Origin of the sequence: Pseudoalteromonas sp. K222D (genome assembly GCF_017653575.1) — a bacterium.
GTDB classification, from domain to species: domain Bacteria; phylum Pseudomonadota; class Gammaproteobacteria; order Enterobacterales; family Alteromonadaceae; genus Pseudoalteromonas; species Pseudoalteromonas nigrifaciens.
This window is the reverse complement of record NZ_JAGGDL010000017.1, coordinates 1-82,818: the sequence shown is the minus strand read 5'-3', so window position 1 is coordinate 82,818 and position 82,818 is coordinate 1. Positions and strand designations below refer to the sequence as shown.

Here is an 82,818-nt window from a genome sequence, read left to right as displayed (position 1 = left end):
GTTACCAACAAGGCGTCATGAGCGCAGCTTTCCACGATGTGTGAAAAAGAAACCATCTAAATATCCCTATAAAAAAAAGCCAGTCAGTGTTAACTGACTGGCATTACTCATTTTAGAGCCGTTTTTTTAATAAATTAGAAGAATTAACAGTTAGTTTCTTCTGCATTTACACCTTCTTTTACTTCTTCACATGCATCTTCAACTTTGTTTTGCACGTCAGTTACTGCTTCGTCAATACGTTCACCAGCATCTTCTGCGTGGTTATCTTCACAGCCCATAATAAATAAACTTGCGAATAGGCCAATTAGTGCTGCTCTTAAAGTTGTCGAATTCATAATGTAATTCCTTGTAAATTTTGATTTAAATGATTTTTAATTAGTTTAAAACTTTAGTTTGTTACCTAGGGCTTTTTGCCACGTAGGGCACCCGATACTAAAGATATAACTAAAAGTATTAAAAATATAAAAAATATAATTTTTGCAATACCCGCTGCGGCGCCTGCTATACCACCAAAACCTAACACTGCAGCAATTAAAGCAATTACTAAAAAAGTGATTGTCCAGCGTAACATTGTATTCTCCTTGGTTTATCAAATTTGCTCAATGGATATGATGCGAGTTACGTGCCATTGTTTTTTTGCTTTTAAATCAATGGTTTGATTTTGTTTGTGTTATTTCAGCGTGCACTCAATGGTAAGTTTTACGCTTTGCTATGTAATTTATTCATACTGATACAAGTGATTATGGATGTTAGTTTTTTATAAGAGAAGTTAGCGCATATTGATTTTTAGAATTGAGTTTAAGAGCTATTAAATTGCAGTTCGAGACTTGCGAGCATAGCGGGCTTAATAACAGCGGCTATTTAAATGGTTGAATAATTAACAAATATATTTGGTAAGACCAATTGCCAGTGGTGAAATTACTTTATGCTAATAGAACTGTTAACGCTTTACTTTAAGTGCATTATTAACGGTTTTTAGGTCGCCTATATAACTTTTATTTATATTCACTATTTTTATTATCTATGTAATAGCGCGTATCTAGTCCTTTTTGTAGTGTTAAGTTAATTAATAGCATGTTAGTTTTGTTTAAATTGGTTTTACCAATTTACAGGCTATAGACAAAACACTGTTTTTTGTTATTATTCGGTGAATAATTATTTACGTAAAATGATTTTTTATTTTGATTTCGGTATAAGTTTTATAGGAGAGGAAAATGGATATCGCTGCTTTACTTACAACAGCAAGCAACTTAATGCTAACCGGTATGGTGGGGGTGTTTGTGTTTCTGTCATTATTAATTACCTGCGTTACGGTTATGTCTAAGCTGGTATCTCGCTTTGCAGAGCCTGAGCTTGCAATGCCTGCCAGAACACCGTCTTTTAAATCACAAGGTGTGCCTAATGAGCACATCGCCGCAATTAGTGCTGCCATTGCTCAGTACAAAACAAACAATAATTAAAGGAGCACTTAAATGGCTAAATTAAAATTAACAGAACTGGTACTACGTGATGCGCATCAATCATTGTTAGCAACTCGTATGCGCCTTGACGATATGCTACCGATTGCAAAAAAGCTTGATGATGCAGGTTATTGGTCTATTGAGTCGTGGGGTGGAGCTACGTTTGATTCGTGTATTCGTTATTTAGGTGAAGATCCTTGGGAGCGTATTCGCGCACTAAAAAAAGCGATGCCAAATACTAAACAGCAAATGCTATTACGCGGTCAAAATTTATTAGGTTACCGCCATTATGCTGACGATGTAGTAGAAAAATTTGTAGAGCGTGCCCATAAAAATGGCGTTGATGTATTTCGTATATTTGATGCAATGAACGATGTACGTAATCTTGAAACGGCAATTAAAGCGGCTATAAAAGTAGGCGCACATGCCCAAGGGACTATTTCTTATACAGTAAGCCCTGTTCATACGCTTGATATGTGGTTAACGCTAGCTAAGCAGTTGGAAGATTTAGGCTGTCATTCAATTTGTATTAAAGATATGGCGGGTTTATTAAAGCCGTACGATGCTGAAAAACTAATTAAAGCACTAAAAGAAACTGTATCTATTCCAATTGCAATGCAGTGCCACGCCACAACAGGTTTAAGTACTGCGACTTATCAAAAAGCGATTGATGCAGGCATTGATATGCTTGATACCGCAATTTCATCTATGAGTATGACTTACGGACACACCGCAACTGAAACTATTGTATCGATAGTTGAAGGGACTGAGCGTGATACTGAGCTTGATTTAAATCACCTAGAAGAAATTGCTGCTTACTTTAGAGATGTACGTAAAAAATACGCGGCATTTGAAGGTAGCTTAAAAGGGGTTGATGGCCGTATTTTACTCGCGCAAGTACCTGGTGGCATGTTAACTAACATGGAAAACCAGCTTAAAGAGCAAGGCGCAGCAGATAAGCTTAATGAAGTTTTACTTGAGATCCCACGTGTACGTGAAGATCTTGGCTTTTTACCGCTTGTTACACCAACGTCGCAAATTGTAGGCACTCAAGCGGTACTTAATGTACTAACGGGTGAGCGCTATAAAACAATTACTAAAGAAACAGCTGGCGTATTAAAAGGTGAATATGGCCTAACACCAGCACCTATGAATAAAGAGCTACAAGAGCGTGTGCTTGATGGAGCAGAGGTAATTACTTGTCGTCCTGCAGATAATATTGCACCTGAGCTTGCAACGCTTGAGGCTGAATTATTAAAAGAAGTACAAGAGCAAGGTTTAACTCTTGCTGATGAGCAAATTGATGACGTACTAACGTATGCATTATTCCCACAGGTTGGTTTGAAGTTTATTAAAAACCGTAACAACCCAGATGCATTTGAGCCAGTTCCTTGTGTTGAAGATAAAAGTAATAAAGCTCCCTCTAAATCAGCTTCAAATAACAACAGCGTTAAAGCTGAGCAATACAGCGTAAAAGTAGACGGTAAGGTTTACGACGTTGTTGTAGCTCAAGGCGGCGAGCTTAAAGAAGTTACATTAAAAGACTCAGAACATATTCCTCAGTCTGCTTCGGTTGCATCAGGCGAAACACTTAACGCCCCTTTAGCCGGTAATATTTTTAAGATAAAGGTAAAAGCAGGGCAAGTTGTGAATGAAGGTGATGTAGTGATTATTATGGAAGCCATGAAAATGGAAACTGAAATACGCGCTACGCACACCGGAACAATTGCTGAAGTGTTAGTTGGTGAAGGCGATGCTGTAACTACCGGCGACGCTATGATTGCATTAGCTTAGGAGTAAATAGAGGATGGATGGTATTTTAAACCTCTGGCATGCCACAGGCATTGCTAACTTTACATTTCCAGCGTTGATTATGATTGCGGTAGGCTGTTTATTATTGTTTTTGGCAATAGCCAAAAAATTTGAGCCCCTATTATTATTACCTATCGGCTTTGGTGCAATATTAACTAATATTCCGGTGGCTGGTTTATCCGACCCCGGCGGCTTACTGCATTATGTGTATTACGTAGGTATTGATACGGGGATTTTTCCACTATTAATATTTATGGGAGTAGGCGCGTTAACTGATTTTAGTGCGCTAATTGCTAACCCTCGTATGTTGCTATTAGGTGCGGCTGCACAGTTTGGTATTTTTGCGACTTTGTTTGGCGCTATTTTACTTAACTATGTACCTGGTTTTGAATTTAGCCTGCAAGATGCGTCGGCTATTGCGATAATTGGTGGAGCTGATGGCCCAACCGCTATATTTTTAGCCTCTAAACTGGCACCCGACTTGTTAGGTGCGATTGCGGTAGCTGCTTATTCGTATATGGCATTAGTGCCAATTATTCAGCCGCCAATTATGCGCGCATTAACCACGGTTGAAGAGCGCCAAATAAAAATGCCAGAGCTGCGTAAAGTATCTAAAAAAGAGAAAATTATTTTTCCATTAATGGTACTTAGCTTAACGGCTATGTTTTTACCGGCAGCTATACCGCTGGTAGGTATGTTTTGTTTAGGTAACTTAATGCGAGAGTCGGGTGTTGTTGATAGATTAAGTAACAGTGCTCAAAACGAAATCATCAATGTTACAACTATATTTTTAGGTTTAGCTGTAGGCTCAAAGCTTGCTGCAGATAAGTTTTTAACTGTTGAGACGATTGGTATTTTAGTGCTTGGCGCACTGGCTTTTGCAATTGGTACGGCATCTGGCGTATTTATGGCGAAAGGGTTAAATAAAATATCTAAAACGCCGATTAATCCATTAATAGGTGCTGCGGGAGTATCGGCTGTACCCATGGCGGCGCGCGTAGTAAATAAAGTAGGCCTTGAGAGCAATCCACATAACTTTTTACTTATGCATGCAATGGGGCCAAATGTTGCCGGAGTACTAGGCAGTGCAGTTGCAGCAGGTATTTTATTAGCACTTGTTGGCTAACATCAATTTTAAAATCCAACCGATTAGCGCAGTTTACTGCGCTTTTTTTATGCTTAATTTATAGGGATAGGTTTTTATCGACTGTTTTTGTTACAGTAAGCTACTTGTAATTAATTAAGGATAGCCGGCATGCATGACACTCCTTTGGCAAAATATTTACCTAATGTTAGCAAGCTCATATTTGGTTGTATGGGACTTGGGGGAGGCTGGAATAAAGACCCCTTAACTAATACTCATACCCAGCAGGCACATGTTTGTATAGATACAGCAATAGCCGGTGGCATTAATCTTTTTGATCACGCCGATATTTATACATTTGGCAAAGCTGAGCAGGTGTTTGGCCAAGTCCTTAAGCAGCGCCCAAAGCTGAGAGAGCAAATTTATATCCAGTCAAAGTGCGGAATTCGTTTTGCCGATGAGCAAGGGCCAAAGCGCTACGACTTATCAAAGCAATGGATTGAGCAATCAGTAGAGGGCTCTCTTAAGCGGTTAAATACTGATTATTTAGATGTACTTATGCTGCACAGACCCGACCCTTTGATACAAGTTGAAGAAGTAGCTCAGGTATTTAGTCGCTTAAAAGAAAGTGGCAAAGTACGTCATTTTGCGGTGTCTAATATGTCGCAGCAACAAATACAGTTTTTACAAACAGCCCTTGATATGCCCATAGTTGCCAACCAAATTGAAGCAAGCTTAAAGCAATCAGCCTGGGTTGATGAGGGGGTATATGTCGGTAACCGCGATGGCAAAGACATTAACTTTACTCCCGGCTTTATAGAATATTGCACCGAGCAGGAAATACAAATTCAAAGCTGGGGTAGCTTATGCCAAGGATTATATTCAGGAAAACAGCTGCAAAATGCATCACCAGCAGATATTAATACCGCTATATTAGTGGCTAAGTTAGCAGCACTTTATAGAACGTCTGCCGAGGCTATTGTATTGGCTTGGTTACTGCGCCATCCGGCATTAATTCAACCGGTAATAGGCACAACTAATGCTAAGCGACTGGCTGCATCGTGCAGCGCTGTAAATATAGAATTAACCCGAGAGCATTGGTATGCATTATATGTCAGCGCCAAAGGGCACGAGTTACCCTAATTTAGACCCCCACTTAAGGTATTACTATGAATATATACGTTATTTTAATTAGCTTGTTTGTCGCATTGTTAATATTAATTCCGTTATTAGAAAAGTATCAAAGTAAAATAGGCTTAGATGGCGCTAAAAAATACAGTAAGTATATATGGCCACTGGTAATGGTATCGTTAGTGGTACAGCTAATTTATGTATTAATGAATTAGTGTGTCAGTCTATTATTCATAGGCAAAAAAATTATAGGTACAAAAAAGCCTTTGCAAGTTACCTAGCAAAGGCTTTTTTAATAATGATTTAATATTACTTAAGTGCTAACTGTAGTTCGCGGTTGCGCTCTAACTGGGCAATAAAGTTATCAGCAATAGGCTTAAACTTGGCAAGCTCTGCACGTGGCAGCGGCTCTGACTTAGGCAATTTAACGGTTTTAGGATTACGATGAACACCATTAACTAAAAATTCATAGTGTAAGTGTGCACCGGTCACACGACCAGTAGAGCCAACAGTACCGAGTTGCTCACCTTGCTTAATTTTTTGCCCTGTTTTTACTAGGCGTTTATTAAGGTGCAAGTACTTAGTTACGTACTGTGTGCCATGGCTAATAAATACATAGTTACCATTATATTTACTGTAACCCGATTTAATAACTTTACCGTTACCTGAGGCAACTACCGGCGTGCCAGTGCGCGCCGCAAAGTCTATACCGCGATGCGCTCTAACTTGCCCCGTTACTGGGTGTAAACGTCGCGGGTTAAAGCTTGAGCTTATATATTTAAAACTAACTGGTGCACGTAAAAATGCTTTTTTCATGCTGCGCCCTTCAGGAGTATAAAAACTACCGTCAGTGTGGCGAATTGCAGCATAGCGCTGGCCTTGGTTAACAAATTCCGCAGCAATAATTTTACCAGTACCAATAAACTCACCATCTACATAGTGAGATTCATAAATTAAACCAAACCCATCGCCTTTGCGAATATCGTTAGCAAAATCTACATCCCAACCAAATATATCGGCAAAGTTCATTATTTGGCGCTCGCTTAAACCTGCAGCTATTGCTGAAGTCCAAAAGCTACTAGAAATTTCGCCGCCTACTGTTTTAGTTAGTGTTTCTATTTCTTTACTATCTATTGAAGTGTCGTATTGCCCTTCATCGTTTAAGGTAACAAATAAAGTGTCTGTTTTTGAAATAACGTAACGCAGCTGTGCTAAATCACCATCTTTTGCGGTGGCAAAACTTAGTGTTTCACCCGGGTGAATTTTAGTAAGTTTGCGAGTTTCTGCGTTAGTGTTAATTAATTTATGTAACGTTTGAGCTGAAAAGCCAGCACGTTTAAAAATAATAGCTAAGTTATCTCCATTTTTTACTTGGTGATCAACAAAGTCGTATTCTGGCAGCTTGTCTGCTGCTTGCTCTGAGTTTAACGCAGTTAATTTTTCGTTGTCATCAACTTTAACTTGTAACTCATAGCGCTTGCCAATTTCTAGAGTGTTTTCACTATTGTCTTTGGATGCAGTGGCTTTTTCAGAAGGGAGAAAAGCTAAGCCAGCAATAGCAGAAACTAAGCCTAAAATAAGCAATTTGTGTTTTTTGGGGAGCGCGTGAACCACGTGAACCATAACGTGCCTTTTTCTGCTGTCAAGAAAATTAATAGATTATCTTGCAGGATATAACGAATAATGTACGAATACTAGTATTTTGTAGATTTAAACTAATGCTAAATTAAGCTAAAATCACAGGGCTTATAGGCATCTTAGTATTAAAGTAGCTTATGATCTAGGTGTTTTATTAATCTAGAACTAGGGCTAAACCGCGGTATTTTTGAGCAAAATAATAAAACAATGATACTTCATCAAAGTTAGTAATTTAAAAACCAAAGCTGCAGCTGTTTGTGCTGTTTTTAAAGTGTTGCAAACAGTTATCTTTACTCGTTTATGCAACTTATGCCGCTTTGCCTTATTTAGTGACGCTATCGTTTAAAAAGTTGTTTTAATTAGGTAATAATTTGCTATCTTAGTTACATAGGTTTATTGACTCTAAAAGTGCTACTTATCTAGTAATAAGCCGCGAGCATATTAATAATTAACCCCTTCGTTAACAGAATTTTTTGGAGTAACACACAGTGGATTTACAAACCGCTCTTGCAGAGATAAAACGCGGTACAGAAGAGATATTAATTGAAGATGAGTTAGTTGAAAAATTAAAATCTGGAAAAAAACTAAAAATTAAAGCGGGCTTTGATCCAACCGCGCCTGATTTACACTTAGGTCACACGGTACTTATTAATAAAATGAAAACCTTTCAGGACTTAGGTCATGAGGTTGTATTTTTAATTGGTGACTTTACCGGTATGATTGGCGACCCAACAGGTAAAAACGTAACGCGTAAGCCGCTTACTCGCGAAGACGTGCTTGCTAATGCTGAGACTTATAAAGAGCAAGTATTTAAAATTCTTGATCCGGCAAAAACCACGGTCGCATTTAATTCTACCTGGATGGAAAATTTAGGCGCAGCTGGAATGATCAAACTTGCAGCACGCCAAACCGTTGCGCGTATGTTAGAGCGTGATGATTTTAAAAAGCGTTACGCTAGTGGCCAGTCTATTGCTATTCATGAGTTTTTATATCCGTTAGTACAAGGTTGGGATTCGGTTGCACTTGAGGCTGATGTAGAGCTCGGTGGTACTGATCAGCGCTTTAACCTGCTAATGGGTCGTGAGCTACAAAAAGACGAAGGCCAAAAACCACAAACAGTAATAATGACGCCGTTATTAGAGGGCACCGATGGGGTGCAAAAAATGTCTAAATCGTTGGGTAACTATATAGGTATTACCGATGCGCCTAACGATATGTTTGGTAAAATAATGTCGATTAGTGATGTGCTAATGTGGCGTTACTACGACTTATTAAGCGGGCTGTCGATTGCTGGTATTAACGCGCAAAAAGAGCGTGTAGAGCAAGGTACAAATCCTCGTGATATTAAAATTGAGTTAGCAAAAGAGCTTATTGCGCGCTTTCATAGTGAAGCCGATGCACAAGCAGCTCATGATGACTTTATTCAGCGCTTTCAGAAAAAAGCTCTGCCGGATGAAATACCTGAACTAACAGTAACCATTGAGCAAGACAGCATTTTAATTGCTAACTTGCTTAAAGAAGCTAACTTAGTTGCTAGTACATCAGAAGCAATGCGCATGATTAAGCAAGGTGCAGTTAAGCTCAACGGCGAAGATAAAATTACAGACACTAAACTTGAAATAGCAAAAGGCAGTACGGCTATTTACCAAGTAGGTAAGCGTAAGTTTGCAAATATTACTGTAGCGTAAAGCTAAACGGTAAAATGCTAAAAACCAGCCACGGCTGGTTTTTTTGTGCTTATATTTTTTGTATTTTTAATAATAGGTGTGTAACTCGCCCTTAGCTAAATGTTTTTAAGTATTTCTATGCAAACAACGACCAGTAACCAAAATACCCGCGCTTGATTTAGTCTATTAATAGTAATCGGCACGTCCTCAGCAATAGGGAGGCGTTCGGTACCAATACGCATTTTGTTAAAACGTTCGCCAAAATACACTGCAGGCCCGCCTAGTTGTACGCCTAATGATGCAGAGCAAGTGCTTAAAAGCCACCCAGTATTAGTTTGATAAAAGTGCCTGCCATAATGCTTTATATAATGCATGCTTAGCTTGCTCGCTTTACTGGCTGCAATAGTCAGTGCCAATAAGCGCATAGGAATAAATTCAATAATAAACAAGGTAATTTTAAGCGGCTTTAAAAAAGGGCTGTTGGGTTTAATGTTACTGCGCCATGCCTGCTCAATTAAAGTAAGTAATCGATAGGCAAGCGCTGCAATAGGCCCAAGTACTAAAAAAACAAATATCACCACAAAGTAATATCTTGCAGTACGTAATATTAGGCTCTCTATTAAGGCTTTAATTATGCCTGCACCAGAGAGTTTAGTAACATCTCGGGCTACTAATGGCTTTAATAGCTCACGGGCGGCAGATTTTTGGTTTTGTTTGGTAAGCTTAGCAATACGTAGTGCTTTTTTATCAATAGCTTTACTCTCAAGGCATAAATATAAAATAAGCCCGGCGAGTAATTCAGGGTAAAATGCAAATTCCAGTAGTAATACAATAATAATAAGTACCACACTTAAAATAAGTGTACTGGCAAGGGCTGCGGCTAAATATTGATAGCTATTGGGTTCTGCTGCTTTATAAATACGCTTACCAATAGCGCTAAAAATAGCCGTTAAAGCGGTGTTAGGATGATACCAACTAACAAGTGGTAAAAAGCGCTCAGCAAGGAGCGCCATTATAAATACAATAAAGTCCAAGTGATTTTGAACCATATTGCTGAGCATTTACAGTGAAACTGCCGTTAGCTTTTCAAGTAACGCCACTACCATTTTAGATGAATTGATTGATGCTGTTTCTAGGTATTCTTCAAACGACTGCGGCGACTCTTTGCCGGCAATATCTGACATCGAGCGAATAACCACAAACGGTGTATTAAGTGTATGACAGGTTTGCGCAATTGATGCCCCTTCCATTTCTACTGCAAGCATTGTAGGAAAGTCGCTACGGGCTTTTTCAATACGTATTGGGTCACACATAAATATGTCGCCGGTACAAATTAAACCAACTAAGGTTTTTACGTCACTAATTTGCGCAATAGTTTGCTCTGCGGCAGCCACTAATTTAGGGTGTGCTGCAAAACCTGCTGGCATTTGTGGTACTTGACCTATTTCGTAACCAAAGGCAGTTACATCAACATCATGATGACGAACTTCTGACGAAATAACTACATCGCCCACATTTAATGACGGATCAAAGCCGCCGGCAGAGCCGGTGTTAATTACGCAATCAGGGGCGAAGTTGTCAATAAGTAATGTAGTTGCAATAGTTGATGCTACTTTACCAATACCAGATTGAACCAATGTTACTGTGTTACCTGCTAATTCACCGGTATAAAAAGTAAAACCAGCTTTAGTTAAAGTTTGTGGATTTTGCATTGCTTCGCGCAAAATTTTAACTTCTGGCTCCATTGCGCCAATAATACCAACATTCATAGTGTTAAGTTCCTGAGTTTGAATGCGCTGATTATACGTGAAGTTAGCGCTAAAAAACAAAAAAGCGAGCAGTTTTACTTTGCTCGCTTTTTATTATGTTATTTACGTTAAATTTCGGCTAGTGCTGTAGAGTGCGCTTTAGCTTGAGAAGGTGATAGTACCGCTGGTTTTTGAACTCGGGTACGAATAGGGCGAGCTGTTTGCGTAGCCGCAGGTTTGCCGAGTTTAAACATAATAGCGTCGCGTACTTCACTTGGGCGATAGCCTGATTTTACTTTCATACGAATATGCGGGATGCCAGCGGCCTCTAATGCGCCATTAACAAACCAGTCGCGTTGTGCTTTATGGCCATCTTTATTGGCATTGTTTACTAAGTCTACGGCTGCCACTATGGTCATTTTTTCTTTATCGACTAGCACAAAATCAAGCTGTTTATTTTTAGCTTTAGCCATTGCGGCACGCTTAGACTTTGCCGATAAACCTTGTTTGCAATCAATCACGTCGATTAGTTTTACACGACTAACAATTTTATACTGATCGCCCACTGCGCGTTCTAATAAATTTAAAAAAGCACTTTCTACTTGAGTAAATACATTTTGCTTGCGGGTAAAAGGATAAGGGTTTCCGCCATCATCGTTAAACTTTGACGCAACAACAGAGGCCCCAACAACTAATACTAAAATTGATAATAAAGCGAATTCCATACGGTAACTCCATAACAACAAATTGACACTGCTTAAGTAAAGCAATTAACGTGCCTAAATTAGTTAGTTAAGTAGTATGTTTCCGTATGGATATTGAACACTGCAAAATAAGAACTTAAGCTCTATAACCGCCAGCAACGCCTTTAACTGCAATAGCGAGTGCGTCGTGCGCATGCAGCGATTCGTAATGATTTATTTGTAACCAGTAATCACTGTATTGCTGTGTTTCTAGTAGCGCTTTAATTTTACGAGCAGCATCTTCACAAAACATTAAATTTTGACCATTTAGGCGGGCAAACTCTTGTTCATCTTCACGTTTCACCGCCGCTTGTACTGGCGTTTTTAATTCATCTTCAATCGTGTTAATTAAATTAACTACGTCAAATTGAGTAATATTACTGTCGAGCTTTACTTTTACATTAGCAATTGAGCGCTGCGAGTGTGGGGTGGCTACAATACCTTGCGTAGTACCTAGCCATTCTAGTGCTTCTTTTTGACTGAGGGTTTCTTGATTGAATTTTTCGGCAAATGCATTTTGTATCAGCTGACGCGCAAGTGCCGCTGAACATGGGCAAGTTGATGAATAGGTTACATCAACACTTAGCTCGTAATTAATAACACCTTGTTCAATTGTGCTGGTTAATATAACAGGGTAGCTTTTCCAGCCAGCCTTGTCGCTTAATAACGATTTACGGCGCAGTGGTAATTCAAACTTAAATTCTATAAGTGCTTTATCACTTAAGCCTTCGTGGCTACTAATAAAAAAATCGAGCGCTTGAGCCAATGTTTGAGGATTAACTTGCTGCTCAGTAGAGAGCGTGTCGAGCGCTAAAAATAAGCGAGACATATGAATGCCTTTTGCATCTTCTTTGTGTAAGTTTACAAAAGCGCGGGCTTTAGCATTAACAGTAACTGGCGTTATGCCATGCGACTCAAAAATAAATGGCAGTTCAATTTCACCCATTCCCACCCAGTCTAATGTACCAGTTTGTAAGGCGGGAGCCGTGTTAGCTATATCGGGCATATTAGTTTGCATGGTGTGTTACTCGTTATTAGCAATAATAAAGCGCCGCATTTTACACTAAATAATTTATTGCTGGAATGATGAGTTGTAGCCAGCTAATGATTCAAACAATAAATATTAGAGTTTTTATCGCACAACATGAAAATAGCTGATAGAAAATGCTAAAATTAACCATAACATGCAATTTAAACCTTTTTGTAATTAGGGGCTGTTGATCTTTCAAGGTTGAATTTACAGCAGTCTGTTTGGTATTTAGGCAAGGCAGAGCCTGTGTTGTGTTTATTCCCCATAAATTGGCGATAACGCAGCATTAATGCCAAACAGGCGCTGCCCGAAGGGTTCTGCCTAGGGGGAATTAACTCTTTGTTGCTCGGTTTTTACTTAGCCCACTAGGTTATAAACCTCGCGCCGCGATTAAATTGCCTCTAGTTTGAATAAATACTAACCCGCAAAGGTCAACAGACCCTAAGCATTTAGCTAAGAGAAACACTGATATATGACCGATTCTTCTTTGAGCCCTTGGGCTCGAGTTCTTTCTAGTTTAATAACTCGGTTTGGTGAGTTTAAAACTGCAGCCATTTGCTATGCTTTGTTATTGGCAGTTTCGCTTGTTTTATCAAGTATGTTTTATTATGTTGCCGTTGGAGAAGTTAATCTTGTTGATATATTAGCTGTGGTATTTTTTACCTCTGTGGTATCGCCTCTGGTTATAAGCGTGCTAATAAATTCAATCAGGCAACTAGATGCCTCCTATGCATATTTAGACAGTGCGACAAAACAAGAAAAGCTACTCAATCAAACATTAAAAGATAATATAAATCGCTTAAATGTAGAAATTGATGAGCGTAAAATGGCGTTTCATGCCAAGCACCGGGCAATAGAAGAGCTAAGAAAAGAAATTGCTGAGCGTAAAAAAACACAACAAGAGCTTGCCCAGCAAAGTATGCTACAGCGCTCAATAGTAGACTCCTCCCCCGATTTATTTTATTACCGCGACGACAACGGTGTGTTTGCTGGCTGTAATAAAATGTTTGAAGAAGTAATGGGTAAAACCAGTGACGAATTAATCGGTAAGAGTGCTGAACAAATATTTCCTAATCAATTTTTATCTGAAGTTTTAAAAACCGATAAACAGGTAGAGCAAACTCATCAAGCATTAACTATAGATGTTCAATACGATGTGGGCGGCGAAACGCGTTGGTTTGAATTACGTAAATTGCCGTTTATTAATGATAAAGGTAAGTACATAGGTTTACTTGCATTTGGCCGTGATATTACGAGTCGTAAAGAGGCTGCAGAAGCACTTGAAACAGCCTACAAAGATAAAGGTAAATTTATTGCCACTTTGAGCCATGAGTTGCGTACACCACTTAATGGCATTGTTGGTTTAACACGTATGTTGCTTGATACAGAGCTTAATAAACAGCAGCGTAGTTGGTGTAATACGGTGTTTTCGAGTGCCGAAACACTAGGTAATATATTTAACGACATTATAGATTTAGACAAAATAGACAGAGAGCAGTTAGATATTGCAACTAATGCTATAAACGTATCAGACTTTATTAACGATGTGGTTAACTTTGCAGGCCTAATTGCTGAACAAAAAGATCTTTCTTTTGATATTAAACGCTTAGGCATGCTAGATATTTATGCGCAACTAGATCCAACCCGACTTCGCCAAGTTGTTTGGAACTTAATAAATAATGCGGTTAAATTTACTCATAAGGGCAGTGTAACCCTCACCTGTATTCGTGAAAATCGAGATGATGGCCCTTGGCTTACCATGAAAATATCAGACACCGGAGAAGGCATACCAGCCGAACAGCTCTCTCGTATTTTTGATATGTATTATAAAGCGCCAGATCTTAAAGGCACCAATGCTATTGGTTCTGGCATTGGCTTAGCAGTAACCAAAGCCTTAGTTGATGCAATGCAGGGGATTATTTCGGTTAATAGTACCGAAGGCGAGGGGAGCTGCTTTATAGTAGAAATACCGCTAATTTTATGTAGCGCACCCACTGAGAATAGTTATGTAGGACGCAGCTTAAATATACTGTTAGTAGAAGATGTGCCGTTAAATGCCGAAATTGCGACTAACTTACTTGAACAGCGTGGTCATGAAGTTATTTGGGCTGAGACCGGCGAAGATGCATTGTCTTTTGTAGAAACTGAAGACGATTTAGATTTGATCTTACTTGATATGCAGTTACCCGATATAAACGGTGATGAAGTAGCAAGGCAAATAAGAGCCGATAGCCATTTTGATAAATTACCTATTGTAGCGCTTACCGCAAATGTGCGCAGTGCAGAGCAAGAGCTAGAGGGGATTTCAATCCAAGGAGCGCTCGCTAAGCCTATCAATACGGTAAAACTAGATAAAATATTAGCTGATTTATTTGGTATAAAACAAACAAGAAGTAATGAGCCACAATTAAAAGTAAGTGCAGCAGCGCTTGCTGACATTAATGCACATTTACTTGATGTTGAAACTATAGAAGACTTTGTAAACTCAATGGGTTTGGTGGTGTTTAAACGCAGTAGTCAGTTATTTGAAAAACTCAATCCCCAGTATCAGCAAGAGTTACTTACCTCGTTAAACTCAGGCGACAGAGAAGAATATAAATCAGTTGCACATAAGCTTAAAGGTGCTGCGGGATCTGTAGGCTTAAATGATGTGCAATTACATGCAAAAGTAATGGAGTATGGTGCGCTGGATGAATCTGACGAGGTATTAAAGCAGTGGTTAGATGTTTTAGCAGACAAAATAAATGAAGGACAACATGCCCTTCATTTATTCTTACAGCAATTAGAGTAACTAATTAGCTGTCGATTTTACCAATGAAGCGATAACCTTCACCATGAATGGTGCTGATCAACTCAGTTGTTGAGTTGTCGCTTTCAAAGTGCTTACGAATACGACGAATTGTAACATCAACTGTTCTATCGTTTGCACGTAGCTCACGGCCAGTCATGTGTTTAATTAATTGCTCACGGCTAAAAATACGACCTGGAGAGTCAAGCATTAAACGCAGTGCTCTGTATTCGCCTTTAGGTAGACGTTTTGCGTCTCCACCTGGAGAAGTAAGACAGCGACTGTTTTCGTCAAGTTCCCAACCGTTAAACGTAATTACACCATTTGTTTCAAGTGCAGACTCTTCACCACCTAGGGCAGTACGAGTAATTAAATTACGCGCACGAATAGTTAATTCGCGAGGATTAAACGGTTTAGTAATATAGTCATCAGCACCAATTTCTAGGCCTAAAATACGATCTACATCATTGTCACGGCCTGTTAAGAAAATAAGACCGACTTTGCGTTTTTGGCGTAACTCACGTGCTAAAATTAGCCCGTTTTTACCCGGTAGATTGATATCCATAACTACAAGATTGACGTCGTCATTATTTGTAAGCTTATCATGCATGTCATCGCCATCAATGGCTTCAATAACTTTGTAACCTTCAGCTTCAAATAAACTAACGAGGTTTAGTCTAGTTACGTCTTCATCCTCTACTATCAGAATGACTGGCGTTTGCATTTTTAATTAACCTTTTGGTGTGTTTTATTTATAAAAAAAACCGGTATAGTTTTATAAACCGATTACTAAAAGAGTATAGGATTATATCTAATTGTTAACAAGTAAAAACAATTAGAGAAAAACAGCAGGATCCGCACAGCCTACTTAAAAGGTATAGAGTAAAGCTACTGTTTAATTGATCTTTAAAATTGGATGCATATTTTGAATTATTAAAGTCAAAGCCATTTCCCTTTAGTAATTGATACATCCATCAATCAGGTAAAGATACTTAAAATAATCAGACTAATTCAAAACGAAATTATATCACTTTCCAACCTTTCATCAATGTATGTGATATCTTAAAAGCATTAAAGTTCAGAAAATATTTAACTTTAAGCAGTTAATTCACTAAATAATATAGTTGAATAACGAATGCTCTATTAATGAGGTCATAAAGTTAAAATTCAAGAGCATGCTTATAATTAATCAGTACGTTATTTAAGCTGTGGTGTTGTTGGTGAGTGTCGTTTTTACTTTGACTATAAAAGCTGTTTTACGCTCAGAGTTTACTTGGATATTACTTAACAGGTTTGCCAGCAGATAGGCGGCTTGAAATAGTTCTCGTACCCTATCCTTATTTATTTGTTATAAAAAGGTCAAATACTTGATTTTACTATTCCCCTCAATATTTTGACTATTATTGCTAAGCGGTAAAAATTCAGGAGGGTAATTAATTTTATAAATAAGTTTGAGCACTTGAGGTGCTCAAACATGAGCATTATTAACTGCTGTAAACGGCAAACTTATTATTTTTAAACACGGTGTGATAGTTATCAAATTGCGCTTCTAAAATTGGCGGGTATTTTAAAAAGCTATTAGCAACAATATTCAACTTACCTGCTTTAGTTAGGTGCTGTTTAGCATTGGCTAAAAAGGTTTCAGCCACTGTGTAGTCGGTTGCAATACCGGTATGAAAAGGTGGGTTACTAATAATAAGATCGAACTTACCTGTAATGTTAGTAAGTCCATCACTTAAGAGGGCTTCGCCTTTAATGTTATTAAGCTTAAGGGTTTGCGTTGTTGCATAGATTGCCAAAGCGCTCACATCACTACAAACAAAGCTCAATGCCGGATTTTGCAGCCCTAAATAAGTTGCAATTAAGCCAGCGCCACAACCAAAATCGAGCACAGTACCTTGCTTAATAAACGGAGCGTTTTCAAGCAATATTTTAGTGCCAACATCTAAATTACCGTGATTAAATACCCCAGGAATACTGATAGCGGTAAATTCGCTATCGGCCACACTGACCGTAAATGGCTTATGATAATCGCTAATATTAAACTGACTAAGTTGTTTAAGCTCTGCAAATGAATATAAAACACAGTGCTTTGCTGAGTCTATTTTATTACTAAAATTAGCTTTATCAGTAAGCTGTTTTTCTATTGATTTAACACCACTCTTATTTTCGCCAACCACCAGTAACTCAGCATCTGCTGTAATTACTGCGCGTATATTATCAAGCGCCATAAGAACTTCAGGTTTTGATTTTGGATAGTAAAGAATCACTAAATCAAAGTCGTTACCGCTAATACAGTGGTTTACACATACATCAACGCCGGGTGTGTTTTTGGCAAATTCGCCATTAGCATGATTGTAGCTAAAGGCGGTTATTTTACTCTCAGGGTTACGCTTTTTAAGCTCGGCTAAAAAGCCATCTTGAACAAAGTTGACCACCAATATAGATTTCCCAACTAACTTTTCGCTATTGCGAAGTAACAGTAGGCTTGGATTGGTTAATACGCTCATAAATGGCTTTACCTTACAGATTATATAATTTACAGAGTTATGTACTTAACCTAAATGTTGGTTAAGGTATTTATTATCCGAAATACAGATTACTTAGTGCGTTCAAACATTAAGTCCCACACACCATGACCTAAACGATGGCCGCGTTGCTCAAACTTGGTTAACGGGCGTAAATCAGGGCGTGGTACGTAGTCGTTTGTTGCTGACTGGTTTTTAAAGCCAGGCGCAGCTTGCATTACTTCAAGCATATGCTCAGCATAATTTTCCCAGTCGGTAGCCATATGAAAAACACCGCCCATTTTTAACTGTGAACGTAATTTTTCAACAAACTCGCCTTGTACAATACGGCGTTTATGGTGACGCTTTTTATGCCAAGGATCAGGGAAAAACAATTGTAAGGTTGTTAAACTTTCATCTGCTATACAATCGGCTAAAACTTCAACCGCATCGTGTTCAAAAATACGCAGATTAGTAATACCCGCTTCATCAGCATCCATTAAACAAGCACCAACGCCTGGGCGGTGTACTTCTATGCCAATAAAGTTTAAATGCGGGGCATTTTTTGCCATTTCAACCAGTGATTTGCCCATACCAAAACCAATTTCTAGCACTACATCATTGTTATTGCCAAAAACTTCGCTTAAATCAAGCATGCCATTTTTATGCTCTAAGCCCATTATTGGCCAGCATTTTTCGATAGCGGCAGCTTGGCCTTTGGTTAAACGACCTTCGCGCTTTACAAAACTACGAATAGTGCGGATATACTTACCTTCTTGCTTTGCTTGCTCAAGATTAGTGTTACTTGATTCACTCATATTATTGGCCTGACAAAAATAACTGGTTTAAAAAATGGTTGCGTATTATCCCTGACCAAGCCATGGATAACAAGCTCTAGCTGATTTTACTAGGTGTATAGAGGCGCTATAGCTTGATCTTTTCACTAACTGCAATAAACTGAGCCGCCATTGAGCATACGTAAAAAGTAAACTATTTTGGATTTAAATAAACAGCAGTCTGATTGGTTTTCTAACCAAGTGGTTGATTGGTATCATCTTCATGGTAGAAAAACGCTGCCGTGGCAGTTAGCAAAAACACCCTATAAAGTATGGGTGTCTGAAGTGATGTTACAACAAACTCAAGTAGTGACCGTTATCCCTTATTTTGAAAGGTTTATGCAAAGCTTTCCCGATATTATTGCTTTAGCTAACGCCGATGAAGATCAGGTGCTGCATCACTGGACTGGTTTAGGGTATTACGCAAGGGCACGTAACTTACATAAAACAGCTAAAATAGTTCGTGACAAGTATCAGGGGCAGTTTCCTACAACGCTTGAAGAGGTTATTGATTTACCCGGAATAGGGCGCTCTACAGCCGGTGCAGTGTTATCACTTTCACTTGGGCAGCATCACCCCATACTCGATGGTAATGTTAAACGAGTATTAGCCCGTTTTTTTATGGTTGAAGGCTGGTATGGTGTTAAAAAAGTCGAAAGCCAACTTTGGCATTTGAGCGAGCAGCTAACGCCTAAAAATAACGTAACCGAGTTTAATCAAGCTATGATGGATTTAGGCTCGAGCTTATGTTCGCGTAGTCGTTTTGACTGCCCTGCATGTCCGTTAAGTAGCCGCTGTGGTGCATTTAAAACGCAGCAGGTAAAAACATTCCCACACTCAAAACCTAAAAAAGCAGTGCCGAAAAAAAGCTGCCATCAGTTAATTATTAAACATGATGATAAAGTGCTCATGGAAAAACGGCCTAACTCAGGAATATGGGGCGGGTTGTTTGGCTTTTTTGAGTTTAATGAATTGAGCGAACTAGAGGTGTTTATAGCGCAGCAAGGGCTAACAGCTGACTTAGTGGCGCTTGAACCCTTTACCCATATATTTTCGCACTTTGAACTTACTATTAATCCACATGTGCTAAATGTAGTACAAATTCCAGATGTAATTAACGACCGACAATTAGTTTGGTACCCACTAGATCAGTCAATTGAGGTGGGTTTAGCAGCACCAACTAAAAAGTTGGTTAAACAAATTGCACCAATAGGTTAGACTTGTTTATAACTATCGCTAAAGAGAATTAATTATGGCACGTACAGTATTTTGTCAAAAGTTACAAAAAGAAGCTGAAGGGCTTGGATTTCAATTATATCCTGGCGAAATAGGCGAAAAAATCTTTAACAATATCTCTAAAGAGGCTTGGGCGCAGTGGCAGCACAAGCAAACAATGCTGATTAACGAAAAGCATTTAAATATGATGGACCCAGAGCATCGTAGCTTTTTAGAACAGCAAATGGTTGGTTTTTTGTTTGAAAACAAAGAAGTAGAAATTGAAGGCTACAAACCACCAGAAAAGTAATTGTTATGTGGTATAAAAAAAGGGCTAAATAGCCCTTTTTTTATACCTAAATTAATTCGGTTGTTCTTGCTGCTCGGCATTTTTAATTTGCTCTTTTAAAAATTGAGCAGCTTTAGAATATTCAATTTCTAATTGATCTCTTAAATCAATTAACTTATCGCTGTTTAGTTCATCTGTTTTACATTGCTCTTCAAACACGACGGCCAGTTCAGCGACGCGATGCGCCCCAATGGTTTTAGATATAGACTTTAACTGATGACACCCCTCAAGAATGTCATTAACGTTGCTTTGCATAACACCAAAGTTAATCGACTTTATTAGCTCTTGGCTTTGCTCTAAATACATTTTAAAGAAACGTATTTTCTTCGCGTCATCGCCATTAATGTATTTAGCTACTGAATCCATATCTATTGGCATTGCTGGTTTTTGATGTGGTATGTCTATGCTCTTGTGATTATTTTTTTCATTCCAGCGTATTAGTGTACTTTCTAAAACGTTAAGCTCAACCGGCTTAGTAATAAAGTCGTTAATACCAACAGCTAAACAGCGTTCTTTTTCACCTTTTAAAGAGTTGGCTGTCACGGCAATTATGTAAGGTTGCGATACAATCGAACCTAGCATTTCGGCCTCATTGCGGATTTTTTCGACCATATCGTAGCCCGACATTATCGGCATATGTAAATCGGTTAAAATGAGCGAATAGTTACCTTTTCGCCACATATTAATCCCTTCCTCACCGTTATTAGCTACTTCAACACCGTAACCTAAGATGTGCAGTTGATCAGTTATAACTTGCTGATTCAAAAGGTTGTCTTCAACTAGTAAAATAAGCTTGTTAGCGGCTAAAGCTTGCTCTGTAGTTAAATGGTTATCGTATGCTATGGTTTTTTTAATGTGCTTAGGCTGATGTAAACCTGCAGCTACAAGTATTGATAGCATAAAGTTAGACTTACATAATGGCGTTGCGTTAATATAAAAAATATTTTTATGATTAATAGCTGCATCATCTAGCTTGCTTAAAACGACAACCTGCTGATTATTATCCTCTAAAGAGTAAAGTAAACGCCTTAAAAATGCATTTATGCTGTCCATATCATCAATGCCATCAACAACCCAAATGATATCTTTAGCGTCGTGCAGAGACTCAATTTCTTGCTCGTTGTGCACATAAGTTATTTTGGCGCCCATAAATGATAAATAACGATAGATTACTTTTTCACGGTCAACATTATTACTCACTACAACAATATGCCTGCCATCTAAACTATTTTTATGTGCGAACTTAATTTTACCCGAAGTACTAAATGGCAGCTCCACGATGAATTCACTGCCTATGCCAATATTACTATTAACCGATATAGTACCTAACATTAACTCGGTTAAACTTTTACAAATTGACAATCCAAGGCCGGTTCCACCGTATTCTCTGGTTATTGAGCTTTCCGCTTGAATAAACGGATTAAATATTTCTCTTAATTGCGCTTGGCTCATGCCTTTACCATTATCGGTTACACAAAAACGTAAAGTGAAGTGTTCTGCTGTGTTGTGAGCTACCTCTACAGAGATATTAACTTGCCCCTTATGCGATTCACTCGTGCTGGTAAACTTAATCGCATTGCTGCATAGGTTATATAGTATCTGGCGTACTCGAGTGTTATCACCAATAAGATTAATAGGGATATCAGGAGCAATTGATAAGTTTAAATCTAGATCGCGGTGTTTGGCTATAGAAGAAAGTACGCGCACCACTTCTTCAATCGTATCGGTTACAGAAAACGGGATCGGGTCAATATTTAGTTTGCCTGCTTCAATTTTAGAAAAATCTAAAATGTCGTCCAAAATACTCAGTAAAGAAAAAGCAGATTCACGAATAATGGTACTAAGACGATATTGTGAACCGTCTAAATTTGTTTGGCGCAGTAAATCTATAGTTCCTATAACGCCATTCATAGGGGTTCTAATTTCATGACTCATAGTTGCTAAAAAGGTCGTTTTAGTTTCACTTGCTTTTTGCGCATTTAAAGTTTCTTTTTCAAGTGCAAGAGTTCGAGTTTGCACTTCAATTTCAAGATTGTTTTGCAGTTTTTGTAATTCTTTTCGAGTTTTTTCATTCTCAGATAAAGCTGCTTGTACTTTTTTCAATAAAAAATTAATATTTAGTGCAATCACATTTAAGCCATTACCTAACTGCTCATTTACAGTGCTGTTAAAATTACTGCTATCAGTTACAGCCTGTAATTCTTCGCTAAGCAAGCCCGTACTCTTACGTAAACGGTTATTAATATATTGGTTTAATAGCAATGCTAATACAAATAATGTAATAACCGCTATACAAGCCATAAAATAGGCGCTCAATAATGACGTTTGTTTAGTTAAAGTGGGAGGGGATTTTTTTTGTTTTAAAATAAGCTCGCCAATAGGTTGATCGTTAAGCGTTAAAACTTTATGTAAAACACCTTGATCAACTAAATGCTCGTTAAGTTTAATAGCAGCAATTGCAGGTTTGTTAGTACTATATACCAGCTCCGTTTGTGATGTAGCGCTAAAGCGATATAGCGTGTATTCAAAGTTGTCACTAAATACAGAGGTAAGCTCAAGCAGCTCTTGTACTTTACCTTGTCCGTATATAGTTAAAGCGTCGATTAGAGGAGCTTCTAGCTTGTTAGCCAGTGAAGTGATGTCAATAAGCGGTGCGCTCTTTTTCGTATCCACTTCACTTTGAGAATAAAGTGAAAAGGCAATTATAAACAGTGTGGTTATAATTACATTGCTTAATAAAAAAAGAGGTAACAAACCTTTTATCACTGAAGAGAACTTACTCTGCATGGATTTTTCCTAATTGGTATATTAATAACACGGTAAGCCTTTACCGTACTTTGGGATAAACAAAAACAAGTAAAAATAACTTGCCGCAACTTTAGCATAGTTTAGATTAAAATTATGGTGCTACTTTTCACTTGTTTGTAGTATAAATGAGCAGTGTTAATTAAAAAAGACCCGAGTTGCATAAAAACCATGCAAACAGTTATAAAGAATGAAAAAAAAGTTGACTTGTAACAGCAAAACTCGTTTAATACGCCGCACGCCCAGATAGCTCAGTCGGTAGAGCAGAGGATTGAAAATCCTCGTGTCCGTGGTTCGATTCCGCGTCTGGGCACCATTATTAAATAATAGTGTTTGAAATCAAAGATATTAAACAGTATTATGCGTGCCTTAGCACACAGTTTTGTGTGCCGACTTAGCTCAGCTGGTAGAGCAACTGACTTGTAATCAGTAGGTCAACCGTTCGACTCGGTTAGTCGGCACCATTTATAATGTAATTTGAAAAGAAAGCTGTAATCAGTAGTCTGTTCAAGTTACCCGTCGACTTCGTTAGTCGGCACTATTTATTTACTAAATCAGTTTAGTAAAAAGTTAGCTTAGAATATTTAGTTAACTCGCACAGTTTATGTGCCTCGATAGCTCAGTCGGTAGAGCAGAGGATTGAAAATCCTCGTGTCCGTGGTTCGATTCCGCGTCGAGGCACCATTTATTAAAAGTTATCAATCTTTAAAATTGATAAAGTGCCTTAGCACACAGTTTTGTGTGCCGACTTAGCTCAGCTGGTAGAGCAACTGACTTGTAATCAGTAGGTCAACCGTTCGACTCGGTTAGTCGGCACCATTTATTTACTAAATCAGTTTAGTAAAAAGTTAGCTTAGAATATTTAGTTAACTCGCACAGTTTATGTGCCTCGATAGCTCAGTCGGTAGAGCAGAGGATTGAAAATCCTCGTGTCCGTGGTTCGATTCCGCGTCGAGGCACCATTTATTAAAAAAACCTCACATTTGTGAGGTTTTTTTGTTTATAAAGATTATTTTTCCCTGCATCCCATACAGCTTAAAATTGTTCCAGACTAATTTTAAGCTTATCAGTACACTACTTAGCAACCCCCTTAGTGATACAAACCACTTATAGTTACTTTCAACTTTCTTAATGATCATTAATGTCGAAATAGAGTATAAATAGTTATCCGATAGTTTATGGCTAATTATGTAATGTTATGTAAAGTAAGTTGAGCGTTTTAGTTCAAAGTGCTTGAATTACATTATAAATAGCAGTAATTCAGGTTTAATTATGATTTGGCAACAATACCAGCCAACTTTATTGGCACTCAGTATTGTGCTGCTCAGCGGCTGTGCGAGCAATATAAATTCACAGCAGCGCGAACAAGCACCTAACAATGTACCGCAGCAATGGCAACAAAAAACCTCTGCGCCGGTATTACACGTACAGCAGCAATGGCTTACACAATTACAAAATCCACAGCTGAATAAGCTTGTGGAGCAGGCACTTAAAAATAACCAGCAGCTTTTACAAAGTAGTTACGATGTAGCGATCCAAAAGCAGCAGTTAATTGTGTCGGGCGCTGCGTTGTGGCCAACTCTGGACTTATCTGCGCGTACTAGCCGCAGTAAAAATAACCGCCCAATTAGTTATAATAATGCAAGTTCAGTGAGCTTGAATTTAGGTTACGAAGTTGATTTATGGGGCAAGCTGTCAGATTCTAATCGCCAAGCTAATTTAAACTACTTAGCGCAACAGGCGCGCTTTGAACAAGCCAAACAACAGCTAGTTGCCGATGTAGTAAAGGGCTGGTTTGATGTAGTAACCGCAAAGCAATTACTTGATTTATATAAGCGCCGTGAAGCCAATGCTTTGCAAAATCTTGATATTATAGAGTCAGGTTATCGTCAAGGATTAAACGAAGCACTCGATGTTTATTTAGCTCGCAACGAGCTAAATAATGAGCGTTCACGTATTGCTACTCAGCAAGCGAGCTTATTAACAACAGCAAGAGTACTTGAGCGTTTATTGGGAGATTATCCGAAAGGAATTATCTCGGCAAATAATGACCTACCAGTTATCAATACCGACATTCCACTAGGTTTACCCTCAGAGTTAATTACCCGAAAGCCAACATTACGTGCAAATTGGTATCAGCTTTTAGCAAGTGATGCAAACTTGGCTTATGCCCATAAGCAACGTTTTCCAAGTTTAAATTTAACGGCAAGTTTAAGTGATACTACTGATAGAGTAAGTGATTTGTTTTCGCCATCTAGCCTAGCATGGTCATTACTTGGCAGTATTTCAGCGCCTATTTTTAATGGCGGCCGGTTAAAAGCGAATGAAGAAATTGCGCGTTTAAATAGTCAAAAACAAGAGCAGCAGTATTTACAAACACTTTACGATGCTTTTAGCGACGTAGAAAATGCGATTACGCTACAGCAATCACTTAAAGCGCAATATACAAGCACGCTAGAAGCACAAGAAAATGCCCTTGCTGCCGAGCAATTATCGTTTGAGCAATATCAAAGTGGCTTGGTTAGCTACACTACAGTGCTTGATGCACAAGGACGCTCGTTCGATGCTCAAAGCTCCTTAATTAGTATTAAAAATCAATTGATAGCAAACCGAGTTAATTTACACTTTGCCCTTGGTGGCGATTTTGCAAACACTTCAACCGAACTACAGAGTAATAGCAATGAAAACTAAAACAGCAAAAATTATTATTCCAATCGCGGTTATTATTGCCACTATTTTAATCGTCATGTTTATTAAAGGTAACCCGCCAGAAGCTAATCGCTTTGGTGCACCACCAAAAGCATCAATTAATGTAGCAGTTCAAATGTTGCAGCCGCAAAACTATCAAGTGATGGTAGACAGCTACGGCACAGTAAAACCACGTACACAAAGCTTATTAGTTGCTCAAGCATCGGGTTTAATTATAAATATAAGCGATGACTTTAGAGAAGGTGGTTTTTTTAAAAAAGGTGCGGTACTAATCCAACTCGACGATAGAGACTATCAAGCAGAGGTTAAATCGGCACAGGCTAACTTATTAACAGCAAAGCAAGGCCTTTTAGAAGAACAAGCCCGCGGGCAGCAGGCTATTACAGATTGGCAGCGTTTAGGTAATGATAAACCTGCAAGTAGCTTGGTGCTACGTGAGCCACAATTAGCTGCAGCACAAGCACAAGTATTATCGGCGCAAGCAACACTTGAAAAAGCCAAGTTAAACTTAGAACGTACCCAAATAATAGCGCCTTTTGCAGGACGAGTACTTAGTCGTAATGTAGATTTAGGCCAAGTTGTTAGCAACAATACTCAGCTCGCTACTATTTACGCAATAGACAGCGTAGAGATTCGGTTGCCAATAAAAAACAAAGACCTACCTTTTATTAATTTACCTGAGCAGTACCGCGACGGTGCTAAAAACCAGGCCGGATCCGTGATTAAATTTAGCTCTGATTTAGTTGGTGAGCAAACATGGCAAGGGCAGTTGGCGCGTACCGAAGGTGCTATTGATGAAAGTGCACAGCAACTCTACGTGGTTGCTAAAATTAATGACCCTTATAAAGCAACACAAAGTAATCAATACCCAATAAAAATAGGGCAATACGTTAAAGCGCAGATCACCGGGAAAACAGTTTCTGATGCACTTATTATTGCAAATAGCACTATTTATCAGGGGTCTTACGTTTATATTGTTGAGCAGGGAGTATTAAAGCGTAAAGATATAACGCTTGCATGGCAAAATGCCGCTTTTGCAATGATAAAAACCGGCTTAAAAGCAGGTGATAAACTTGTTATTACGCCACTGGGGCAAGTTAGTTCGGGTACACAAGTGAATATTTTAGGCGAAGATAATAAAGCGACTAAACCACAAAGTATGAAGCAACGCCCAACAGCAGAGCAATTAGCACAACAAGCAAAAGAGCAAGGCATTAGTGTTGCAGAGCTAGTAAAAAAACGTCGCGCAGCAAAGCAAGGAGATAAGCCATGATTGCTTGGTTTACCAAAAACCATGTTGCTGCCAATTTATTGTTAGTAACTTTGTTGCTGTCTGGGCTGTTTAGTTTATCGACGAAAATACCGATCGAAGTATTTCCTTCGTTTGAAACCGATATGATCAGCATTCAGGTTAGTTTACGTGGCGCGACGCCAGAGGATGTTGAGCAAGGTGTCACTATACGTATAGAGGAGTCTGTACAAGATTTAGAGGGTATAAAGCAAATATTTAGCCGCTCATCTGAAGGTTCGGGCTCTGTCACTGTTGAAGTGGAAAGCGGCTACGATCCTCGAGAGTTGCTCGCTGATATAAAAAGCCGTGTTGATGCTATTAATACCTTTCCTGGGGATGCTGAAAAACCCATCGTTGCTCTAGCTGAGCGAAAACGAGAGGTTATAGCGGTAACTGTATCTAGTGATTATGGCGAAAAAGAAACTCGCGAGTATGCAGAGCAAGTACGCGATCAAATATTACGTTTACCCAGTGTAACGCAGGTTGAGTTAAGTGGCGTGCGCGACTACGAACTGGCTATTGAAGTAAGCCAAGATACATTGCGCCAATATGACTTAACACTGGCGCAAATTTCTAATGCGGTTGCTAACTCAAGCTCAGACATTTCTGCGGGTAACTTAAAAACCCAAGGTGGCGATGTACTTATTAGCTCAAAAGGACAAGCATACCGAAAAGATGAATTTGCCAGCATAGTGGTTAAAAACCAAAGCGACGGTACTATTATTCGCTTAGGTGATATAGCCACAATTAATGACGGCTTTGAAGAAACCCCAGTGCGTACACGTTTTAACGGAAAACAAGCCGCTTTTATCGACGTATACCGAATAGGCCCACAAAGTGCAATTACTGTTGCCGATGAAGTAAAAGCTTATATAAATGCCCAGCAACCTTCATTGCCGCAAGGTTTTGCATTAAGTTATTGGGATGACGACTCAGAGCTAGTTAAAAGCCGTATTGCCACACTCACCACTAACGCCTTGCAAGGCGGTATTTTAGTGCTGGCACTGCTAACCTTATTTTTACGCCCAGCTATCGCATTTTGGGTGTTTATTGGTATTCCGGTGTCGTTCATGGGGGCATTTATTGCTATGCCTATTTTTGGCGTAACGCTTAATGTAATGAGCTTGTTTGGTTTTATTTTAGTACTCGGTATTGTGGTTGATGATGCCATAGTCACCGGAGAGAACGTTTACACCCATTTAAAAACAGCCGAATCGGGCGAACAAGCTGCCATATTAGGTACCCAAGAAGTAGCAACGCCAGTGACTTTTGGTGTATTAACCACGGTAGCGGCCTTTTTGCCATTAGCCTTTATTGAAGGTGCACGCGGGGCATTATTTGCACAAATTCCGGTGGTGGTTATTCCGGTATTATTGTTTTCTTTAATTGAATCTAAATTTGTTTTACCTGCACATTTAAAATATATAAAGCTACGTCACCAAAAAGGTAAGCAATCAAAGTTTGATCTGCTACAGCAACGTTTTGCTGATGGCTTTGAAAGTGCGATTTTAAAATATTATCAACCTATTCTTAATTTAGCTCTGCGCCATAAACTGGCAACGGTGAGCTTATTTGTTGGCGTGTTTTTAATTATTTTAACTATGATCACCAGTGGTTGGACTAAGTTTGTATTTTTTCCACGTATTCCCAGCGAAACCGTACGGGTAAACTTAACCCTGCCTGCTGGCACGCCGTTTGAAGTAACTAATAAGTACGTGATTGATATGTCGCAAAAGGCGCAGCAATTACAAGAAAAATACCGTGACCCTGATACGGGGGAGAGCGTTATTTTAAATATTTTAGCAACAACGGGCGGGCGCGGCGGAGTATCTAACTCAGGCGCAGTACGCTTTGAAATTACCCCAGCTGAAAAACGTGATTCAGATATAGGCTCACGCGAGCTTGCCAGTGAATGGCGCGAATTAATTGGCGTTATTCCCGGCGCTGAAAGTCTCACCTTTAGAGCCGAAATAGGTCGTAGTTCAGATCCAATAGATGTGCAGCTTAGCGGTACATCGTTAAAGGTTTTACAAGACGTGGCAGATCATATTAAAACGCGTTTATCGACCTACCCAACTGTATTCGATATTGCCGATAGTATGTCTGATGGTAAAGAAGAGTTACAAATAGAGCTTACAGAGCAAGGCTTAGCGCTGGGTTTAAATAGAGTAAATGTAGCAGGGCAAGTGCGTAACTCGTTTTTTGGCTCGCAAGTACAAAGGATCCAACGTGGGCGAGACGATGTGCGCGTAATGGTACGTTTGCCTATTGATGAAAGACGCTCGGTAGCCGACTTACAAAATATACTCATAAACACACCTGCCGGTGGCTCAGTGCCTTTATCGCATGTGGCTATTTTAATTACAGGGCAAAGCCCGTCTACTATCAATCGAATCGATCGTTACCGTACTTTAAATGTGACCGCCGATATAGAAAAAAGCAACACTAACATGACCATACTCCAAGCTGATTTATCCCAGTATTTGGATGAGCTAATGCAGCAATACCCAGGAGTTGATTATGCATTAGAAGGAGAAGCAAAAGAGCAAAGAGAGTCGTTTGGTTCACTTGCTTGGGCGTTAGTATTTGTATTTTTTATTATTTATGCGCTATTAGCGATACCGTTTAAATCGTATTTACAGCCATTAATAGTAATGAGTGTTATACCCTTTGGCATGATAGGCGCTGTAGTAGGGCATTGGATCATGGGAATGGAATTAACCATTATGAGCTTGCTTGGCATGCTAGCATTAATTGGCGTAGTGGTTAATGACTCGCTGGTATTAGTTGACTATATTAATAAAAAACGCACAGAAGGGATTGAATTAATTGAGGTAGTTAAACTTGCCGGCGCGTCACGTTTTCGCCCAGTTATGCTAACTAGCTTAACCACTTTTATAGGATTAATGCCGTTATTATTTGAAAAAGCGACTCAAGCGCAATTTTTAATTCCTATGGCTGTGAGCTTAGGCTTTGGAATTATATTCGCCACCTTCATTACTTTATTGCTAGTACCGGTAAATTATATGCTCATGGAGCGTTTTCAGGGTTGGTTTAAGTAAATAAGTGTAAGCATTTAGAGTTTAGCTGTAAGTAAGGAATTACTTGCAGCTTTTTTTTGCCAAAAATTATAAAAATAATTTAGAAAGTTATAACAAAAAAGACAAATAAATAATAAGAGGGATTATAAAAATAAGAAGGTGTTCCCCAAAGTGTGGTGTTGGTGTCAGTCCTGAAACCTTGAGGTTTCAGGGCGGGAATCTGCGGTTTACCGTAGGCTTCTCGGTACATGCCGAGCTTGCACAATAGTATACGAACAGAAACCCTGGTATAAAATTTATCGGCTCAGGGACTTAACCAAGCTCCAGCACCCCAGGGAACAAATCCAGTATATAAGACATAATCGAAAGCTTAAACCCCAAAAGCAAAATATTATTTTGTTTGCGTGGTTATTGTGCACTTATCATTAGTTATTTACTTATGAGTGTGCTTTTTAGCCATAAATATGTTTTTTATATATTGGGCTTAATAAAGCATACCGCAGCAATAAAGAGCTGCCACTATTAAAGTGTTTAATAGTGCCCCTTAAGCGGTTTGATTATAGAATTTATTGGAGTTGCTTTTTATCGAGTGGTAGCATTGCCTTAACTAGCAAAATGAAGATATAACAATGAGCGATTTACCAGATTACGAAGAAGCCCAATTATTATTAGAAAAAAACGAAATATTTGTATCACCGGCCGAAGCGCACGGTGTAATTAGTGGTTTATTAGCTTGTGGGTTAACGATTGACGACAAAGAATACCTAGGGCTGTTAAGCGATGTGTTTAACGATGGTGATTCGTTTAGTAATAATTTAAAACAGTTTTTTGGCAGCATTTATAAGCAGGTCGTTGCTAGTTTTAATGATGAAGAGTTTGCGTTTGATTTGTTTTTACCCAGCGACGATGAAACACTTATAGATCAGGCTAATGGTTTGGTTTCTTGGGTTGCAGGTTTTATGCTTGGCTTTGGTTTAAAGCAAAAAGATTACGGTAAATTATCAGCCGATGTAAAAGAAGTTATTACCGATTTTAGCGAAATTACTCGCCTTGATACTACCTTTGAAGAAACTGAAGAAGACAGCCAAGCACTACATGAAGTGATTGAGTATGTGCGTGTGTCGGCATTACTTTGCTTTGCAGAGTTAGGTAAAGATCAAAGCACTGCTAGCACTAAAAAAACACTTCATTAATAGTTTAAGTTAAACGGGTTTGTTGCACATGGTTGAAATACAAAAGTCAGAGTTTAAAGCACGTCGTGAGCGTCTGCTTGCAAAAATGGATAGTAACAGTGTGGCAATTATACCTGCGGCGAGCGAAGTTACGCGCAGCCGCGACACTCACTATGCATTTAGACAAGACAGTGACTTTTTTTACTTAACTGGTTTTAATGAGCCCGATGCCGTACTTGTACTTGCTCCAAATAGCGACACCCCCAGTACATTATTTTGCCTTAATAAAGATAAACTAGCCGAAGTATGGCATGGCCGTAGAATAGGCTTTGAAAAAGCAAAAAACGAATATTTGTTTGATGCAACCCATGAATTAAGTGAGTTGAGTGAACAGTTATTTAATTTGCTCAATGGCAAAGCGGTTTTATATTATGCGCAAGGTGCATATTCGGCTTTTGATGGGCGTGTTTTCTCTTTACTTAATACTCTGCGCAGCGCCCCTAAAAAAGGTGACACAGCGCCAAGTACCATTAAAAATATTCGTTTGTTAATTCACGAAATGCGTTTATTTAAATCACCAAGTGAAATAAACATTATGCGCGCAGGCTGCGAAATTAGCGCGCAAGGCCATGTTAGAGCAATGTGTTTTGCCCATAGCGGTGCAACTGAGTATCAATTAGAAGCAGAGCTACATCATCATTATGCAATGCATGGTGCGCGGCACCCAGCGTATGGCACTATTGTAGGCAGTGGCGACAATGCTAATATTTTACATTACACCCAAAACAGCGACGCCCTTAAAAGTGGCGATCTAGTGTTAATAGATTCAGGTTGCGAGCTACAAGGCTACGCTGCTGATATAACGCGAACTTTCCCCGTAAATGGAGAATTTAGCGAGCCTCAAGCCGCGCTTTATAACATTGTACTTAAAGCACAAGAAGTGGCTTTTGAAGAAATAAAACCAGGTGGTTACCTGTCGCACGCTAATAAACTAGCAATGGAAGTAATGACCCAAGGTTTACTCGAGCTAGGTATTTTAACCGGCGACTTTGACGAGCTAATGGCAAAAGGTGCGTGTAAAGAATATTACATGCACGGGCTTGGACATTGGCTTGGTTTAGATGTACATGATGTTGGCGACTACAAATTAAATAACGCTGAGCGTGCATTTGAGCCGGGTATGGTACTGACCATAGAGCCAGGGCTTTATATAAGCGAAGACTCAAGCGCACCGCAAAAATACCGAGGTATTGGTATTCGTATTGAAGATAACTTATTAGTAACCCCAAGTGGTTATGAAAACCTCACCCTAAGTGCGCCAAAAACCATAAGCGATATAGAAGCACTTATGCAAAGCAATAAAAGCGCATAAGACTAGGAGAAAAAAGTGCCTAAGCAGTTTGATGTTGTTGTTATTGGTGGCGGTTTAGCCGGTGCTAGCTGTGCGTTAAGCGTGGCTAAAATAAATCCCGCGCTTAGTATTGCTGTTGTTGAGGCGAATGAAGTAAGTAATGACTATCACCCGAGCTTTGATGATAGAAGCATAGCACTTGCTCAGCAGTCGGTAGAGTACTTGCAAGGCTTAAATTTATTTGCGTTAAATTCACCGTACGCTACAGCAATTAAAAAAGTAAGTGTGTCTGATCGTCACCATTTTGGTAAAGCAGATATTAACTGTGAAGAGTTTGCTAAAGATGCCCTTGGTTATGTGGTTGAAGTAAACCCGTTTGGCCGCTCGTTACATCAATTATTAAACGCTCAAATAAATATCAGTTTATATTGCCCTGATAGCGTAAGTGCCATTGAGCAGCAATTACATAATAATATAGTTACTTTGCAAAGTGGCGAGCAAATAGCCGCCAAGCTGTTAGTTATTGCCGACGGTGCACAGTCGCCAACTCGTAGCTTATTTGGACTTAAGTTTAACACTCAAGCTTATGAGCAAGGGGCTATTATTGCCAATATAGAAGTAGCTGGTGGGCATAATAACCATGCTTTTGAGCGATTTACGCAACATGGCCCCATGGCGCTATTACCTATGAGCAACAACCGCTATTCACTGGTGTGGTGTATGCAGCAACAGCACGTTGAGCAGCACATGGCACAAAGTGAAGACGACTTTATAAGCGCACTACAAAGTGCCTTTGGTTATCGCGGTGGTCAATTTACTAAAGTGGGTATGCGTGCTAATTACCCCTTAGTGTATGGGCAAGTAGAATCGCTTATTGCGCACCGCACGGTAGTAATAGGTAATGCTGCGCATGCAATTCATCCCATTGCAGGGCAAGGGTTTAATCTAGGCCTGCGAGATGTACAAGTACTTAGTAACTTAATTGCCCAGAGCCCAAATGACTTAGGCAGTTATGCATTTACTCGCGAGTATGCACAGCAGCGCAGCGCTGATATAAATAACGTGATGACCCTAACAGATGGTTTAGTAAGGCTTTTTTCAAATTCATCACGCATACTGGCACTTGGCCGTAGTATTGGGTTGTTTTCGATGGATTTATTCCCCTCTTTAAAAGCGCCATTAGCTAAGCAGTTAATGGGGCAAGTTAAACAAGGTCAAGGTTTATGAAACAAGCACAGGTATGTATTGTAGGTGGTGGCAGCGTAGGGCTTACCTTAGCGCTTGGGTTGGCAAAAGCAGATATAAGCGTAGTCGTGCTTGATGCTGCGCCAAAGCAAACACCGCCAACAGACGAGTATGGCATGCGCGTAAGTGCGTTGAGTATTGCGAGTCAAACCTTGCTTGAACAATTAAATGTATGGCCACACATAGTTGCCTTGCGTGCTAGTGCCTATACCCATATGGATGTGCGCGATGCCGACAGCTTTGGCAAAATAGCTTTTAATAGTGAGCAACTAGAGCTTGATCATTTAGGTCATATAGTTGAAAACGATATTATTTGCTACGCGCTTATAAAGGAGTTGGAGCAACAGCCAAATGCTACGCTGATGTTCGACACTTGTTATCAGCAAATACATCAAAGCGAATCGGATGTATTTGTTACTTTAAAAAGTGGTGAGCCAATCATTGCAAAGTTGCTGGTGGCCGCCGATGGTGCTAATTCGGCAATTCGAAAGCAGTTTAATATGGCGCTGAGCTTTAAAGACTACGACCACCATGCATTGGTGGCTACAGTTAAAACCCAAGAGCCACACGCCAATACCGCACGCCAAGTGTTTTTACCAAACGGGCCATTAGCATTTCTACCGTTGAGCGATGCCAACACCCATTCAATTGTGTGGTCTACAAACCCAACGCATTGTGAAGAGCTATTAGCAATGGACGACAACCAGTTTAACAAAGCCATTATGGCGGCAATAGACGGCCAATGTGGTTTGTGTGAAGTGCAAAGTGTACGCGCTGCATTTCCACTTAAAATGCGTTATGCCCAGCAATGGGTTGCAGGTAAAGTCGTATTAATTGGCGATGCTGCACATACTATTCATCCGCTTGCAGGCTTGGGGATGAACCTAGGCCTAAAAGATGCCGCTTATTTAATTGAGTTACTAACAAGTGATAATAAAGAATTTGCCAGCACACGTACTTTACGTGATTACGAGCGCACCCGCAAACTCGATGCGCAAAAACACATTGCCATGATGTACTCTTTAAAAGAGTTATTTGCCGGTGCTAACCCAATTAAAAAACTAATACGTGGAGTTGGGCTTTCAATGGTTGATAACTTAGGCCCAATAAAGCACTTGTTTGCTAAAGAAGCGATAGGAAAGTAAGCGTATTATTAAGCGCAGAGTAAGCGAATAAAAAGCCGTGGTTATTTTAACCGCGGCTTTTTATTATCTATTTTGAATTTAGGAATTAAGTAATATTTAATTTTTTAGGTAATGTTTTTAGGTAGTGTTTTTTATATATTGCAGTGGGGTGCAGTTATACCAGCGTTTAAAAGCACGATTAAATGAACTTTGGTCATTAAAGCCAAGTTTAATTGCTATGTTACTTAATGGCTCTTTGCCAATACACAGTATTACGCGCCTTTTACGCTCTTGCTCAAGTAAGTCGGCAAACGATATTTGTTCGCGCTTTAAATGACGTTGTAAGGTGCGCGGGGTCATGTTTAGTGCGCCTGCTGTGCGTATTAAACTGCAGTCGATTAAGTCATTTTTAGCCATAAATAACTGGCTAATTTTTTCGGTTAGTAACTGCTGGCTTTTAAAGCGTGAAAGTTGCTGCTCAGAAACCTGTTTAAGCACTAAATTAATTTGCGTATTGTCGGTTTTAAATGGCAGTGCTAAATAACTGCTCGGAAATACCACTTGGTTATACTGTGCGTTAGTTTTAACGGGGCAGTTAAACCAGTGTGTGAGTACTGTTTTTTCATTGCTGGTAAAAGCTTGGGTAAAATAAATAGTACTGGGCGATAGCTGTGGATTTAATAGTTGTCGAATAACACTTACCCAAGCGGTCATATTACGTAAAATAACCTGTGGGCTACAGTTAGCATTAGGTAGCCAACGAATAATTGCCAACTCACCTTGCTGTTCAAACTCTGCTCTACCAATATCTGCAACTAAACTGTCGTAGTTAAGCAGTGCGGTAATAGCGCTGGCTAAGTTATTACTCGATTCAATTAAGTAACCCAATATGCCAAAGTCGGCAGTTCGAATTTGCTGACCAAGCTTAAAGCCAAACAAAGGCTCGTTTAGAGTTTGCTGAGCATAATTTAGCAGTGCGTTGTAACAGTTTAAGCTAATGCGTGGCGCGAGTTGCTGAGCTTGCTTATTACTGTATTCATTAAAGTTAATAGCCGACAAAACAGCTTGGCTATTAAGTCCAAGTGTTTCAAGGTAATCAATACAGCTTGAAAAATAATGATCGGCAAGTGTGCTCATTTGTCGCCTAAAGCTAAAAAATGGTCGTGTAACAGCAAGTTTGCCACGAAAAAATTTTATATGGTAGGGCATTATGAAAATACTTATTATATAAAAATGATACAAATAACCTTAAAACAAAAGATTGCAGCAACGCCTCTACAAGTCAGAGACGCTTTGCTTGATCATGCGCAATTAGAACGTTTTTTTAATGCTAAATTTGTCCTGTTAAAAAAGCAAAATGAAGGCGAAATTATTGGCGGTAAAGGTGCTATTAGGCAAGTTATAATGGCAGGAGTTCGCTTTGAAGAGCGTATAATTAGCGCCGATAGCAATCATATTAGTTATCAAATAATAGGTAATAAACCAGTTGCAGAGCATCGTGGCGATATTTATTTTTGCGTTAGTGACAATGCCCCAACAAGCACCGAAGTTACCTATAACATACGCTGTAAAACACCTTGGTGGCTGCCAAGCCTAGTGATTAAATTTTTTATTAAAAAAGATATAGCACAAGCGCTTAATAAACTAAAAGCCAACTTTAAGGGCAACATATCATGAGCATAGAAATAATTTTACTTGCCCTTAGTCCTGTATTTATTATTTTTGTAAGTTATGAATTTATTAAATATCGGCGTTATTACGACATAAAAGACAGCTTGGCGAATACAGCACTGGCGCTTATGCACCAAGGCGCCGATGCAATTGCTTTAATTGTGCTAATGCCATTTTTTTATTGGCTGCATCAATATAGGTTATTTGATATTGAACTGTCGGTGCTGACGATATTTGGCGCATTTTTACTACAAGACTTTTTGTATTATTGGTTTCATAAAGCGTCACACCATATTCATTGGTTATGGGCTGCCCATGTGGTGCATCACAGTTCAACTAAAATGAACTTTTCAACCGCATTTAGGCAAAGCTTAATGTATCCGCTTGCGGGTATGTGGTTATTTTGGTTGCCAATGATATTAATCGGCTTTGATCCGCTGAGTGTATTTACCGTAGTGGCGCTTAATTTGGCCTATCAGTTTTTTGTGCATACCCAAACGGTAAATACACTAGGCTGGTTTGAAAAGGTATTTAACACCCCATCGCATCATCGAGTACATCATGCTATTAACCCCGGCTACTTAGATAAAAATTTTGCCGGTGTACTCATTATTTGGGATAAGTTATTTGGCACTTACGCCGAGGAAAAAGCCGATAAACCGTGTAAGTACGGTATTGTTGGGCAGTTAAATAGTAACAACCCACTGACCATAACTTTTCATCAATGGGCTTATTTAGTAAAAAGTGCATTTAAAGCAAAAGGGGTAACGGCAAAGCTAAAAGTGATATTTGGTTACCCTACAAGTTCCAATTAACTGCTTATTTAACACGTCGAAAAGAAATGTTTTTACTGCGTGGTGCACCTAATATAATGAATAAGTGACAAATACATACCGACAAAAATGCACTCACACCTAAAGCACCGCCGTAGCCGTCGAGTATGGGTACTAAGTACTCAAATAATAACGAAAATATAACAGCGGAGCTGGCAAGCGTATATATGCCAAAGCGGTGTGGGGCGCTCATACCAATAAAAGTACCACCAAAAAACACAACGCTGTATAACTCAGGATCAAGGTTAAGCCAGTAAAAAATTAAGTAAGTAACTATAGATAAGGCCGCAGAAGCTCTAATACCATCAAAACGACTATGCTTGGCTAAATAAAATGTTAAAAAAGCGCCTATCAAAGCTAATATAGAATATTCAATACTCATTACACTAAGCCTTTAGCTAAAGAATACAAAGCAACACTTGCAAAGGCTACGCTGCCTAATCGGCCACCAAAACCAGCAAATGCATTTAAGGTAAGGGTGTACAGCGTTGCCCCAATAATTGAGATTATCGCCACTTCCCAGTAGCTAGTAATTAAGCTAGTTGAGCACATACCGGCAAAGCTACCTGCATATATGGCCGCATAAGGGTGGTTTTGATAAAGCTTAGGAAAAGGAATAAACGAGCCAACTAGCCCGGTTAATGCTGCAGATATAACAAGTGGTAATGCAAATGTTGTATGCATTACAAAGCACGACATACAGCCGGCAAAAAATGTGATGGACTTTAATAATAAAAATTTAATCATAGCGCGCAAATTAGTACCTTATAGCGTGCGTATAATAAAGTAACACTTTTATGTTTGATAGCTCAAAGCTAGAATTTTATAGCATAACTAATAATAGCTAATTGCCAAAAATAGTAGGTGTCAGAATTTAATCATTTTATTAGCCTAATAGTTGTAAGGGCTGTAAATGCTAAAATATACTCGTTAATGTTCTATAAATTACAAAACATGTATAATGCTGACTGTTTAATTTATTAAAAGCTATTATCAAGGGTAATTTATGTCTAACTGTTTACATCTGGCTATTCCGGCTGGTGATTTAAATATAGCTAAAACTTTTTATTGCGATGTGCTTGGCTGTAAAACCGGAAATAGCGAGCAAGGACGCTGGATAGATATTGATTTTTGGGGTAACGAGTTAACACTGCACCAAAGTGTTGAGCGCCTACCTACAGTTCGTCATGATGTTGATATGGGCGCAGTTGCCGTACCACATTTTGGCATTCATTTATCTGAAAACGAATTTAATGCGTTAAAGCAACGTATTGAAAGCGCGGGCTTGGAGTATTTAGATAAGCCATATCGTCGTTTTATAGGTGATGAGTTTGAACAAGAAACATTTTTTATAGAAGATCCTAACGGTAACGTACTCGAAATGAAAACCATGGTTAACCCCGAGGTTTTATTTAAGAAAAGTTAGGGTCTGTTGACCTTTGCAGATTAAATTTGTTCAAACTAGGGGCGATTTAATCACGGCGCGAGATTTGTAACCTAGTGGGCTCGATAACTGCTCCTGCGTTATTCTACTGGCTTACATCCATGTAGGCAACAAAGAGTCAATCGCCCCTAGGCAGAACCTTTCGGGCAGCGCATGTTTGGCATTAATGCTACGTTATCGCCTATTTATAGGGAATAACCACACCACATAGGCTCTGCCTTGCCTAAATACCAAACATACTGCTGCAAATTCAACCTTGAAAGATCAACAGACCCTTATCCCGCTTGTTTACTTTATTTAATAAGGCAAACAAGCGGGGCAGTAATAATTTAGTTACCTTTATTGTGGGCTAGCGGGGCTTAATACAAGTTTACTAAAGCTCACTTGTGCATAGTCACCGTTTTGTTTATCTGTAGCCCAGTCGCCCGTACCTAAACAGCCCGGATACCAAATGCCTTTAGCATTTTTGGTACTACATTGGTTATACGCGCCTGCTTTAAAGTAGTGCCAATCAGCCGCATACCCATGCGGGTGATCTTTTTCGTCTACGTTGCCATACGCATCTACGTTATTACCTAAGTTAATAGAGTAGCTAACATCGTTTTTGCCTGCTGTGCTAAATGTTAGGTGCATCACATTTTTATACACATTTACTGTGTAACTAAACTCTTCACCTAATGCGATACCAGCATTGCCTGGCTCGTTAGGGTTTTCCCATGTGTTACCCCAAACAGGATAAGCTATATCAGTACGGTTAGGATCTGTTTTTGGTAGGTTACGCTCGTAGTTCCAAAAAACCGATCCCGTTTTATGTCCAGGCCACTTTTTATAATATATTTTTAGTGGCTCGTTGCCCCAGCCATAACCAAGCTTAGTGTCAATAAGCGCCTGATCTTTACCTGCGTGAATTTGCCCCACAACAACAGAGTAGGCCGCATTTTTACTTGGATCAGTAGCACGTAATGCAACATGATCTACTTTTAGCGTTGCTTCCATTTTGCCACCAATAGAGCCAAATCGATCCGATAGTGGGTGTACAGCAAGAGCAAAATTGTTTTTAGGACTTTTGGTTTTTATTTTGGTATTTGCTCCGCGGAGCATTTGCCTAAATTCACTGCGTGTATTGGTAGAATTGGCACTGGTGAGTGCTTTGTTTGGCGAGGTGAATACCATGTAACCTTTATCATCCAGATAGAAAAAATCAGGATGTGAGTAAGTCTGAATTTCTTTAACATCTATTTCATCAATTTTACCGTCGTTATCTAAATCAACCGGTACATTAATTTTCCACTGAGATAAATCAAATTTAGAGGCGGGTACTAATGGGTTAGCTTGTTGCTCAGTGCTTTTTGGTTGTTGGCTAACACAACCAATAACCAAAGAGGTAGTGAGGGCAATTAAAGCGCCGGGCTTAATAAGATGTGTAATGTTATTTTTATTCATTAGTACCTCAGTATAAAGTTAAATATTTACATTGTTGCACATGACTGTAACGTATTTAAAACCAACTTAACATACCAAAGTGCAATTATTATATTACCAATTATTGCAACCTTTGTTTTTTAGCTGCTTAATTGTAATGCCAATTCATTCTCAATTGAGTAAATAATTTTAAGTTATTAAAAAATAGCTAAAAATTAGTCGTAAAAAGATAAATAGGCCCTGATGAGATGATTTAAATTCAACTCAATATTAATTGACTGTATTAACTAAGTGAGTAGAATTTGCGCCATTACTCATCTTTTATTATTACTCATGTTAGTTAAATTAATGGTTGCCCCGCTATTACTGCTCTTTATTTCTTACGCGCAAAAAAAGTTTGGTAGTTTTATAAGCGGTATTATTCCTGGCTTGCCAATCACCTCTGGGCCTATTTCATATTTTATTGCTATAGAGCAAGGAAAACTGTTTGCTGCTAACTCAGCGGTGGGCGCTTTATATGGCATGAGTGGTATTGGTTTATTTTGCTTTGTGTATATGGCGGTTTCGTATAAGTGTGGCTTAGTAAAGTCGTTGATAACAGCGCTGAGTGTGTGGTGTTTATTTAGCATGCTGACATTGTTTTTACCGGTTAATATTTTTGTTGCGTGCTTGTTCTCTATTAGTACTTTATTGGCTTTAACTTTTGCAACTACAAAATTAAAAGTAGCGATAGATGCAAAGCCTTTAAATTCAAAATGGGAGCTGCCAATAAAAATAGTGTTAGTAACCAGTTTTATTATGTTGGTTACCTTTATTTCTGAGCATATTGGTTCGGCATGGAGTGGGTTGCTTTCTACTTTTCCGGTGATTTTAGCGGTAATGGGCAGCATAGCGTATATCAGTGATAAAAAAGACTCAGCGTTTAAAATACTAAACGGTGGTATTATTGGCTCATTAGGTGGGTGTATATTTTTTGCCACCATTGCATTGCTATTAAAATACGATATTTTAATTTGGCAAGTTTATATAGTAGCGACTATTAGCTCGGTGTTGTTTACGCTTATTTTTAGCCATTTTATACACCGTAAATATGTTAATCCGGTTGCTTTTAATACCGCTAAAACGCAGCTTTAGCGGTTTGTTTAGAGTAACATTTCTTTTGGTGTTTTATTAAAGTGGCGTTTAAATTCTCGGCTAAATTGCGATGGGCTGGTATAGCCTACTTTTAATGCGGCTTCGTTGGCTTTGCTGCCACTGGCGGTTATAAGTGCTTTTGCTTTAGCTAAACGCAGCTTTTTTAAATATTGTAACGGCGACTCAAAAGTCACTTGTTTAAAGGCGCGATGAAACGACGAAATGCTCATATTTACGTCCTCTGCTAACCCTTCTACTGTGATGGGGTTGGCATAATTACTATGCATAATAGACAGTGTGCGCGCTATACGTGCATAGTGGCCGTCGTGCATAGCAAGGCCAAATAAGGTATGTCCTTGGGGGCCGCAAAGTACACGGTATACTAATTCTTTTACTATATCTTCGCCAAATACTTGTGCTTCAAGTGGGTTATTTAACACGGTTAATAAACGCTTAGTTACCAGCTCCATCGCGTTATCGAGTTTAGCTGATTGCACGCCACTCATTTGCCCGCATGTTGGTGGCAGAGCAAATTGTTTATGCTCAGTCATTTGGTTAACGAGTTTGTGCAATAACGCAGGGTTAATATCAACAGCAATCCCAAGCACTGGTAAGTCGCCATCAGTAAAGGCTTCGCACTCTAGCGGTACAGGAACGCCCAATACTAAATAATCCCCCGCACCATATTGTATTTTATGATCTGTAAAATGAATTACTTTATGCCCTTGCCCGACCACAATAATCCCAGAGTTATAAATAAGCGGCTGTCGCGGCGAGCTTTTACTGGCGCGATGAAAATAAACCCCAGTAATAATGGTTTCCATCGTGCCTTCAAAACTGAGTAACTGATTTTGTTCTGCGTACTGCTGCAACATATTGGCAATGGTGGGCATAAAAGCATCTTTACATGGCTGACTTTTACGTAAAATAACAATATTGATAGTTTTAGGCAAGCTTTTGCGCGTTATTGGGCTTTTTTTATGTTTGTTTTGCCAGTAATATGCACTCATTGAAAATTTACTTAGTTAGTAACTAAGTAAGTTGAACCATATTTAATCGTCACCCTAGGATAAAATAATGAAATTTAGCTACGTAAATCCAACACTAATTCAATTTGGCCAACAACAAATAGCCTCACTAACTGATTTGATCGCAAAAGATCAAAAAGTACTAGTTGTGTACGGCGGCGGATCAATTAAAAAGAACGGCGTATACGACCAAGTTGCAGCAGCACTTGAAGGTTTTGATTGGGTAGAGTTTTCGGGCGTTGGCGCTAACCCAACAATTGAAGTACTAGATCAAGCAGTAAAAATCTGTAAAGAACAAGACATCGACTTTGTACTAGGTGTTGGCGGCGGCTCAGTAATTGACGGCGTTAAATACATTGCAGCTTCAGCAGTATACGATGGCGAAGGTTGGGATATTCCTACTGGTAAGTATAAAGTAACTAGCGCATTACCAATTGGTGCAGTACTTACATTACCAGCTACTGGCTCAGAGTCTAACCAAGGCTCAGTAGTAAGCAAAGCTGCTACAAAACAAAAACTCCCGTTTATGTCACCAGCAGTACAACCTAAATTTGCGATTATGGACCCTGATGTAATGAAAACATTACCACAGCGTCAACTTGTAAATGGTTTAGTAGACGCATGGGTGCATACCTGTGAGCAGTACTTAACGTTCCCTGAAGGTGCATTAGTACAAGATGGTTACGCTGAAGCATTGCTTAAAGCACTTAAAGTACTTGGCGATAACTTTGAAAACCAAGATGACGCATGGCGTGCAAATCTTATGTGGTCAGCGAATCAAGCATTAAACGGTTTGATTGGTTCTGGCGTATCGCAAGATTGGGCAACCCATATGATTGGTCACGAACTTACAGCTGCATACGGTGTTGACCATGCACGTTCGCTTGCAATAGTTCAGCCTTCTTTACTACGCAATCAATTTGCAGTTAAAAAAGCAAAACTTGAGCAAATGGGTAAAAACGTATTTGGCCTTGCACAATCAGACGATTTAGCAGAGCTAACAATTCAAGCAATTGAAGCGTTTTACCATAGCCTTGATGTAGCTACGCAGCTTACTGAACATGGTGAAGATAAAGCAGCAGCGATTGACAATATTATTGGCAAACTTGAAGCGCATGGCATGCTTGCCCTTGGTGAAAACCAAGCAATCACGCTAAAAGAAAGTCGTGAAATTTTAGAACAAGCAGTCGCTTAATTTAAAGTGTTATTAATAAAAACCGCTAGCCTTACAGGTTAGCGGTTTTTTTATATGTATTAACTATTTAATTCTTTTATTATTTGGCAGTCGTTTATAGTATTTGCGGTGCAGTTAGTTAATAAGCTGGCTAACGATACCTCGAGCTTTTTAAGTTCTTTTTGTGCCGCTCGTACTTTAATTAATTGGTTTTCGATAATATCGTCAACCTCAACACACGATTTATCGCCGTATGATTGCGCAACAAGTAGAGTTTTAATATCGTCTATTGGAATTTGTAAATCGCGACAGCGTCGAATAAAAATAAGACGCTCTGTATCTGCTTGGGTGTAGGTTCTATAGCCGTTGCTCTCTCTTTTTGGAGCAGGAATAAGGTTTATTTGTTCGTAATAGCGAATTGTTTTTGCATTAATATTAACTAAGTGAGCAAGTTGCTTGATTTGCATATTGACCTTCCAGTAACTAGAAGGTTTATTATGCTGCTGACTCCTTTTATATTCAAGTATTTAAAAGGGACTTCTTTTTAGAGTTTGTAGGCAGACAATGCATTCAAAGCGTTTTTTAATAGTGATACTTTTAGTACTTGTACACAGCTTTATTAGCTGTGATGGTGCTGCGTATCATTTACAAGAAGACGTGGATCACATAACCAGCGCGCAGTTACAAAGTAATATAACTGCCGATGGTAGCCAAAATGAGGCTCAAGCCTCTGCCGAAATTCATGCCCACCAACATTGTCATAGTGGCTATTACAGTACAGTAAATCACTCAATCAGCCCTGAGCAGAGTAACCCCGCGTTACCTGTACGCTATTGTGGATTAATTTATCCACCTATGTCGCGCCCTCCTATTTCACTTAGCTAGTTTTAATTTACCTTAATAAAATATGGTGCATTTTACTGCCTGCGTTTAGACGCTATATAGGCTGTGTTATATGCATATTTAGGTTGCTTACAAATTTACATTACGATTTTTAATTTTAAATTATTTTGTAAGTTAACCCTGTTTGTTAAAAAACGGACAAGCTATATGAATAAAAAACCAATTATGCTGGTGGCACTACTTTGCGTGCTGCCGGTATTTAATGCGCTGGCTAATGTTAGTGCCAGTGAAAATATACTCACGCTTAAGCAAGCGCTGAGTAATACCGAGCAACAAAATCCGATATTAAAACGCTACCCCTATCATCAAAAAATATTGAGCGCGCTTAAATCACAAGCCACACTTTCGCCAAACCCTGTGCTTAGTGTTGCGGTTGAAAACGTGTTAGGCACCAATGATGCGCGTGGCGTAAAAGGCGCTGAAATAACGCTCGGGCTTAGCCAACTTATTGAGCTGGGCGATAAACGCCAAAGTAGAGTAGGTTTTGCTACTGCAAATATTAAAGCGCAGGCTATACAGTATCAAAATACTCGTTTAGCGTTATTAGCTACCACCGCAGAGCGTTACTATAGCGCACTTAAATTTCAAACCTTATTAGCATTAAATGTTGAGCGAAAAAGCGTTGTAACACAGGCGCTCAAAACAATTGAGCAAAGAGCAAATGCCGGGGCTGTATCGCAAGCCGATGTAAGTCGTATGCGTTATGCACTTAGCCAAGTAGAGCTTGAGCAAGTAAAGCTAACAAGTGAGTTTGAGCGCGCGCGTTTATTACTTAATGAGCTTTGGATTGATGAGCAAAGTAGTGCTTTTTTAGCGGGAAATATTAACGTCATCACGCCGCTTAAATCACAGCAAGCGCTTTTAGATGCGGTAAATTTAGCACCTGAATTTGCCTTACTTCAGCAGCAATATATACAGCAAACGGCTAACTTAGCGCTGCAAAAAGCCAATGGGCAAAGCGATATTAATGTAGGTGGTGGTGTGCGTTACAACCAAAAAAATGACTCTAGCTCATTGTTGTTTTCGTTTTCTATGCCACTGCAAATCAGTAATGCTAATAGCGGTAATATTGCTGCAGCAGCAAGTGAACTTGCGCTTTTAAACCAGCAGCAAGGGCAGTTGCGAGTTCAGTTACGCCAGCAAGTACGTACTCTGTATGCTTATTATCAAGGGATAGCAAGTCAAGCCACGTTATTAAATAAGCAAATAATTCCTCAGACACAAACATTGATTGAGCAAAGCTTAAGCAGCTATCAACGCGGGCAAATTTCGGTGTTGCAGTTGCTCGATGCCCAGCAAGCACACTTTGACTCTAAACGCGCACTCATTGCAACCCACGCAGAGCTGTACCAAGTGCTACTTACTCTTGAGCGTTTAACTGGCCAATCTTTAATTGAGACTTACAATCATGAATAAAAATATAATTGCATTATTAGTATCACTTTCACTTGCTGGCAGCGTGTTAAGCACCAGTGTACTTGCATCAGCCGAGCATGGAGAAACTGAGCAACAAGAGCAAGGTCCACAAGGTGGTTTTTTATTAGTTGATCCTAAGTTAACTCTTGAACTTAAATTACAAGAATTTGCCGGTAATGTTGAGCTGCGTATATACGCTTACAAGCAAAGCAAGCCAATTAATATAAGTGATTTAAACATAACAATGAGTTTAAAACGATTAGTTGAAGCGCCGCAAAATATACTGTTCATAACAGAGGGCGACTACCTTGTAAGCACGCAATCAATTAACGAACCGCATTCATTTGTACTTGCCGTTACTGCTAATTATAAAGGCGAGAGTATTAGCTATGAGTACGAGCAACACGAAGGACGCACCACACTAAGCGAGCAAGCAATTGAGCGCGCGGGTATTAAAACCGAGACAGCACAGAGCGGCACAGTTGAGCTCACCGATACTTTATTTGGTGTAATAGCGCCAACCGCGCACGGTACAGTTGAAGTAATGGCGCCTTACACCGGTTTAGTTAACGATATATTTGCCAGCATTGGTCAAAACGTTAAAAAAGGTGACAAGCTTGCCAGCGTAACTAACCGCGAAACACTGCAAAACTACACCATTAAAAGCCCTATTAGTGGCGTTGTAACTGAGCAATATTTAAAGCGTGGTGAGCTTGCAAGCACCAGCGCACTTATGCAAGTAGTTAACCTTGATAAAGTATGGGTTGAGCTGTCGGCTTTTCCCGAAAATATTGAAAAGCTAGCCATTGGGCAAAGCGCTAAAGTGTACGACCTACATCATCATTTAAATACACAAGGCAAAGTGTTTTTTATAGCCCCAATGATGACTGGAGGGCACATAGCCCGTGCCCGTATAGAGCTTAATAACCCAGACGGGCATTGGCGCCCAGGCATGCATATAAATAGCGATGTAAGTGTGGCTAAAATAAATGCCAGCGTGCGGGTAAAGCCACAAGCAATTCAAGAGTTTAACGGTCAACCAAGTGTGTTTGTTCGTAAAAATAATGTGTTTGAAGTGCGTCCCGTTACCTTAGGTGCAAAAAATAGCGAATGGGTAGAAGTACTTACAGGCTTAAACGCGGGTAGCGAATACGTAACAGACAATAGTTATGTAATTAAAGCCGATATTTTAAAAAGCGGCGCAAGCCACGCTCACTAGGAGGCACCATGATTAATTGGATAGTTTCTTTTGCGGTTAAACGCCGCATGCTGGTGCTTGCGCTTACATTTTTATTTGCTGGATTTGGTGTATACAACATTCAAAATTTAGCGGTAGACGCAGTACCCGATATAACCAACGTACAAGTGCAAATTAATACCAAAGCGCCGGGGTTTACTCCGCTTGAAGCAGAGCAACGCATTACCTATTTAATCGAAACCGCCATGGCGGGCATACCTAAGCTTGATTACACCCGTTCGCTTTCGCGTTATGGGCTGTCGCAAGTAACGGTTATTTTTAATGAAGGCACAGATATTTATTGGGCGCGTCAGCAAATTGGTGAACGTATTCAAAGTATTCGCTCCGACTTACCTAGTAACGTAGAGCCAAACTTGGGTCCTATTGCCAGTGGTTTAGGTGAAATATTTACTTATAGTGTGCATACACAGCCCAATGCGTTAAAAGACGATGGCACCGCTTACAACGCCGAAGACTTACGTACTTTGCAAGATTGGGTTATTCGTCCGCAGCTTTTAAAAGTAAAAGGCGTAACCGAAATAAACAGTCAAGGTGGTTTTGAGCGCCAGTACCAAGTAGCACCAGTGCCCGAAAAACTCATTGCCTATAAGCTTGCTATTAGCGATGTAATTAGTGCACTTGAGGTTAATAACAGTAACCGAGGGGCAGGTTATATTGAGCGCTATGATGGGCAATATTTAGTACGCTCGCCAGGGCAACTTAAAACGCTAGAAGATATAGCCAATACCGTTATTGCTAAGCGCGATGATGCACCTGTACGCATTAAAGATGTGGCTAACGTGCATTTAGGCAAAGAGCTTAGAACAGGCGCGGCGACTTATAATGGCGAGGAAACCGTGCTTGGTACTGCCATGATGCTCATTGGCGAAAACAGCCGCGTAGTTGCAAAAGCCATGGCTGATAAGTTAGTTGATGTGCAAAAAAGCTTACCCGCTGGCGTAATTGTTGAAGCGGTTTACGACCGTACTACTCTTGTTGATAAAACCATAGCAACCGTGCAAACCAACCTGTTTGAAGGCGCCGTTTTAGTGATAGTAATTTTGCTATTACTACTGGGTAATGTAACGGGCGCGCTTATTACTGCAATGGTTATTCCGCTCAGTATGTTGTTTGCCATTACAGGTATGGTGGGTAATCGTGTATCGGGTAACTTAATGAGCTTAGGCGCAATCGACTTTGGTTTAATTGTTGATGGTGCTGTAATTGTAGTCGAAAACTGCCTGCGCCAATTGGGTGTGGCGCAACATAAACATGGCAGGCTACTTACGTTAAACGAGCGTTTAAATGTAGTAACTGCAGCCACCAAAGAGGTATTTACACCGGCTGTATTTGGTATTGTTATTATTATGCTGGTTTATTTACCTTTATTTGCACTAAGCGGCGTTGAAGGAAAAATGTTTCAGCCAATGGCGTTTACTGTAGTTGCTGCATTAATAGGCGCGCTTATTTTTGGCGTTACCTTTGTACCTGCTGCTATTGCGGTATTTGTTCGCGGTAAGGTTAATGAAACCGAAAACGCAGTCATGCGCGGCGTTAAAAAAGTATATAAACCATTACTTGGTATATCGCTCAAATTACCGTGGCTTATGGTGGGTATTGCTACTGCATTAGTATTGGTGCTTGGTTTTAAAGTTAAAAATATGGGGGCAGAATTTTTACCGCAGCTTGATGAGGGCGATATTGCTATGCATGCGCTGCGCATTACTGGCACCGGTATTGAGCAATCGGTACAAATGCAAAAAGAGCTTGAACAAGCCATTTTAAAGCAACCCGAAGTCGCTAACGTTTTTTCAAAAATTGGTACTGCTGACGTGGCAAGCGATCCTATGCCGCCAAACGTAGCCGATACTTTTTTAATGTTAAAACCTCAAGAGCAATGGCCAAATCCAGCACTCACTAAAGAAGAGTTGATTAAACAAATTCGTACTCGTGTTAACGATGTGCCTGGTAATAATTACGAATTCACACAACCAATAGAAATGCGCTTTAACGAGTTAATTGCCGGTGTGCGCGCCGATGTAGCACTGCGTATTTATGGTGATGACTTAAGCGTACTTAAAGCGTTTGGCGAAAAAGCGACAGGCTTAATGCGTAATATTGCAGGCGCTACCGATGTACGTTTGGAGCAAATGGAAGGGTTGCCAACACTTTCGGTAACACCAATGCGCGACCACATGGCGTTATTAGGCTTAAGTGTAAACGACATTCAACAAACACTTGCCGCCGCTGTTGGTGGTGTGCAAACCGGGCTAATTTACGAGGGTGATAAACGCTTTTCGTTATTAGTGCGCCTTGATAAGCGTTGGTCTAGCGATGTATCAGCACTTTCCCGTTTGCCAGTTGCTTTACCTAAAGATAGCAACCCGGAACTTGCGTTTGTACCGCTAGGTGAAGTGGCGACTATCAGCATTGAAAAAGGTCCTAACCAAATAAACCGCGAAAGTGGTAAGCGCAACGTAGTGGTAACTGCCAATGTAGAAGGGCGCGATTTAGCAAGTTTTGTAAGTGATGCGCAAGCAAGTATGAATACAGATCTTAACTTACCAAGTGGCTATTGGCTTGAATACGGTGGCACATTTGAGCAATTGCAATCGGCAAGTAAGCGGTTATCCTTGGTTGTGCCGGTCACTTTATTGCTTATATTTGGCTTACTTTATAGCGCCTTTGGATCGTTGCGAGATTCGTTAATTATATTTAGTGGCGTGCCTTTGGCGTTGACTGGTGGTGTGTTTGCATTATTGCTGCGCGATATGCCGCTTTCAATTTCAGCAGGTGTTGGCTTTATAGCCCTAAGTGGCGTAGCCGTATTAAATGGCGTGGTTATGCTTTCGTTTATTAAGCAATTACGAAGCGACGGTTTGAGTTTGTTTGAAGCAATACACAACGGCGCATTACAGCGCCTGCGCCCAGTATTGATGACAGCACTAGTGGCGAGCTTAGGCTTTATACCCATGGCACTTAATACGGGGACGGGTTCTGAAGTGCAAAAACCTTTAGCAACAGTAGTGGTTGGCGGAATTATTTCATCCACTTTACTCACGCTGTTAATTTTGCCCGCACTTTATAAATTAGTGCATGCAAAGTTTAATAAGCAAAAAGAGGCTGAGTTAATCTAAATATTATCGATTTAAAGCTAATAAAAAAGCAGCTGTAGTTACAGCTGCTTTTTTATTTGGGTATTATTTAGCAAAAATACTACATTAATTATATTGAAAAAGATTATCCCAGCGCTCATCCAGTATGGTTTTTGCGTGATCTAAATTTATTGCGCTATACACACCATTAATGCACGTTACTAAGCGCATACGCACCAGTTTTTCAAGCGCGTCAGTAATTTCAAAATCGAGGTCGCATTGATACCTTACTTTAAACCAATGCTCTATTTGCTCATCAAGCATTTGTGCGCTTAAGCCACTTTCTGATTTTAGTAAAAAGGTATACGCAAGCAGGGCTTCTTTTATGTCTTCTTCTTCGGCGGCATCTATAAGCGTGTGAAATACGCCCGCGTTGTTATCGAGATTTTTAAAGTAGAGGTTATCGCTTAGGGCTTTCATAAATTTTATTTTGCGATTTTTAAACTTACTCCATTCTTTAAAAATAAAGCTGCCAAAAACCCCCATACCAATGGCAAAGGTAATAAAATGCTGTTGAGTCATTTCTACCGCTTCATTTCTAAAACCACCCCAAAAAGCAAACAGAGCAAGTAATAATACGATTGATGCGCCCAATTTAGTGATAAGTACCACCGCACCGCCAACTAAAGCGGATGAACCAATAATGACCTTATCGATAGGGCGCATGCGCACTTCGCTATTAGGAAATAGCATTTCAAGATCCGCCTTTGGCACATTTTGAAATAGCTTTACTATGGTTGAACTTGGCTCAAACCCCAGAGGCGTTTTATTTTTAGCTTTAAAATAAGCGCTATCTTTAAAGCGAATAAACACCGCAACACGGTCGTAATTAGTAAAGTGCAACGGCTTTTTACGAAGGCCCCAAAAGCTGGTAATAGTTTCACTAAGTTGCGACTCGCCACGGCGATAAAAAACCACTTCTTCAAAGTCATCAAATTCAACTTCAAGGCGCACTTTAAATAGTGACTCTTCGTTTAATGCATCTTGTAAGTCTTCATTGGTGATCACTTCAAAATTAGCGGCGTTAAGTACCTTGGCAAAATCTTTAGCAAAATCACGTTGGCACTGTGCTTTTTGTTCTGCCGATACGGGGGCTAAAGATCGTGTGTCGCTATTGGGATCAAACGGCGCATAGTTATTTTTAAGTGACTCAAGTGTTGCGTGGTAATCGTAATGAATAAGGCTGGCTAATAAATCACAAAACTGTTTAAACGATGTTTGTTGTGTGTTGTTATTGAGCTCTTCGCTACACATATCAACAATATCTTGCTTTCTGAAGGGAATAAAACGCGCACTTTGCATAAATTAATAACTACTGTAATAAGTAAATTCAATGATATAACTCAATAATAAAAGATCGCCGTAGCTATTACCAATTTGTTAATAATTAAAGTGTTTTATAACTAACGGTGTATATTTTCAGTCTAGATTAACTTAAGTATGTAATGATAAAGCATCTGAAATCGCGTTTTATTCACAATGAAAGGGAGTTATTATGGCGATTCAAAAAAAGCTTAAACAAAAAACACGTAATTTTATTGAATCTAAGCATATGCTCAGTGGCATTACCGTGGCGTCGTTTTTAGAGTCGACCATAGTACCTATTCCGCTTGAAGCTGTTTTAGTACCCTTAATGCAAGCACGTCGAGAAAAATTATGGCTTATTGCTTTAATGGCCACTTTGGGATGTATTGTGGGGGCGTTATTTGGTTATGCGCTGGGTTATTACTTATTTGATGCCGTTGGCGATTGGATCATTAATAGTTTTTCAAGCCCCGAGCAGTTTGAAAATGTTAAACAACAAATGCACAATCAAGGCTTTTGGTTTGTAATAACGCTAGGCATAGTGCCTGTTCCATTTCAAATAGCCATGCTGGCAGCGGGTGCGACTAAATATTCCCTCGGGTTATTTTTATTAGCCAGCGCAATTTCGCGTGCTATACGATATTTTGCTTTAGCGGTAGTCGTTTATTATGCCGGTAATAAAGCTGAGCAACTTATTAGCAAACATAAAACTAAAGCCATGATTACTTTAACTGTTTTTGTAATCGGTATATGGTGGTTAACGACGGTAATTTAATACCGCTAATTTACATTAAATAAAATAATAAGAGTATTCCATGGATGAGTTGATTGGGTTAGCTGGGCTATTTATATTAGCGATAATAGCAGGCGCTATTTGCGGGTTTATTGCACTTACACAGCTTAAAAGCTTAAGGCAACAAGTTGTACTGTTAACAGCTAAAGTAAATAGTTTACTCCAGCAACAAGAACAATTAGCACCGCTTGCTAGTAAGCAAGCGCCACCGCAAACGCAACCACAAGTAAGCACACCAGCACCCGTTTCAGCGCAAGTAAAAACCGCGGTTATAAGCGGCAATGAAGCTGCAGTTACAAAAACAGCTAAAACAAATACCTTCCCTAAAAAAACTAGCGTTTTAAATACATTATTTAATAAATTACGTGCAGGGTTTGAAGAAAACTGGATGACCTGGATAGGCGCGATAGCGCTTGCGTTTGGCGGTATTTTTTTAGCAAAATACAGTTTAGAAGCCGGGTTACTTTCGCCCGTTATGCGGTTGAGTTTAGGTGCATTATTTGGCCTTGGTTTAATAGCAGCCGCTGGGTATTTACATTATAAACGCATTATATTTGAAGGGTTTAATAACTATATTCCGGCAGCCCTTGCTAGTGGCGGCTTTATTACTTGCTTTGCGCTAGCCTTACTAGCTTACAGTAACTACGCCATGCTTAGCTCCACAGTTGCATTTGTGCTGTTGGCGATTATTGCTTTAAGTGCAAGCGTTATGGCAATTAAGTTTGGTCCTTTACTTGCTGTTTTGGGCATTATTGGCGCCTACAGCGTGCCTATTTGGGTTAGTAGTAATAGCGTTAATTTATTTTCTTTATTTATGTATGTTGGCTTTGTTAGTTTATTTGCCGCCATAGTGGCGCACCAAGTACAGCGTATTTGGCTGTGGTATTTACTCTGGGCAGGGCACGTTTTTTGGCACTTAGCGGGTTTTGTTTTACTTGAAAGCAGCACCATTTGGCTACTGGGTGTTTATGCAGTCGCCAGTATTATTGGTCTTATAGCTATCCCTCGGTTAGGGGTAAGGTTTGCGCTAATTGAGTTTCGACCGCACAGCTTAAAGCGTTTAATTAACGTACTGCCCGATCACCCGTTAATGTTAGTGTTTACCGTACCGTTTATTTTGATGATGCTATTGCATAGGTTCGACGCGCAGTTTCAGATATTTAGCTTAATAACTTTAGTGTTAATGCTGTTTTTAGTACTAAAAAATAGCCGCTGGGATTTATGGCAAGCTGTGTGTTTAGTAATAGCCTTTATCGTTTTAGTCAGTACTCAGCAAACTTTTGATTATGATGATGCCTTGTTTATATTTAAACAAGAATATGGACTAGGTTTAGTGCTGGGTTTTGCCTTGACTGCTTATGGCCTTTATTTTGGTCGTAAGTTTCCTAAGCGCTTGGCATTTCATATTACCGGTGCATTTAGTTTATTTTTAATGATAGCCACTTTATACGCACTAATTCCTAATTCAGCGTTAAGTACAGCGTATCCGCTTTGGGCAGTTATATTACTTGTTGGCAGTGCTGTTTTAATAAAAAGCGCGCTGCACAGTGCTAGTTTGTATCAGCGTTTTACCTACTGGATAGCAGCAAATGCTAATATTACGCTCGCGATTACTATGCTATTAAACGACAGTGGCTTAACCATAGCGCTGGCTATTCAAGTGTTATTGATTAGCTTACTGATCAAACGCCACAGTATACCTATGCCACACTGGCCTATTAAAGCGCTGGTGGCAGCATTATTATTACGATTAACTTTCGCACCTTGGACACCAAGTTACGAAGCACTTACTATTTTTGGTTTGCACTGGAGCATAGTGGTGTACCCGCTGTGTACGGTGCTATTTTATGTTGCAGCAAGATGTTTTAACACATCAAAAATGCAGTTATGGCTAGCAGGTGCGGCGCTGCATTGCTTGGCATTATTTATTACCACCGAAACCAGTTATCAGCTAGTAGGGCATTATCCACAATTTGATTCATTGAGTTTTTACGAGCAAGTACTACTGGTTTGTAACTGGCTTGGGTTAGGTTGTGTGTATTTATATCGCGCGCGAATAGCAGGGAGTTTAGCAAAACTGTATCGCTTTGGCGGCTTTGCATTGGCGGGCTTAGCTGGTGTGTTTGCACTAAAAACCTTAGTTGACGACAATCCGTTATTGAGTGCGATAGATATTGGTGCTGCGCCAATATTTAACTGGTTATTGTTATTATGGTTAGTACCTGCAGGGTTAACTTTATGGTTAGCAAGGTTACTTAAAACTATAAATACTAAGATAATTGCAATAGTTCTCGCAATTGCGGGGGCATTTACCTTTTTAGCAATTAACAGTTTAATTCGTCAATATTGGCAAGGGGCGTATATTTACTTATCTAAGGGGGTAGGTAACGCTGAGCTTTACAGCTATTCTATTATTTGGCTAGTACTGGGAGCAAGTACGGTTATTGTGGGCCATCTTAAAAATCAGCTACTAATACAAAAAGTAGGTTTAGGCTTATTGGCCGCGGTTATTTTAAAAGTATTTTTAATCGATATGGCAAACTTAACAGGTTTACTAAAAGCGATATCGTTTATTGGATTAGGGTTATCTTTAGTGGGGCTTAGCTGGTTGTTTCAAAAGCTGAGAAGCCGCGCTAACCTTGCTTAAGCCTTTATAAAATAAAGTAAAGGAAAACCCAGCCCGCTATTACTAACAGGCTGGGTATAATTTTTAAGTACTGTGATTTAGCAGCGCTTTTAGTTTGCCCGGTTTAATAGGCTTACTTAGATAATGAATATTAGCCGCTTTAGTTTCTAGTTTAAGCTCTTCATCGCGCACCGCTGTTATTAAGATAGCAGGGACTTGGTGTTGCCAAATATCTCTCAGGGTTTTTATAAGTGTTATGCCGTCGCAATCATTACCTAGTTGGTAATCCATTAAAATCACATCGGGTGCGCTGTGCTCATTAGCGTGCGCAAGCACCTGTTCAACGTTATCAAATAAGGTGTAATTGGCTTGCCATTTGTTGAGTAAGCTTGCCATGGCAGCTAGATTGGCAGGATCGTCGTCAACGGCAACAATATTAATGGCGGCGCGGTTTTCCATTACACTATTAGCAATATTTTTATGCTGTACAAATTTTGCATCACCATAAGGTACTTCAATACTAAAGCGGCTGCCTTTATTAGGCACTGAGCATACATCAAGCGGTAAGCTGAGTAAGTCAGCCATTCTTTTTACTACTCCTAGACCTAAGCCTATGCCTTTATTGTCGCCAGCCTCAACCCGGTAAAAGTCATTAAAAATTTTAGCTTGCTCTGCTTCACTGATCCCTTGTCCTGTATCCCATACTTCTATGCGCAGGCTATGTTTACGGTTTCTACAGGCAATTAAAACTTTACCGCTTTGTGTGTACTTAATTGCATTAGAGAGCAGGTTTTGGATAATGCGTCGTAAATAAGTAATATCGCTGTGCACTATTTGTTGGTTAGAAAGCACTTTGAACGATAACCCTTTTACACTGAGTAAAATACTCGACTCGCTTTTAAGCGGTTGCAAAATATCGTCAATACAAAAGTGGCGTGGTGTAGGCGCCATTGCGCCTTGTTCTAACTTGGCTATTTCGAGCAGAGCCGACATTAAATGCACGGTAGAGTCTAGGCTGTCTCCTAGTTTATCAAGATTATTTTGATTAGTGCTATTGAGCTGCTTTTCGTCAATGGCGGCAAGGTATAAGCGCGCGGCATTTAATGGCTGTAAAATATCGTGGCTCGCCAGTGCTAAAAAGCGGGTTTTACTGTCGTTGGCTTTTTCGGCCTCACGTTTGGCTAAAGTTAGCGCCTGCTCAGTTTGAACTCGGCTATCTATTTGCGCTTGAAGGTCTTTATTAATGGTTTGTACTTCTTGAGTACGCGCCTCGATGCGGTTTTCTAAATCGATATTAATTTCTTCCAGCGCATTTTGAGTATTAATATGTGTTGTTATGTCTGAAAAGCTGGTAACAAAGCCGCCATCAGGCAAAGGGTTACCTATCATTTCGTACACTTGGCCGTTGCGGCGGTGGCGAATAAAATGATGCGAGGTGCCATTTTTTAAATGACGAACCCGCTTATCTACATGGCGTTCTATTTCGCCTGGACCACATTCACCACGCTCTGCGTTGTAACGTATTATGTCTTCTACCGGTTGGCTCACTTCTAAAAAGCCTTCAGGGTAATTAAACATTTCGCTATAGCGTTTATTCCAAGCAACAAGTTTTAAATCTTTGTCGACCACAGAAAGACCATGGCTTAAGTTTTCAAGCGAGGTAAACAATAAGTTTTGGTTAAACTGCAGTGCTTGGGTGGTTTCATCAAAAAAGTTAACCACTTCTTCAAATGCCATGCGCTTACCAGACGATACAGTGTGCACTAATGCCTGAGCCGACGATGCACCAAGCACACCGGTTAACGCACGTTCGCAATAAGCAATAAACTCAGGTTTGGGGTGCGCGTTGTTGTCACTTAAATGATGGGCTAGGGCATAATTGGCTAATACTTGCTGGCTGCGCTGAATACCTAAAAAGGTCTGTAGCAGTATTTTAAAGTCGTATACTGTGGCTTTAACATCTTTATTTAAACGCTTTGATAAAATAGTCTGATCTTTTGGGTTAACAAATGCAGCGGCCTGAATTTTATCAATTAATCGCTCCTCAGCCCCTAACGAAAAGCTAATATAACAACCTATGTTAGCAAATAACGCAATCAGCGTGCCGCGGGTCATAAGGGTTTGTTGTAGCTCGTTATTTAGCGTGTTGCCAGCATCTAAAATAGGCAGCATTAAAAACAGCACCCAGCATATAAAGCCTGCAAGTAAGCCCGCATAAACGCCATAAGCATGGCCTTTTCGCCAATATAAACCACCTACAATAGCGGGTAATAATTGGGTTACTAACGAAAATGCCACCAAGCCCATGCTCGCTAATGCACTTCCGTGACCAAACCAATGCTGATAAAAATAAGCCAAGGTTAAAATACCGGCAATAGCAAAGCGTCGTACTAATAGTATTCTCGATCTATAGCTGGTGGTTATTAAGTTGCGTTTAAATTTGCGACGCAGTATTAGGGGCAGTACTACATCGTTTGAAATCATAGTACTTAAAGTGAGTGTTGCTACCACTATCATAGCAGTGGCAGCCGACAAGCCACCAATAAAAACGAAGGTGGTTAAAAAGGCATTATAGTGCAGCATTGGCAGGGCTAAAACAAAGCTGTCGGGTGAAAAGCTACGGCCTATTTCTGGGTGAATAGCGGCAGTTGCTATTGGAAAAATCATTGCTGCGGTAAGTAATAAGTACAGTGGAAACGCCCAGCGCGCGGTAAATAAATGACGCTTGTCTTGATTGTCGACCACGGTCACATGAAACTGACGCGGTAGGCAAATAATAGCCGCCGCAGCCATTAATGACTGGCCAATAAAGTTAAAACTAAAAAAGTCAAAGTCGGCCCAGTGTGTCCACAAAGGCTCGTCTACTTGATTAGCATAAGACTCAGGTAAGTTAAATAAAGAATACACAGCCAGCCCAGCCACCGCCATGAGTGCAATTAATTTTATGAGAGATTCAAACGCTACAGCAAGCATTAGCCCTGAGCGATATTCAGTGACATCAACTTTTCGAGTGCCAAAAAATATCGCAAATAACGCCATAATTAAAGTTGCCGACAGGGCGACTATATCTCCAGATATTTTATTACTTGTTTGCAGCAGTAAAAAGCTCGAACTGAGCGCTTTTAATTGCAGCGCAATATACGGAATAGTCGCTAGTAGCGCGATTAAAGTCACCATAATAGCGGTGGTTTGGCGCTTGCCATAACGGGCAGAAATAAAGTCGGCAATGGTAGTAATATTTTGCTTTTTACTCACTAAAACTAATTTACGTAAAAAGCCTTGGCCGAAAAAAAATAATAATGCGGGGCCTAGTAATATTGGCAAAAAACTCCAACTGCTTGTGGCTGCAGTTCCTACCGAGCCGTAGTAGGTCCAAGATGTACAATAAATACCCAGTGAAAATGCATACACAAAAGGGTGGTGACTAATACGCTTAGCCAAAGGCGTGGTTTTATCGCCCCAACTTGCGAGCCAAAACAGCACCCCTATATAGCTCAAAGCAACAAAAATTAGTACGGCAGTCATGTATTTATTAAACCTTTTTGAATATGCACTCAACTAGCATGGACTATACACAATACCAGAGCTTGAATTAAGTGTGGGTGCGATATTTATTTATAAGTTTAAGTTATTGTTTTTAATTACTATTTATAAACATTAAATTATAGCAATACAGTATAAGACTAATGTCGCATGTAATCTAAATCCTCGCAAAATATTAACAAACCTTCTCTAATTAAATTTTTAAATAGCTGAAAAGTAATGCTTTTTAATTTTAACATCTGCTAAATACTGATTCTTTACTTAAAAGTTAACAAACTGTTACGACTATGGTCGCAATTCAATATTTGCATTGCGTTGCTAAATTGGTAGATGAAAAATAAACCACTCATTACTTTTTAGTGATGCTTAAAGGGGAAAATAAAAATGGCTTTTAAAGATGAAGAACAAGCAAAAGCTTATTGGGCGGAAAATATTTCACTGTTATTTAAATTATTAGCAGTGTGGTTTGTCGTGTCATTTGGTTTTGGCATATTACTGGTTGATGTACTTAATGAAGTACGTTTTTTTGGGTTTAAACTTGGCTTCTGGTTCTCCCAGCAAGGTTCAATTTATACCTTTGTGGCTTTGATTTTTGTGTACGTAGTCAAAATGAATACGTTAGATAAAAAATATGGCGTAGACGAATAGGAGCTAAGCAATGGATGTTCAAACACTCACGTTTTTAATTGTTGGTTTAAGCTTCGCGCTTTATATCGGCATTGCAATTTGGGCCCGAGCGGGTTCAACTAAAGAGTTTTATGTAGCGGGCGGCGGCGTACCTCCTTTAGCTAATGGTATGGCAACCGCTGCCGATTGGATGAGCGCGGCGTCGTTTATTTCAATGGCGGGTATTATTTCGTTTGCGGGTTACGACGGCGGCGTTTACTTAATGGGGTGGACAGGTGGTTATGTATTACTTGCCATGTGTTTAGCGCCTTACTTACGTAAATTCGGCAAGTTTACTGTGCCAGACTTTATTGGCGACCGTTACTACTCACGTACCGCACGTTTAGTTGCTATTTTTTGTGCCATATTCATTTGTTTTACCTACATTGCAGGGCAAATGCGTGGTGTAGGCGTGGTTTTTTCTCGCTTTTTAGAAGTAGAAATTGAAACCGGTGTATACATAGGTATGGTTATTGTATTCTTTTATGCTGTTTTAGGTGGTATGAAAGGTATTACTTATACGCAGGTTGCACAGTATTGTGTGCTGGTATTTGCTTACTTAGTACCGGCCATTTTTATCTCTATGATGATGACAGGTCACTTCCTGCCACAAACTGGTTTTGGTGCCACACTGATTGGCGGAGAAGGTGCTTATGTGCTTGATAAGCTAGATGGCATAAGTTCGCAATTGGGCTTTTCTCAGTATACCGAAGGCTCTAAGAGTATGATTGATGTATTTGCTATTACCGGTGCATTAATGGTGGGTACTGCAGGTTTACCACATGTAATTGTTCGCTTTTTCACTGTACCTCGCGTTAAAGATACGCGTATATCAGCGGCATGGACCTTAGTGTTTATTGCTATTGTTTATACTACAGCACCAGCAGTTGCTGCATTTGCTCGCGTAAACATGGTTGATACTATTAACGGTAAAGATGGTAGCGGTACAGAGTATGCACAAGCACCAACGTGGATCAAAAACTGGGAACGTACCGGCTTAATTACCTTTAATGATAAAAATGGTGATGGCAAAATGTTTTACACTTCAGGCAGCATTGACGATCCAAACAGTGCTAATGAAGTAGATGTTGACCGCGATATTATGGTACTTGCTAATCCTGAAATTGCTAACTTACCAGCATGGGTTATTGCCCTAGTTGCTGCCGGTGGTATTGCAGCAGCATTATCAACAACCGCAGGTTTACTGTTAGTTATTTCTACCTCCGTATCGCACGATTTACTCAAGCGAACCCTTAAGCCCAATATTAGCGATAAGCAAGAGTTACTCGCAGCGAGGTTAGCTGCCATGGTCGCTATTGTTATATCCGCCTACTTTGGGATTAACCCGCCAGGGTTTGTGGCATCGGTGGTCGCATTTGCCTTCGGCTTAGCGGCAGCGAGTTTCTTCCCAGCTATTATTATGGGTATATTCTCTAAAGCAATGAACAGAGAAGGCGCAATTGCTGGCATGGTAACGGGTATTAGTTTTACCGCCGGTTATATTATTTACTTTAAGTTTGTTAGCCCAGAGCTTAATAGTGCCGAGCATTGGTTTTTAGGTATTTCGCCTGAAGGTATTGGCTTAGTAGGTATGATAATTAACTTTGCAGTTGCTGCAATAGTACTTAAATTTACTAAACCGACACCACTGGAAATTCAGCAGTTGGTTGAAGGTATTCGTAATCCTAAAGGGTCTAGTGAAGCTCACGATCACTAAATCTATTTGCTTAACAGGCAATAAAAGTACCAAAAGCCCGACTTAAGTCGGGCTTTTTATTTGTTTAATAAATGATTACATTAAACCTTATATAAATCACTTAACGAGCGTAACTATGAGTGCAGAGCAGCAAGATATAACCCAATTTGTAACTATGCAGGCCCCGTTTAGCATGCTTGAGGCGAGTGCTTGCAGTTATTTTGTAAAGCACCTTGATATTGCTTACCTCAACCGTGAAAACCAAGCACAATGGCTGCAAAGTGAGCATCCTAAGTTATTTTTAATTCGCTCAGGCTTATACGATTTAGTGGATAGTAAAGGCGATATAGTTACGCGTTTAGCACAAGGTGATTATTTTGGTTTTCCATCGTTATTAACCGGTGAGGCGATGCAAAACAGGTTGGAAGTACAAAAAGAGGGCATAGTGTATATGCTGCCTCAGGAGCCGTTTGATTATTTGCGCCGTGAATATAAACCGTTTGAGCAATATTTTGTTCGCGCTCATGCAAACCGCTTACTCTCATCACATTATAAAAGTAAAACTGAAAGCTGGTCGGAGAGAAAAATATCGGAATTAATGACCCGAAAAGCCATTACTTTAACGCCAGATTCGAGTATTCGCCACGCGGCAAAACAAATGCAAGAGTATGGTGTGTCATCTATTATGATCACCCAAGATGCGCACTTAGTTGGGGTAGTAACCGACCGCGACTTACGTAATCGGGTACTGGCAGATGAAGTTGATCCACAGCAAAGCGTAAGCAGCATAATGACAGCAAAACCCAAGTTTATTTTTGAAAATAACCGGGTTTTTTCAGCGCTGCACCTAATGCTTAAACATAATATTCATCATATTCCAGTACTTGACGAAAACCACAAACCTTTGGGAATGATCACCAGTACCGATTTATTACGCCAGCAAAAAAGCGACCCGGTACAACTTATAGGTCGTATTTATAAAGCGCGCGCTATTGTCGATTTAAAACGCTACGCCAAAGAGATCCCAGAGTTGCTGCGCGGCTTTTCGTATAATATTGACGACATATCGCTAATTGGCAAATTACTCAGTGGCCTAACCGATGCACTCACCTCGCGGCTAATTTACTTGTATCAACAAGAACATGGAGTAGCACCAAGTAGTTTTAGTTTTATTTGTTTTGGCTCCCAAGCCCGTGAAGAACAAACCCTACATTCAGATCAAGACAATGGCTTATTATTACCCGATGGTTTAAATGACGATGAGTTAGCCTACTTTAAAGGCATGGGGGAATATGTTTGCGAAAACTTAGTAGAGTGCGGCATTAGACGTTGCCCTGGCAATATAATGGCCAGTAGCGAGTTGTGTCGAATGAGTATTAGTGACTGGCGCGAGCGCTTTTTTAAATGGATAAGCAGCCCAACCCCTCAAGCCATGCTCAACTGTAAAATATTTTTTGATTTACGCTTTATCGAAGGCTCACACACACTTTATAGTAAGTTTTATGAGCAACTTACGCACATGTCACGCAACGAATTATTTTACGCCGCCATGGCCAACGACATTGACTCAAACAGCGTGCCCATAGGCTTGTTTAATAATTTTAAAACCGAAAAAACAGAAAAAAACTATAAATATATCGACTTAAAAAAACGTGGCGTAGTAATAATTAACGACATAGTGCGTTTATATGCATTAAGAGCGGGGATTCGCCGTGCCAATACCCAAGAGCGTTTAGACGCATTGTTAAAACACACTTTACTCAGCAAAGAAGATATTTATAACCTAAAAGATTGCTGGCGTTTTTTAACCCAGCTGCGATTAAGCACGCAAATAAATCAAGAAGGGCTGCCCAGTAATTGTATTAACCCCGACCAATTAAACTCTTTAGAGCGCCACCAACTCAAAGAAGCATTTTATCTGGTAAAACAAGCGCAGCAAGCCGCTGTGTTTAAATTTGCCCGTGGTAGCTTATAGCATGGCTGTTTATAAAAAAGCGGCGCACAAAGCGAGTAATAAACATTATGGTTAAGCGCTTAATTACCCGTTATTTTAAAAGGCGACAGCTACTGGCACATGCTGCTTTAAAGCAGCGCTACCTAGTGATTGACTTAGAGCTAACTGGGCTTGACGCCAAGCAGCACGAAATAGTGTCGCTAGCTTGGGTGGTTATAGAAAATCAATGTATAAAAATGAGTCAGTCGCAGCATTTAATTAATAAAGAGGTTAAAAACTTGGCACAAAGCCCAGTTTATCACGGCATTAATAATGATAATGTAGCTGCAGGGCAAAGTTTACATAGTATTTTAGAGCACCTTAGCGAGCACTTTAATGACTGTATTTTAGTGTTTCATAATGCCATGCTCGACTGGGGTTTTTTAAAACCAGCGCTTAAAAATGCCAATATTACTACGCGGCCAAAACTAATACTCTGCACCTTACAAATAGAAAAAAAGCGCCTGCAACATCAAGGCGTCGAAATAAAGCAAGATGATTTAACGTTAAACGAATGTCGTAATCGCTACGAACTGCCTAGTTATCATTGTCATCACGCACTTACCGACGCACAAGCCACAGCAGAGTTATTTTTGGCGCAGTGCCATCAAATAAGTAGTGGCAGAGGATTAAAAGTGAGGGAGCTTGTTTAGTTGCTAGCTTTATTTGCTACGATTTAAATCACTACTTTATGCACTCTTAACCTCTTTAATAAATAGTGTTTATGCATTTTAAACACCGTACTTGGCTTTTATTTTTATCTGAAAGCTAAGGCTACCATCTGAAAATTAAGCGCTAAATCAAGCTATTTTTGACCTTAGCTTGAAACTATTTTACACTTTCGTAACCTTATACATATTCTATTAGTATGTTTGTGAGCTTATAAGCTATTCACATCACCCCAAACAATTGAGTTTTTATGCTAACAAAAATATTAAATTCATTACGTGTAGGCGCTTTAAGCCTTATGGCAATTTTAACCTTATCGGTGCATGCTCAAAGTGCTTTGCCAGAGACAGGTTTGACCGTTGGTGTAGCGGGGGATGCTCCCTTTGTTATACACAATCCCCAAAATAATTCACTAGAGGGGATTTCACTTACAATTTGGGAAAATATAGCCGATAAAAAAAATTGGGAATACCAATATAAATATTTTACTACGGTTGATGAGGCACTTACCGCTTTGCAGCAAGGCGAAGTTGATTTACTTGCTGGGCCGATTAGTATTACCTCGGAGCGAGTGGAAAAGTTTCTGTTTTCTCAGCCTTATTACCAATCGAGTCTTACTATTGCCTCGCGCGATGAAAATGCCAGTATTTGGGGTAAAATAAAACCCTTTTTTAGTATGCAATTACTAATTGCTGTTGCCATATTTTTATCTTTACTAGCCATTGTTGGGCTGCTCTTTTGGCTTGCTGAGCGCAAACATTCTCCAGAGCAGTTTCCTGCAGATCCAAAAAGAGGGATAGCTAACGGTATGTGGCTAGCCATAGTGACTATGAGTACAACAGGTTATGGCGACATGGCACCGGTGAGCTTAAAAGGCCGAGTTGTAGCTGGTTGTTGGATGATTATTTCATTAATTTTTGCTACATCAATGATTGCAGGTATTGCCAGTACTCTTACCGTATCAAGCTTTAGCAGTTCTACTATTACACAAGTTGAACAATTTCCAGGTAAAAAAATTGCAGCATCAGCAGGCTCGCCAGCTATAGGCTTTATTGAAGAACATCAAGGCCAAAAAGTATTGGTAAATAACCTAAGCCAAGCCATGGAAAGACTAAAAGATAAAAGTGTTGATGGCGTTGTTTTTGACCGTCCACAATTGTTGTTTTATAAAAATAAACATAAAGCAGAGAATATTCATATTCCAAGTGCGGAGTATTATAAGCAAGGTTACGGCTTCGCATTTAGAGCCGACAGTAAACTAGTTAACGACGTTAACTTAGTTTTATTAAGGCTTGCAGAAGATCAAAAAATTGAACAAATAATGGCAGAGTATTTAGGTGATAAATAACTGTTATATAAGCCTTAGGGGCTACCCTTAAGGCAATAATTAATTATTATTTACTTTATCATCAATAATTTAAATTATTGGGTGCCAGTTTTATTTCGTAGTTACATTTGTTTTGAAAATGCCTAGAGATTAGAGAGTAATTAAGATTAGATAATCAAGAAGTAAAATAAAAGCACGGCACTATAATGCCGTACTTTTAGTTATTATTATTAGAAAAAAGAAGCCATTGCGTAGGCTGTTTTTTCAAACATAAGTGGCTGGGCCTCCTCAAGTTCTAAATTTGCTTTATTAGCCGTGGTGACCACACGGGTTCGGTATTCTTTTTGATCAGTTGCTTCTGAGTAAGTTTGAGTTGTTGCGCCATCGTCAGATATTTTAGTATTGGTCTTTGAATCACGACGCACTATTACGCCACTACGAGCTCGCTCTTTTATTTGAATATCGGCCACCAAAAGATAGGTTACGTCTTTAACAAACGCATTTGTGGCAGTTGAAACTAAGCCACCAATTATGCCACCGGCTGCGGCCCCGCGATATCCACTACCAGATGCAAATGCTACTGCAGAACCTGCAGCAACGCCTTCGTAACCCCTGCTTAAATAGTTTTCAGCTGCTGTAGGAGAGGCCTTTTCTAAGTTACGTACAAAAACACTCATACTGTATTGCGCATCACTAGGGCTATCGACAATTTGATAGCCATTACCACTACTCTCTATTTGAGTGATCAGGGATTGTCTAAACACATTACGATCAAATTCCATTACTGCAGATCGAACCTCCATATAAATTTTTCTCTGTTGTGATGGAACAGGATCAACAAAGATAGAAGTGCTGAGCTTGGTTTGTACATCCAAATCTTTTTTAGCTATTGAGGTATGAATTGCTCCACAACCCGAAATAAAAAGCGTAAAAACAGCAAACAGTACAATATATATTTGATGCATTATCATAGTAATTTCCTTCTAATTTGAATTTATGGATCAGACAGATTAACTAAAATCATTACTCTAATAATACCGGCCGTGATAACGGTAGTAGTAACGACAATTACGATACTGAGTCCAGTTATATCTGAGTAGATCTCGACAGGTATAGCCGTTACGCCAATAAGTGCCTTTGTATTCTTCAGGTTTAATATTTTTCTCTAGCATACTTTTTATATAAGCATCGACCTCTTCAGGCTTTTCAGCCAAAAAGGGTCTAGACATAACCTCAGCATTCAATTGTGCTTGCATGCGTGCCAATTCATTTTTTTCTGATTTGGTTTGCTGTGCGTTGGTATTAAATGCGCATATAGCAATAAAAATGGCTAGAAACTGATGTAAAACTAACCTGTTGGAGAGTGAAACATGACTACTGTTCATAACCTTGCTCCTTAAAGTGTTGCTTAAGCGAATGTGCGTAGCAGTAATTATATAATAGTCAACATTGTTCAAAAAACAACCAGAGTGGCAGGGGGACATTTTTTACTTATGCGCAGTAGATACTAAATGGATAAGTATCCAGCTGTAGCGTCAAAATATGCAGTTAAAGTTTTTTGTATTAAAATAAAATAGCGATTGAAAATTAATAATGCTATATTTAACAGTAGCTTAAATCTATAGGGTTTTGCTGGTTGGTTACTAACGGCGACTAGCTTTGTTTATAGTAGCGTTATTGCTAGCGTGAAAATGGCAGGCGTTGTTTTGCTCTGGGAGCAATTTATTAAGCAAAGTTCTGACAACGAATGGCCGCGAGTTACATATTTAACTTATCATTTATTTAAAGTTTCTAATCGCTCCCTCTTATAATAAAGCTCAAGGTCGATTACAATACCGCCATCTAAAAGGCACATTGCCTTTATCTGCACGCAAAAAGAGTGGATTTTATATTTCATGGCAATCAAACTTGCAATTAATGGTTTTGGTCGTATTGGTCGAAATATTGTCCGCGCGTTATACGAATCAGGTTTGAGCAACGAGATAAAAATTGTTGCGATTAACGAACTTGCTGACCCTGAAGCTATTGCTCACTTATTAAAATACGACACCTCTCATGGTCGTTTCTCTTTTCCTGTAAAGCTTGGTGAGGACACCATTAGCGTAGCAGGCGATGCTATTGCTCTTTTCTGTGAGCCAAATCCGGCGGAATTACCTTGGAAAACCTTAGGTGTAGACGTAGTACTTGAATGTACTGGGGTTTATCACTCGCGCGAACATGCACAGCTACATTTAACCGCAGGCGCTAAAAAAGTGTTGTTTTCGCATCCTGCTGATAACGATGTTGATGCCACTATTGTTTATGGTATTAACGACGATGAGCTAAAACCAGAGCACACTATCGTCTCTAATGGTTCGTGTACTACTAACTGTGTAGTGCCGGTTATTAAAGTGTTAGATGATGCATTTGGTATTGAATCGGGTGCTATTACCACAATACATGCCTCGATGAACGATCAGCCGGTAATTGATGCCTACCACCACGATTTACGCCGTACACGCGCAGCCAGCCAATCTATTATTCCAGTTGATACAAAACTAGCCCGCGGTATAGACCGTATTTTACCTAAATTTAAAGGCCGCTTTGAAGCCATTGCTGTACGCGTGCCTACTATTAACGTAACGGCTATGGATTTAAGTGTAACGGTTAATACCGATGTAGATTTAAATGCAGTAAATAACGCGCTTAAAGCACAAGCTAAAGATCGCCTTGAAGGCATTTTAAGTTACACCGCAGAGCCACTAGTATCGATTGATTTTAATCATGATCCACATTCTTGTATTATAGATGGTACCCAAACACGAGTTAGTCATAAACGACTGATAAAGTTACTAGTTTGGTGCGATAACGAGTGGGGTTTTGCTAATCGAATGCTCGACACTGCGCGTGCAATGGTCGCGTTAGAAAAAATAACTAATATAAAATAACCGCCTTTTATTGGGTTTAGTATCGTTAACTAAGGAGATGTTCATGTCGGTCATAAAAATGGCAGATTTAGATTTAAACGGCAAGCGTGTATTAATTCGTGAAGATTTAAATGTACCCGTTAAAGCAGGTAAAGTGACGTCAGATGCGCGTATTCGTGCGGCGCTACCAACAATTAAGTTAGCCCTTGAAAAAGGCGCAAAAGTAATGGTTATGTCACACCTTGGCCGCCCTACGGAAGGGGAATATGACGAAGAGTTTTCTCTTGCTCCTGTCGTTAATTACTTAAACGATGCCCTAGAGCAAACAGTACGTTTAGAAAAAGACTACCTAAACGGTGTTGAACTTGCTGATAACGAAGTGGTGGTATTTGAGAACGTACGCTTTAACAAAGGCGAAAAAAATAACGACGAAGCGCTATCTAAACAACTTGCAGCATTATGTGATGTTTACGTAATGGATGCATTTGGTACGGCGCATCGCGCACAAGCCTCTACCCATGGTGTAGGATTATTTGCAGATGTTGCGTGTGCAGGGCCATTATTATCGGCAGAGCTTGAAGCTCTTGGCAAAGCACTTGATAACCCAGCTCGCCCATTAGTGGCGATTGTGGGTGGTTCAAAAGTGTCTACTAAATTAACAGTGCTTGATTCACTATCAAAAATTGTTGATCAGCTAGTAACCGGTGGCGGTATTGCTAATACCTTTATTGCGGCGGCGGGTTATCCTGTTGGTAAATCGCTTTACGAAGCTGATTTAATGGATGAAGCGAATCGCTTATGCGCAGCGGCTGTTGCTAACAATGGTGAAATTCCAGTACCGACTGATGTTGTTGTAGGTAATGAGTTTTCAGACTCAGCAGTAGCAACACTTAAAGATGTAAGTGAAGTTACCAGCGACGATATGATTTTTGATATTGGCCCAGATACAGCAAACAAGCTGGCAAAAATAATTGCTAATGCAGGTACTGTAGTATGGAATGGCCCTGTTGGCGTGTTTGAGTTTGACCAATTTGGTAACGGTACTCGTGCTATTGCCCAAGCTATTGCTAATTCAAATGCGTTTTCGATTGCAGGCGGTGGCGACACCTTAGCGGCAATTGATAAGTACGGCATTAGCGATAAAATATCGTATATTTCTACTGGTGGTGGTGCGTTTTTAGAGTTTTTAGAAGGCAAAAAGCTACCAGCAGTTGAAATGCTAGAATCGCGCGCTAAGTAATTTATTTTATTTAGGCGTAAGCGGATGGAGGTTACTTCATCCGCAATAATTAATTATTAAATACCTCTCACCCTAATTTAATAATTAATTTTACGCGTTAGTTACTGTTTATCAGTACTAATTCGTGGCGCAGTGATTGCGCCAAACTAACACATCCGTTCAAACTAGATGGCAGAGAACTGCTATCAAAAAATTGGAGAAAACCCAATGGCTTTAATCAGTATGCGACAACTTCTGGATCATGCCGCTGAGCATGGTTATGGCGTACCTGCTTTTAACGTTAACAACCAAGAGCAAATGCGCGCAATAATGGAAGCGGCTGACAAAACCAATAGCCCTGTAATTGTGCAAGGTTCTGCAGGCGCACGTGCTTATGCTGGTGCCCCATTTATTCGTCATATGATTTTAGCAGCGGTTGAAGAGTGGCCACATATTCCAGTGGTTATGCATCAAGATCACGGTACATCACCGGGTGTATGTCAGCGTTCAATTCAACTTGGGTTTTCATCAGTAATGATGGACGGCTCATTATTGAGCGATGGTAAAACACCTTCAAGCTACGAATACAACGTAGAAGTAACCCGTAAAACTGTAGAAATGGCACATGCGTGTGGTGTTTCTGTTGAAGGCGAACTGGGTGTTTTAGGTTCGCTTGAAACAGGTGAAGCAGGCGAAGAAGATGGTATTGGCGCAGAGGGTAAATTAACCACTGAGCAAATGCTAACTAATCCAGAAGAAGCGGCTGACTTTGTAAATAAAACCCATGTTGATGCGCTGGCAATTGCTTGTGGTACATCGCACGGTGCGTATAAATTTACTCGTCCACCAACGGATGATATTTTAGCGATTGATCGTATTAAAGCAATTCATGCACGTATTCCAAATACTCACTTAGTAATGCATGGCTCATCATCGGTTCCACAAGAATGGTTAGAAATAATTAATCAGTACGGTGGCGAAATTCCAGAAACTTACGGTGTGCCAGTAGAGCAAATTATTGAAGGGATTAAGTTTGGAGTACGTAAAGTTAATATTGATACAGACTTACGTTTAGCATCTACCGGTGCGGTGCGTCGCCATTTGGCGCTTAATCCGGCAAACTTCGATCCGCGTAAATTTTTAGCGGCAGCAACTCAAGCCATGACCGATATTTGTATTTCGCGTTATGAGTCGTTTGGTACAGCAGGCCAAGCTAGCAAAATTAAACCAATTTCATTAGATGAAATGCATCTTAAGTATTTAAGCGGCGAGTTAGACCCACGTATTAAATAATTGATCATTTTAGACTTTTTACTAAGCCAGTTGCATTGTCACTGGCTTTTTTTATGCCGTTTAGGGATCAATATCTTACTAACAGCAGGTAATTAGGATCACTAAATTACTAACGTGATCAGTTTGAGATCATTACTTTACTAAGTAAACGGGTATTTTAGCCCTAGTTGGCGCTTAAATTCATTATTAAATAAAAGAATAGTACAAACAATCATCAGCTTAGCTATTTCACTGGGTATAATAGTGATCCCAAAACGGATCTGCTTAATAAAACTCTGATCTTTTAATTTAAGATCATCACAATGCAGAACATAATTGTATTACTAGGTTAGCGTATGCTATTTAAGTGAGCAAAGTTGGCTGCTTTAACACACAATGTTAGTAAAATAATGATCCTGCTATACGCTTTGCTTTATCGCTATAATTGCGTGTAAATATTTATTTAGTCACTATTTTGTGTTTTTTTACTGTTATATTAACTTACGCGCTAGGTTTTCATAAAAGTGTCATACTTAGTCATAATAATGAAAACAAATTCGATAGCTAAGAGATAAATGGAATGTCACGTAAAGTATTAGTCGTTGATGATGAAGCACCGATCAGAGAAATGTTGGTTTTTGTTTTAGAACAAAATGGATTTCAGGCAATTGAAGCAGAAGATTACGACTCTGCTATTGCGGCAATGGTAGAGCCATACCCAGATATGGTGCTACTCGATTGGATGTTACCTGGGGGTAGCGGAATCCAAATTGCTAAAAAGTTTAAACAAAATGAATACACGCGCGCTATTCCCATTATTATGCTCACCGCTCGTGGCGAAGAAGAAGACAAAGTACGCGGCCTAGAAGTAGGTGCCGATGACTATGTTACTAAGCCATTTTCGCCAAAAGAACTCATGGCCCGCATTAAAGCGGTTATACGTCGTGTGTCGCCCACCTCATTAGAAGAAGCAATTGACGTACATGGCCTGCGCCTTGATCCTATTTCTCACCGCGTTACCTCAGGTGGCAGTGAGCTTGATATGGGGCCTACCGAATTTAGATTACTACACTTTTTTATGACCCACACCGAGCGCGTATATAGCCGTGAGCAATTACTTGATCAAGTTTGGGGTACTAACGTATATGTTGAAGACCGTACGGTTGATGTACATATTCGCCGCTTACGTAAAGCTATTTCACCCTTAGGACATGACCGCTTAGTGCAAACGGTACGCGGAGCAGGTTATCGCTTTTCAAGTAAATTATAATGTGCTTGCAGCTTAACTAAGTACCAATGGATAGCGACTTTAAGGTAACAGTGTATGTATAGAGTTATTAATAAACGCACCTTAGTTAAACGGCTGTTTATCTATTTTATACCTTTACTGCTAATAGGGCTGTTAGTAGGTGCCCCATTTTTATTGTTATTTTTAGGCTCATTTTCGCTACTTATTTGGCACTACTACCAACTTTATCGTTTAAGTGATTGGTTGCTTAATCAACAAAGCTTTAACCCGCCCGAAGGAGAGGGTGCATGGGAGCAGGTATTCGAAGGTATTTATCAGCTGCAGCATCGTAATCGTAAAAAGCGTAATGAACTATCGGCATTAATTCATCGCTTTCGTGATGGTGCTGAAGCCATTCCTGATGCGGTGATAGTGCTGCAAAATGATTTAACCATTTATTGGTGTAATCAACTGGCATTAAAAGTATTAGGCTTGCAGTGGCCTACAGATCAAGGGCAGCGTCTGGATAACTTAATTCGTGAACCTAAATTTGCTAAGTATATGCACCGCGGCCAATTTACCGAGCCACTGGAGCTTGAAAGTGGTCATAACATAGAGCAAATACTTGAGTTTAGAGTTATGCCCTATGCCAGCACACAGTTAATGGTAGTAGTACGCGATGTAACCCGCTTAAAGCAACTAGAACAAATGCGCAAAGACTTTGTTGCCAATGTGTCGCATGAACTGCGAACCCCGCTCACGGTGGTTACAGGCTATCTTGAGATGATGGATAGCGACATGATGCCACCGCCCGCAATGTGGAATAAAGCCCAAAATACTATGCTTGAGCAATGCAAACGCATGGACAGTTTAGTTACTCAGCTGCTATCACTATCGCGTATAGAAGGTGCGCGTAAGCAAAATAACGATAAAGCGGTTAATGTACCCTTACTACTTAACTATATTCAAACAGAAGCTAACTCAATTAATCAGCAAAAAAAGCATCAGCTTATTTTTAATATTGATACTTCCTTAGATATTAGCGGATCAGCAGATGAACTGCGCAGTGCATTCTCTAATTTAGTTTTTAACGCCATTCATTACACTAAACCAGGCGGGAAAATAACAATATGTTGGCAGCGTCAAAACGATCGAGCTTGCTTTAGCGTAACCGATAATGGTGATGGTATTGCGCCTGAGCATATAAATCGTTTAACGGAGCGCTTTTACCGGGTAGATAAAGCGCGCAGTCGCACTACAGGTGGTTCAGGCCTTGGGCTCGCAATTACCAAGCACGTATTAACTCGCCACAATAGCCAGTTAAATATTAGTAGTGTTTTGGGTCAAGGTTCGTGTTTTTCTTTTGATTTTTCAAGTAATAAAATAGTACCTATGAGCAGCACAGTACAAACAAGTGGCAAGTCATAAAAGTGTCATTTAAGGGTAATATCACTGTCATCTACACAATTTACAGTGAACACAGTTAAAAAATGGGACGAACAAATTGGAGAACCCCACATGAAATTTAAAAACTTAGTTGCCGCAATGGGTGTGGCTGTTACAACGTTTGTATCTGCACAAGCAGTCGCTTTGGATAACGCACTACCTGAGTATCAAAAAATTAGTGGTGTTTCAGGGAACTTTTCATCGGTAGGTTCAGACACATTAGCGAACATGATGACATTTTGGGCTGAAGAATATAAACGTATTTATCCAAATATAAATATTCAAATACAAGCAGCTGGCTCATCAACTGCGCCACCGGCATTAACCGAAGGCACAGCAAATTTAGGGCCAATGAGCCGTAAAATGAAATCAAAAGAAGTTGAAGCATTCGAAAAACGCCATGGTTATAAACCCACAGAAGTACGGGTTGCCATCGATGCACTTGCGGTATTTGTACACAAAGACAACCCTATAGAAGGGCTACGTATTGATGAAATAGATGCTATTTTTTCATCTACTCGTAAGTGCGGTGCAACGCAGCAAGTTAACCGCTGGAGTGACGTAGGTTTAACTGGAGAATGGGCTGCTAAAGATATTCAATTGTATGGGCGTAACTCGGTATCAGGCACTTATGGTTACTTTAAAAAGAAAGCACTGTGTAAAGGCGATTTTCGTAATAACGTAAATGAGCAACCGGGTTCAGCATCTGTAGTGCAGTCTATTTCATCTTCATTGAACGCGATTGGCTACTCAGGAATAGGCTATAAAACCTCTGGTGTACGCACAGTTCCACTGGCCAAAAAAGGCAGCCACTTTGTTGATGCAACGCTTGAAAATGTAGCACAAGGTAAGTATCCGCTGTCGCGCTTTTTATACCTTTACGTGAACAAGCACCCTAATAAACCATTAGCACCAATTGAAGCTGAATTTTTAAAAATGGTATTGTCGAAAGATGGGCAAAAAATTGTAGAAAAAGACGGTTATGTACCGCTTTCAGCCAAATTAGCTGAAGTTGAGCTTAAAAAGTTAGGCTTAAATTAAGTCACTAAATTATACGCAATAAAAAACCGCTCATTGAGCGGTTTTTTTATATTTACTGTTCAGGTACAAGCTTAATACTTATATGTTACCTAAGTTTTCGGCTTGTGCTTTACACTGATTATAGCTCTCAACACACTTAGCTGAGCATACTTGCTGCTTTAAACCTTCGCCAGTTGATTGTTGCTCACAACTACTTTCGCATTGATAGTTTTGTTGTGCACATTGATTTAACTCTGGATTTCCAGCGTTATTCTGACAACCTGCTAATAGCATAAATGTAAGGGCTACTGCGCTCATTTTTATTAAAGTATGCATGCTTATCCTTAAATGAAAGTCGCGGTTATATTAAACTTCAACCTGAAGGTTATCGATTAATCTAACACTGCCTAAATAGGCCGCGGCTAAAATAACAAATTTGTTATCATCGAGTGTAGCAGCTTTTAACGTATCTCGTTGAGCTATCGAAAAATAGTCTGGTTTTAATCCAGCTTGCTGTAAACTTTGTTTGGCTGTTTCTTCCAGCGTAGCAAAGTCTGTATTACCACTTTTAAGTTGCTCAGCGCAGTTATTAAGCACTTTAAAAAGTACGGTGGCACTGTTTTTTTGCTCATTCGATAAGTAACCATTACGCGAACTCATAGCAAGCCCAGAGACTTCACGCATAGTTGATACACCAATAACTTCAACCGGAATCGATAAGTCGCGAGCCATAGTTTTAATTACTTGTAGCTGCTGAAAGTCTTTTTCGCCAAAACAAGCGTAATCTGGCTGCACTAAATTAAAGAGTTTAGTAACAACTGTTGCCACACCTCTAAAGTGCCCTGGGCGTGAACCACCACAATAACCTAATGAAATATCAGGTACATCTACAAAGCTTTGTGCAGCTAAACCATTAGGATAAATAGTCTCTACACTTGGCGTAAATACAATATCAGTTTCAAGATCGGCTAAGCCACGCTTGTCCTCATCAAGGGTACGAGGGTAATTGTCTAAGTCTTCATTAGCGCCAAATTGCATAGGGTTAACAAAAATGCTTACTACGACTTTATCGGCCATCATTTTTGCTTTTTCGACTAACGAAAAGTGGCCTAAGTGCAAGTTGCCCATAGTGGGTACTAGGGCAATGCTTAATCCGGCTTGACGCCATGCTTTAATTTGGCTACGTAATGATTTAATTTCAGTAATTGACTGCATTATTTAAACTCGTGTTCGGCACTTGGAAAGGCACCGCTTTTTACATCGGTACAATACTTTTTAACGGCTTCAGGCATATTGCCTGTTTCGAGTAAAAAGTTTTTCGAAAATTTAGGAATAAACCCAGCAGAAATACCTACTAAGTCGTGCATTACTAATATTTGACCATCGGTAGTATTACCAGCGCCAATGCCAATAGTAGGAATAGTTAATGCGTCGGTAACGCGTTTTGCCAGTGCGCTTGGAATACATTCCAGTACTAATAATTGTGCGCCAGCCGCTTCAAGGGCTTTTGCATCGGCAATTATTTTTAGTGCTTGCTCTTCTGCACGCCCTTGTACTTTAAAACCACCAAACACATGTACCGACTGCGGCGTTAGGCCTAAATGACCACACACAGGAATACCTTGTTGAGTTAGGGCTTCAATGCTCTCAAAAAGCCATTCACCCCCTTCTAACTTAACCATGTTTGCACCAGCACGCATTAGCTCAGCGGCATTTTTACAGGTGTCGTTGGGGCTCGAATAAGTCATAAACGGCATATCAGCAATTACAAACAGCTCACGGCTACCCGCACGTACGCAACGAGTGTGATAGGCAATATCTTGATTAGTTACGCCAAGTGTATCGTCGCCGCCTTGTAATACCATACCCAAAGAGTCGCCAACTAAAATAACTTCAACGCCGTTATCATGAAATAACTTAGCAAAACTGGCATCATAAGCTGTTAAAGCAGTAATTTTATTTTTTTCTGCTTTCATTTTATTTAAAGTTGAAACTGTTATTTTAGACATAATTTTCTCACCGGCATAAGCCTTAGTTAATTACTGTGGTAATTGTTGTAAATTGTTAAGCGGTAATGTATTTGCAATAGTGTGTAGTGCAATGCCGCTGGGTAAAATAAGTTTTGGCGCAAGTTCTAGCAGTGGATACACAACAAACTCACGTTCAGTTAAACCATAATGAGGCACTATAAGGCGCTCGGTATTAATTGTTTGTGCGTCAAACAATAACATATCTATATCTAAAGTACGTGGCCCCCAACGCTCGGCTTTTCTAACACGGCCATGCTCAAGCTCAATTGCTTGGGTTAAATCAAGCAGCTTTTCAGGGCTAAGCGTAGTGTTTATGCAGGCAACGGCGTTAATATAGTCAGGTTGGTCTTGTGGGCCCATGGGCTTACTCGCATAGTAATGCGAAACACTTATAAATTCACAATCTGGCAGCTTTTTAAGCGCGGCAATAGCGTTATCAAGCTGCTTTTTTGGTGAGTTTAAATTGGCACCCAAACCTAAATAAACACAGTGCATAGAAGTTACTCTGTTGGCTTTTTAGGTGTACGACGGCGAGCGCGTCTGCGTGGTTTTGGCCCCGCAGGCTGACCCAAGGTTCTTACCATTTCTTTTTGGCCATTAATATCTAGGCTCAAATAGTGTGTCCACCACTGAGCAAGCTCGCTATGTTGTGTTTCGCCTGCCTCCACACGCATTAATAAAAAGTCGTATGCGGCTTTAAAGCGAGGTTGCTGCGTTAATCTGTATGCACGTTGGCCGGCACGTTTATCTAAACGATGCTGTATATGCCAAATGTCGCGTGCGCCTAAAGTAAAGCGTTTAGGAACAGCTATGTGCTGGGCGTTATCGCTAAGTACACTATTAATTGCTTGCGAAAATGCATCGTATTCAGAGAGCTGCTCTTCATTTTGTACTGTTTTAGTGCGCTCTAATAGCGGAAACCAAAGTAGCGCAGCAAATACATACGCAGGGGTTACTTTTTTATCTGCGTTAATACGATCGTCTGTATTTTTAAACATGTTTTCAATAAAAGTGGCTTCAAGCCCGCCCGGATTATTATCTAAAATACGGTTTAGCTCTGGAAACAGTGAGTTAAATAGGCCGTATTTGCGCAGCATTAAGTAGTTAGCTTGTGCTTTGCCGTTTAAAAACAGTTTGAGTATTTCTTCAAACAAACGCGCTGGTGGAATGTTGTCTAGCAAACTTGCTAAAGCAGTCATCGGCTTTTCGCTGTTTGGTGCAATTTTCATATCTAGCTTAGTGGCAAAGCGTACCGCACGTAGCATGCGCACCGGATCTTCACGGTAACGCGTTTCTGGATCGCCAATTAGCTCAATTTGTTTAGCTTTTATTGCGGCTAAACCATTGGCGTAATCGTAAATACAAAAATCGTTAATTGAGTAATAAAGTGCATTGATTGAAAAGTCACGGCGTTCTGCGTCTTCCTCAATACTGCCAAATACGTTATCGCGTAGCAATTGTCCTTGCTCACTCGATTGGCTTATTTGGTTTTTGTCCTCTGGCGCTTCGTGGTGCCCGCGCATGGTAGCTACTTCTATTATTTCACGACCAAATACAATGTGAGCTAAACGAAAGCGGCGGCCAATTAAACGACAGTTTCTAAATAACTTTTTAACTTGTTCTGGCGTGGCATTTGTTACCACGTCAAAATCTTTTGGCTGTTGACCTAACAATACATCGCGAATACAACCACCAACTAGGTAGGCGTCAAAACCACCGTCTTTTAAACGGTATAAAACTTTGATTGCATTTGGGCTAAATTGTTTACGAGAAATACCATGTTCACCTCGTGAGATCACTAGCGGTTCGCTGCTTATTGCCGTGTTTTCGGCACTGGCATTAGGGCCGATTATTTGTCGACAAAATTGAAAAAGCTTGGAAATAATAGTCTGTCTCCTAGAAGGTGTTGATTGACTTGCCATTGCAATCAAAATTACAGCAAATGTAGGTGTTATAACCTATTACTGGCTGATTAATGTAAATAGCATATATTTAGGCGGCTATCATATACCAGCAAGGTTTAAAAATTAAGTTGCTGCACTGAAATTAAGCCATTTTTAGCGATTTTTATTTACTTAAAGGTCTAAATTATTGCGCGCGGGGAGTTGTGGGCTGCTAAATTTGAATTTCAGCAAGGTTTGGCACTTGATTTAAGCTAAAGTTATTTACCCCCCATGCAAGTAGTTGCTCAATATTTAAGTCCATAAGCTGGTTATGTACCGCTAGGCCTAAAAACGCGAACACATCGATAAGTACCGGTTTAGGGTTTTGCTTACAAATTGCTGGCGCATAATTTTGCTTTGAGAGCTTAAAGCCTGGCTTTGCAACCGCTAAGGGTAAATGAGCAAATTGGGGTACTTGTCTATTAAGTTGTTTAAACAAACTGATCTGTCGAACGGTAGGCTCAATTAGGTCAGCCCCTCTAACAATGCGCGTGATCCCTTGGTCTATATCGTCAATTACCACGACAAGCTGGTAGGCAAATAAACCATCGCTGCGCTTTATTATGTAATCTTCAGCAGCAAAGGCGTTATTAACGTTTATGTCGCCTTGAATTAAATCGTTAAATTGGTTGGTGGCAAAGCTTTGGCTAAGGCGCAGGGCACTGTGGGTTATATCTTGGTGCAGGTTTTTACAATGACCTTGGTAAATTCCGCCAATAGCTTTAATCTGTTTGCGCGAGCAACTACAGGCATAAATAAGGTTTTTATTGTGTAAAGAGTTAACAACATCTTGGTATAAATCTAAACGTTGTGTTTGATAAACGACGTTTTCATCCCAGTGCAGAGAATAGGCTTGTAAGGTATTTAGAATGTCGGTGTCGGCGCCTTTTACAACGCGAGTGGTGTCTATATCTTCGATGCGAACTAACCATTTTCCTTGGTTAGCTTTAGCATCAAGATAGCTACCTACAGCCGCTACTAATGAGCCAAAATGTAATGGCCCAGAAGGAGACGGTGCAAAGCGACCGCAGTATTTACGCGTTGGCGTAATAACGGCTGTAGTAAACATAACTAATTAATATAAGTTAATTAGCCACGTCCAGATTGCTTTTCTTTAATTTCTGCAAGTGTTTTACAGTCTACGCATAAATCAGCAGTCGGGCGCGCTTCTAAGCGGCGAATACCAATTTCGATACCACAAGACTCACAAAAACCAAAATCATCTTCTTTAATTAAGTTGATTGTTTTTTCAATTTTTTTGATCAGTTTACGTTCGCGGTCACGAGTACGCAGTTCTAAAGAGAACTCTTCTTCTTGCGCAGCACGGTCAACTGGATCAGGAAAGTTAGCAGCTTCATCTTGCATATACGATTTAGTACGATCAACTTCGTTGCGTAAATCGTTACGCCAAGTTTCTAAAATTGTTTTAAAATGAACACGTTGTGCTTCATTCATATACTCTTCACCTGGTTTTTCTTGGTATGGTTCTAAACCGGCTTGAGCCAATAATCCTAATCTATTTTGGTTTGGCATAACTCTCTCCTAAATCCTTAATTTAATGCCTCAGCATTAGCCGGCGGTATAAATAACAGAATCTCATACCCTAGGCAAATTTATTTTTAATTAATCGAATTAGCTGTAACCACGTTTATTGATTTAAAAGTATGATAAGTAATATTTGTACTTTTTTTAATCGCACTATCGGTTTCTAAACTTGCCTATATATGTGGGCTAAAATTTAAAAAACAAGGTGTTACTTAAAGTTTACTTTATATATTTAGCCCATTACCGCTGCTTTATATTTGTATTTACCAAAACCTAATTACAACACTTTGTATTAAATGATGATTATATAAAAGGGAGCTTCTCTTTTAAGATGATTTCGTTGGTAGAAATATCTGCTTTATATGCTAATACCTCAACGCCTTGGTTAATTGCCTCATTTAGTAACTGTGCATATTTATTGTCTATATGAGCAGCAGCGCTTACCTGGTTTATTCCCTGGTGCAGTACAGCAAAAAGCAATACTGCACGATGACCTTGCTCTACCATCTCTATTAATTCGCGAATATGTTTTTGCCCGCGCAGAGTTGGTGCATCAGGAAAGTAGCCTTGGCCACTGCGGGGGTTATCTTGGCTTAATAGCGTTACCGATTTAACTTCAACGTAGCAATTAGGACGCTCATCGCTGGTTAGTAAAAAGTCGATACGGCTGTTTTCGTTGCCATATTTAACTTCGCTTTGTAATTGCTCATAATTGTTAATCTCACTAATAATATTGGCATTTATAGCTTCAGCAACAACTTTATTTGCCACTGCGGTATTAACGCAAATAAGTTGCGATAAGCTATTTTGGGTGAGCTCTAACGATTGCGGGTATTTGCGTTTGCTATTAGTACTGGTGGAGTAAAAAGCATTAAAACCGGGTTCAGCGCAGCCAGTCATTTTACCTGTATTGGCACAATGGGCGGTAAACTCTGAGCCATCACTGAGCTGTAAATCAGCTAAAAAACGTTTATAGCGTTTTAATAAGGTGGCTGATTGCAGGGCAGGTTGGTACTTCATAATAACTTCCGTAGCGTAATTTATGTTATTTATCTCAAGCTGTTGGGAACTCAAGCGCTCTATAGTAAACTCGGTGGCACATTTAAGTGCAAGGATATTCTAACATGAGTGAAAAATTTGTTGTTCAACTAAGCGAGCAGTCAGCACCAAGCCATTGGGGCGAAAACGCGTCGTTATCTTTTAATGAACACGGGGCAACCGTTCATTTATCTGAGCAAGAAACATTAAAAAATGTTCAAAAAGCAGCGCGTACTATTGCTACTCAAGGCGTAAAAGCTGTTGAACTAACTGGCGATACTTGGTGTACCGAAAGCCAGTGGGCGTTTTATCAAGGGTTTGTAACGCCTAAATCGTTAAATGGCGTTACCTTTGTTGACAACGCACAGTCAGATATTAAAGAGCTAGGTAACTTAAAAACCTCAGCTATTTGGGCTCGCGAAATGGTTAACGGTACTGCCGATGACATTTACCCAGAAAGCCTTGCTGAAAAAGCCGCTGAATTTATTCAATCGTTAGCGCCTGAGCATGTGAGCTACCAAATTATTAAAGGCGATGCATTATTAGAGCAACAGTGGATCGGTATTCATGCTGTTGGCCGTGGTAGTGTTCGCCCGCCAGTTTTACTTGAGCTTGATTACAACCCAACAGGCGACGCAAATGCGCCAGTAAGCGCTGCGCTTGTAGGTAAAGGGATTACGTTTGACTCAGGCGGTTACTCAATTAAGTCAAGCGAAGGTATGCTAGGCATGAAGTGCGATATGGGCGGTGCTGCTACAGTAACGGCTGGTTTAGCACTGGCTATTAATCGCGGTATTGAAAAACGTATTAAGCTGTTTTTATGCTGTGCAGAAAACTTAATTTCTGGCCATGCTTATAAATTAGGTGACATTTTAACGTATAAAAATGGCACTACAGTTGAAATTGTAAATACTGATGCTGAAGGGCGTTTAGTATTAGCTGACGGCTTAATGGCCGCAGGTGAGAGTGGTGCGCCATTAATTATTGATGCTGCAACACTAACTGGCGCTGCGCTAGTTGCTGTTGGCCAAGAGTACAATGCTTTGTTTGCACTTGATAAAGAGCTAGTACGTGAAGTTGAAGACTTTGCTTCTCAAGAAATGGAAGCAGCGTGGCCATTACCACTTGAAAAGTGGCATCAGCAAAACTGCCCATCGGCTTATGCCGATACAGCTAACAGCCGTGCGCAAAAAGGCGGTGGTTATGGTGGTGCATCAAATGCGGCTGGTTTCTTATCGCGCTTTGTAGCAAATGATGGCAAAGGCTGGGTGCATATTGATCTGGCAGCTGCATTTAATATGAGCAGCACTAACCAATGGGCTGCAGGCGCTACCACACAAGGCATGCGTACTGTTGCTCGCACCTTGTTAGAAAAAGCGTAATATTTGCAGAGTTAGTTTATTAAAAAACTATAATAGGCACCGTTTGGTGCCTATTTTTTTGTGCTGCAAACAAGCATTTTGATTTAAATTACGGTAAAATCCCTCGCCTTAGATGTTTGAACGTTTCATTTACAGCTTTAATCTAAGCTGCGCTCAAATGTTGTACTCACCACTGGGATCCTAACTATGTCAGATAAGTGCTATATCACGGCTCAACAATTACTTGAAGATTCATTTCGCGTAGCAGCGCAAGTGTATAATGATGGCTTTCGTCCAGATTTCATTATTGGTATTTGGCGAGGTGGTGCACCCATAGGTATTGCAGTGCAAGAATTTTACGATTACAAAGGCATTGAAACCGATCACATTGCGGTACGTACATCGTCTTATTATGGCATTGGAAAGCAATCTAAAGAGATAAAAGTACATGGTTTACACTACATTGTAGAAAATGCTAATGCAGGTGACTCATTACTTATTGTTGATGATGTGTTTGACTCTGGCCGCAGTATTTTTGCATTAAAAGAAAAGCTTTCAGAGCTAATGCGTTTAAACTTACCGCGTGATATTCGCATTGCATGTCCTTACTACAAGCCTAAAAACTCTAAAGTAGACATGAAGCCAGATTACTATATTCATGAATCTGAAGAATGGTTAGTGTTTCCGCATGAGTTATCGGGTTTAACACCGGATGAAATTATTGCTGGCAAATCAGATCTAGCAAAAATACATGACATTTTGCTAGAAAAATAATCAACCTGCATAAATAAAAAAAGGCCATTAAGGCCTTTTTTTATCAACTTTTGCCGTAAAACACCGTTCCTTTAGGTCGGTGATATAAGGCAATAGTCGCGAAGCGACTAAGTGGGTTGTTCCTTTTTTATTGACTGTATATAATAACAGTATGATTATTCGCAAAGCTTATAAATTTCTTTTAAAAACAACACCCGATATTAACGCTAAAATGGCGCAATATGCGGGAAATTGTCGATTCTTGTGGAATAAAGC

At 39.8% G+C, this 82,818-nt stretch carries 70 protein-coding genes, 5 tRNA genes and 1 other RNA gene; 46 read left to right on the top strand and 30 right to left on the bottom strand.

Features of this window, described 5'->3' with window-relative positions:
* Window positions 1-143: 143 nt before the first annotated feature.
* Together J5X91_RS10315 and J5X91_RS10310 are read right to left on the bottom strand one after the other, a co-directional pair.
* Window positions 144-335: a hypothetical protein gene (locus J5X91_RS10315; protein ID WP_011327238.1), complete on the bottom strand. Its 192-nt coding sequence runs from the start codon at window positions 333-335 to the stop codon at window positions 144-146.
* A 65-nt stretch (window positions 336-400) separates the two neighbouring features.
* Window positions 401-571 (bottom strand): DUF1328 family protein, encoded by a 171-nt coding sequence (locus J5X91_RS10310; protein ID WP_011327239.1) that lies wholly within the window; start codon window positions 569-571, stop codon window positions 401-403.
* Between the two features lie 643 nt (window positions 572-1,214).
* Here J5X91_RS10310 and J5X91_RS10305 point away from each other — a divergent pair.
* The 5 genes from J5X91_RS10305 to J5X91_RS10285 all read left to right on the top strand — a co-directional run bounded on the left by J5X91_RS10305 (window position 1,215) and on the right by J5X91_RS10285 (window position 5,702).
* On the top strand, window positions 1,215-1,460 hold the full coding sequence (locus J5X91_RS10305; protein ID WP_011327240.1) for an OadG family transporter subunit: 246 nt from the start codon (window positions 1,215-1,217) through the stop codon (window positions 1,458-1,460).
* A 12-nt stretch (window positions 1,461-1,472) separates the two neighbouring features.
* Window positions 1,473-3,254 carry a sodium-extruding oxaloacetate decarboxylase subunit alpha gene (gene oadA, locus J5X91_RS10300; protein WP_011327241.1) on the top strand — a complete coding sequence of 594 codons (1,782 nt, stop codon included), beginning with the start codon at window positions 1,473-1,475 and terminating at the stop codon, window positions 3,252-3,254.
* Window positions 3,255-3,267: 13 nt separating this feature from the next.
* Window positions 3,268-4,398, top strand: coding sequence for a sodium ion-translocating decarboxylase subunit beta (locus J5X91_RS10295; protein ID WP_011327242.1), 1,131 nt, complete (start codon window positions 3,268-3,270; stop codon window positions 4,396-4,398).
* A gap of 129 nt (window positions 4,399-4,527) precedes the next feature.
* The gene (locus J5X91_RS10290) at window positions 4,528-5,499 is read left to right on the top strand and encodes an aldo/keto reductase (RefSeq protein WP_208834694.1); all 972 of its coding nucleotides are present in this window, start codon (window positions 4,528-4,530) and stop codon (window positions 5,497-5,499) included.
* 26 nt (window positions 5,500-5,525) lie between these two features.
* Window positions 5,526-5,702: a hypothetical protein gene (locus tag J5X91_RS10285; protein ID WP_208834689.1), complete on the top strand. Its 177-nt coding sequence runs from the start codon at window positions 5,526-5,528 to the stop codon at window positions 5,700-5,702.
* 94 nt (window positions 5,703-5,796) lie between these two features.
* Here the strand turns inward: J5X91_RS10285 and J5X91_RS10280 are convergent, their stop codons facing one another.
* Window positions 5,797-7,110: a peptidoglycan DD-metalloendopeptidase family protein gene (locus J5X91_RS10280; protein ID WP_208834685.1), complete on the bottom strand. Its 1,314-nt coding sequence runs from the start codon at window positions 7,108-7,110 to the stop codon at window positions 5,797-5,799.
* A 503-nt stretch (window positions 7,111-7,613) separates the two neighbouring features.
* Between J5X91_RS10280 and tyrS the strand changes: the two genes are divergently transcribed.
* Entirely contained in the window at window positions 7,614-8,813 is a 1,200-nt protein-coding gene (tyrS, locus tag J5X91_RS10275) for a tyrosine--tRNA ligase (RefSeq protein WP_011327246.1), read from the top strand.
* Window positions 8,814-8,908: 95 nt separating this feature from the next.
* Here tyrS and J5X91_RS10270 read toward each other — a convergent pair whose 3' ends face one another.
* The 4 genes from J5X91_RS10270 to folE2 all read right to left on the bottom strand — a co-directional run bounded on the left by J5X91_RS10270 (window position 8,909) and on the right by folE2 (window position 12,301).
* Window positions 8,909-9,853, bottom strand: coding sequence for a cobalamin biosynthesis protein (locus tag J5X91_RS10270; RefSeq protein WP_089367778.1), 945 nt, complete (start codon window positions 9,851-9,853; stop codon window positions 8,909-8,911).
* Window positions 9,854-10,561 (bottom strand): 5'-methylthioadenosine/S-adenosylhomocysteine nucleosidase, encoded by a 708-nt coding sequence (mtnN, locus tag J5X91_RS10265; RefSeq protein ID WP_011327248.1) that lies wholly within the window; start codon window positions 10,559-10,561, stop codon window positions 9,854-9,856. It abuts the gene before it with no gap.
* 107 nt (window positions 10,562-10,668) lie between these two features.
* Window positions 10,669-11,265: a DUF2726 domain-containing protein gene (locus tag J5X91_RS10260; protein WP_011327249.1), complete on the bottom strand. Its 597-nt coding sequence runs from the start codon at window positions 11,263-11,265 to the stop codon at window positions 10,669-10,671.
* Between the two features lie 115 nt (window positions 11,266-11,380).
* Entirely contained in the window at window positions 11,381-12,301 is a 921-nt protein-coding gene (gene folE2, locus J5X91_RS10255; RefSeq protein ID WP_208834682.1) for a GTP cyclohydrolase FolE2, read from the bottom strand.
* 484 nt (window positions 12,302-12,785) lie between these two features.
* Between folE2 and arcB the strand changes: the two genes are divergently transcribed.
* Entirely contained in the window at window positions 12,786-15,104 is a 2,319-nt protein-coding gene (gene arcB, locus J5X91_RS10250; RefSeq protein ID WP_208834678.1) for an aerobic respiration two-component sensor histidine kinase ArcB, read from the top strand.
* 4 nt (window positions 15,105-15,108) lie between these two features.
* Here arcB and arcA read toward each other — a convergent pair whose 3' ends face one another.
* The 3 genes from arcA to trmB form a co-directional block, all read right to left on the bottom strand.
* Window positions 15,109-15,825, bottom strand: a complete 717-nt coding sequence (gene arcA / locus J5X91_RS10245) for a two-component system response regulator ArcA (RefSeq protein WP_011327252.1) — start codon at window positions 15,823-15,825, stop codon at window positions 15,109-15,111.
* A 760-nt stretch (window positions 15,826-16,585) separates the two neighbouring features.
* The gene (locus J5X91_RS10240; protein WP_179807626.1) at window positions 16,586-17,611 is read right to left on the bottom strand and encodes a methyltransferase; all 1,026 of its coding nucleotides are present in this window, start codon (window positions 17,609-17,611) and stop codon (window positions 16,586-16,588) included.
* 89 nt (window positions 17,612-17,700) lie between these two features.
* Window positions 17,701-18,426: a tRNA (guanosine(46)-N7)-methyltransferase TrmB gene (trmB, locus tag J5X91_RS10235; protein WP_089367781.1), complete on the bottom strand. Its 726-nt coding sequence runs from the start codon at window positions 18,424-18,426 to the stop codon at window positions 17,701-17,703.
* A gap of 174 nt (window positions 18,427-18,600) precedes the next feature.
* On the opposite strand from trmB, the gene mutY reads away from it, so the two are divergent.
* Both mutY and J5X91_RS10225 read left to right on the top strand, forming a co-directional pair.
* Entirely contained in the window at window positions 18,601-19,662 is a 1,062-nt protein-coding gene (gene mutY / locus J5X91_RS10230; RefSeq protein ID WP_182683844.1) for an A/G-specific adenine glycosylase, read from the top strand.
* Window positions 19,663-19,696: 34 nt separating this feature from the next.
* Entirely contained in the window at window positions 19,697-19,969 is a 273-nt protein-coding gene (locus J5X91_RS10225) for an oxidative damage protection protein (RefSeq protein ID WP_011327256.1), read from the top strand.
* 51 nt (window positions 19,970-20,020) lie between these two features.
* Here the strand turns inward: J5X91_RS10225 and J5X91_RS10220 are convergent, their stop codons facing one another.
* On the bottom strand, window positions 20,021-22,795 hold the full coding sequence (locus J5X91_RS10220; RefSeq protein ID WP_208834674.1) for a hybrid sensor histidine kinase/response regulator: 2,775 nt from the start codon (window positions 22,793-22,795) through the stop codon (window positions 20,021-20,023).
* A gap of 258 nt (window positions 22,796-23,053) precedes the next feature.
* Here J5X91_RS10220 and J5X91_RS10215 point away from each other — a divergent pair.
* The 8 genes from J5X91_RS10215 to J5X91_RS10180 all read left to right on the top strand — a co-directional run bounded on the left by J5X91_RS10215 (window position 23,054) and on the right by J5X91_RS10180 (window position 29,875).
* Window positions 23,054-23,129, top strand: a tRNA-Phe gene (locus J5X91_RS10215).
* A 72-nt stretch (window positions 23,130-23,201) separates the two neighbouring features.
* Window positions 23,202-23,277, top strand: a tRNA-Thr gene (locus J5X91_RS10210).
* Window positions 23,278-23,421: 144 nt separating this feature from the next.
* Window positions 23,422-23,497 (top strand) — tRNA-Phe (locus J5X91_RS10205).
* Window positions 23,498-23,556: 59 nt separating this feature from the next.
* Window positions 23,557-23,632 (top strand) — tRNA-Thr (locus J5X91_RS10200).
* Between the two features lie 67 nt (window positions 23,633-23,699).
* Window positions 23,700-23,775: transfer RNA gene (locus tag J5X91_RS10195), tRNA-Phe, on the top strand.
* Window positions 23,776-24,085: 310 nt separating this feature from the next.
* Complete coding sequence (locus J5X91_RS10190) at window positions 24,086-25,504, top strand: TolC family protein (protein ID WP_208834668.1); 1,419 nt, start codon at window positions 24,086-24,088, stop codon at window positions 25,502-25,504.
* Window positions 25,494-26,795 (top strand): efflux RND transporter periplasmic adaptor subunit, encoded by a 1,302-nt coding sequence (locus J5X91_RS10185; RefSeq protein ID WP_089367784.1) that lies wholly within the window; start codon window positions 25,494-25,496, stop codon window positions 26,793-26,795. The genes J5X91_RS10190 and J5X91_RS10185 overlap by 11 nt, the downstream gene beginning before the upstream one ends.
* Complete coding sequence (locus J5X91_RS10180; protein ID WP_011327260.1) at window positions 26,792-29,875, top strand: efflux RND transporter permease subunit; 3,084 nt, start codon at window positions 26,792-26,794, stop codon at window positions 29,873-29,875. The genes J5X91_RS10185 and J5X91_RS10180 overlap by 4 nt, the downstream gene beginning before the upstream one ends.
* A 138-nt stretch (window positions 29,876-30,013) precedes the next feature.
* Here J5X91_RS10180 and ssrS read toward each other — a convergent pair.
* Window positions 30,014-30,195: non-coding RNA, 6S RNA (ssrS, locus tag J5X91_RS10175), on the bottom strand.
* A 288-nt stretch (window positions 30,196-30,483) separates the two neighbouring features.
* Between ssrS and J5X91_RS10170 the strand changes: the two genes are divergently transcribed.
* Genes J5X91_RS10170 through J5X91_RS10155 form a run of 4 tightly spaced genes read left to right on the top strand, consistent with a single transcriptional unit; the run spans window position 30,484 to window position 34,767 of the window.
* The gene (locus tag J5X91_RS10170) at window positions 30,484-31,047 is read left to right on the top strand and encodes a UPF0149 family protein (RefSeq protein WP_011327261.1); all 564 of its coding nucleotides are present in this window, start codon (window positions 30,484-30,486) and stop codon (window positions 31,045-31,047) included.
* A 28-nt stretch (window positions 31,048-31,075) separates the two neighbouring features.
* Complete coding sequence (pepP, locus tag J5X91_RS10165; RefSeq protein WP_208834663.1) at window positions 31,076-32,398, top strand: Xaa-Pro aminopeptidase; 1,323 nt, start codon at window positions 31,076-31,078, stop codon at window positions 32,396-32,398.
* Window positions 32,399-32,413: 15 nt separating this feature from the next.
* Window positions 32,414-33,604 (top strand): 2-octaprenyl-6-methoxyphenyl hydroxylase, encoded by a 1,191-nt coding sequence (ubiH, locus tag J5X91_RS10160; protein ID WP_089367785.1) that lies wholly within the window; start codon window positions 32,414-32,416, stop codon window positions 33,602-33,604.
* Window positions 33,601-34,767, top strand: a complete 1,167-nt coding sequence (locus J5X91_RS10155) for an FAD-dependent monooxygenase (protein WP_208834658.1) — start codon at window positions 33,601-33,603, stop codon at window positions 34,765-34,767. Before ubiH ends, J5X91_RS10155 begins: the two co-directional genes overlap by 4 nt.
* Window positions 34,768-34,884: 117 nt before the next feature.
* Here the strand turns inward: J5X91_RS10155 and J5X91_RS10150 are convergent, their stop codons facing one another.
* Window positions 34,885-35,883: an AraC family transcriptional regulator gene (locus J5X91_RS10150; protein WP_208834654.1), complete on the bottom strand. Its 999-nt coding sequence runs from the start codon at window positions 35,881-35,883 to the stop codon at window positions 34,885-34,887.
* A gap of 96 nt (window positions 35,884-35,979) precedes the next feature.
* Here J5X91_RS10150 and J5X91_RS10145 point away from each other — a divergent pair, with 96 nt between their 5' ends.
* Both J5X91_RS10145 and J5X91_RS10140 read left to right on the top strand, forming a co-directional pair.
* Window positions 35,980-36,423 carry an SRPBCC family protein gene (locus tag J5X91_RS10145; RefSeq protein ID WP_089368931.1) on the top strand — a complete coding sequence of 148 codons (444 nt, stop codon included), beginning with the start codon at window positions 35,980-35,982 and terminating at the stop codon, window positions 36,421-36,423.
* On the top strand, window positions 36,420-37,232 hold the full coding sequence (locus J5X91_RS10140) for a sterol desaturase family protein (RefSeq protein WP_193038825.1): 813 nt from the start codon (window positions 36,420-36,422) through the stop codon (window positions 37,230-37,232). Before J5X91_RS10145 ends, J5X91_RS10140 begins: the two co-directional genes overlap by 4 nt.
* 4 nt (window positions 37,233-37,236) lie before the next feature.
* Here the strand turns inward: J5X91_RS10140 and J5X91_RS10135 are convergent, their stop codons facing one another.
* Window positions 37,237-37,632 (bottom strand): hypothetical protein, encoded by a 396-nt coding sequence (locus J5X91_RS10135; protein WP_011327268.1) that lies wholly within the window; start codon window positions 37,630-37,632, stop codon window positions 37,237-37,239.
* Window positions 37,632-37,997: a hypothetical protein gene (locus J5X91_RS10130; protein WP_176359692.1), complete on the bottom strand. Its 366-nt coding sequence runs from the start codon at window positions 37,995-37,997 to the stop codon at window positions 37,632-37,634. Before J5X91_RS10130 ends, J5X91_RS10135 begins: the two co-directional genes overlap by 1 nt.
* 259 nt (window positions 37,998-38,256) lie before the next feature.
* Here J5X91_RS10130 and J5X91_RS10125 point away from each other — a divergent pair, with 259 nt between their 5' ends.
* Entirely contained in the window at window positions 38,257-38,676 is a 420-nt protein-coding gene (locus tag J5X91_RS10125; RefSeq protein ID WP_011327270.1) for a VOC family protein, read from the top strand.
* Window positions 38,677-39,033: 357 nt separating this feature from the next.
* Here J5X91_RS10125 and J5X91_RS10120 read toward each other — a convergent pair whose 3' ends face one another.
* Complete coding sequence (locus tag J5X91_RS10120) at window positions 39,034-40,137, bottom strand: polysaccharide lyase family 7 protein (RefSeq protein ID WP_208834652.1); 1,104 nt, start codon at window positions 40,135-40,137, stop codon at window positions 39,034-39,036.
* Between the two features lie 312 nt (window positions 40,138-40,449).
* Between J5X91_RS10120 and J5X91_RS10115 the strand changes: the two genes are divergently transcribed.
* The gene (locus J5X91_RS10115; protein ID WP_208834649.1) at window positions 40,450-41,250 is read left to right on the top strand and encodes a hypothetical protein; all 801 of its coding nucleotides are present in this window, start codon (window positions 40,450-40,452) and stop codon (window positions 41,248-41,250) included.
* 8 nt (window positions 41,251-41,258) lie between these two features.
* Here J5X91_RS10115 and J5X91_RS10110 read toward each other — a convergent pair whose 3' ends face one another.
* On the bottom strand, window positions 41,259-42,143 hold the full coding sequence (locus J5X91_RS10110) for an AraC family transcriptional regulator (RefSeq protein ID WP_208834712.1): 885 nt from the start codon (window positions 42,141-42,143) through the stop codon (window positions 41,259-41,261).
* A 184-nt stretch (window positions 42,144-42,327) separates the two neighbouring features.
* Here J5X91_RS10110 and J5X91_RS10105 point away from each other — a divergent pair, with 184 nt between their 5' ends.
* The gene (locus J5X91_RS10105) at window positions 42,328-43,473 is read left to right on the top strand and encodes an iron-containing alcohol dehydrogenase (protein WP_208834644.1); all 1,146 of its coding nucleotides are present in this window, start codon (window positions 42,328-42,330) and stop codon (window positions 43,471-43,473) included.
* Window positions 43,474-43,532: 59 nt separating this feature from the next.
* On the opposite strand, the gene J5X91_RS10100 is transcribed toward J5X91_RS10105, so the two are convergent.
* Complete coding sequence (locus tag J5X91_RS10100; protein ID WP_011327275.1) at window positions 43,533-43,919, bottom strand: Cd(II)/Pb(II)-responsive transcriptional regulator; 387 nt, start codon at window positions 43,917-43,919, stop codon at window positions 43,533-43,535.
* 97 nt (window positions 43,920-44,016) lie between these two features.
* On the opposite strand from J5X91_RS10100, the gene J5X91_RS10095 reads away from it, so the two are divergent.
* The 4 genes from J5X91_RS10095 to J5X91_RS10080 all read left to right on the top strand — a co-directional run bounded on the left by J5X91_RS10095 (window position 44,017) and on the right by J5X91_RS10080 (window position 50,145).
* Window positions 44,017-44,337, top strand: a complete 321-nt coding sequence (locus tag J5X91_RS10095; RefSeq protein WP_011327276.1) for a hypothetical protein — start codon at window positions 44,017-44,019, stop codon at window positions 44,335-44,337.
* A gap of 165 nt (window positions 44,338-44,502) precedes the next feature.
* Complete coding sequence (locus J5X91_RS10090; protein WP_208834641.1) at window positions 44,503-45,771, top strand: TolC family protein; 1,269 nt, start codon at window positions 44,503-44,505, stop codon at window positions 45,769-45,771.
* A complete protein-coding gene (locus J5X91_RS10085) occupies window positions 45,764-46,990 on the top strand; it encodes an efflux RND transporter periplasmic adaptor subunit (RefSeq protein ID WP_208834637.1) in 1,227 nt (408 codons plus the stop codon). Before J5X91_RS10090 ends, J5X91_RS10085 begins: the two co-directional genes overlap by 8 nt.
* An 8-nt stretch (window positions 46,991-46,998) precedes the next feature.
* Window positions 46,999-50,145, top strand: coding sequence for a CusA/CzcA family heavy metal efflux RND transporter (locus J5X91_RS10080; RefSeq protein ID WP_208834633.1), 3,147 nt, complete (start codon window positions 46,999-47,001; stop codon window positions 50,143-50,145).
* A gap of 84 nt (window positions 50,146-50,229) precedes the next feature.
* Here J5X91_RS10080 and J5X91_RS10075 read toward each other — a convergent pair whose 3' ends face one another.
* Complete coding sequence (locus J5X91_RS10075; RefSeq protein ID WP_208834629.1) at window positions 50,230-51,465, bottom strand: TMEM143 family protein; 1,236 nt, start codon at window positions 51,463-51,465, stop codon at window positions 50,230-50,232.
* A gap of 193 nt (window positions 51,466-51,658) precedes the next feature.
* Here J5X91_RS10075 and J5X91_RS10070 point away from each other — a divergent pair, with 193 nt between their 5' ends.
* Together J5X91_RS10070 and J5X91_RS10065 are read left to right on the top strand one after the other, a co-directional pair.
* Window positions 51,659-52,243 carry a VTT domain-containing protein gene (locus J5X91_RS10070; protein ID WP_208834625.1) on the top strand — a complete coding sequence of 195 codons (585 nt, stop codon included), beginning with the start codon at window positions 51,659-51,661 and terminating at the stop codon, window positions 52,241-52,243.
* 40 nt (window positions 52,244-52,283) lie between these two features.
* On the top strand, window positions 52,284-54,908 hold the full coding sequence (locus J5X91_RS10065) for a DUF2339 domain-containing protein (protein WP_208834621.1): 2,625 nt from the start codon (window positions 52,284-52,286) through the stop codon (window positions 54,906-54,908).
* A 63-nt stretch (window positions 54,909-54,971) separates the two neighbouring features.
* On the opposite strand, the gene J5X91_RS10060 is transcribed toward J5X91_RS10065, so the two are convergent.
* Complete coding sequence (locus J5X91_RS10060; RefSeq protein WP_179807420.1) at window positions 54,972-58,412, bottom strand: PAS-domain containing protein; 3,441 nt, start codon at window positions 58,410-58,412, stop codon at window positions 54,972-54,974.
* Window positions 58,413-58,814: 402 nt separating this feature from the next.
* Between J5X91_RS10060 and J5X91_RS10055 the strand changes: the two genes are divergently transcribed.
* The 5 genes from J5X91_RS10055 (at window position 58,815) to J5X91_RS10035 (ending at window position 64,802) form a co-directional block, all read left to right on the top strand.
* Window positions 58,815-59,078 carry a DUF4212 domain-containing protein gene (locus tag J5X91_RS10055; protein ID WP_011327286.1) on the top strand — a complete coding sequence of 88 codons (264 nt, stop codon included), beginning with the start codon at window positions 58,815-58,817 and terminating at the stop codon, window positions 59,076-59,078.
* Between the two features lie 10 nt (window positions 59,079-59,088).
* Window positions 59,089-60,813, top strand: coding sequence for a sodium:solute symporter family protein (locus tag J5X91_RS10050; RefSeq protein WP_089367794.1), 1,725 nt, complete (start codon window positions 59,089-59,091; stop codon window positions 60,811-60,813).
* Window positions 60,814-60,928: 115 nt separating this feature from the next.
* Window positions 60,929-62,767 carry a putative nucleotidyltransferase substrate binding domain-containing protein gene (locus tag J5X91_RS10045; protein ID WP_089367795.1) on the top strand — a complete coding sequence of 613 codons (1,839 nt, stop codon included), beginning with the start codon at window positions 60,929-60,931 and terminating at the stop codon, window positions 62,765-62,767.
* A 47-nt stretch (window positions 62,768-62,814) separates the two neighbouring features.
* The gene (locus J5X91_RS10040) at window positions 62,815-63,438 is read left to right on the top strand and encodes a 3'-5' exonuclease (protein WP_011327289.1); all 624 of its coding nucleotides are present in this window, start codon (window positions 62,815-62,817) and stop codon (window positions 63,436-63,438) included.
* A 266-nt stretch (window positions 63,439-63,704) separates the two neighbouring features.
* Window positions 63,705-64,802 (top strand): transporter substrate-binding domain-containing protein, encoded by a 1,098-nt coding sequence (locus J5X91_RS10035; protein WP_115121833.1) that lies wholly within the window; start codon window positions 63,705-63,707, stop codon window positions 64,800-64,802.
* 209 nt (window positions 64,803-65,011) lie between these two features.
* On the opposite strand, the gene J5X91_RS10030 is transcribed toward J5X91_RS10035, so the two are convergent.
* The gene (locus J5X91_RS10030; protein ID WP_011327291.1) at window positions 65,012-65,752 is read right to left on the bottom strand and encodes a complement resistance protein TraT; all 741 of its coding nucleotides are present in this window, start codon (window positions 65,750-65,752) and stop codon (window positions 65,012-65,014) included.
* A gap of 57 nt (window positions 65,753-65,809) precedes the next feature.
* The gene (locus tag J5X91_RS18095; protein WP_011327292.1) at window positions 65,810-66,166 is read right to left on the bottom strand and encodes a hypothetical protein; all 357 of its coding nucleotides are present in this window, start codon (window positions 66,164-66,166) and stop codon (window positions 65,810-65,812) included.
* A gap of 510 nt (window positions 66,167-66,676) precedes the next feature.
* Here J5X91_RS18095 and epd point away from each other — a divergent pair.
* From epd to J5X91_RS09995, 6 genes are all read left to right on the top strand, one after another.
* A complete protein-coding gene (epd, locus tag J5X91_RS10020; RefSeq protein ID WP_089367797.1) occupies window positions 66,677-67,708 on the top strand; it encodes an erythrose-4-phosphate dehydrogenase in 1,032 nt (343 codons plus the stop codon).
* A gap of 43 nt (window positions 67,709-67,751) precedes the next feature.
* Window positions 67,752-68,927, top strand: coding sequence for a phosphoglycerate kinase (locus J5X91_RS10015; protein WP_011327294.1), 1,176 nt, complete (start codon window positions 67,752-67,754; stop codon window positions 68,925-68,927).
* Between the two features lie 207 nt (window positions 68,928-69,134).
* Window positions 69,135-70,199 carry a class II fructose-bisphosphate aldolase gene (fba, locus tag J5X91_RS10010; RefSeq protein WP_011327295.1) on the top strand — a complete coding sequence of 355 codons (1,065 nt, stop codon included), beginning with the start codon at window positions 69,135-69,137 and terminating at the stop codon, window positions 70,197-70,199.
* Between the two features lie 559 nt (window positions 70,200-70,758).
* Entirely contained in the window at window positions 70,759-71,448 is a 690-nt protein-coding gene (phoB, locus tag J5X91_RS10005; RefSeq protein WP_011327296.1) for a phosphate regulon transcriptional regulator PhoB, read from the top strand.
* A 54-nt stretch (window positions 71,449-71,502) separates the two neighbouring features.
* Window positions 71,503-72,834 (top strand): phosphate regulon sensor histidine kinase PhoR, encoded by a 1,332-nt coding sequence (phoR, locus tag J5X91_RS10000; protein ID WP_089367798.1) that lies wholly within the window; start codon window positions 71,503-71,505, stop codon window positions 72,832-72,834.
* A 90-nt stretch (window positions 72,835-72,924) separates the two neighbouring features.
* Window positions 72,925-73,893, top strand: a complete 969-nt coding sequence (locus J5X91_RS09995; protein ID WP_011327298.1) for a phosphate ABC transporter substrate-binding protein PstS family protein — start codon at window positions 72,925-72,927, stop codon at window positions 73,891-73,893.
* A 78-nt stretch (window positions 73,894-73,971) separates the two neighbouring features.
* Here J5X91_RS09995 and J5X91_RS09990 read toward each other — a convergent pair whose 3' ends face one another.
* From J5X91_RS09990 to sfsA, 8 genes are all read right to left on the bottom strand, one after another.
* Entirely contained in the window at window positions 73,972-74,208 is a 237-nt protein-coding gene (locus tag J5X91_RS09990; protein ID WP_011327299.1) for a hypothetical protein, read from the bottom strand.
* Window positions 74,209-74,238: 30 nt separating this feature from the next.
* Complete coding sequence (panC, locus tag J5X91_RS09985) at window positions 74,239-75,087, bottom strand: pantoate--beta-alanine ligase (protein WP_208834617.1); 849 nt, start codon at window positions 75,085-75,087, stop codon at window positions 74,239-74,241.
* On the bottom strand, window positions 75,087-75,881 hold the full coding sequence (gene panB, locus J5X91_RS09980; RefSeq protein ID WP_011327301.1) for a 3-methyl-2-oxobutanoate hydroxymethyltransferase: 795 nt from the start codon (window positions 75,879-75,881) through the stop codon (window positions 75,087-75,089). The genes panC and panB overlap by 1 nt, the downstream gene beginning before the upstream one ends.
* Window positions 75,882-75,911: 30 nt before the next feature.
* Complete coding sequence (gene folK, locus J5X91_RS09975) at window positions 75,912-76,397, bottom strand: 2-amino-4-hydroxy-6-hydroxymethyldihydropteridine diphosphokinase (RefSeq protein WP_011327302.1); 486 nt, start codon at window positions 76,395-76,397, stop codon at window positions 75,912-75,914.
* Window positions 76,398-76,402: 5 nt separating this feature from the next.
* Window positions 76,403-77,824, bottom strand: a complete 1,422-nt coding sequence (pcnB, locus tag J5X91_RS09970) for a polynucleotide adenylyltransferase PcnB (RefSeq protein ID WP_179807416.1) — start codon at window positions 77,822-77,824, stop codon at window positions 76,403-76,405.
* A gap of 193 nt (window positions 77,825-78,017) precedes the next feature.
* Window positions 78,018-78,914 carry a tRNA glutamyl-Q(34) synthetase GluQRS gene (gluQRS, locus tag J5X91_RS09965; protein ID WP_208834614.1) on the bottom strand — a complete coding sequence of 299 codons (897 nt, stop codon included), beginning with the start codon at window positions 78,912-78,914 and terminating at the stop codon, window positions 78,018-78,020.
* Window positions 78,915-78,934: 20 nt separating this feature from the next.
* Window positions 78,935-79,378 (bottom strand): RNA polymerase-binding protein DksA, encoded by a 444-nt coding sequence (dksA, locus tag J5X91_RS09960; protein ID WP_011327305.1) that lies wholly within the window; start codon window positions 79,376-79,378, stop codon window positions 78,935-78,937.
* 315 nt (window positions 79,379-79,693) lie between these two features.
* Window positions 79,694-80,410 (bottom strand): DNA/RNA nuclease SfsA, encoded by a 717-nt coding sequence (gene sfsA / locus J5X91_RS09955; RefSeq protein ID WP_208834610.1) that lies wholly within the window; start codon window positions 80,408-80,410, stop codon window positions 79,694-79,696.
* Between the two features lie 104 nt (window positions 80,411-80,514).
* On the opposite strand from sfsA, the gene pepB reads away from it, so the two are divergent.
* The 3 genes from pepB to J5X91_RS09940 all read left to right on the top strand — a co-directional run.
* Window positions 80,515-81,810, top strand: a complete 1,296-nt coding sequence (gene pepB / locus J5X91_RS09950) for an aminopeptidase PepB (RefSeq protein ID WP_011327307.1) — start codon at window positions 80,515-80,517, stop codon at window positions 81,808-81,810.
* 186 nt (window positions 81,811-81,996) lie between these two features.
* Window positions 81,997-82,563: a phosphoribosyltransferase family protein gene (locus J5X91_RS09945; protein WP_011327308.1), complete on the top strand. Its 567-nt coding sequence runs from the start codon at window positions 81,997-81,999 to the stop codon at window positions 82,561-82,563.
* Between the two features lie 151 nt (window positions 82,564-82,714).
* Window positions 82,715-82,818, top strand: a 104-nt coding sequence (locus tag J5X91_RS09940) for a helix-turn-helix domain-containing protein (RefSeq protein ID WP_208834707.1), incomplete at its 3' end; no start/stop codon positions are given.

What these genes read in the sequence shown, in the direction of transcription:
- J5X91_RS10315 (WP_011327238.1), bottom strand. Translation starts at nt 335, where the DNA reads ATGAATTCGACAACTTTAAGAGCAGCACTAATTGGCCTATTCGCAAGT.
- J5X91_RS10310 (WP_011327239.1), bottom strand. Translation starts at nt 571, where the DNA reads ATGTTACGCTGGACAATCACTTTTTTAGTAATTGCTTTAATTGCTGCA.
- J5X91_RS10305 (WP_011327240.1), top strand. Translation starts at nt 1,215, where the DNA reads ATGGATATCGCTGCTTTACTTACAACAGCAAGCAACTTAATGCTAACC.
- oadA (WP_011327241.1), top strand. Translation starts at nt 1,473, where the DNA reads ATGGCTAAATTAAAATTAACAGAACTGGTACTACGTGATGCGCATCAA.
- J5X91_RS10295 (WP_011327242.1), top strand. Translation starts at nt 3,268, where the DNA reads ATGGATGGTATTTTAAACCTCTGGCATGCCACAGGCATTGCTAACTTT.
- J5X91_RS10290 (WP_208834694.1), top strand. Translation starts at nt 4,528, where the DNA reads ATGCATGACACTCCTTTGGCAAAATATTTACCTAATGTTAGCAAGCTC.
- J5X91_RS10285 (WP_208834689.1), top strand. Translation starts at nt 5,526, where the DNA reads ATGAATATATACGTTATTTTAATTAGCTTGTTTGTCGCATTGTTAATA.
- J5X91_RS10280 (WP_208834685.1), bottom strand. Translation starts at nt 7,110, where the DNA reads ATGGTTCACGTGGTTCACGCGCTCCCCAAAAAACACAAATTGCTTATT.
- J5X91_RS10270 (WP_089367778.1), bottom strand. Translation starts at nt 9,853, where the DNA reads ATGCTCAGCAATATGGTTCAAAATCACTTGGACTTTATTGTATTTATA.
- mtnN (WP_011327248.1), bottom strand. Translation starts at nt 10,561, where the DNA reads ATGAATGTTGGTATTATTGGCGCAATGGAGCCAGAAGTTAAAATTTTG.
- J5X91_RS10260 (WP_011327249.1), bottom strand. Translation starts at nt 11,265, where the DNA reads ATGGAATTCGCTTTATTATCAATTTTAGTATTAGTTGTTGGGGCCTCT.
- folE2 (WP_208834682.1), bottom strand. Translation starts at nt 12,301, where the DNA reads ATGCAAACTAATATGCCCGATATAGCTAACACGGCTCCCGCCTTACAA.
- arcB (WP_208834678.1), top strand. Translation starts at nt 12,786, where the DNA reads ATGACCGATTCTTCTTTGAGCCCTTGGGCTCGAGTTCTTTCTAGTTTA.
- arcA (WP_011327252.1), bottom strand. Translation starts at nt 15,825, where the DNA reads ATGCAAACGCCAGTCATTCTGATAGTAGAGGATGAAGACGTAACTAGA.
- J5X91_RS10240 (WP_179807626.1), bottom strand. Translation starts at nt 17,611, where the DNA reads ATGAGCGTATTAACCAATCCAAGCCTACTGTTACTTCGCAATAGCGAA.
- trmB (WP_089367781.1), bottom strand. Translation starts at nt 18,426, where the DNA reads ATGAGTGAATCAAGTAACACTAATCTTGAGCAAGCAAAGCAAGAAGGT.
- J5X91_RS10225 (WP_011327256.1), top strand. Translation starts at nt 19,697, where the DNA reads ATGGCACGTACAGTATTTTGTCAAAAGTTACAAAAAGAAGCTGAAGGG.
- J5X91_RS10220 (WP_208834674.1), bottom strand. Translation starts at nt 22,795, where the DNA reads ATGCAGAGTAAGTTCTCTTCAGTGATAAAAGGTTTGTTACCTCTTTTT.
- J5X91_RS10190 (WP_208834668.1), top strand. Translation starts at nt 24,086, where the DNA reads ATGATTTGGCAACAATACCAGCCAACTTTATTGGCACTCAGTATTGTG.
- J5X91_RS10185 (WP_089367784.1), top strand. Translation starts at nt 25,494, where the DNA reads ATGAAAACTAAAACAGCAAAAATTATTATTCCAATCGCGGTTATTATT.
- J5X91_RS10180 (WP_011327260.1), top strand. Translation starts at nt 26,792, where the DNA reads ATGATTGCTTGGTTTACCAAAAACCATGTTGCTGCCAATTTATTGTTA.
- J5X91_RS10170 (WP_011327261.1), top strand. Translation starts at nt 30,484, where the DNA reads ATGAGCGATTTACCAGATTACGAAGAAGCCCAATTATTATTAGAAAAA.
- pepP (WP_208834663.1), top strand. Translation starts at nt 31,076, where the DNA reads ATGGTTGAAATACAAAAGTCAGAGTTTAAAGCACGTCGTGAGCGTCTG.
- J5X91_RS10155 (WP_208834658.1), top strand. Translation starts at nt 33,601, where the DNA reads ATGAAACAAGCACAGGTATGTATTGTAGGTGGTGGCAGCGTAGGGCTT.
- J5X91_RS10150 (WP_208834654.1), bottom strand. Translation starts at nt 35,883, where the DNA reads ATGAGCACACTTGCCGATCATTATTTTTCAAGCTGTATTGATTACCTT.
- J5X91_RS10145 (WP_089368931.1), top strand. Translation starts at nt 35,980, where the DNA reads ATGATACAAATAACCTTAAAACAAAAGATTGCAGCAACGCCTCTACAA.
- J5X91_RS10140 (WP_193038825.1), top strand. Translation starts at nt 36,420, where the DNA reads ATGAGCATAGAAATAATTTTACTTGCCCTTAGTCCTGTATTTATTATT.
- J5X91_RS10135 (WP_011327268.1), bottom strand. Translation starts at nt 37,632, where the DNA reads ATGAGTATTGAATATTCTATATTAGCTTTGATAGGCGCTTTTTTAACA.
- J5X91_RS10130 (WP_176359692.1), bottom strand. Translation starts at nt 37,997, where the DNA reads ATGATTAAATTTTTATTATTAAAGTCCATCACATTTTTTGCCGGCTGT.
- J5X91_RS10125 (WP_011327270.1), top strand. Translation starts at nt 38,257, where the DNA reads ATGTCTAACTGTTTACATCTGGCTATTCCGGCTGGTGATTTAAATATA.
- J5X91_RS10120 (WP_208834652.1), bottom strand. Translation starts at nt 40,137, where the DNA reads ATGAATAAAAATAACATTACACATCTTATTAAGCCCGGCGCTTTAATT.
- J5X91_RS10115 (WP_208834649.1), top strand. Translation starts at nt 40,450, where the DNA reads ATGTTAGTTAAATTAATGGTTGCCCCGCTATTACTGCTCTTTATTTCT.
- J5X91_RS10110 (WP_208834712.1), bottom strand. Translation starts at nt 42,143, where the DNA reads ATGCCCACCATTGCCAATATGTTGCAGCAGTACGCAGAACAAAATCAG.
- J5X91_RS10105 (WP_208834644.1), top strand. Translation starts at nt 42,328, where the DNA reads ATGAAATTTAGCTACGTAAATCCAACACTAATTCAATTTGGCCAACAA.
- J5X91_RS10100 (WP_011327275.1), bottom strand. Translation starts at nt 43,919, where the DNA reads ATGCAAATCAAGCAACTTGCTCACTTAGTTAATATTAATGCAAAAACA.
- J5X91_RS10095 (WP_011327276.1), top strand. Translation starts at nt 44,017, where the DNA reads ATGCATTCAAAGCGTTTTTTAATAGTGATACTTTTAGTACTTGTACAC.
- J5X91_RS10090 (WP_208834641.1), top strand. Translation starts at nt 44,503, where the DNA reads ATGAATAAAAAACCAATTATGCTGGTGGCACTACTTTGCGTGCTGCCG.
- J5X91_RS10085 (WP_208834637.1), top strand. Translation starts at nt 45,764, where the DNA reads ATGAATAAAAATATAATTGCATTATTAGTATCACTTTCACTTGCTGGC.
- J5X91_RS10080 (WP_208834633.1), top strand. Translation starts at nt 46,999, where the DNA reads ATGATTAATTGGATAGTTTCTTTTGCGGTTAAACGCCGCATGCTGGTG.
- J5X91_RS10075 (WP_208834629.1), bottom strand. Translation starts at nt 51,465, where the DNA reads ATGCAAAGTGCGCGTTTTATTCCCTTCAGAAAGCAAGATATTGTTGAT.
- J5X91_RS10070 (WP_208834625.1), top strand. Translation starts at nt 51,659, where the DNA reads ATGGCGATTCAAAAAAAGCTTAAACAAAAAACACGTAATTTTATTGAA.
- J5X91_RS10065 (WP_208834621.1), top strand. Translation starts at nt 52,284, where the DNA reads ATGGATGAGTTGATTGGGTTAGCTGGGCTATTTATATTAGCGATAATA.
- J5X91_RS10060 (WP_179807420.1), bottom strand. Translation starts at nt 58,412, where the DNA reads ATGACTGCCGTACTAATTTTTGTTGCTTTGAGCTATATAGGGGTGCTG.
- J5X91_RS10055 (WP_011327286.1), top strand. Translation starts at nt 58,815, where the DNA reads ATGGCTTTTAAAGATGAAGAACAAGCAAAAGCTTATTGGGCGGAAAAT.
- J5X91_RS10050 (WP_089367794.1), top strand. Translation starts at nt 59,089, where the DNA reads ATGGATGTTCAAACACTCACGTTTTTAATTGTTGGTTTAAGCTTCGCG.
- J5X91_RS10045 (WP_089367795.1), top strand. Translation starts at nt 60,929, where the DNA reads ATGAGTGCAGAGCAGCAAGATATAACCCAATTTGTAACTATGCAGGCC.
- J5X91_RS10040 (WP_011327289.1), top strand. Translation starts at nt 62,815, where the DNA reads ATGGTTAAGCGCTTAATTACCCGTTATTTTAAAAGGCGACAGCTACTG.
- J5X91_RS10035 (WP_115121833.1), top strand. Translation starts at nt 63,705, where the DNA reads ATGCTAACAAAAATATTAAATTCATTACGTGTAGGCGCTTTAAGCCTT.
- J5X91_RS10030 (WP_011327291.1), bottom strand. Translation starts at nt 65,752, where the DNA reads ATGATAATGCATCAAATATATATTGTACTGTTTGCTGTTTTTACGCTT.
- J5X91_RS18095 (WP_011327292.1), bottom strand. Translation starts at nt 66,166, where the DNA reads ATGAACAGTAGTCATGTTTCACTCTCCAACAGGTTAGTTTTACATCAG.
- epd (WP_089367797.1), top strand. Translation starts at nt 66,677, where the DNA reads ATGGCAATCAAACTTGCAATTAATGGTTTTGGTCGTATTGGTCGAAAT.
- J5X91_RS10015 (WP_011327294.1), top strand. Translation starts at nt 67,752, where the DNA reads ATGTCGGTCATAAAAATGGCAGATTTAGATTTAAACGGCAAGCGTGTA.
- fba (WP_011327295.1), top strand. Translation starts at nt 69,135, where the DNA reads ATGGCTTTAATCAGTATGCGACAACTTCTGGATCATGCCGCTGAGCAT.
- phoB (WP_011327296.1), top strand. Translation starts at nt 70,759, where the DNA reads ATGTCACGTAAAGTATTAGTCGTTGATGATGAAGCACCGATCAGAGAA.
- phoR (WP_089367798.1), top strand. Translation starts at nt 71,503, where the DNA reads ATGTATAGAGTTATTAATAAACGCACCTTAGTTAAACGGCTGTTTATC.
- J5X91_RS09995 (WP_011327298.1), top strand. Translation starts at nt 72,925, where the DNA reads ATGAAATTTAAAAACTTAGTTGCCGCAATGGGTGTGGCTGTTACAACG.
- J5X91_RS09990 (WP_011327299.1), bottom strand. Translation starts at nt 74,208, where the DNA reads ATGCATACTTTAATAAAAATGAGCGCAGTAGCCCTTACATTTATGCTA.
- panC (WP_208834617.1), bottom strand. Translation starts at nt 75,087, where the DNA reads ATGCAGTCAATTACTGAAATTAAATCATTACGTAGCCAAATTAAAGCA.
- panB (WP_011327301.1), bottom strand. Translation starts at nt 75,881, where the DNA reads ATGTCTAAAATAACAGTTTCAACTTTAAATAAAATGAAAGCAGAAAAA.
- folK (WP_011327302.1), bottom strand. Translation starts at nt 76,397, where the DNA reads ATGCACTGTGTTTATTTAGGTTTGGGTGCCAATTTAAACTCACCAAAA.
- pcnB (WP_179807416.1), bottom strand. Translation starts at nt 77,824, where the DNA reads ATGGCAAGTCAATCAACACCTTCTAGGAGACAGACTATTATTTCCAAG.
- gluQRS (WP_208834614.1), bottom strand. Translation starts at nt 78,914, where the DNA reads ATGTTTACTACAGCCGTTATTACGCCAACGCGTAAATACTGCGGTCGC.
- dksA (WP_011327305.1), bottom strand. Translation starts at nt 79,378, where the DNA reads ATGCCAAACCAAAATAGATTAGGATTATTGGCTCAAGCCGGTTTAGAA.
- sfsA (WP_208834610.1), bottom strand. Translation starts at nt 80,410, where the DNA reads ATGAAGTACCAACCTGCCCTGCAATCAGCCACCTTATTAAAACGCTAT.
- pepB (WP_011327307.1), top strand. Translation starts at nt 80,515, where the DNA reads ATGAGTGAAAAATTTGTTGTTCAACTAAGCGAGCAGTCAGCACCAAGC.
- J5X91_RS09945 (WP_011327308.1), top strand. Translation starts at nt 81,997, where the DNA reads ATGTCAGATAAGTGCTATATCACGGCTCAACAATTACTTGAAGATTCA.